This is a genomic window from Novosphingobium silvae, from assembly GCF_009856825.1.
Lineage (GTDB): Bacteria > Pseudomonadota > Alphaproteobacteria > Sphingomonadales > Sphingomonadaceae > Novosphingobium > Novosphingobium silvae.
The window spans coordinates 57,672-165,120 of record NZ_WVTD01000010.1; the positions used below are offsets into that span (position 1 = coordinate 57,672).

Below are 107,449 nucleotides of genomic sequence, written 5' to 3' on the forward strand. Positions count from 1 at the left end.
GCGCCCGGGCGGACGCAGCGACAGCGCCGACGGCCGGCGCGAACAGGTGACGGCGCTGGCACGCTCGGGCATGGCGCTGGGCCTTGCCGGCCTGTTCATTGAGGCGCACCCCGATCCGTCGAAAGCGCTGTGCGACGGCCCGAGCGCCCTGCCGCTGAACCTCCTGCGCCCCTTCCTCGAACAGATGGTAGCGGTCGACACGCTGGTGAAGTCGTTCCCCGTTCTCCAAACCGGCTGATCGAGCGCCGTAGATGAAGAAAAGCGGCGCCGGGACGTTGGTCCCGGCGCCGCTTTTCTTTCAGGCCTCCAGCAGCTTTCTGGCGCCTTCGAGGTCCGGCATGAAGTGCAGCGCCTCGCGTGCCGACGCGCGCGCCTGCTCCTTGTTGCCGCCGCGGTCCAGCAGGATGGCGAGACGCTGGTGGTAGATGCCGTTTTCCGGCTGCAGTTCCACCGCGCGTGCCGCCAAGCGCAGGGCCTCCTGCGGCTGTTTGTCCCGCTCCATGATCTTGGAGGCCATGAATGCGGCCCCGGCGTTCTCCGGGTCCCTCGCCAGCCATTCCTCACAGACGCGGCGCGCTTCCTTGGTGCGATTTCCGGCCTGCAGAGCCTGTAGGAGGCCTTTGTAGCAGTCGCGCATCTCCGCGCGCCGCATGTTCTCGCCCCCTCGATACAGCAGCGCCGAGAAGTGGCTTGCCGCGAGGGCATAGTCCTTGCCATCCAATGCCGCATGCGCTGCCGAGAGGATCGAGGTTGTCGTGAAAGGATCGCGGGACGGATCCTGCGAAGCCACTGCGGCGGCCGGCTCATCATCCTTGGCGGCTTCTTCGGGCAGGTAGGCGCGGGTCGCCCGGCGCATGATCTCGCTCACGACCTCAGGGTTCACGTGGATGTTGTCCACACGATAGGCAATCTTGCGATCGGTCAGCGTCACGATCTCGTAACTGGGGAAATAATCCACGTTGTCGTGACGCAGCACGGCCGCTTCGGCTGCAGCGCGCTGCACCGACTTGCTGTAGGTGTTGGCGGCAAGTGCATCGCGCCCGGTCATGGTGGCCTTGAAGGGCACGGGCGAGACGGTGAGCAGCACCTTGTGTTCAGGGTGGCCATACCTGCGAAGCAGGCCCAGCAGCCGCTCCACCCCCTCGGTAATGTCTTCGTAACTCAGGACATCGAGCCGGAAACGGTCCGGTTCTGCGTTGAGCGCGGCCTGAGGCGGCATGACGTTAAGGTATGCGCCGATCTTGGTATCGAACCAGGCCTCGGCCAGCCCCAGGGTCACGACGACCACCCGGCATTCCGGCAGGCGGCGCATGATCGCGTAGACCTTTTCGCGCCGCTCGACCGCATATTCCATCGTCACGGGCGACATGTTCGCCACGAGATGGGGGTCGTGCCACAAGCCCTCTCCCGCCGTCACGAACAGGTCCGCAGGGTCGAAGGCCGGAGGCGCGAATGCCCATTCGATCTCGTTCGCCATCGAATGAACAGTGTACTTGTTCAGAATCTCGTTGGCAGTGCCGCCGCCGCGCTCCTCGGCGGAAAGCTGCAGCGCCATGGCGGGCAGGTCGAAGCCCTTCGCAGCCAGCGCCTTCTCGATCTCACGGGCGAAGCATGACCCGATCGTCATGATCTTGTCTTCCATCGAGAAGCGGAAGCTGGGCGCTCCGGCGATCTCGGCGATCTGTTCCAGCCGGTGTCCGCTGCGCCGTCCGCCGGGCCATAGGCTGAGGGGGTTCGCGCGCATGTTGCGCCCTGCTTCGCGCGATGAAAAAGATTGAATTGGCATAGCTAACTCCTGAGCTTGGCCTTGCGGGCAATCCTTAGGCGGACGTCTGCAGCGCGCCTTCCTGCTCCATCAAGGCAAGGCGCGCCTTCTTCTTGGCTTTTTCGACTTCGTGCTGTCGCTTCATCTCGATCTTGGCGGCCCGCTTGATCAGCCTCTTGTAGGCCATTCTGGCGCTTTCGGAATCCTCGTATTCTTCCAGATTCCCATCCTCGAGAATCACGAAACGGTTGCAATGCTGCTGGATGTAGCGGTTGCTGTGCGAGATGATGATCATTGCGCGATCCTTGCGCTTCTGGAAAAGCTCTATCTCGCACTTCTCGCGGAAGCGCTCGTCACCCACGGCCATGACCTCGTCGATGAGGTAGCAGTCGAAATCGACGACCATCGAAATCGCGAAGGCCAGCTTGGCTCGCATGCCCGAGGAATAGACGCCGACCGGCTCGTCGATGTACGGGCCGAGTTCGGAAAACCGCTCCACGAATTCGAGCCGGGTGCGGTAGTCTATGCCGTAGATCCGGCAGATAAAGCGTAGGTTGTCCTTGCCCGACAGGCGCTGGTGGAAGCCGCCGGAGAAGGCGATCGGCCAGGAAACCGACATGTCCCGCACGATGCGCCCGGACGTCGGCCGCTCCGCCCCGCTGATGAGGCGCACCAGCGTCGACTTGCCGGCGCCATTGCGTCCCAGAATGCCGACACGCTCCCCCTTGTTGACGACAAGGTTGATGTCACGGAAGATTTCGCGCGGACCCTGCGCGGTGTGATAGACCTTGCTGACGTTCTCGAGGCGTATCATGCGATGCGCACCTCGTTGAGCGCGACACGGCGGACCTGGCTCAGCCCGAACAGCATGAGCAGCATGGTGGCCGAGCACATGTATCCAAGGTCGTAGTGCGCCTTGAAGTGCGATCCGAAAAAGCCTTCGCGCAGGTATTCCAGCCCGCTCGTCATCGGCAGCCACAGCAGCCAGTAGCGCACGGTCGGCGGGAAAGTATCGAGCAGGAAGCTCGTTCCCGACAGAATGAACAGCAGGATCGCGACGGGCGACCACAGCTTCTGGACAGAAGGATAGCGCTCGGACAAAGGACCCAGCGTCAGCGCCAGCGCCATGCCGAACCATGCCAGAAGGCCCCAGCCCCCGATCACCTGGAGCACGTTTTCAGGCGGCTCCAGCCATCCCCCCAGCCACATCACCAGGCCAAGGACCATGAAGCTGGTCGTCACGCCCGCGAACTCCAGCAGGATACGGGCGAGGTATATGTCCAGCATCGTGACGCGGCGATGGTACAGCAGCGCCTGGTTGGAACTGAGCGCGCCTATGCAGCGCGAGGGCGTGTTGCGCCACATCAGCATCGATGTGTAGCCAGTCAGGGTGAAGGCCGCGATCGGGATTTGCGAGCGGTGCAGGTCGTGAGTGGCCGTCCAAATCGCGGTAATCACGATCACGAACAGCGCGGGTTCCACGAAAAGCCACAGGAATCCGATGTTACGCCTGCCGAACCGGGTGATGACCTCGCGCAGCAGCAAGGCCCATACGATGCGTGCCTGGATCCGCAGCCCCGAAAGCGGCAGCAACGGTTCGGACCGGTCGTCAGCTGGCATGTTCTCTTACGCCGGCGATAAGCATGTTGGCGATGCCCCATGCGATCAGGGCGAGCGCGAAGACGGCAAGTACGCCCGCGAGGCGACGCGGTTCGATCGCTTCGTCGGCAAGGTTGGGCGTGACGATGCGTTCGACGTAGACCTGCTTGCGCCGCGCTTCGTTCTGCGCCTCCTGCAACGAGGTCATCGCCGCCGCAAGCCGCTTTCCGCTGATTTCGTTGTCGATCTGCAGGCGCTGGTATTCCGCTGCGGTCGCGGCAAGCGAGGTGCGGCTGCCCGCGACTTTGCCCATCTGGTTTTCCATGGCCTGCTGAAGCTGGGCGATGCGGGCGGCAAGCTGCGGCACTTGCGGATTGTCGGGCGCAAGCCTGCGCAGCTGCTGCAGCTGCACTTGCGAGGCGATCAGTTCGTCCTGCAGCTTGGACACCATTTCAAGCCCGATCTGGGCCTGCTTCTCGGGATCGACGGTGCCCGTGCGGTTGCGGAACGCCGCCAGCGTCGCCGCGGAACGCCGTGCATCCTGGGCCGCCTCGTTCGCTTCGCGCTGGGCGAACTCGATAAGGTCCCGGCGCCCGCGCGTGTTGAGGCGGTTGATGAGCCGTTCCGACTGGTCCAGCAGCGCTTCGTTGATCTTCTGCGCGTCCTTCGCCGAATAGGCCCGGACGGTCAGCGTCAGCACACTGGACGTGCTGTCGTTCTTGATGGTCACTCGCTTGACGAAATAGGAATACATATCCTCGAACGATCCGCTGAAACCGAAGCCGTTCAGCCGGTCGAAGATGGAGATCGCGTCGTTCTCGTAGGCACGGCGGATGAGGCCGGAGCGATTGGCATCGCGCACCGCATCGCGCGATCCCACGTACTCGGTTACAGCGTAGACTTCCTCGCTGGCATTGGTGAAGCCGGCCGTCTTGAGCAGAGCCCCGAAAGGCGATTGCGCGGGCTTGTCGGGCGCACGCACGACGATGCGGGACTCCGACACGTAGACGTCGCTGGCGAGTAGCCCATAGTACAGGATCGCTATGGTCGTCGGCAGGATAACCATGATGGCGAACAGGATTGTCGAGGCCCCGAAGCTTCGGGCCAGGCTTAATCGCATTGTCGACAAGGTCTCCGTCACATCAAGGCGATGGCTCATGCGGTAGAGGTCGGGAATTTGCAAGCGGTACATGATCGGCGGCGCGGCGGACCGGACGGGGCGTCGCGCCGGCCCGTTTCCCATTGCCTCCGATGGCCGGCGCGCCACCTCCTTGAATTGTGACCCTCTGCGCAATAGAACGCCGGCCGAGGCGCACCGGCCTGTCTTTCGGATGTTGAATTACATGATCTTCACGCGTTCGGGAAGGAAGGTGCTGGTTCCCGTCCTTGTTCTGACCCTTGCGGGATGTTCCTCCTTCGGAGCGTCCGGACCAAGCACGCGGTCGTTCGGCAAGGCGGAGGAAGCTTCTGTCAACGGCAGCCGCATCCGCGTGGTGCCGCTCGACGGACGCATAGCAGGATACCTCAGCCGCCCCTCCGGCAACGACTTTGCGAGCGTACTGGGCGATGTTCCGCAGGAGGACATTCGCGTCGGACCGGGCGATTCCCTGTCGATCTCCATCTACGAGGCGCCTCCTGCCGTGCTGTTCGGAGCGTCCGCCTCGATCGGCGCCGCCTCCGCTGCGAGCGCGGGCGGCGCGGCCGCCGCTCCTCCCAGCACCTCGACATCGCTGCCGCCCGTCGTGATCGATCAGGCGGGACGGATCACCCTGCCGTTCGTCGGCACCTTGCAGGCGGGTGGCATGACCCTGTCCGAACTGCAGGTCGCCATTCGCGCTCGTCTGCGCGGCAAGGCGAACGACCCGCAGGTACTGGTCAGCCAGGCCGGCAATGTCAGCCGCACGGTCACGCTTCTGGGCGAAACCGGCGTCAATGCACGCGCACCGCTGACCCCGCACGGCGAACGCGTGCTCGATATCCTGGCCTCGGGCGAGACGCTGAAGCAGGCGGTGGACAAGACGACGGTGCAGATCGCCCGCGGCAAGCAGGTCGTCTCGATGCCGCTGAGCGCGGTGATCGCCGATCCCGCGCAGAACGTACGGCTTCAACCCGGCGACGTGGTGACCGCTTTGTTCAAGCCCTACAGCTTCACCGCGCTCGGATCGGTGATGAAAAGCTCCGAGGTGGAGTTCGAAGCCTCCGGCATCACGCTGGCGCAGGCGCTAGGCCGGGTAGGCGGCCTCGACGTGCAGAAGGCCGACATCCACGGGGTCTTCGTGTTCAGGTTCGAGGCTCCCCAGACGCTGGGGCTCGACCAGGCCGCCGCTGCGCAGGATCTGCACGACAACCGCGGGCGCATCCCGGTGATCTACAAGCTGGAAATGAGCAGGCCCGAAAGCCTGTTCCTCGCGCAGCAGTTCGCGGTGCGCAACGGCGATCTCGTCTACGTGTCGAAGGCGCCGCTCATCGATCTGCAGAGCTTCAGCGGCATCGTCTCGCAGTTCGTCTTCACCTTCATCAACGTCGGCGACAACCTGCAGTAAGGAGCCTAGTCTTCGGTCGCAAAGCGCGTCTTGCAGCCGGAGACTCGCAGCCCCGTGACCTCAGGCCCGGCGCCAGGGCGATCACGCACCCCTGCGGAGCAGGACGCGCCGCCTGTCACCGCGATGTCGGAAAGCCTGATGCCGCGGGGCACGTCGCTGCCGCTCCTGTCGATCAGGATGCCGACCTTGGTCGCCGGCCACTCTGCAATGGGCGCCTTGCCCCTGCCGGGCTTTTGGTCCGCCATGTCGATCGTGAGGCCGTTGAGCGAGATGCCCTCCACCGGGCCGTAGATCGTCGCGCCTGCCAGCCCTGCGCCTGAAATCCGGGTATCGAGCACCTGCACGTCGCTCAGGCGATGGCCGAGCTTGATGCCGAAGGCGAAGCTCCCGGTGATCGTCGCTCCGTCGATCCTGATGGCCGAGGCGCCCGCCTCCCCGCCGCCTGCGACATCAATCCCCTCCCAGGTGTCGCTGATCCGCGTGTCTCCCAGGATCGATACATCGCGCGAATCCTGACTGATATTGAGACCGTCCGCCTGCCAGGGCACATCGCCTTCCGAAAAGCGCGCGCGGCATCCGGCGATCGTGGTGTCGTGCAAGGTGACCTGCCGCGACCCGGCGATCATCACGCAGACGAGTTGCTCCTGAACCCGGGTGCCGCGCAAGTCGAACAGCCCGCCAACGCGCCGCGACGGGCGCAGTTCGCGTACCATCGGGCGGTTCCAGCCCTCGCCCCGCACCCTTGCCAGCGACAGCGAAGCATCCCCTTCATAGGGTGCCCAGACCAGATCGTGCACCTTAAGGCCGCGCACCGTCACATCGCGCGAGTGCGCGATCATCAGGCCGTATCCCTTTCCCGCGCCAGTAATCGTCACGTTCTCCAGCACGGCGCCCGAAACGTTCTCAAGCCACAGCGCGGCAGCATCCGTACGCGACCCGGAGCTGGGATCCCCGCCCCTGTCGATCGTCACGTCCAGAAGCCGCACGCGCGAGGGGCCAGTGCCCTCTGCCGGTCTGACGAACAGCGTGCGCACCTGCGCATACCGCTGGAAAGCTCCTGCATCGCCCCGCGAAAGGGCGCGGTCCCGGCAGTCGACTGCAGCCTCGGGATCGACCGTTCGCGGGCATTCGCCGCCGATGAATGCCTGCATGGGCGAAGCAGGGGGCGTCTGGACAAGGTGCGCACGGGCGAGGCACAGGTCCGAACTTGCCCGCAAGGTTCCGCTGACAAGATACGTTCTGCCGCTTCCGTCGAGACAGCCTTTCGCGCCGTCGTCGAGTGCGCGCTGGAGAGCGGCGGTATCGTCCGCCCGCCCATCCCCCACCGCGCCGTAGACGGTCAGGCTGCGTGCACCGGCGAAATTCTCCGGCAACGTGTCAGCGGCCGAGTTCTTGCTGGCACTCACCAGAACGGCACCGCCAGCAAGCACTACCATGGCACTTGCGATGAAGATGGTGCGGCGGAAATGTGCGGAGCGTGTCATGGCGCCTCCATGTCAGGCAGCGGCCTGCGGTGGCAAGGCATAGTACGCGCCGCCTCCTTGCGCCGGCTACGCCTTGAAGGCCGATGGAGCGGGTGAGGGGAATCGAACCCCCGTATTCAGCTTGGGAAGCTGCTGCTCTACCATTGAGCTACACCCGCGCGCGGCGTGGTCGGCCGATCGGCGGCCGGAAAGACGCGAGCCTGGCAGGAGCGGCTGGCGGGTTCCGGACCGGGCGGCTTTGCCATGACATCGCCGGCTCGTCAACGCGGCGGTTGAAAGCGGCGGCGCTTGCCTTCAGGATCGTGGCGCCATGAGACAGATGTCCACCATCCTCTCCTTCGACACGCCCGGGCGCGGCTTCACGGACATCACGGCGGCAATGGTGGGCTGGCTGGAGGCAAGCGGTATTCGCGATGGGCTGATTACCCTGCTGTGCCGCCACACCTCGGCTTCGCTGCTGATCCAGGAGAATGCCGCGCGCGAAGTGCGTACCGACCTTGCCGCCTGGCTCGACCGCCTCGCGCCCGAGGGCGACCACTATGTTCATGACGATGAGGGACCGGACGACATGCCCGCCCACCTTCGCGCGACGCTTACCGGCGTAAACCTGCAGGTCCCCGTCATCGCCGGCCGCCTGGCCCTTGGCACGTGGCAGGGGATTTACCTTGCCGAGCACCGGCGCTCGGCCCATCGTCGGCAGGTGGCCGTGCACCTGATCGGCGAGTAGCCATGCGCGCCCGCCCTGCACGAGGACGGCCAAGGGGAGAAGACATGGAGCGGTCAGACAGGGATCGGTTCGGCATCGCCCCGTGCGACAGCGCCCCGTTCGCCGGGACTGGGCGAGCCGCGTCCCCGGCTACGGCCGACGGGCGCATCCGGGTCGAGGGCGGCAATCGCAGGGCCTTGTGCGCATGAACGAGACTCCCCTGCCGCCACCGCCGCCACCGCAGACCACACCACGTGGCGGCGACCTCGTGCTGCGGCATCGGCTGCCGACGCGGCTGTGGCACTGGATCAACGCGTTCGCGCTGCTGGTCCTGCTGATGAGCGGGCTGATGATCTTCAACGCCCATCCGCGCCTCTACTGGGGAGACTACGGCGCCAACTTCGACCATGCCTGGCTCAAGGTCGGCTCGGCCCGCACGGGCAATAGCGAGGTCGGCTACCTGGAGATTGCCGGGCGGCGCTGGGACACGACGGGCGTGCTTGGCCTCTGGACCAACCCGGACGGGCAGGTGCAGCGGCGGGCCTTCCCCCACTGGGCGACGATCCCCTCGCGCTACAGCCTGGCCGAGGGGCGGATCTGGCACCTCGCCTTCGCCTGGGTGCTGGCGGGCGGGCTGCTGCTTTATCTCCTGTGGTCGCTTGCCGCCCGGCACCTGCAGCGCGACCTTCACATTACGCGCGGCGAGTGGCGCCCGGCCCATCTCTGGCAGGACGTGCGCGATCATGCACGCCTGCGCTTCCCGGCGGGAGCGGCGGCGCTGCGCTATTCGGTGCTGCAGAAGCTCGCCTATGCGCTGGTGCTGTTCGTCCTGCTGCCCGGCATGATCCTGACGGGCCTTGCCATGTCGCCCGCCACGGACGCCTGGGCGCCGCTCGTCGGCGAGATGTTCGGCGGCCGCCAGTCGGCGCGCTCGGTGCATTTCCTTTTCGCCATGGCCCTGGTCGGCTTCGTTCTCGTCCATGTGACCATGACCGTGCTGGCGGGGCCGCTCAACGAACTGCGCTCGATCGTCACCGGCCGGTATCGCCTGCCACGGGGCGAGCGGGCATGACGCTGACGCTCATCCTCACGCGCCGGACGCTTCTGCGCACGGGGCTTGCCGGAGCGGGCGGGCTCCTGCTGCCGGGCTGCGATCGTCTGATCGACAATCCGGCCGTACGCGGCACTCTCGAAAGCGCCGAGGACCTCCACCGCATTACCCAGCGCGCGCTTGGCGGCAGCGCCCTTGCGCGCGAATATGGCGAGGCCGAGATGTCGCCCGTGTTCCGCGCCAACGGCAGCCGCGAGGTGAGCGATCCGGTCTATCGCCGCCACTTCTCGCAAGGCTTCGCGAACTGGTCGCTCGCGCTCGAGGGGCTGGTCGAACGCCCGCTTGCGGTGCCGCTCCACGCATTGCGCACGCTCCCGCAGCGTGCGCAGATCACCCGGCACGACTGCGTGGAGGGGTGGAGCGCCATCGGCCGCTGGCAGGGCCCGCGCCTTGCCACTCTGCTCGACATGGCGCGCCTGAAGCCGCAGGCGCGCTTCCTCGTGTTCCACTGCGCCGACCTTTACCACGGCCGTCCCTACTACGAATCGATAGACCTCGCCGATGCCTTTCATCCGCAGACGATCCTGGCCTGGTCGATGAACGGCAGGCCGCTCGACGAGGCGCACGGCGCGCCGCTGCGCCTGCGGGTGGAGCGACAGCTGGGCTACAAGCACGCCAAGTTCGTCACGCGGATCGAGGCGGTCGCCACGCTGGCCGGGATCCACGGCGGGCGGGGCGGCTACTGGGAGGACAACGGCGCCTACGCCTGGTACGCGGGGATCTAGGATCGGTTTTCCGGGGCCGGAAACGACGAAACGGGGGAGCGCGGCGCCGGTTTGCCTTGCCAAGTAACCGACTTGTCACAATAAGGCGCCATGCAGGACAACCGCATCGCTCCCCCCGCCCGAATCCAGCGCAACGTCCTAGCCATCGGTGAACGACGGCTCCTCAACTGGCTTTGCGCGCACATGCCCGCCTGGGTGAAACCCGATCTGCTGACTGCGCTCGGCATGGTGGGCGCCGTCCTCATCTTCGCAGGCTATGCGACCAGCCTTCTGGACGAGGACTGGCTGTGGCTCTGCATGCCGGGTTACCTGCTGCACTGGTTCGGCGATTCGATGGACGGCAGCCTCGCGCGGTTTCGCCATATCGAGCGTCCGCGCTACGGCTATTTCCTCGATCACAGCTGCGACGGGATCGCCACTTTCCTCATCCTTCTGGGCATCGGCGTCAGCCCTTATGTGCGGCTGGAAGTCTCGCTCATCGCGATGATCGGCTACCTGCTGCTGTGCATCCACGCCTTCCTTGCCGTGCGGGTGCTGGGCGAAATGCGGCTGTCCTACCTCAGCGCCGGACCGACCGAGCTGCGCCTCATCCTCATCAGCCTGACGTTCTCGATGCTCATCCTGGGCGACAAGCAGCGCGACATGGAGGCGATGACGGGCTTCGACTGGTTCGTGGGCGCGGTGGGCGTGGTGCTGATCGGCCTGTTCCTGACGCAGACCTTCAAGTCCGCCCGCAAGCTCGCGCGGATCGAACCGCCCGCTGCCTGATAGCTGCAAGCCTTGACTGGTAGAACCATATAGGTTATATGCTCCGGCATCCGCTCCCTGAGGTACACAGGGCAAACGGATCATCGGGCCGGCGCCGGGGGCATCCAAAGCCCACCTGTGCCCGCACCGGAAGGGTTCACGAGCCGTCCTTCGAGGCGGCAGGGTTCAGGGCAAACGGCGCGGCTCCCGATAAGAGAGCGCTTCCCCCAGGACCTGTGGAGCCGGCACCTTATCGCGAGCCCGCGTGCCGGATCCGAGCCACTTTCGCTGAGGGTCGAGCTGGACTGTTCCTGTGCTTTCCAGCCGTTCGCAAGGCGCACACGCTTCGGCGACCCCCAACCGGGCCGCCCCCGAACGCCGGCCCGATACCCATCAGGGGTACCAACGCCCAAGCGCTCTCCTCCCCGGCGTAAAGCCCGCACTCGCCAGCGGGCATAGACGCGCGTCCAGCGTCCGCGCGCTTTCGGAACACCGCGGCCAAGAGCCGCAAACTGCGCTTGTGGTGGGCGACGCTCAGCTTAGCCGCACCGCCGGTAAGCCTTCGCGATTCAGCCTTGCTTGGGAAGGTCCGAGAAGGCCGCCTGGAAGGCGTCGGAGGGCATCTTTGCGGTGGGCGTGGAGCCGACTTCCGATCCGCCGTTCGAACCGTTCGCATAGATGAAGCCGAAAGCCGGGCTGGCGCGCAGGCCGAGCGAGTGCGTGGGCGAATACCACACGCGCACGCTGCTCCAGTCGCCCTTTTCCGAAACGTCCTCCGCCATTGCGGACTTCTCGATCATGCCGGGGCGCGACCAGTTGGCGTGGTTGAGGACAACGTGGCGGTCATCGACGATCCGGTCAACCACTGCGACATGGCCGACCCGCATCGCACGGCTCGCCTTGAACACGAGCACCGAGCCCGCGCGCGGGCTGTTGCCGCGAGAATAGGTTCCTTCGGCCTGGTCCCACCAGGTGGCCGCGTTCCCGTGAAGGTCGATCCCCGACTGCGCCCTTGCATAAGGCACGCACTGCAGCGTCCCGGCGAGCGCCGGCGTGGACACCGTTGCGGCAAGAGACATGAAAATGGCGGCGACCACGGGAACGATTTTCATGGAAGGGAGTTATAACGCCCAAACCTTACCGCGATAGCGAAGGCCAGCGGCAGCCACCGCGCCGGCAGAACGGTTCATCGCTTCACTTGCCGGTTTTCCCAATGCGATGAATGGCTAATGCGATAAGGGGATTGTGAACGCCCGCTCGGCGAGATCCCGCGCGCGTCCTTACTGCGCCGCCAGTGCCAGCTTCGCCTCATCCTCGCGTACGACGCGGGGCTGGTCGGCCCAGATGCCGCGCGTATCGTAGACGAGCTTGTCCGCCCGCTCGGCAAGCGGGACCACGCGAAACACGTCATGATCCACCAGCACGATGAGGATGTCGCACTCCTCCAGCGCCTCGTCGATGTCGATCTGGGTGACGCCGGTGTCGGTGAACTCGATCGGCAGCTCGGCGGCATAGGGTTCCACCACCGACATGCGGCTGCCCAGCTTGCGCGCGAGGCGGCTGGCGACGAAGCGCGCCGGACTTTCGCGGAAATCGTCGATGTTGGCCTTGAAGGCGAGACCCAGGCACGCAACGCGGGCCTCGGGATGCGCTTCCACCAGCGCCTCCGCCTTGGCCACGACGTGGTGCATCTTGCCATCGTTGACGCCGCGCGCGGTGCGGATCAGCGGCGTCTCCTCGGGCGCGGAATGGACGATGAACCAGGGGTCCACCGCGATGCAGTGCCCGCCTACGCCCGGCCCCGGCGAGAGGATGTTGACGCGCGGATGGCGGTTGGCGAGCCGGATCACCTCCCACACGTCGAGCCCCATGCGGTCGGCGACGATCGACAGCTCGTTGGCGAAAGCGATGTTGACGTCGCGGTAGGCGTTCTCGACCAACTTGGTCATCTCAGCCGAGCGCGCGTCCGTCGTCACGCATTCGCCGCGCACGAAGCGCTTGTAGAACGCCAGTGCCTTCCTGGCGCAGCGCGGCGTTATGCCGCCGATGGAGCGATCGTTGTTGGTCAACTCCTCCAGGATGCGGCCCGGGAGCACGCGCTCGGGGCAATAGGCGATGGAGATGTCGGGCGTCTCGCGCGCGGGTAGGGCGGGGCCGGACTGCGGGATCCTGAGGTCCGGCCGAAGTTCGGCGATCAGGTCGCGCATCTGCTCGGTCGTGCCCACGGGCGAGGTCGATTCGAGGATCACCACGTCTCCCGCCTTCAGGACCGGCGCGATCGTGCGCGCGGCCGCAAGCACATAGGAGATGTCGGGCGCGTGGTCCTTTCCGAACGGCGTCGGCACCGCGATGACGAACACGTCGGCGGGCGCCACCTCGACCGAGGCGGACAGCAGCCCGCGCGCGACGACGCCCTGAACGAGGCCGTCGAGGTCCACTTCCTCAATGTGGATCTCGCCGCGATTGATGGTGTCCACCACCTTCTGCGAGACATCGAGGCCGAGCACGCGGCACCCCGCGCGCGCGATCACCGCGGCAGTGGGAAGGCCGATGTAGCCGAGGCCGACCACGCAGACGGATGGCTTGGTGTCAGATTTCATGTGCGAGCAGCTCCACGATACGGCTTGCCGCCTGCCCGTCCCCGAAGGGATTGTGGGCGCGCGCCATGGCCTCGTAGGCCTCCCTATCGTCCAGCAGGGTTGATAATTCGGTAACGATGCGCGCGGCGTCGGTGCCCACGAGCCTTGCCGTGCCCGCATCCACGCCCTCGGGCCGTTCGGTGGTCTCGCGCATGACGAGAACGGGCTTGCCCAGCGCAGGAGCCTCTTCCTGCACGCCTCCCGAATCGGTCAGCATGATCTCGGCGATGGAGAGCAGGCGCGCGAAGTGCGGGTAGTCCAGCGGCTCGATCAGGGCGACATTTTCGAGCCCGGCAAGCTGCGCGTTCATGACCTTGCGCACGTTGGGGTTGAGATGGACGGGGAAAATCACCGCCACGTCCGGCCGCTGCGCGATCTCGCGGACGGCGCGGGCGATCTGCTCCATCCCCTCGCCGAAGTTCTCGCGCCGGTGGCTGGTGACGCCGATGATGCGCCTGCCCGCGAAGCGCGCCTCCAGCTCCGCCAGCCCGGATGCCAGCGCCGGATCGCGCCCGATCTGCGCCGTAACCCAGTGCAGCGCGTCGATCACCGTATTGCCGGTCACATGGACCCTGCCAGCCGGGACGTTCTCGCGCAGGAGCGCCGCCTCGCTGGTGGTGGTGGGCGCGAAATGCAGGCTGGCCATGGCGCCGATGATCTTGCGGTTCACCTCTTCGGGCCAGGGGTGATAGATGTTGAAGCTGCGAAGCCCCGCCTCCACATGGTCGACCGGCACCTTGCGATAGTAGGCCGCGAGCGCACCGGCCATGGCGGTGGCGGTATCACCCTGCACGATCACGCGGGCCGGCTGCACGGCGTCCATCACCCGGCCAAGGCCGGTGAGCAGGTTCGCGGTGAGCGCATCGAGCGTCTGGTCGGGCTGCATCACGTCGAGGTCGTGATCGGGCACGATGCCGGCGATCTCCAGCACCTGGTCGAGCATCTGGCGGTGCTGCGCCGAGACGCAGACCACGCATTCGAACCGGCTGTCGGCCTTCAGCGCATGGATGACGGGGAACAGCTTGATCGCCTCGGGCCGGGTGCCGAAGACGACGAGGATGCGGGCGGGGCGGGCAGTGCTCATGCCCGCCGGCCTACCAGCCTATCGTTAACCATGGAATAAGAAGCAGCCGTGCCCCGCCGTCATGCCGGCAGGGGCGCATCCGCTTCCACCAGCCGCGCGCGCCGCAGCGCGGTCCAGAACTCCGCCGGAACCTTCGCGCGGACCGATGCAGCGTTCTGCGAGGCTTGCGTGGCCGAGCGCGCGCCGGGGATGATCGCAGAGACCGCCGGGTGCGCCATCGCGAACTGCAGCGCCGCGGTGCGCAGGTCCGTCCCGTGCTGCTGCGCGAGCGCCGCGACCTTGGCGCGCTTCGCCCGCATTTCGGGCGGCACCGGCTTGTAGTTGAACCGCTCCCCGCCCGCGAGGAAGCCGTCGTTCAGCGGCGCTCCCACGACGATCGAGGCGCCGCGCTTCTCCGCCAGTGGGAACAGCTTGTCGAGCGCCTCGGCATGCTTGACGATGGAATACTGCGTCGCCGAGAGGATGATGTCGGGGTCGGCCACCTCGAACGCCTTGAGCGCAGGAGGCAGTGTGTTCACGCCAAGGCCCCAGCCCTTGATGAGCCCTTCCTCGCGCATCCGCGTGAGTTCGGGGAAGGCCCCGGCACGCGCCTGCTCGAAGTATTCGGTCCAGCGATCACCCATGTCGGCATTGTCGGGCGACAGGTCGTGGACGAACACCACGTCGAGCCGCGACATGCCCAGGCGCTGCAGGCTCTGCTCGACGGAGCGGCGCACGCCCTCGGCGCTGTAGTCGTAAACGTGGCGCATGGGCGGCACCATGGCCCAGTTGCCGACCTTGGTTCCTGCCACTTTCGCGTCGGGCACGAGCACCCGCCCGACCTTGGTGGAAAGGGTGAACGCATCGCGCGGCTTGTCGTCGAAGAACGTCCCGAAACGCCGCTCGGAAAGGCCGAGGCCGTACCAGGGCGAGGTGTCGAAGTAGCGCACGCCTTCGTCCCAGGCGGCCTGCAGGATGCCCTGCGCCTGGTCGGCGGGCGTCGGGAAGTGGTTGCTGCCCACTTGCGTTCCGCCGATGCCGAGGCGACCGGCCGGGCGGAACCGGGCAGACGGCGGGTTCTGCGGCAGTGGTTCCGCAGCGTTCGCGCGCGCCGGAGCGCCCGACATGGCTGCGAGCGCGCCTGCGGTGGCGCCGGCGATAAACGTGCGTCGACTGGTCATGGCATCGGACCTCGTGCGAAGGATGGGAATGCTGCCTGCAACGCGCCTTGCCCGGCGAAGTTCGCGACCGACGGCGTGACAAAGCATTTCCAGGGCGCATCCGCACCTCTTCCGGCGCCTTTCGACAGGTCCGTGTGGACAAGTGCACGAGCGGGCCTTGCCCGTCCGGCGACCATCGTCGATCACTTGCCCATGTCTATCCTCAGCGACAAGTGGATCCGTGAGCAGGCGCTCGAAAACGGCATGGTCGAGCCGTTCGTCGAGGCGCAGCGGCGGGACGGGTGCATTTCCTACGGGCTTTCCTCCTATGGCTACGACGCGCGTGTGGCCGACGAGTTCAAGATCTTCACCAATGTCGATTCGGCGGTGGTCGATCCCAAGGATTTCGCCAGCAACTCATTCGTCGACCGCAAGACCGACGTCTGCGTGATCCCGCCCAACTCCTTCGCGCTTGCCCGCACAGTGGAATACTTCCGCGTGCCGCGCGACGTGCTGGTGATCTGCCTTGGCAAGAGCACGTATGCCCGCTGCGGCATCATCGTGAACGTCACTCCGCTGGAGCCGGGCTGGGAAGGCCACGTAACGCTGGAATTCTCGAACACCACGCCGCTGCCCGCCAAGATCTACGCCAACGAGGGCGCGTGCCAGTTCCTGTTCCTCAAGGGCAACGAACCGTGCGAGGTCAGCTATGCGGACCGCGCGGGCAAGTACATGGGACAGCGCGGAGTGACGCTTCCCCGTCTCTAAAGGCCGCTTCTGAAGTCCAGCCTCTGAGAGTCCTCCTTCCGGAAGCGGGCCTGGCACCAAGGTAAGCGCCCGCTGCGCTGCTTGTGCCGGGAACAATCCCGCAGCCTGCCCGCTTCTCCCGGCAACACCCTACTGGCCGGGAGACATGCCTTGTCGAAGATCGCCGCCATTATCGGGCGCATCCTGATCGCCCTCATCTTCATATTTTCCGGTGCAGGCAAGCTGATGGACATCGGCAGCACCGAGACCATGATGGTCGCCGCCGGCATGCCGTCGGGACTTGCCATCCCCGCCGCCCTGTTCGAACTGATCGCGGGCCTGTGCCTTGCCGCCGGCTTCATGGTGCGCCTGGTCTCGGCCCTCCTCATCGCCTTCGTGGCGCTGACCATCCTGTTCTTCCACGCCCAGATCGGCGATCCGATGCAGCGCATCGCGGCGCTCAAGAACCTGGCGATCATCGGCGGCCTGGCGCTCGCCTTCGCGCATAGCCAGATGTGGAGCCACTACTACGCGATCCGGACCGAGCGGCGCGGCGAAGTGGCTGCCCGCACCTCGGAGGACCGCGTGCGCGACGCCGAGCTGCGTGCCGCCCGCGCCGAGGCACGGGCCGATGCGCTGGCCCACGGCACGCCCACGACAGTCACCGCCCACCACGAGCCGCGCACCGTCGTCACCGACGTGAACCGCGACGGCATCCCCGAAGTGCGCCGCCGCCGCCGCTTCTTCGACTGGTAAGATCCCCCGCCGCCGACCGGCCCTGCCGCAAGCAGGGCCGGTTCGAAAGCGGGACTACGCTGCAAGGGCATTGACGGCGCGCCCAAAAGCCATCATGAGCGCGCCACCATATGGCGCGGGCGGTTAGCTCAGTTGGTAGAGCATCTCGTTTACACCGAGAGGGTCGGGGGTTCGAGCCCCTCACCGCCCACCATGGCCGAGGCGCCGGCTTCGAACGCCGGTACCCTCACGCCGATGCTTCAGACGATCGTTGCGACTACCCCGGCGATGGCGAGCCACAAGGCCGCCGTCGCGGCGAGGATCAGCGGAATGTCGAAGCGGGGAACCTCGATCTTGACGTTCTCGGGATTGAGCATGTCGGACCTGTTTTTTCTGCGTCGCGTCTGGCAACCTCTCTGGTGATGGAACGGCGTACCGCTGCCGAAGTTCCGCAAACGCCTGCCCGGTGCCGTGCCGCCGCCGCTGGCCGAGCTTCTGCGCGAGCCTGCGTCCAGCCTGAACGATCGCGCACCGTGCCGTGCAGGGACATGCCTGCGGGACTACTCGCAAGTCCCTGAATTTCGTGTATTGCAGCCCGCTCGCGAACCACGACTCCGAGCCATGACGCAGTCAGACCCCTTAGCTGAAAAAGTCTACGTCGAGCTGGTTCGCAGTCTCTATGCGAACGTCCTGCCCTCGAAGATCATGCTGGGCGTCACAGGGCTATATGTCCTGCTCGTGGGCAGGAGCGTAGGCTCGCCTGTGCTGTGGACTTTGGGAGCGGCCACCTGCGCCGCCTGTGTCCTACGCGTCAGCATCACCGTTGCACTTCGCCGCCGGGCGATGACCGCCCCGCTCGACCGGGCCGGGGCGCGCCGCCTCGAACTGACGTTCGCGCTGCCCTATTACCTCTACGCGATCCTGCTGGGGCTGGTGGGCGGTTACGTCTTCCTGGAAACCGACCCTCAGGCGCAGATGCTGACGATCTGCGTCCTCGTCGGCTACTGCGCCGGCGTCGCCACCGGCACCGGGCTGCGGCCCTTCGTCGCGATCCCGAGCATGTGCATGGCGATCGGCCCGGCCATCGCCGCCGCCCTGCTGCAGTTCGAGCCCGTCCACGCGGGCATGGCTCTCATCGCGCTGGCTTTCCTTGCCGGAGGGTCGCAGTCCGTGCTCGCCCAGCACCGGCTCGTCAGGACGGAAATCGGCAAGCGCCTGACCTCGGTCTCGCTGGCCCGGCGCGATGGACTGACCGCCCTGCCCAACCGCCTTGCCCTGCGCGAATACTTCGAGGAGAACGCCGTGCTGCTCGGCCCCGGCAGCGTGGTCGCGGTGCATTACCTCGATCTCGACGGGTTCAAGCCGGTGAACGACCGGTATGGCCATGCAGCGGGTGACGAAGTGCTCGCGAGTGTCGCCGACCGTCTGCGGGGTGCGGTGCGCAGCGGCGACATCGTCGCCCGGCTCGGCGGGGACGAGTTCGGCATCGTCCAGTTCGGGCTCAACCGCAACGAGGAGGCGGACCTTCTGGCGCGCCGCATCGTCGCGGCCATCGCACAGCCGTTCCACATGGGCGAGGACGTGATCCAGATCTCCGCCTGCGTGGGCACCGTGCTGTCGAACGAAAGCGGCACCGATCTTGAGGATCTGCTGCGCAGCGCAGACGCGAAGCTCTACCAGGCGAAGCGCAGCCGCCCCGCCGCAGGTACGCTGGCGTTCTGAACGTTCCGGCCGCTCAGGCCCGAACGTTCAGGCTCAAGCGCTCAGGCCGACGCGCCTTTGCGGATCATCGCGAAACCGTGAAGCAGGTGTTCCAGCTGTCCGTCCGGAACCGGAGGGAAGGCCAGGGCCTCGCCGCTATCGCGAATCGCCGCGATCTGCGCGGCCACGTCCTCGACCGACCACTGGGGACGATAGACGCCGCCGTTCTCCGTCACGCGCGCTCGCGCCAGCCGCCCGCCCATCGCCACGTACATCTCGCCCGTCGCCATCGACGTTTCATGGCACAGGTAAGCGACCATGGGGGCGACCTGCTCGGGCTCCATCGGCGGGAACCTGCTGGTGTCGATGCCTTCCGACATGCGGGTGACGGCGGCGGGGACGATCACATTCGAACGGACATCGGCGTGCTGCCCCTCGATAGCGGCAGTGTTCGACAGGCCCATGAACGCCGCCTTGCACATCGCGTACGTCGCGTTGTCCGCCTTGCCGTAGAGCCCGTTGATCGACCCGGTTAGCACGATGCGCCCATAGCCCTGCGCCATCATGCGCGGAAACGCCTCGCGCACGACATGGTAGGCGCCCTTGAGATGGACATCGAGCACGGCCGTGAAATCCTCGTAGGCGAGTTCGCTCAGCGATCCGCGCCGTACGTTGCCTGCTGAATGGATCAGGATGTCGATCCGACCGAAGACATCGAGCGCAGCATCGACGATCGCTTTCCCGCCCTCCGGCGTGGCGACGCTGTCGGTGCTGGCGATGGCCTCTCCGCCCAAAGCGCGGATCTCGGCGGCAAGGGCCTGTGCCGGACCCTCCGCCGTGGCGTCCCCCGCCATAGAGACGCCGGGATCGTTGACGACGACCTTGCAACCCCGGCTCGCCAGCAGCAGTGCATGGGCGCGGCCAAGCCCTCGCCCGCCGCCGGTGATCACCGCGACGCGGCCATCGAAGCGAAGGTCTGGCATGTGTGATCTCCCGCTGGTCTGGCTATGCGCGCGACCTTACCCGCGCCGCGCACTCACGCAACGATGGCCGAGGCCCGAAGCGCCGCGATTCGCTCGGGCGATAGATCGAGCACTTCGGCAAGGATCGCGTCGGTATGCTGGCCGAGCACCGGCGGCGCATGGGGCGCGGGCTGCTCGGCGTCGGTGAAGCGGATCGGGCGGTTGACGATGGGGATTGGCCCGAGCGCTGCGTGCTGCGTCTCCACCACCATTCCGCGCGCAACCGCCTGCGGCTGCGCCAGCGCCTCGGTGACGCCAAGGATCGGGGCATGCGGCACCTCGTGCGCGGTGAATATCTCCACCAGATCCGCAACGGTGTGCCGCTGGGTGAAAGCGGCGACGATTGCATTGACCTCCTCGCGCGCGTCGCGGCGCTTTTCCAGCGTGTCGAAGCGCGGATCGTTGCAGAGGTCCTCCTGGCCGATCGAGCGGCAGATGCGGCTCCAGAAACCCGGTGTGAGGCAGGCGATGACGATGGAGCCCTCCCGCGCCGGGAAGATGCCGTAGGGGACGAGGTTCGGGTGCTGGGAGCCGACGCGCTGGGGGTCGCAGCCGTTGAAGAAAGCAAGCTGCGCAATGTAGCCGAGCATCCCCATCAACCCGTCCATGAGGCTGATGTCGATGTGTCGGCCAAGGCCGGTCCGCTCGCGTTCGTAGAGCGCCGAAAGGATGCCGATGGGGCCGTTGATGCCGCCCACCAGGTCACCCAGCGGTATGCCCAGCTTGGTCGGCAGCGCGCCCGGCTCCCCGTTCATCGACAGCGCGCCGGACATGGCCTGGAGCACGATGTCGAAGCTGGGGCGGTCCCTCAGCGGCCCGGTCTGCCCGTAACCCGAGATCGAGCAGTAGATAAGGCGCGGGTTGATGTGGTGCATTTCCTCCCACCCGAGCCCCAGCCGCTTCATGACGCCCGGACGGTAGTTCTCCACCAGCACGTCGCAGCGCCCGGCGAGATCCTTGACCAGAGCCAGCCCTTCGGCACTCTTGAGGTCGACGACTATAGACTTCTTCCCGCGGTTGACCGCGAGGTAGTAGTGGCTCTCACCTTCGCGCATCGGCGGGAAGCTGCGCGTCTCGTCGCCAGTGCCCGGCGGCTCTATCTTGAATACTTCGGCGCCCATGTCGGCCAGCGCAAGGCTTGCCGCGGGACCGGCGAGAACACGCGTAAAGTCCATCACGCGCACCCCTGCAAGGGGGCCGGCCCAGGTCGATGATGCAGCGCCCTCGCTCATCGCGTCACTTGCTTTCTTTTTCGGTCTGCCCGTTGATCCCGGCACGCGGCCGCTCTCCTGTCCCTTCCGCCGAGACCATGCCCGGCGAAAGGAAGGACGTCGCGTCGGTGCCGCAAATCAGCCCTTAGTGGGCAGTTTCGCAACCGAGGTTCCGAAGGCCGAAAGCTCATCGCGATGGGTGGTCGCCTTCTGCGCGACCTCGACGTAGCTCTTGCCGTTCTCAACGAACTTGCGCGTCACCTCGCCGGTCAGGATCATCGCATCGCCGTCCGGATTGTGGCGGCGAATCTGACAGTTCGACTTGTGCAGGAAGCCGTCGTCGCCGATCCAGTCGGTCATGTGATGGGTCAGCCACGAGCAGCGCTCCGGGCCGTAGTCGTAGGCCCCCGGCGCACCGACCTCGAGCGCGAAAGCTTCGTCCCAGTGCACGCGCTCGGGGCAGTCCGGCACGTTGAAGCGGTTGCGGATACCAAGGCCCGGGTGCGCCTTCTGCATCTTGTACGCCAGCTTGTTGGCGCGGATGTAGAGGCCACCCCACCCTTGCGCATAGCAGATGAAGCCGGTGACGGTCATCGGGCCCTTCATCATCGGCGGCAGCTTGTCGCCCACGTTCACGTCCTCGAAGTAACGCGGGATCGCGCCGCGCTGCTCTTCCTGGTCGTAGATCTCGTAGAACTCGTCGAGCTGCTCCTGCGTGAAGGGCTCCACGCGGCCGCGCGCCTCGGTGTACTTGGTGCCACGCTCGCGCGCCTCGTCGCGGTCGGTGCGGAACACCCAGCTGTCGGCGCCGGCAACGTGGTCGCCGTTCTGGTTGTAGAAATCGACGTGGTAGATCTGCTGGAATGAACGGCCCGCGAACCTGGTCTGGTGCTCGACAAGGTCCTTGAGGTACGGCACGGTTGTGATGGTGTCGCCGCGCAGGACCGGCTTGTGCCAGGTCCAGTCCGCACCCGCCCACATTGCGTGAACGCCCGAGAGGCCGCCGCAGTAGCCCGAGACGATGCGGCTGGTGGTGAACAGGAACGAGGGCAGCGCGACGATCGTGCCGTACTTCGTCTTCGAGGCGTATTCCGGATCGCACCAGAGCGGATTATCGTCGCCGATGCCGTGCGCGTAGTGCCGGATGGCGTCGCGGGTCGCCTCGTAGTTCCAAGGCTCGACTGTGTTCTCGATCTTGACGCCGATGCGCTGGCGCAGATCATCAAGTCCTTCCTCGGTGATCTTGGGGAACTTGTTCCTGGGTTCTGCTGTAGTGGCCATTTCTTACTCCTCGATCCTTGTGATTGTTTTCAGGCGACGGCTTCCGCCGCCTTCGCGGCCTCGCGGTCGCGCAGCATCTTGCGATGGACCTTGCCGGCGGGGTTCTTGGGCAGCTCGTCGACGAACTCGACGATGCGCGGAAATTCATGCTGGGCGAGGCGTTCACGCGTGAAGTCCTGAAGCTCGCGGACCAGCGTATCCGAGCCCTCGCGGTTGGCGACGACGAAGGCCTTGACGACCTGCCCGCGCTGCGCATCCGGCACACCGATAACGCCGCATTCGAGCACGGCATCGTGGCGCAGCATGGTGTTCTCGATCTCGACCGCGGACATCGTCCAGCCTGCCGAGATAATCACGTCGTCCGCGCGCCCGCAGTGATAGAAGTAGCCGTCCTCGTCGATCTTCGCGCGGTCCTTGGTGGTCATCCACCCGCCGCCTCTCCACAGCATCAGCTCGCCGATCTCGCCCGGATCGCAGGCGGTTCCGTCGCCCCGCTGGACCTCCAGCTTCTGTCCCGGAACTGCCTTGCCTAGGGAGCCGGGCTTCACCGTGAAGTCGTCCGCGCCAGGATAGTTCACCAGCACCACGCCGATCTCGGTGGTGCCGTACATCGAGCAGGCTGACACCTTGAACCACGTGTCGATCCATTCCAGCGTCGCCGGGTCGATCGGCTCGCCGGTAAAGGAGAGCTTGTCGAAGTGGAACGCGAAGTCCGCCGCCGCGCCGCTGTTCTTCATCATGCGGTAGTGCGTCGCCGCCGCCGACATGTTGGTGATGCCAAAGTCGTCCAGTGCCTTCATCAGGCGCACCGGATCGAAGCGGCCCGCGAAAGTGCCGGTCGTCACCCCCATGGCCAGCGGCGCAAGCGTGCCGTGCCACAGGCCATGGCCCCATGCCGGGCTCGATGGGCAGAAGAACTCGTCGCCGGGACGAATGCCGGTGCCATAGAGCGCGGCGAACATCAGAGTGACGAGCGTGCGGTGCGAATGCTTCACCGCTTCCGGCAGTTCGCGCGTGGTGCCGCTGGTATACTGGAATACGGCCATGTCGTTGGCCCTGGTCCGTGGCGTGTAGCTGGTCGGCAGGCCGGAAAGCGAAGCCAGGAACGCATTGTCCGCCACGATCACGCGCGGCTTGCCATCGACCGCCACCGAGCGCGCCAGTTCCGCCTTCTCGGCATTGGTGACAAGGATCGAGGGCTCGCAGTCACCCACCCGCAGGCGCAGGGCGTCGGGACCGAAGAGAGTGAACAGCGGCACCGAGATCGCGCCTGTCTGCATCGCGCCGAACAGGCAGACATAGAAGGGCAGCGACGGCTCGAGCATGAAGGCGATCCGCTCGCCCGGCTGCACGCCTTCTGCGTCAAGCCAGTGCGCGAACCTGGCCGCGCCGGCGGCGATCGTGTCGAAGGTCAACACTTCGTCGCTGCCGTCGGCATGGGCGATGCGCACCGCTGCCCGGCTTGAACCATCGGCATGACGCGTCACGCATTCGTGCGCGATGTTGAAGTATTCCCGGTCGCCGTCGAACAGCTCCCAGAGCGCCGCAGAGGAGGCGTGCGCCTGCGCATCGGCATAGCGCGTGTAGTTTGTAAGCCCCGCAATCACCCTGGCCATCAACCGTCCCCGTCATGCCAGGCCGAATCACGTCGGCAGGCGATTGTCCTTGTGTTCAGCACGGACTGACATAGTTCGCTTGATCTTGTAAATATTGAATGTTATTCTATATATTGAATGATTAGCCAAACTGTACCTGCACCGACGGCCAGCAAGGCCCCTGCCATCGCCCGCGCCGCTGCGGCCCTGCGCCTGCTCGGCCGCAGCGAGGCGCCTCTAGGCGTGCAGGCGATCGCCCGCGAACTCGGGCTCGTGCCAAGCACCTGCCTCTATGTGCTGAGAGCGCTCGTGGCCGAGGAACTGGTAGCTTTCGACGCCGACACCAAGCGCTACAGCCTTGATGCAGGCGTGCTCACGCTCGCCCGCGCGTGGCTGCGACGCGACCAGTTCAACGACTTGGCGCAAGGCCCGCTCGACCGTCTCGCGCGCGAGTTCGGGATCACCACGCTCGGCGTCCAGCTTTTCGGGCTCGACCGCATCATCGTCACCGCGATGTCGCAGTCGGGGCAGAACTTCCAGCTCTCTACCCAAGTCGGCAGCCGCTTCCCGGCGCTGGTCTCGGCCACGGGTCGCTGCATCGCCGCTTTCGGAGGCTATCGGATGAACGACCTTAGGCCGAGATTCGACGCCCTGCGCTGGGACGAGGCGCCGAGCTGGGAGGAGTGGCTGGCGCAGGTCGAGGAGGCGCGCGACACCGGGATCGGCGTGGACGCAGGCCACTACATCGCCGGAGTGACCGTCATCGCGGCGCCGGTGTGGAAGGGTGGCCGCGATGCCGCGCGCGCGCCGAGCCATGCACTGGTCGCCATCGGCATCGGTGCTGCCATGCGCAGCGAACTGCCGCGCATCAAGGACGCGCTGAAAGGCGCCGCGCGGTCACTGGGCGATCAGCTGGCAGGGTAGGCGGGTCCGCCTCAGCCCTTCTTCTTCAGCAGGACCGTGCGCAGCATCGAGAGCGCGACCTCGCCGCGCTGGTTGGTCAACTCGTGCCGGAACACGACGATGCCCTGCCCGGGGCGCGACTTGCTCTCGCGCATTTCCACCACTTCGCTGGAGCAGGTGAGCGTGTCGCCGATGAAGGTGGGCTTGGGCGTCACCACCTTGTCGAAGCCGAGGTTGGCGACGAGCGTGCCCACCGTCGTGTCCGCGATCGAGAGGCCCACAGCGAGGCTGAAGGTGAAGGTGGAGTTGACGAGGATCTGCCCGAACTCGCTCGCCTTGGCCGCCTCCGCGTCGAGGTGCAGCGGCTGCATGTTGTGCGTCATCGCCGAGAACAGCAGGTTGTCCGTCTCGGTGACGGTGCGGCTGGGCTGGTGGGTGATATGGTCGCCCACCAGCCATTCCTCGAAGAAACGTCCGGGCATCAGGCAGTCTCCTCGATCCGGGCGAGCAGCGCCTCGACCTGCACCTGCTGGCCTGCGCCGGCGTTGAGTTCCGCGACCACGCCATCGAACGGCGCGGTGAGGGTATGCTCCATTTTCATCGCTTCCAGCGTCAGGAGCTTCTGGCCCTTGGTGACAGCCTGCCCCTCGCTCACGTCCACCGCGATGACCTTGCCCGGCATCGGCGCCAGGATCGCGCCCGAGCCCGCCGCGGCGCCATGCGCTCCGTCGCGACGCCAGGGCTCCAGCAGCCAGGCCTGCCCCTGCTCGGTGACGAGCACGCCGTTCGCGGGCTCCTCGCTCCCTTCTCCTTCAAGCGCGATCTCGATCTTCTCGCCGTCCAGCAGGAACCACGCCTTGCGCGCCGGGGCGGCATTGAGCCTGAGCCCGGGTGCCAGCACCGCCGGGACCAGCGCCTCCGCCGCCGTCTGCAGCGCCTCGTCCGAGGGCACCGGCGGCTGGCTGAGCACCTCTCCGTCCCGGCCGATCAGCCTGGTATCGACCCTGCCGGCGGCAAAGTCGCAATGCTGCAGCGCCATCACGAGGAACGAGGCGTTGGTGCGCACCGGCCAGACTGCGCTGTCCTCCAGCATGGCGCCGAGCCGTTCTCGCGCCTCCTCGCGGTCCTCGCCCCAGGCGATCACTTTGGCGATCATCGGGTCGTAGAAGGGCGAGACTTCCGCCCCCTGATAGACACCCGTATCGATCCGCCCGCCTTCGGCCTCGCCGAACTGCAGGAGTTCAAGGCGACCGGTGCTGGGGAGGAAGCCCTTGGCCGGGTCCTCAGCATAGAGCCGCGCCTCCATTGCCCAGCCATCGATGGTCAGTTCCTCCTGCGAAAGCGGCAGCGGCTCCCCGCTCGCCACGCGCAGCTGCCATTCGACCAGATCGACGCCGGTGATCTCCTCGGTCACGGGATGCTCGACCTGCAGGCGGGTGTTCATTTCCATGAACCAGATGCGATCGGCGGACAGTGCGCCCGAACCATCGGCGATGAACTCGATCGTCCCTGCCCCCACGTAGTCCACCGCCCGGGCCGCGCGCACGGCGGCGGCGCAGAGCGCCTCGCGGGTGGCGGCATCCATTCCGGGAGCGGGCGCTTCCTCGATCACCTTCTGGTGGCGGCGCTGGAGCGAGCAGTCGCGCTCGAACAGGTGGACGACGTTGCCGTGGCTGTCGCCGAAGACCTGCACCTCGATGTGGCGGGGCGAGGCGATGTACTTCTCGATCAGGACATGGTCGTTGCCGAAGGAGCTTGCCGCCTCGCGCTTGCACGAGGCGAGCGCGTCGATGAAGGCGGCGGGGTCCTCGACCAGCCGCATGCCCTTGCCGCCGCCGCCCGCGACGGCCTTGATGAGCACGGGATAGCCGATCTTCGCCGCTTCCCCGGCCAGCGCTTCCGGCTCCTGGTTCTCGCCCATGTAGCCGGGCGTCACCGGCACTCCGGCGTCGGCCATGAGCTTCTTGGCCGCATCCTTGAGCCCCATCGCCGTGATCGAGGAGGGGTTCGGGCCCACCCATACGATCCCGGCATCCATCACCGCCTGCGCAAATTCCGCGTTCTCCGATAGAAAACCGTACCCCGGGTGGATCGCCTCAGCCCCGGTCGCGCTGGCAGCGGCAAGAATCTTCTCGGGCCTGAGATAGCTTTCGCGCGCCGCGCTCGGGCCGATGTGCACGGCCTCGTCCGCCTCGTGCACGTGAAGCGCGCCCGCATCAGCATCGGAGTAGACCGCGATGGTGCGGATGCCCAGCCGCCTCGCCGTGCGGATCACACGGCAGGCGATCTCGCCGCGGTTGGCGATGAGGAGGGATGTGATCATGGGTGACGCTCCGGGAAGCCGTGACGGGTGTTGAGCGCCTGCAGCAGCGCTTCGATCTCGTTAACGAACCCGCCCTCGGCAAAAGCGAGCGCGGGCAGGTTCTGGTTGGCCTCGCCGAGCCGGTCGACGACTTGCCTGCGGGGACGCGGCCAGCCTGCCCGCACGACTTCGATGTTCGCCGCCAGCTTTGGAAAGAGGGCGAGCAGGCCTTCCACTGTGACGCAGTCCTTGCAGTAGAAGCGGCGCTCGCCTCCGAACGCCGGGTCGGCCCAATCGGTCTCGAGCAAAAAAAGCGTGTCCTTGCCCATTGCCATCACATCCGGAACACCCCGAAGCGGGGTGCCTCCGGTGTCGGCGCTTCAAGGCAGGCCGAAAGCGCGAGGCCAAGCACGTCGCGGGTCTGGACGGGATCGATCACGCCATCGTCCCACAGGCGGGCGGTCGCGTAGTAGGGATTGCCCTCGTCCTCGTACTTCTGCCGGATCGGTGCCTTGAACGCCTCGGCTTCCTCGGCCGACCATGTCGCGGCATCGCGGTGGACGGTGGCGAGCACCGAGGCGGCCTGCTCGCCGCCCATGACCGAGATCCGCGCGTTGGGCCAGCTGAACAGGAAGCGCGGGTCGTAGGCCCGGCCGCACATCCCGTAGTTGCCCGCGCCGAACGAGCCCCCGATCAGCACCGTGAGCTTGGGCACTTGCGCAGTCGCCACGGCCGTGACCAGCTTGGCGCCGTGCTTGGCGATGCCTTCCGCCTCGTACTTGCCGCCGACCATGAAGCCCGAAATGTTCTGCAGGAACAGCAGCGGGATGCGGCGCTGGCACGCAAGCTCGATGAAGTGCGCGCCCTTCTGCGCGCTTTCCGAGAACAGCACGCCGTTGTTCGCGAGGATCGCCACCGGAATACCGTGGATATGCGCGAAGCCGCAGACGAGCGTCGCGCCGTAAAGCGCCTTGAACTCGTGGAACTCGGACCCGTCGACGATGCGGGCGATCACCTCGTGCACGTCGTAGGGCGCGCGCACGTCCTCGGGCACGATCGCGTAAAGCTCCTCCGCCGGATACCTTGGGGGCCGCGCCTCGCGGATTGCCAGATCCGGTTGGCAAGCCGGGCCGAGGTGGCTGACGATGTCGCGCACGATGGTGAGCGCGTGCTCGTCGTCCTCGGCCAGATGGTCCGTCACGCCCGACTTGCGGCTGTGGAGGTCGCCGCCACCAAGGTCCTCGGTGCTGATGACCTCGCCCGTCGCGGCCTGCACCAGCGGCGGCCCGGCCAGGAAGATTGTGCCCTGCTCCTTCACGATGACGCTCTCGTCGCTCATCGCCGGCACGTAGGCGCCGCCTGCCGTGCAGCTACCCATGACGCTGGCGATCTGCGGGATGCCTTTCGCGCTCATCTGCGCCTGGTTGTAGAAGAACCGCCCAAAGTGATCGCGGTCGGGAAAGACCTCGGCCTGGTTGGGAAGGTTCGCGCCGCCGCTGTCGACAAGGTAGACGCAAGGCAGGCGGTTCGCCTCGGCGATCTCCTGCGCTCGGATGTGCTTCTTCACCGTCATCGGGAAGTAGGTGCCGCCCTTCACCGTCGCATCGTTGGCGAAGATCATGCACTGGCGGCCCGAGACACGCCCGATGCCGGCGATGAGCCCCGCTCCGGGCACTTCGTCGCCATAGAGGCCGTTGGCGGCAAGCTGTCCGATCTCGAGGAACGGCGAGCCGGCATCCAGCAGCCGCTCCACCCGGTCGCGCGGCAGCAGCTTGCCGCGCGCCAGGTGCCGCTCGCGCGAGCGCTCGTCCCCCCCAAGCGCGGTCCGCGCCACCCGCTCGCGCAGTTCGACGGCAAGCGCACGGTTGTGCGCATCGCGTGCCCTGGCCACGGGACTGTCGAGATCGACGTTGCTCTGCAGGACCGGCGCGCTCATCCCTTATCCTTCGCTGCGGACGGCTGACAGCCGACCTCGATTTGCGGCATCTATTTAACCAAGGCCGAACGATGGCGGAAATTGAAAGTTTCCGCGCTTCGCCATAGACACGATCAATGATCGACCAGTACCTCCTGCGCTACTTCCTGAGCGTTGCGGAAACCGGCAGCTTCAGCCGCGCTGCCAAGCGGGTAAGCGTTACGCAGCCGACCCTCTCTACCGGCATCGCCCGGCTCGAGCGCGAACTGGGGGCGCAGCTGTTCGACAGGGGCCGGGGCGGGGGGCAGGCGCGCGGGGTTTCGCTGACGCCTGCGGGGAGCCGGTTCCTCGTCCGCGCCCGGCGCATTGCCGCCGAGTACGAACACGCGCTCGTCGAATTGAGCGAGGTGGCCGACCCCACGCTGCTGCGCATCGGGATCCTGAACACGATCCCCAACCGCATCGTCGAAGACTGGCTGATACGCCATCGCGCGCTGGCATCGGGCGAGGCGCTGGAGATCCTGGACGGCGGCGAGCGCGACATCGCCGAGCGGCTCGAACGTGGCCGCATCGATGTGGCGCTCACCGTGTTGCGGCCCCATCATGCGCGCTTCCATCCCGAACCGCTCGCGCGGGAGCGCTATATGATGGTCCTGCCGACCGACCATCGGCTCGCCGGGGAGAGCGAGGTGGAAGCCGAACACCTCGCCCGCGACCGCATGGCGCTGCGCCGCCACTGCGAGGCGCTGCCCCAGATCAACCGCTTTTTCGTGGAACGCGGCGTGCGGCCGCGCTTCGTGCTCAAGACCACGAGCGACGAGCGCGTGCTCTCCATCGTGCGCAGCGGCGCAGGGGTGGGCATGATGCCCGAATGCTTCGCCGGAGGGCCCGAGCACTTCGTCCCCGTCCGCGATTTCGAGCTGGTGCGCGAGATCGGCCTGCTCCACGCCGGCGACGCGCATCTGGGCGATGTGAATGGGAGCGGGGCGGTGTCCAGCCCCTTCCTGCAGTTGGTGCGCGAACACTACGCCCGGGGCTGATCCTTGCCTGCGGACTTGCCGCGCCTCACTGCCAGAACGTAGATCACCAGCGCCGTGGCGGCGAAGAGGAACCACTGCCCGGCGTAGGACAGGTGGTTGTTGGGCAGGTCCGAAGGGTCGGGCACGGCGTTGGCCTGCAGCCCGGCGACGGGAGGATCGGCCACGAGCCGCGGGCCCGGGGCGATCACGCCCGTGACCACTCCGCCCCGCCAGTCCCGCGCGGCCAGGGGCTGCTGCGACCACCCCATCACCACCAGTGCGGTCCCGCCGCCCGCAAGCGTGCACCTCGCGGTTTGCGCCACGCCCGGTTCGCCCGCCGCATTCCGCCCGGCGATGCCGCTGCGCAGGCCCACGCTCGCGCAGGTCAGGCGCGATTTGCGGTAGAGCATGTCGTCGCCCGGACCCGCCGGGCTCCACTCCACCGGTGCCGGGTTGGCGGTGGCAGCCACGTAACGGGCGAGCAGCGCCTCCTTCTCGTGCATTCGCCGCAGCTGCCAGAAGCCGAGCGACACCATCACGCCGACGGCGGCCATGACGACGATGGTGGCAAGTATGGGAATGCGGCGCATGGAAGGCTCCTATCGCCTCGCCCGAAGGATGGGAACGACCATCTTACGCAGGCCCTGCCGGCATCGCTTCGGGTTGTCCGGCAAGGCCGGCGCACCGAAGCGCCACACGCCGCCGTAAACGCGAAAGGGCAGCCGGGGTGGTCCCCGCTGCCCTTCGCTCCTGCCGACCTGCCGGCGCGATTAGTGGATGGGATGGCCCCAGCCGCCCCAGATATAGACGGCGACGAAGAGGAACAGCCACACCACGTCCACGAAGTGCCAGTACCAGGCAGCGGCCTCGAAACCGAAGTGCTGGCGCGGCGTGAAGTCGCCGTTGTACGCGCGCTTGAGGCACACGATCAGCATGATCGTGCCGACGATAACGTGGAAGCCGTGGAAGCCGGTCGCCATGTAGAAGGCCGAGCTATAGGTGTTGCCACCGAAGCCGAACGGCGCGTGCAGGTACTCGTAGGCCTGTATGCACGAGAACAGCAGGCCGAGCAGCACGGTCGCCCAAAGTCCCTTCTTGAGGCCGTCGCGGTCGCCATGGATCAGCGAATGATGCGCCCAGGTCACCGTGGTGCCCGAGCACAGCAGGATCAGCGTGTTGAGCAGGGGAAGCGCGAAGGGGTCCATCACCGCCTCGATCGCCTTGGGCGGCCACTGCCCGCCCACCGTCTCGGCCAGTTCGGAGGGGAACAGCGAGAAGTCGAAGAAGGCCCAGAACCACCCGACGAAGAACATCACTTCCGAGGCGATGAACAGGATCATGCCATAGCGCTGGTGCAGCTGCACGACCGGCGTGTGGTCGCCCGCGTGGGCTTCCTTGACGATCTTGGAGAACCACATGAACATCGAGGCCAGCAGGATCGCGAGGCCCGCCCAGGGAACGAACGCGCCGCCCGGCATGTCGTGCATGTACAGCACCATGCCGGACGTGAACACGAAGGCTCCGATCGTCGTCGCGAGCGGCGCGATGTCCGGCGGGAGGATATGGTAATCGTGGTTCTTCGTGCCAGCCATGGTGCCTTCGTCCCCGTTCATCCAATCTGTATGCCGCCTGCGCCGCTCCAGGCGGTCTATCACGCAGACGGTTCCCGTCGCGGCATTAACCGCCTGCTCGGGTTCGGTCCAGTGCCTTTGCGCCGTCCTGCGAAGTCGATCCCACCGACGTCACGTGGAAAGTATAGCTCAGGGTGATCTGTTCCACGTCCTTGTTGTCGGGATCGTCGAGTATCGCCGGATCGACATAGTAGAGCACCGGCATCCGCACTTCCTCGCCGGGCTTCAAGGTCTGCTCGGTGAAGCAGAAACACTGGATCTTGTTGAAGTAGCGCGCCGCCTGCTCGGGCTCGACATTGAAGCTCGCCGTGCCCGTCACCGTGGTGTCCGAGGTATTCTTCGCCCAGAACAGGGCCATGTCGCGCGCGCCGATGGAAACGGTGTCCGTCCGCTGCAGCGGCTTGAACTGCCAGGGCATGTCGCGCCCGACGTTGGCATCGAAACGGATCGATATCGTCCGTCCGCTGTCCTGCACCGTTGCCGCCTTCGCCTCGTCGGCGCGCTGCGTGGTGCCGCCAAAGCCGGTGGCCTGGCAGAACATGCGGTAAAGGGGAACCGAGGCATAGCCCAGGCCCAGCATCGCGAGCGACGCCGACAGCGCCATGAGCGCGACCCGGCGGTTGCGCACCCTTCGCGATGGTTCGAGCCGGGCGGCGGTCGTCATCGCGTCAGCTCATCTTTGCGATCGAGATGAAGAAGATGAGCACCACGAACGCGGCGAGGCCCAGCCCCAGCACGCGGTTGCGGCTGCGGCGGATCTGCTCGGCGGTGCGGGGCTGGTTGGCTGGGGACTGGGAAGCGCGGGGCTCGGCGGCTCGGGGCTTGCGGTCGGGCATCGGCTTTTTCCGATCAGAAGGGGAGGAAGCGGTCGACGACGAGAGCGGCGAACAGCGCGAAGAGATAGAGCACGGAGTAGGCGAAGAGCTGCTTTTCCGGCTTCATGGCATCGTCCGGCCCCGTCCGCTCGCGCAGGCCCACCCGAACGGAAAGGGCGAGAAAGACCGAGGAGAGCACCAGCGCCGAGACGCCATAGACCGCGCCCGCGTGCTCGTCACCGGGCAGCCACCAGGGCAGCGCGCTCAGCGGCAGGAGCAGCACGGCGTAGGCCAGGATCTGCCGGCGTGTCGAGCGCTCCCCCGCGACGACCGGCATCATCGGGATGCCGACCTTGGCGTAGTCCGTCTTCACGAAAAGCGCGAGCGCCCAGAAATGCGGCGGCGTCCAGAAGAAGATGATCGCGAAGAGCACGACCGGCATCAGCGAGACATGGCCGGTCGCGGCGACCCAGCCGATCAACGGCGGGAAAGCGCCCGCTCCGCCGCCGATGACGATGTTCTGCGGAGTGCGCGGCTTGAGCCAGATCGTGTAGACGACGGCATAGTAGACGATCGAGACGGCAAGGATCGCGGCCGCCAGCCAGCTGATCGCAAAGCCCATGAGAAAGACCGATGCGGCGCAGAGCACGCCGGCAAAGTCGCGCGCGGTGGTGCGGTCCAGCCGGCCTTGAGGCAGCGGGCGCTGCGCGGTGCGCTTCATGCCCGCGTCGAGGTCCGCCTCCCACCACTGGTTGAGCGCGGCGGCGCCCCCTGCGCCCATGGCGATGCACAGGATCGCGGTGAAGCCCAGCACCGGATGGATCGTGGTGGGTGCCGCAAGCAGGCCGCAAAGCCCGGTGAAGATCACCAGGCTCATCACGCGCGGCTTGGTCAGGGCGAAAAGGTCGCGCCAGTCCGCCGGAAGCGGGGCGCTGCTCGCGGGCGCGGGGTTGGGAATCGTCATCGTCATTCGATCATACACCTGCGGACCCGGTGAAATCGAGGGTCCTGAATGCAAGCGATCCAGGGCTGCTTGCGCAAGGGCCCTGGATCGTGAGGTTTCAGCCTGGCTTCAGAGCGCCCGGCGGATCAGTGGTGAGCCGTTTCTCCGATGACGGGAAGCGTCTCGAACTGGTGGAAGGGCGGCGGGCTCGACAGCGTCCACTCGAGCGTGGTGGCGCCTTCGCCCCAGTAATTGTCCGCGGCGCGGCGTCCGGCCACGTAGGCGTAGATGATGTTGACGAACCAGATCACTAGGCTGCTCGCCATCACCATGTAGCCGATCGTGGCCACGTGGTTCCAGTGCGCATAGGCTTCCGCATAGTCGGGGTAGCGGCGCGGCATGCCCTGCAGGCCCAGGAAGTGCATCGGGAAGAAGATCATGTTCACGCCGACGAAGAACACGGCGAAGTGCAGGTGGGCGAGAAGCTCGGAGTGCATCCTGCCGCTCATCTTCGGGAACCAGTAGTAGAACCCGGCGAAGAGCGCGGTGACCGCACCCAGCGAGAGCACGTAGTGGAAATGCGCCACGACATAGTAGGTGTCGTGCATCACGTCGTCCACGCCGCCGTTCGCCAGGACCACGCCGGTCACGCCGCCGACGGTGAACAGGAAGATGAAGCCGATCGCCCAGACCATCGGCGACTTGAACTCTGCCGAGCCGCCCCACATCGTCGCGATCCACGAGAAGATCTTGATGCCGGTGGGCACCGCGATGACCATGGTGGCGGCGGTGAAGTACATCTTGGTGTTCACCGAAAGGCCGGTGGCGTACATGTGGTGCGCCCACACGATGAAGCCGACCACGCCGATCGCCACCATCGCATAGGCCATGCCGAGGTAGCCGAACACCGGCTTCTTCGAGAAGGTCGAGACGATCTGCGAGATGATGCCGAAGCCCGGCAGGATCATGATGTAGACTTCGGGGTGACCAAAGAACCAGAACAGGTGCTGGTAGAGCACCGGATCGCCGCCGCCGGCGGGGTCAAAGAAGGTGGTGCCGAAGTTGCGGTCGGTCAGCAGCATGGTGATCGCCGCGGCGAGCACCGGCAGCGAGAGCAGCAGCAGGAACGCGGTGACCAGCACCGACCACACGAACAGCGGCATCTTGTGCAGGGTCATTCCCGGCGCGCGCATGTTGAGGATGGTGGTGATGAAGTTGATCGCGCCCATGATCGAGCCGGCGCCCGCGAGATGGAGCGAGAAGATGCCGAAGTCCACCGCTGGCCCGGGCGAGCCGCTCGTCGAAAGCGGGGCATAGACCGTCCATCCGGTGCCGGCGCCGTTGCCCGTGCCGCCCGGCACGAACGCCGAGCAGAGCAGCGAGAAGAACCCGAAGACCGTCAGCCAGAACGAGATGTTGTTCATGCGCGGGAAGGCCATGTCCGGCGCACCGATCATCAGCGGCACGAACCAGTTGCCGAAGCCTCCGATGATGGCGGGCATGACCATGAAGAACACCATGATCAGGCCGTGCGCGGTAATCAGCACGTTCCAGGTATGCAGCGTCGAGTTGAAGTCCGGGTTCACCGCGCCGAACCAGCGGGCGAACGTATCGAGGTACTGGATGCCCGGCTCGTTGAGCTCGACGCGCATCATGCCCGAGAACAGACCGCCGATGATCCCCGCGAAGATCGCGAAGATCAGGTACATCGTACCGATGTCCTTGTGGTTGGTGGACATGAACCAGCGGGCGAAGAACGCCGGCTTGTGATCGTGCTCGTGCTTGTGGCCGTGGTCTTCCGAGTGTGCCTGGAAGTGGTCAGCGGTGGTTGCCATGGTGGGACCCTGTCCTCTCGTATCGCTATTATTCGGCTTCGGCGGTCGCTTCGCCGGCCGGTGCCTCCGAGGCATCGGCCGCCGGAGCGGCGGCGGGAGCCGCGGCGGGGACGGCGGCAGGCTTTTTCTGGCCATCGATCTCGCCGCCCGCGTGGGTCAGGACCCAGGCGTTGTACTGCGCGCGCGGCAGGGCCTCGATGGCGATCGGCATGTAGGCGTGCTTCGCGCCGCACAGCTCGGAGCACTGGCCGTAGTAGACGCCGGGCTTCTCGATCACGAGGACCTTCTCGTTGATGCGGCCCGGAACCGCGTCGATCTTGAGCCAGAGCGAGGGCACGCCGAGCGAGTGGATGACGTCCGCGGCGGTGACCTGCAGGCGGATCGGCTCACCCACGGGAACGACCATGCGGTTGTCCACCTCGAGATGCGCCGGACCGTCCCAGGGACGCGAGCCGACTTCGCGCACGCCATTGTTGATGGTGGGAGAACCCGGGATGTTGAGCATGTTCGAGATCACCTCGAAGTCGCCATTGTCCGGGTATCCATAGGTCCAGAACCACTGGTTCCCGGTGACCTTGATCGTCAGCGCGCCTTCGGGAGCGGGCTTGTACTGCTTGGCGATGAGGTCGATCGAGGGGACCGCGATGCCGATGAGGATCAGCACCGGCACGAGCGTCCAGACCACTTCGAGCAGCGTGTTGTGGCTGGTCTTCGAGGCGACCGGGTTCGCGCGGCGGTTGAAGCGCACGGCGATGATCACCAGCAGCACCAGCACCAGGATGCAGATGATGGTGATGATCGGCATCAGGATGCCGTCGTGGATCCAGGCGCCGTATTCGCCCAGCTTGGAATACTGCGTCTGCAGGCCGATGCCGCCATCGACCGGCATGCCCACGCCCTCGACAGGCTTCATGGGGGTGTAGCTGCCTGTGCCGGAGGCGAGCGCGGCACCTTCTGCGGCGCCGGTGGCAAGAGCGGAAGGGGCCGCCGGGGCGGACGATGCCGCGTTCTGCGCAAAAGCCGGGACGGAAGCGGTCAGGGCAGCCGCCGCGGCCAGCCCGAGGCTTGCGACGGCCCGCCCCGGGGCATGGATATACTTGCCGAATGTCATGGTTTTTGCGCTTCCACTTCCTTCGAACGCGCCGCCGATTCGCGTCGGCTAGCGCGCACCCCTGTTCTGGAGGCTTTCACCCCCTTTGGCCGGGCGTATACGCGCGCTTGCCGCGTGTCTCAAGCGCCTCTAGGGGAAATTTTGACGCAGCGCGCATCGTAACTGCGCCCGATCAATGCAAATCGCTCCGGAGGTATTGTCCGTAATGCTCGAAGAAGAGGTCCTCGCCGAATTTCGCGCCTGCAAGGCGTTGCTGGAAGGACACTTCCTGCTTTCGTCCGGCCGTCATAGCGCGCACTACCTGCAGTGCGCGCGCGTCCTGATGAACCCCGACCGCGCGGCGCGCCTTGCCGTCGCCATTGCCGCGAAGCTGCCGCACGACATCCGCCGCCAGATCGACAAGGTCGTGTCGCCCGCGATGGGCGGGGTCATCATCGGGCAGGAGATGGGCCGCGCGCTGCAGGTCGACGCGATGTTCGTCGAACGTCCGACCGGAACGTTCGAGCTGCGCCGCGGCTTCACGCTGGAGCCGGGCGACAAGGTGCTGATGGTGGAGGACGTGGTGACCACCGGCCTGTCCAGCCGCGAGGCGATCAAGGCGATCGAGGAAGCCGGCGGTCAGGTCATCGCCGCCGCCGCCCTGGTGGACCGTTCGGCCGGCAGCGTGGAGCTGGGCGTTCCCTTCTTCCCGCTCGTGGCGCTGAACTTCCCCACTTACGCCCCCGACGAGCTGCCCCCGGCGCTCGCCGGCACTCCCGCGGTAAAGCCCGGCAGCCGGGCTCAGGCCTGATCTTTCGAAGGGTCTTCGATGAGCGTCCTCAACCCGCCGCGCCTGCGCCTGGGCGTCAACATCGACCACGTCGCGACGATCCGCAACGCGCGGGGCGGCGAGCATCCCGACCCCGCGCGCGCCGCCCAGATCGTCGCGCGCGCAGGGGGAGACGGCATCACCGTGCACTTGCGCGAGGATCGCCGGCACATCCGCGACGAGGATCTCCACCGTGTCGCGGACGCCACCGGCCTGCCCATCAACCTCGAGATGGCCGCGACCGACGAGATGCTGGAGATCGCGCTGCGTCACCGCCCGCACGCGGCCTGCATCGTGCCCGAGCGGCGCGAGGAGCGCACGACCGAAGGCGGGCTCGACGCGGCGGGGCAGCACAACCGGCTCGCCCCGATCGTCGCGCGCCTGTCGGACGCGGGCATCAGGGTCAGCCTCTTCATCGCCCCGGAACCCCGCCAGATCGAGGCGGCGATGAAGCTCGGCGCGCCGGTGGTGGAGTTCCACACCGGCGAATACGCCCATGCCACCGGCGAGCAGGTGGCTTACGAGATGCGCCGCATCGTCGACATGGCCGCGCTCGCCGCCAAGAACGGCATCGAGCCTCACGCCGGCCACGGCCTCACTTACGAAAACGTCCAGCCCATCGCGGCCATCCCGCAGCTGGCGGAACTGAACATCGGCCACTACCTCATCGGAGAAGCGATCTTCATCGGGCTGGAGGCCAGCGTGAAGAAGATGCGCGCGCTGATGGACGAGGTACGGTGATGGAGAAGGCGGCGTGATCATCGGCCTCGGCTCGGACCTGTGCAACATCGAGCGCATCCAGAACTCGCTCGACCGTTTCGGCGACAGGTTCCTCATGCGCGTATTCACCGAAGTGGAGCGAGCCAAGGCCGCCCGCCGCCCGCACACGATCGCCGGCACCCTCGCCAAGCGCTTCGCCGCCAAGGAGGCTTTCTCCAAGGCGGTGGGGACGGGCTTCAAGGCAGGTGTGTTCATGAAGGACATCGGCGTCGTCAACGCTCCGTCGGGAGCGCCCACGCTGGCGCTGAGCGGCGGCGCGAAGGAGCGGCTCGACAGCATGGTGCCGACCGGCCACGAGGCGGTCGTCCACCTGACGCTTACCGACGACCACCCCTGGGCGCAGGCCTTCGTCATCATCGAAGCCCGCCCTTCCGCTTCCGCCTGACCTTCTTTTTTCGAGTTCCCCTTCCATGACCGAACGGACCGCCCCGCTCGCCCAGCGCGAGCCCTCGCCTCCTTCCGCGGGGAAGGACAAGCCCGTGACCAACTGGCTGCACGAGCTGCGAGGCCTTGCGCTGATGCTGCTGGGGGTGCTCGCGTTCCACTCCTTCGTCGCCAAGCCCTTCTACATCCCCTCGATCTCGATGATGCCGGGGTTGTTGGTGGGGGACCGGCTCATCGTGTCGAAATATCCCTATGGCTGGAACTGGTCGTCGCTCAGCTTCCATCTCCTGCCCCGGTCGGACTGGCGGATCTTCGGCAGCACGCCCGAGTACGGCGACATCGTCATCGTCGTGCCGCGCAATCGCAAGGCCGACCTCATCAAGCGCGTGGTGGCGCTGCCCGGCGACCGCATCGCCGTGATCGACGGGCGCATTCGCCTGAACGGCCGCTTCATCCCGCGCGAGATCGAGCCCCCGGTGCAGATCGCGGCCGACGATGCGCTCACCTGCGAAGGGCAGTTGCCCGGCCATTGCTACGACGGTTTCGGCCAGTACCGCACCCGCCTTCCCAGCGGCCGCGAAGTCTACGAGTTGCCCACCTATCGTGAAACCCTGCCCAACGGCGCGAGTTACCAGGTGATCGACTATACCGACCAGGACCTCGACAATTATGGGGAGATCACCGTGCCTGAAGGCCATGTCTTCCTGATGGGGGATGATCGCGATCGCTCGGCCGACAGCCGCGCGCCCTTCTACGTCAATGCGCTCGGCGAAGGAGACGGCGGGCTCGGCGGGCCGGTGCCGCTCTCCGACATCGGCGGCCGGGCCGAGTTCATCACCTTCTCGCTGGACGGCACGCAGGGGTGGAACCCGCTGTCCTGGTGGACCGCCCTTCGGAGCGGACGCGCCTTCTCGAGCCTGCGCCCTTCCCGCGTCCCGGCTCCCGCCCCTGCAGGCGCCGCGGACTAATGGCGACGACGGGCGGCTCCGTAGACGAGGCCGTCGAGGCCGATCCCGGGCCGGTTCGCCCTGGCCCCACCGACATCACCGACCCGCTGATCCGGCACGAGGCCCGAAAGGCCTTCGTGTGGATCGGCATGGTCGCGCTCTTCGCACTCGGCGTGTTCCTCTCGCAGTCGCTGCTGGTGATCTTCGGCGGCATCGTCTTCGCCGCGCTGATCGACGGCGGCGCGCGCATGATCGCGCGCGTGCTGCCGATTGGACGGGGCTGGCGCGTGGCGCTGGTGCTGTTGGCCGCCATGCTGTTCCTGCTCTGGCTCGGGCGCTTCGCGGGAAGCCAGATCGCCACGCAGGCGGCGGAACTGCCCGACACCATCGAAAGCCAGTTCCATCGCGGCCTCAACTGGCTCGCGCGGCATGGCATGGACGTGCGGGTGCGGGACCTGCGCTCGCTGGCGCAGGAAGCAATGGGCGGCATCGGCCAGGTCACGGCCGTGCTGGGTGGCCTGCTGGGCGGCATCACCACCCTGTTCCTGATCCTGGTGCTGGGCATCTACATCGCCATGGAGCCGCGCCTCTACCGACGCGGGGTGGGCTGGATGCTTCCGGTCGACAGGCGCGACCACTTCGAGGAAACCGCGCAGGTCATGGGCCGGGCGCTGCGCCGCCTGCTGTTCGGCCGCGTCATCGGCATGACGGTCGAGGGGCTGTTCACCTGGTTCATGCTCCAGTTGTTCGGAGTGCCGATGGCGGTGCTGCTGGGCCTCATCACCGGGCTGCTCGCATTCCTTCCAAACCTGGGCGCTCCGATCTCGGGGGGGATCATGGTGCTGGTGGGCTTTTCGGTGAGCGCGGAGATGGGCGTCTACACGATATTCGTCTACCTTCTGATCCATCTGATCGACGGCTACCTCATCGTGCCCTACATCGCTCGCAAGACGGTGGACCTGCCGCCCGCGCTGGTGCTCGCCGCGCAGCTGATCATGGGCGTGCTGTTCGGCCTGCTGGGCCTTGCCCTCGCCGACCCGCTGGTGGCCATGATCAAGATCTGGCTCGAGCGGGAAGCGGCGCGCAACGGGGGCGAACCGGCAGAGGACGTCGAGAAGCTGGAGAGGGCCTGAATTGGCGCGCAAGTTCCTGTATGTGATCGCCGGTATGGTCGTCGTGCTGCTGCTCCTGCTGGTGGCTCTGCGCGTCTGGTCCGAAGACCTGACCGAACTGGCTTTCGTGCCCCGCGTCTCTTTCGCTCCGCAAGGCGCTCTTCCTCCGGAAACCTGGGAGAAACCGGGGATGTGGGTCGCGCGCCCGGACCTCGGGAACAATCCCGCTGGGTGGCTTCCCCCCGGCGTTCCGCGCCCTGCAGGAAAACTGCCGGTCTCGGTCTTCTTCGTCCATCCTACCAGCTACATCGCGGCGGACGCCTGGAACGCCTCGCTTCAGGACGCGACCAGCCGCGACCGCGCCGACCTTTTCGTGCAAGGGATGGCGAGCCCGTTCAACGCGGCGCAGGAACTCTGGGCGCCGCGCTATCGGCAGGCGGCGGTCGGCGCCTTCCTCACCGACAAGCCCGAGGCGACGCAGGCGATTGACCTTGCCTACGCCGACGTGCTCGCCGCCTTCGAGATCTTTACCCGCAAGCTTCCCGCGGATCGCCCGATCGCACTGGTGGGACACAGCCAGGGCGCTTTCCTGCTGCGTCGCCTGCTCCGCGACCGGGTGGCCGGCACGCCGCTCGCCCGGCGCGTGGTGGGAGCCTGGGTGATCGGATGGCCGGTGTCGATCGGCCACGACCTCCCGCAGATGGGGATGCCTGCCTGCAGCCGCGCCGACCAGCCGGGATGCGTGCTCAGCTGGCTGACGGTGGCGGACCCTGCCGATACCGGAATGCTGCTGCGCGCCTATGCGCGCAGGCGGGGGCTGGACGGCAGGGCAGTGGGCGGAAGTCCTTTCCTGTGCACCAACCCGCTCACCGGCACCTCCCTGCCCGGCCCGGCCGCCGCGAGCGAGAACCTGGGCACCCTCGTCCCCGACTTCGAGGCGCGCACCGGCACGCTGAGCCCGGGGATCGTCTCCGCCGCCTGCGGTCCCGATCACTTTCTCCACATCGGCGATCCGCCCCAGCTTGATCTTGGTCCCTACGTGCTTCCCGGAAACAACTACCATCTCTATGACGTGATGCTGTTCTGGGCCAATCTGCGGGCCGACTTTGAAAGGCGCGTCGCCGCATGGCAGGCAACACGACAGGGACCGACAAGATAGGTGGCGGCCAGTCAGAGGATGGCGTGGCGAGTGGCTCGGGTCAGGCGGGCGCGGCCCCGGCCGGCCGAGCGCCCGCCGGCGGCGCACTCGTCACTACGGGCGCCCTCGCCTACCGCGACGCGCTGCCGCAGCGAGGCGGCCTGCTCGGGCTCGACCTTGGAACCCAGACCATCGGCACCGCTTTCGCCGACGCGGGCTGGCGGATCGCCTCGCCGGGCAAGACCATAAAAAGAGGCAAGTTCGGGGCCGACAAGGCGCTCCTGCAAGAGCTGATCCGCGAACGCTCGATCAAGGGCATCGTCATCGGCCTTCCGCTCAACATGGACGGTTCGGAAGGCCCGCGGGCGCAGTCGAGCCGTGCCTATGCCCGCAACCTTTCGGTGCTGGGCCTGCCGGTCCTGCTCTGGGACGAGCGCTGGTCCACCAGCAGCGCCGAACGGGCGCTCATCGACCAGGACATGAGCCGGGCAAGGCGCGCGACGCGCATCGATTCGGCCGCCGCCGCAGTAATTCTCCAGGGCGCGCTCGACGCGCTCAACGGCGGGATGTTCTAGCGCCTCAGGCGGGCGCGGCGAGAACGACGATCAGCTGGCCGGGAGCAGTTCCGGTCGGCATCTCGCTCCCGCTGATCCGCACCGCGTCAGCGCGCGCCCGGTCCAGCACCGTCGACGCCACCCGAGGATCGTGGAGGACGATGTCGGCGCCGCCCAGCAGCCTTGCTTCCCGCAGGGTCAGGTCGTCCGGATCGTCGCTGCGCAGGGCGATCTTCACCACGCCCGCTTCACCGCGCTCGCCGTTCTCGAGCCATGCTTCCACCCGTGCGGCCGCGCCCTCGTCGAGAGGGTCCAGAGCGCCGCCCCTCGCAAGGGCCGCGTCGAGCGCGCGGCGGCGATCCCCCGCTTCCGGGAAACGCTGGCGCAGACGGTCGCGCGCGGCGGCAAGGGCGGCGGCGAGCGCGCCCAGCGACTGCGGCAGGATCGCTTCCAGTCGGAGCCTCAGCTGCTTGGCAAGCCCGGCTGATGCCCCGCCCGTGCCGACCGCCACCAGAACCGGCGAGCGGTCGAGAATGGACGGCACGGTGAAGTCGCAAAGCGCGGGCCGGTCGGTGGCATTCACCAACAACCCGGCACTGCGGGCCCGCTCCACGCACGCTTCGGCAAGGGCAGCATCCTCGTGCGCCACAAAAGCCAGGCGCGCACCGGCACGGATCCCGGTTTCGAGGTCCGCGACGACCATCCCGCCGGCCCGCTCCACCAGGCGCTGCTTCGCCTCCGCCGCCTCGCCTTCGCCCAGCACGACGACCGGGCGACCGGCGATGCGGTGGAACAGGGGAAGCGTCTCGATCATCGGGGAATGCCCCTCACCCGCCTCGGCTCAGCGCAGCCAGTCTGGCACCTGCTCGGCAGCGAGGATGGCCGCCGGTTCGATGCGGTTGGCGACGATCGCCCACTTCTCGCCATCCACCATGACCTCGGGCACGAGCGCGCGGCTGTTGTAGGTGTTGGCCATCGTCGCGCCATAGGCGCCGGCCGTGCGGAACACCGCAAGCTCGCCTGCCTTCACCGCATCGATCTCGCGGGCCATGGCGAAGGTGTCCGAGCTTTCGCAGATCGGGCCGACGATGTTCGCGGTCATTGCCTCGCCGGTGGGCTTCACCGCCGCGAAATCGTGCCAGGCGTCGTACATGGCCGGGCGCGCAAGATCGTTCATCGCCGCATCCACGACTACCCAGGGGTTGCCGGTGCCCTGCTTCACGCGCACCACCTCGGTCACGAGGACGCCGGAATTGCCGGTGATGACGCGGCCCGGCTCGAACATGAGCGTCACGTCCCAGTCCCTGGCGACTTCGGCCACCATGCGGCCATAGTCGGCAGGCGTGGGCAGCGCATCGCCGGCCTTGTAGGGCACGCCGAGGCCGCCGCCCAGGTCCATGTGGCTGACGGTGTGGCCGCCTGCCCGCAGCTCTTCCATCAGCGCGCCCATGCGCACGAAGGCCTGGCGCGAGGGCTCGAGGTCGCTGATCTGGCTGCCGATGTGGACGGCAAGGCCCCGCATCTCGAGGCCGGGCAGACCAGCGAGGCGGGCGTATATGCCAGCAGCACGGTCATAGGCGACGCCGAACTTGTTCTCGGCCTTGCCCGTGGAGATCTTGGCATGGGTGCGCGCATCGACATCCGGATTGACGCGAAGCGTGCAGGTGGCACGCGCGTCCAGCGACTGGGCGATGGCGGAAAGCTCGACGCCTTCCTCCTCGCTCTCGAGGTTGAACTGGCCAATCCCTGCGCGAAGGGCGGCGGCGAGTTCCGCACGGGTCTTGCCCACGCCCGAGAAGACGATGTCCTGCGCCTTCATGCCTGCTGCCAGCGCGCGGTTCATCTCGCCCTCGGAGACGACGTCCGCGCCATAGCCTTCGTTGGCCAGCAGGCGCAGGACCGCAAGATTGGGGTTCGACTTGACCGCGAAGGCGATGTGCACGCGCGGCAGCGCCGAGAGCGCTTCACGGAAGACCTGCGCATGGCGTGAAAGCGTGGCGCGCGAGTAGACGTAGACGGGCGTGCCCACCTCGCGCGCGATAGCGGCGAGCGGCACCTGTTCGGCGTGGAGTTCGCCGTCGACTAAACCGAAATGATCCATGTAATCTGTGGCCTTACTGGGGCTGCGGTGCTTCGGGCGGGGGAAGATCGAAGGGATCGTCCTCGCGCTCCTCGGAGCGGGTGCGAAGCTCGACGCTGCGCAGCGGAATGGCGACGGGCGAGGCGGTCAGCAGCTCCGTCGTGGAAGGCTTGTCCGCTCGGCCATACGGCGCCGGCGGCAGCTGCTGCCCGGGTTTGAGCGCCAGCGGAGAGCGCTGCCCGCAAGCGGCGAGCGCCGTGGCCACCAGGATCAGCATCGCGCCCTGCTTCATGCCGTGCCGCATCGAATCAACCCTCCAGACCGAGGGCTGCGCGCGCTTCCGCCACGCGCAGCCGTACCTGATCGGGCGCGGTGCCCCCGTGCGACTTGCGCGCGGCTACCGAAGCCTCGACCGAGAGTGCATTGAATACGCGCTCGTCGATGCGGCTGTCGATGGTCTTGAGATCGTCCAGCGGCAGCTGGTCGAGCGCGACGCCCCGGCTTTCGGCAAGCTTCACTGCGGCACCCGTGATGTGGTGCGCCTCGCGGAAGGGAATGTCGCCTTCGCGCACCAGCCAGTCGGCAAGGTCGGTGGCAGTGGCGAAGCCGAGTTCGGCGGCGCCTCGCATCCGCTCGGTGCGGAACTTCGTCTCGGCTACCATTCCGGCTATGGCCGCGATGGACAACGCCAGCAGTCCGGCCGCCTCGAAGACGGGCGGCTTGTCGTCCTGCATGTCCTTGGAATAGGCGAGCGGCAGGCCCTTCATCGTCATCATCAGCGAGACGAGGCAGCCGGAGATGCGCCCGGCATGGCCGCGCACCAGTTCGGCGGCGTCGGGGTTCTTCTTCTGCGGCATGATCGAACTGCCGGTGGACAGCGCATCGGGCAGCGTGACGAAGCCGAAGGGCTGGCTGGCCCAGATGATGAACTCCTCGGCGAGCCGCGAGAGGTGCAGCGCGCACTGGCTCGCGGCCATGAGGTAGTCGAGCGCGAAGTCGCGGTCGGATACGGAATCGAGGCTGTTCGCCGTCGGCCCGTCGAAGCCTAGTGCCTGGGCGGTCATCTCGCGGTCGATCGGGAAGCCGGTTCCAGCCAGCGCCGCCGAGCCCAGCGGGCTGCGGTTCATGCGCTTGCGCGCGTCGTGGAAGCGCGAGCGGTCACGGCCGATCATCTCGTAATAGGCCATGAGGTGGTGGCCAAGGGTGACAGGCTGCGCGGTCTGCAGGTGGGTGAAGCCGGGCATGATGCTGTCGGCATGTTCGCCTGCGCGCATGACCAGAGCGACTTGCAGCGCCTGCAGCCCGGCCTCGGCCTGGTCGATCGCATCGCGAACCCAGAGGCGGAAGTCGGTCGCCACCTGGTCGTTGCGCGAACGCGCGGTGTGGAGGCGCCCCGCGACCGGCCCGATCAGCTGCGCAAGGCGCGATTCGGTGGTCATGTGGATGTCCTCGAGGTCCCAGTCCTCGGGAACGCCGCTGGCCTCGTACTCCGCCCCGACCGCGTCGAGCCCGTCGCGGATGGTCACCGCATCCTCGCCGGAAACGACCCTGCAGGCGCCCAGCATCGCGACGTGCGCCTTGCTCGCCGCGATGTCCTGCCGCCACAGTGCCTTGTCGAAGGGAATCGAGGCGTTTATCTCGCGCATGATTGCCGACGGTCCCTGTGCGAACCGTCCGCCCCACATCTGGTTGGAGCCTGCCGCCTTGCTGTCTTCCCGTTCGCTCAAGTCGCTCGTCCTGTGTTCGCTCGCCGGGGCCTCGGCGCTCGTGGTCGCGGGCTGCGATAGTAAAGGTGGGAAGGACGCGCAACCGCAGGCTTCCCAGGGTGCGCAGCAGGCCGGCCCGGCCGATGGCCCTGCCGCCGCTTCCGACAAGCTCGACCGCTCGCACAAGGGCGAGGCGATGCCCACGGTCAGCCTCGTCGACAACACGGGCGAAAGCCTCGACCTGTCTTCGTTCAAGGGCAAGCCGCTGCTGATCAACCTGTGGGCCACATGGTGCGCCCCGTGCATTGCCGAGATGCCGACGCTCGCCAAGCTGATCGCGCGGGAACCGGAACTGGGCGTCACCGTGCTGCCGATCTCGCAGGACATCGGCCAGACCGACAAGGTCGTCGAGATCCTGCGCCGCCGCGAACTGGAGCAGATCCAGCCCTGGGTGGACGAGCAGGGCGATCTTGGGTTCCAGTACGGCGGCAACCTGCCGGTGACGGTGCTGTTCGACAGCCAGGGCAAGGAAGTCTGGCGCTACACCGGCGGCAACGACTGGACCTCGCCCGAGGCGCTGAAGCTGATCGCCGAGGCCAAGTGACGGAGACGGCGCCCGTTCCCTGAAGGGCAAGGGCCTTGATGAAAGGCCTTGCCCGTCAATATATGATTCGTATATCGCGATATACGAATCATATAGGACTTCGCGAAATGGGCATCGTCAACGTCGACGACGAACTGCATGACCAGATGCGCAAGGCGAGCAAGGTCACCTTGCGCTCCATCAACGCGCAAGCTGCGTGGTGGATCAGGATCGGCATGCTGTGCGAGGCCGAGCCCGCCCTCAGCTTCAACGAGATCGTCGCGCGCGAGATGAACGCGGCGGGCGTCGCTCCGCCTCCTCTTCTGCCGCGCGTGCCGCAGGAAGCGGCATAGCGCAGGCATGATCAAGCAGCCCCACGAACTGGAGCTCATGGCCCGGGCCGGACGCCTTCTGGCCTCGGTGTTCGAGATGCTCGACCGCACGCCGCTCCAGGGCAGATCGACGCTGGAGATCGACGCCATGGTCGAGCGCTTCATCGTCGAGGACCTCCAGGCGCGCCCTGCCAGCAAGGGGCAGTACGGCTATGGCTTCGTGCTCAACTGCTCGATAAACGAGGTGGTCTGCCACGGCGTCCCCTGTGCCTCGCAGGTGCTGCATGACGGCGACATCGTCAATCTCGACATCACGCTGGAGAAGGACGGCTTCATCGCCGATTCCAGCAAGACCTACCTGGTCGGCAACGTCGCCCCCGCCGCCCGCAAGCTCGTGCAGACCTGCTACGAGGCGCTGTGGCACGGCATTCGCGCCGTCCGCCCGGGCGCGCGCCTAGGCGACGTGGGCTTCGCGATCGAGCGCCATGCGCGCCGCCATGGGTACTCGGTCGTGCGTGAATATTGCGGCCACGGCATCGGGCGGGAAATGCATGAGGAGCCGCAGGTGCTGCACTTCGGCAAGCCCGGCACCGGCCTTGTCCTGCGCGAAGGCATGGTCTTCACTATCGAGCCCATGCTCAACCGCGGCCGCCGCAACGTGGAGACGCTGGACGACGGCTGGACCGTGGTGACGAAGGACGGCTCGCTCTCGGCCCAGTTCGAACACACCGTCGCCGTCACCGCGGAAGGCGTTCGCGTACTGACCCTGCGTGCGGACGAGAAGGACATGGCAGCAAGGAAGGCCGCTCCCAAGGCCGCCGCCTGAGGAGACAGGTCCCGCGCCTTTGCCTGTCAGGTCGGCAGGCAGGATCTGCTCACACTTTATGGATGCGCTTGTCTAATCCGGAGACCTTTCGCTAGAGGGTCGCACTCTCCCGGGGAGGCGGCACGATGGCAACGGAAGTGATCTTGGAAGATGTCGCGGCGGTAAGCCGCATCGATGCGGTGCCATCGATCCTGGAGATCGTGTGCCGCATAACCGGTCTGCGCTTTGCAGCCGTCGCCAGAGTGACCGACAAGGAGTGGGTGGCATGCGCGGTCCGCGACGAGATCGAATTCGGCCTGCAGGTCGGTGGCTCGCTGGACCTGAAAACCACCATCTGCGATGAAATCCGCGATTCCCGAACCGGCGTGATCATAGATCACGTTTCCGAAGACCCGGTTTTCTGCACCCATCACACGCCGCGTCGATACGGCTTCGAGAGCTATATCTCGATCCCCATCGTGAAACCCTCGGGGGAGTTTTTCGGCACGCTGTGCGCGCTCGACCCGCTCCCGGCGAAACTGCGCGAGCCGGGCATCGTCGCGACTTTCGAGAACTTCGCGCACCTCATCGGCATGCAGCTTGCCATGCAGGACGAGCTGGCCAGCAAGGACGATCAGATCGCCCAGGCCGGCAGCACCGCCATCATACGCGAGCGGTTCATCGCGATCCTTGGGCATGACCTGCGAAACCCCATCGCGGCGCTGGCGGCGGGGACCGACATGCTGAAGCGCATCAACAGCGCGCCCAGACCCACGCTCATCCTGGCGCAGATGGAGCAGAGCCTGCAACGCGCGAAGCTGCTGATCGATGATTTGCTGGACTTCGCCCGGGGGCACCTCGGCAACGGCCTGACGCTGAGGATCAGTTCCAACCCGGACCTGGGAGTACCCCTGCGGCAAACCATCGCGGAGTTGCAGATCGTCCACCCCGACCAGCCGATCGAACTGGACACCGCCTTCGACGAGCCGGTGAGATGCGACGTGGATCGCATCACGCAGCTACTCTCCAACCTGGTCAGCAATGCCCTCACCCATGGCGCCAAAAGCAAGCCCGTCCGGGTCCGGGCGGAGAGCAGAAATGGCCACTTCGTTCTGACGGTAGCCAACCAGGGGGCGCCCATTGCGAAGGACAAGATGCGCCACCTCTTCGATCCTTTCTCCGGAAATTCGGACGGGACCAAGGGGCTGGGACTGGGGCTGTTCATCGCCCATGAAATCGCGACAGCCCACAACGGCAGCATCGACGTTGCCTCCGACGAACACGAGACGTGTTTCCGCCTGACGATGCCCTCGACCTGCTGACAACGCGGCTGCCTGGCGCCATGCCAGAGGTATATGGGCGCGGAGGCGCGGAAGATGCCGGGAAAGCCGCAGCCCTTTTCCGTTCCTGCAAACTCGGCGACAACCGCGGCATCGTAGGAAAAGGCGGCATCACCGCAAAACCACCCCCGCGGCTCAGCGTCCCTTTTTCCTTGTTCGGCACCTCCGGCCAGCGGCGGCAATGGGTGGTTAGCGGACTACCCGCTCACAGGCGGCTAACGCTTCCGCAGCTAACTTGTCTGCGTAAGGCTCTTTGGAAGGCTCTGCCCATATTTTCAGGTCGGGGATCAATGAAGGGTCCGCACAAATGCTGGCTGCTTCCAGCGCAGGGATCGTAATTGATTGCTTGCTAAGTTCCGCTTGCACGAATGGGAGAGCAATAACGGGATCAAGACCGGCAAGTCCTAATATTGCTTCGCCCCTGACACAATCGTCCGCGTCTGAGGCCGCCCGATACAAAGCATCTCGCACAGCAGGTGTGTCCCTGCCCTCTTGGCTTAGAAGCAATACGGCCCAATCGCGATTTGCGCGATCGGGGTCGCACGTAAGTTCTATGAGCCTGTTAAGATTTTCAGTAGCAAAAGGTCCATCGGTCAGCGGCACTTGCTCGGCTATAACCGATTTGAGAAATTCCGAGGGAGGTTCGTAGCGCTTGAGCATCATGATGACATGCCACGACCAACGAGGCTCAGCAATAATGTCCACAATAGCGGCGTAAGAGGAAAGTCCGCTATTGGTGGTCGCGGCACCCCGTACCGCTCATCAATCGCCGCTCAGGACGACGGCGGGGGTGAACTGCGCTTCGATGCCGCCTGGTTGCGCAGCAGGATCCAGGGGACGTGCTCGGTATCGTAGCGGCTGCGCAGCGCGCGGGGGAAGAAGGGGGGCATGTGGTCGCCCACGATCAGCACGTCGGCTTCGGGAAAGTCGGGCCGCATGATCTCGGCCGCGATGGCATCGGCGAGGTTCTGCTGAATCTGGTAGGAGCGGCACAGCATCGGCAGCCGGGCGTCCCACTCGGGATCGTCGGTGTGGCAGGTCTGGGTGTGCAGGCTGGGGTCGGACGGCACCGGCAGGTGGCTGTTGAGCGTCAGCCAGTAGATGAGGTTGCGGCGATCGCCCGAGGCGCGAAGCCTTTTGCCGATGATGCGCGGCACGTCGACGTCGCACGCCCCCGCGAACACCCCGCCGCAGGCGCTTGCGCCCTGCTGCAACAGGTCGGGCTTGAACAGCGCAGTGTCGAAGCCGAGGTCCGCGTACCAGTCCTGCCGGTCGAAGAAGTCGCCCGTGAACGCGTGGATCGCGGTGGTGGCGAAGCCCGCCTCGCGGAAGCGGCCGGGCAGGCAATGCGCGTTCGCGAAGTCGAAGCGGTCGTAGTCGGACCAGATCGAGCACCATTCCCGCAGTTCGGCATTGGTGGTGGAGCCATAGTAGGCCGTCATCCCGCTCGAGACAGCGTACCTCGCGGACCAGCGGTGCGCGCCCCAGGCCCTGTCGAAGAGCCTGCGATCATGCGCGTTGTTGGGTTGCCCCAGCGATTCGACGAGAATGACGACGAGGTTTCTCGACTTCAAGGTCTCGGGCGCGATGCGGGTCTGGAACAGGGCGGAGTCGATGGGCGTGCCGGCGGGGGCGGCCATCTTGTATGTGCCGCGCGTTCCTGCCGTGGCGACGCTGTCGGCATTGATGAGCAGCGAGACCGCGGCAAGCGCCATGAGCTTCTGCCCGCCTTCGGAAAGCCGCGGCGTGTGCGGCGCGAACCGGAGCGCGGCCGCAAGCGCCATGGTGAGGATCAGCGCCGCGGCGACATACTCCGGCGAGTTCCCGAGGTTGAGCTCGCCCGCATAGGCGAGCGAGGCGGCGATCTTCTCGAAGTCGAGATTGAATGAATAGGCCACGTACATGAGCAGGCTCGTGGCGAAGCAGGCCAAAACGCCGAGGCGCCGCAGCCACACCGCGCGGCTGTGGCAGACGAGTATCGCCAGAAGACCGGAGACGAACATCGGGAAGGCCATAGAAGGCCCTCCGATGACCCACATCACCACGGCTCCAAGGTTGGGAACGAGCACCCACCAGAACGCGAACGCGGGTGAGAACTGCCTCAATAATCCAAAACGCTGCCCCTGCATGTGCCCCCGCACAATTACCTACGTATTGAGCGGGGTCGGGATAGAAAAGGGTGGTTAACGATTGGTTGCCGGGCCGGGCAGCGTCACAACTCTCTGTAGAAGGGCCGGGATGTGCCCGGAGCCTCGAGACGGACTTGCGGGATGAGGCCTTTCAATACGTCGTGGGCGAGCCGGTCCCCATGTACCGCGCAAGGTTCATGTGCAGCGAGGCGACCGAGCGCTCCATGTAGGGATTGGGCTGCGCACCACGAAATCCCACGTTCTTCATGCCTTGCTGCACGGCGGCCATGTTGTTGAAGTCCTGCTGCAGCACGGGCGGCCAGTCGGCAGGTTCGGTGTACTCCCATTCGGTCTGCGGAGCCTGTCCCTCGGGGTAGAGTTCATAGACTGCGGCCTCGAAGATGCACATGTCAGGGTCACCCTTGTAAGGGCGGGCCTGGTAGCAAAGCATGTTGTTGACCGCGTGGCCGATCTGAAAATTCGGGAAGATCTGCCAGGCCGTGCCTGCCTGCGCGGTGTGCTGCGGGTCGACCTGCGCCCAGACCACGCCGCGCGCCTCGTCCTCGCGCCGTGCGGTGCTGATCCAGTAGGCGGAGACATCGGCCGGAGCGGTGCCTTCGGGCAGTTCGTCCTTCAGCCGGTTCGCCACCGCCACCAGCGTGGCGGTGGTATTGGTATTGGCGTTCTCCCAGGTGAAGTTCTGCATTTCCGCCGTGGTCAGGCGCGGATCCTCGCCCACGCCAAGGCGCAGCTTGCCCGAATCCTCCTCCTGGCCCTTGGGCGCCTCGTAGCCGATGTTCGAATGCAGGCCCTGGTTGCGGGCCCATCCCCGGAACTGACCGAACTCCATGAACTCGGGGTGGGTAGTCGAAACGTGGTAGGTTTCGCAGAAAGCCTCCATCGCGACTTTCCAGTTGCACTGGAACACCACCCACTTGCGCCAGCGCGGGCGCATCTTCTCAAGCCCGTAGGGGTCGAGCATCGACGCGGCCGGATGGAGGTACTCCGCCAGCGGCCCGGCTCCAGGATCGAGGTTGATCCAGATCCACCCCCCCCAGCTATCGACGTTCACCCGGCCCAGATCGGCACGCCCGCCGCACAGGTGTCCCTGCCAGTCGGCTTCGTGCTCGACATAGGTGTTCTGCCCGTCCAGCCCGAAGGTCCAGCCATGATAGCCGCAGATGAACCCCGCGCGATTGCCGGAAGCGTTGCGCTTGCCCGGCGGAGTATCCACGAGCTTGCGACCTCGGTGCGGGCAGACATTGTGAAAGGCACGTATCTCGCTGTCAGAAGCGCGCACGATGATCACCGAATCGTCGAGGATGTCGAAAGTGATGTACGAACCGACCTGTTCGATATCCTCCATTCGGGCGGCTTGCAGCCAGGCCCTGCGCCACAACCTGTCGCGCTCAGCCCGGGCATATTCGGGCGAGACGTAGGCCTCGGCCGGAACGCTGACCGGGGCGACCAAGTCTTCCGGTGCCTGCACGATCCTGCCAATCTCACCCATGGTATCCTCGCATCTGACTGTACGGATTTGCGCCGGTTATCTCATTACTGGCACACAGGAGCAAATCGCCGGAGCGGTGAGCGTCACCCATGACACCGCTCGCCGCGACGATGCTTCGGTTCTCACGACGCAGGAAAGGCTGCCCTGCCGCGCGGCAGCGTGCCGATCGCCACGCTGCTCGCGGCCATGGAGCCGAGTGCGAGCCAGAGGAAGCCGGAGTAGCTCCCCGTCCGATCATAGACTTGCGCGGCGGCGAGTGGGCCGATCGCCGTACCGATGGAAAGCGCCGCCAGCAGCCCACCGTAAAGCCCGCCGAAGTTCCTGAGGCCGAAGTGGCGGGTGAGAAGGTAGACCACGACGTCGATCTCCGCCCCCAGCGTCAGCCCGATCAACGCCGAGGCACTCGCCATCGCCGCGAACGAGCCGCCGCCCAGCAGGAGGGCGAGGCAGCCAAGTACCGGCAACATGAACACCGCGGCGCCGACCAGCGAGGCGGGCAGGCGATCGAGCAGCATGCCCGTCCCCAGCCGCCCCGCCAGCGAGAACCAGCCGATGAACGAGGCGATACCCGCCGCCGCCATCGGACTTGCCCCGGCGTCACCCAGGATCGCGGTGAAGTGGACCACCAGCGCGATGATAGTGAAGGTGAACAGCAGGCTGGCCACAAACAGCCGGTGATAGACGCTGGAAGTGAGCCCTTCGCGCAACGTCGCGCCGGGAAGGTCGGCGGGCCTTGCGGCGACATCGTTCGGATTTTGCCTGCCTCTCTTATCGTAGCACCCCTGAAAGAAGACGAAGATGAGCGGGAAGGCCAGCAACAGCCATGCGGCCGCCTGCGCGGGGAAGGCTCCTCGCCAGCCGAGTTCGCCGATGAGGGCGGTAGCCATGGGTGGAAACACCCCCGCCGCAATCGATGCGCCGCACAGCGTCACCGCGAAAGCCATGCCGCGCGAGGCGGTGAACCGCGAGGCCACCGCGCTCGTCCAGACGGAAGCCTGCACCGGCAGCGCTGCCAGCGCGATCAGGCCCCACAGGAGGTACCAGTTGAGCAGTGATCCGTCCGCGCTTCCCAGGGCGGCAAAGGCGAGGCCCAGCAGCAGCAGGCCGACAACGCCGAAGCGGCGCGGGCCGAAGCGGTCCACGGCAAGGCCGATGAACACTCCGCCCACTGCCTGCACAAGCGTCGCGATGGTAAGCCCGAATGTGACCTCGGTGCGGCTCCACCCGAATTCCTGCGCGACCGGTCCGTAAAACGGCCCGATGCCGTAGATGTGGATGACGCTCGTCGCATAGCCAAGGCCGGCCGCGACCGGCAGCAGCGGATGAGCGCGCCACTCGTCCCGCGCGGTCAGGGGAGATGATGGGCCGTGCATGTCAGCCCTCTACGCGGCGGACGTGACCCGTATTCCGCCCGGCCGTCTCGGCCCGGCGTCGTAGGCGCAGGCAGGCTTGATGGCTGTGCATCGCTCTCCTCACGCGCCGTGTCGCAATTGGACGTGGGTGGCCTCACCGCTCGGTCCCATTGGCGAATCGTATTCGATGCAGGTGGCCACCGGATTGTCATGCCCGGCAAACAGGCGTTCCTCGTCCGCGCGGGTCATGGCCAGCCGGTCCGGCGAGGAGATGATCGCCTGTGAGCGCTCGAAGTCCTCGCGGCTGTTCCACCAGATCTCCATGATGCAGTCATAGCCGCTGTCGTGGACCTGCCCGGTGACGGGGTTCTTCTCGGGCACCAGGTAGCGCCGCACATACCGCACCGCACCCGGGATGGCCGGGGCCGCACCCATCTTCTTGGCCAACTGCGAGTGCTGGTTCTCGTAGTAGTCCATGAACTCGTTTATGGTCATGTCGGGCCGCTTCCTGAAGAAGCATATCTGCTTGAGCATGGGGCCGGGCTCCAGGTTCAGAGACGGCGCAGCGCGAGGATGCTGCCCTCAGCGTCGGCGGACAGATAGAGGGTGCCGTCCGGCGCTGCGGCGATGCCGGTGAAAGTGTTCATGGGTCCGCACATGTCGCCCACGCCGCCGAGCTGGACCGGCTGCGCCCCGCCCGCGCCACCGATCGGCAGGCGCGTGGCGATCGTTTCGCGCGCGCTGCCCGAGAGATCGGCGGCGACGATCGCCTGGGCCCCCGGATCGGCGACGAAGAGCGTGCCCCCGGCGATCGCCAGTCCTTCGGGCCGTGCGAGGCCATCGAGCACGACCTCCTTGCGCGCGCCGACGAGCTTCACCACCCGCCCCGCTCCGCTTTCCCCGACAAAGACGGTGCCGTCCGCCGACACCGCCATGCCCATCGGCCGGTCGAGGCCGGAGGCGAGCTCCACCGCATTGCCGCTCTCGATGGCGAAGACCTTGCCCGTAGCGGATTCGGCGAAGACCGGGCTGCCACCGGGGCCAAGCGCTACCCCCATGAGCCTGTCGTATCCGCTTGCCAGGACTTCGCTGGTCGCCGCAGCCGGGTTCCAGCGGGCGACATCGCCGTTGGCGGTCGTCACGATCCACTCGTCGGGGCCGCACGCGGCAGCGTCGCGCACCCAGCCCGGAAAGCCCGGCGAGAACAGCATGCCGGCCAGCTGCAGGTGCTCGCCCGCGCGCAGGAGGTAGCAGAAGCCGCCGTCCGCCACGAGCACATGGCCATGCTCGTCCACCGCGATGCCGAGCGGCCACTGCAGCCCTTTCTCGACGAGGGGCTTCGTCTTCCCGGGCTCCAGTATCTCGGTGATCGAGCCGTTGATGTGGCTGACGAAAGTGCGACCACCCACGAAGGCGACGTTGTCGAGCCCGGGTCCGATATCAGCGAGCAGGATCCTGTCGCCGGTGCGCGGGTCGATCTTCAGCACCTGCCCCGAGTAGACCTGCGTCGAGATGATCGAGCCATCCGGGTGAAACTTGACCGAATCGGGCACGCCAAGCTCTCCGGCCACCACTTCCGGCTCCCCGCCCTCAAGCGGGATGCGCCAGATCTGGTTCGCACCTTGCGCGGGGAAATAGAGCTTGCCGTCCGGCCCCACGTCAAAGGCGTTCACCATCGGCACGCCTTTGCAGATGACGCGCGGCGCCCCGCCGTCCCGGTCGAGTTCCAGGATGCGGCCGCCCGGGCGCAGCTCGCCCGCGATCAGCCGACCCTGGTGGTATGTGATGGGGTTCGCCACCGGCACGTCGCCGTGGATGACGCGGTATTCCCCTGCCGGCGTCATCATCGAGACGCGGCCCAGCGTGATTTCCGTGCAGTAGAGGTTGCCTGCCTCGTCGAACGCCAGGTCGTCCGGACCGACGATGCCGCCGCCGTTGGGGCTGATCGTCTCGATCTCACCGTTTTCGACGTTCACCGCGCTCACCATGGAGCCGGCGACCTGCGCCACGTAGATGCGCCCGTCCGCGCCGGTACGAATTCCGTTTGCGCTGGCAAGCCGGCTCGCCGGGCTCATCCGGTGGATCGCCCAGCCCGGCGCGGGCACGGCGGCCAGAGCATGCGAATTGCGGCCTGCGGCGTCGAGCATGTCTTTATCCCTCTCCCGGTACGTGCCGGGTTCTGTGGCGATTGGTATAGGCACCCGTCCGCCCGCGCAACGCACCGCACCCTGTCCAAGCGCCCTCACCGCCTGCCATCGCCACGGCGACGGACCCGCCGTTGCCAAGCGCGATCGCGTACCGATACTCGTGCACCGGACCGATAAGCATCAGGGCGCCTTGGGCCAGCCCACAGGAGAGGACATTCCCCTATGCAGAGCCGCGATACCGGTGCACCCCTTCGCTTCGACGGCCGCGTGGCGGTGGTCACCGGCGGCGGCCGCGGTCTGGGCCGCGCATACTGCCTGCTGCTCGCGTCGCTGGGCTGCAAGGTGGTGGTCAACGACCTTGGCGGGGCGATCCGCGGGGATGGCCCGGATACCGGCGTCGCGCAGGAGGTCGTGGACGAGATCGTCGCAGCCGGCGGCGAGGCCATCGCCAATGTGGATAGCGTTGCCACGCCAGAGGGCGGCCGCGCAATCATCCGCGCCGCGCTCGACGCCTGGGGCAGGATCGACGCGCTGATCCACAACGCAGGCAACGTACGCTACGGCACCATCCGCGACATTCCCTACGAGGATTTCCGCAGCGTGCTCGACGTCCACCTCCTGGGCGCGTTCCACGTGGTGCAGGCCGCCTTCGGCCCCATGTGCGACGCAGGGTTCGGCCGCATCGTGCTGACAAGTTCGATTGGCGGCATATACGGCAACAAGGCCTGCGTGAACTACGCCGTCGCAAAGTCCGGCATGATCGGCCTCAGCAACGTCGCCGCGCTCGAGGGCGAGGATTACGGCGTCACGTCCAACGTCATTGTGCCCAGCGCCGTCACCCGCATGGCCGAGGGCATCGACATCTCGCAGTATCCGCCGATGGATCCGGAGCTGGTCGCCCCGGTCGTGGCCTGGCTGGCGCACGAGGCCTGCACCGTCAGCGGCGAGATGATCGCCTCCATCGCCGGGCGCATCGCACGGGCCTTCATAGCCGAAACACGCGGCGCGTACCGCCCGGCCTGGAGCATCGACGAGGTCGCCGCCTTGAGCGAGACCTTCCGGAGCAAGGGCGCGGACGATCCTGCGGTCCTGGATTTTGGCCTCCACGGCCATGTCGCACACATCGGCTACAGCTTCGAAATGGCGCGATCGGGTGAGCGATCAGTAACGACGGCGGACCATTAATCAACAACACTGTTGACAACAAAAGGGGTCAAATCCACATCGCTCGCGATCGGCGAACTGCCGCGCAGAATCGCCCGCACGAAGAAAGTGGGACCGCAATGACCTGCCAGAAGACCAACGTACCGGCACCTGGGGAGCTCGACATCCCGGCGCTGAAGGCCAAGTACCTGGCCGAGCGGGACAAGCGCCTGCGCCGCGAAGGCGGGGAGCAGTACGTGCGGCCGACCGGCGACTTCTCCGATAACTACGCACACGATCCCTTCACACCGCTCGCCGAACGTGCGCCACTGGTCGAGCATATCGACGTGGCCATCCTCGGCGCCGGCTTCTCCGGCATCCTCGCGGGATACCATCTACGCCAGCAGGGCGTGACGGGCGTGCGCAACATCGACCATGCGGGTGGCTTCGGCGGCGTGTGGTACTGGAACCGCTACCCCGGCGTGCAGTGCGACAACGACGCCTACTGCTATCTCCCGCTGCTCGAGGAAACGGGCTTCATGCCCTCCAAGAAGTTCTCGGACGGCTGGGAGATCCAGGCCTATTGCCAGAAGATGGCCGAGGATTTCGGCCTGGCCGACAGGGCGCTGTTCCACACCCTCGTCGAAAGCATCACCTGGGACGACGGCGCCAGGCGCTGGCATGTGAAGACCAATCGAGGCGACGACATCCGCGCGCGGTTCGTGGTCATGGCGGGCGGCGTGATGAACATGCCCAAGCTGCCCGGCATTCCCGGCATCCATGATTTCAAGGGGAAGATGTTCCACACCAGCCGGTGGGAGCATGACTATACCGGCGGTTCGTGGACCAATCCCGTGCTCGACAGGCTGAAGGACAAGCGCGTCGCCATCGTCGGCACCGGCGCGACTTCGGTGCAGGCAGTGCCTTTCCTCGGCAAGTATGCCAGGCAGCTCTACGTCCTGCAGCGCACCCCTTCCAACATCGACGAGCGGCCGAACCCGCCTACCGATCCCGACTGGGCCGCCTCGCTCAAGCCCGGCTGGCAGCAGGAGCGCATGGCGAACTTCCACCGGGGCGCGCAGCAGTTCTTCCTGCCCGGCGAGCCCGACCTGATCTGCGACATCTGGACCGAGATCAGCCGCAACCTCAACCTGGAGCTGGAGGCTGACGGCTTCCCCGAACTCGGCATCGAGGAGCTGATGGCACGCCGCGAAGTCGTCGACTTCCAGGTGATGGAGCGCCTTCGCCGCCGCGTCGATTCGATCGTTAAGGACAGGCAGACAGCCGAGATCCTGAAGCCGTGGTTCCGCTTCATGTGCAAGCGGCCGCTGTCCAACAACGACTACTACCCCACTTTCAACCAGCCCAACGTCAAGGTGATCGACGTCTCGCCCACGCAAGGCGTCGAGCGTATGACCGAGAAGGGCTTCGTCGCAGACGGCGTGGAACACGAAGTGGACCTCATGATCTTCGCCTCGGGCTTCGAAGTGACGTCCGACCTCAAGCGCCGCTGGGGCATCGACACGGTTGAGGGCGAGAACGGCCTGTCCATCTACGATCACTGGGCGAACGGGCCATCGACGCTCCACGGCGTGACAACGGACAAGTTCCCGGGCATGTTCTACATGGGCTATATCCAGGGTGCCACGAACTCGAGCACAACGGAGCAGTTCGGCCGCCAGGCCGAGCACCTCGCCTTCATGATCGGCGAGACCATGCGGCGCGGCGCGGACAAGTTCGCGGCCACGGCGGAAGGCGTGGCGGCCTACGTCCAGCACTGTCGCGAGAACGAGGTCGATATGTCCGAGTTCCAGCAGGGCTGCACGCCCAGCTATTTCAACAACGAAGGCGACAAGGAACTGAAGTGGGCCCTGTTCAAGGGCTACATTCCCGGCTGGGATGCCTGGCGCGACATGCTCGCCGACTGGCGCAGGAACCCCGACCTGCCGGGCGTGGCGTTCGAGGCGCGCGAAACCGTCGGCTGAGGCTCATGGGCTCCGGAGGAGGAAGGGGACGACAGGTCCTTCCTTCCGAACCTCACCCGCCGCCGAACCGCTCCGCCTGCGGCGCCGTCAGGTTTTCCGAGAACGCCGGCGAAAGCTTGCGCTCCAGCTTGCGGCAGCGGTCTGCCTGATCGATCAGAGCGCGGGCAATGTCGCGCAGGGCCCCGGCGTCCAATTCCTCCTCGCCAGTCAGCCACTTGCGCAGGGCCGGTTCCTCCGTGCCGAGGATGCGGGCAGTGGCGCGCTGCCCGCCCAGCGCCTCGACCGCCTGCGTGAAAAGCGCGAGCTGGACCATCGGATCTTGCGGCATCGTATCGGGGCTTTCTGTCGGAGTCCGGCATCCCGAAACCAAACGCTTCGAGTGAACCTCGCGCATACGCTCCCGCACGGCTGCCACGTCAAGGGATCGTTGCCCGCCATCACCCGTTGGGATCGCGACCGGGCTTGTCCCTAATGTCGCAAGAAGCGTGCGAACGGATAGATGACTGCCGAGACAACCACCGGAAGCAGCAACACACCGGCAGCGAAATAGATGACCAGCCCTGCCGCCATGTCCGAACTGTGGTGGTAGTCGGCCGCCGCCATTTCGTTCGTGACGGCGCGGTAAACCCAACCGAACGCGATCAGCATGATTGCGCCCGCCCCAAGCAGGACGCGCCCCTTCCTCTGCCACGCAAGCCAGCCGAACAGGCTAACCCAGCCAATGTATGCGCCCAAGATAACAAATCCTATCGCAGACCTCGTTAGCAATGTGCCGTGCCTTCCGACATCTGGCGATCCCTACCGCCCCCTCCACACCGGCTTGCGCTTTTCCGCGAAGGCGCGCGGGCCTTCCTGCGCATCGTGCGAGTTGTAGGCGTGTTCGTGCGCGGCGCGCGCTGCGGCGAGCGCGGCGGAGCGGCCCATCTCGGTGGAGAGCATCACCGTCTCGCGCGCGGCCCTGACCGACAGCGGCGCCCCTTCCAGCACTTCCTGCGCCAGCGTGATGGCCACTTCCAGCACCATCCCCGGCTCGGCAAGGCGATTGACGAGGCCGATCTCGTAGGCACGCGCGGCCGCGATCGGCCTGCCGGTAAGGACGATTTCCATGAAGATGCGCTGCCCAATCATGTGGATCAGCGGCGCCGCCCAGGGGCTGCCGCGTCCGACCCTGACCTCGGTGATGGCGAACTTCGCGCTGGTGGAGGCAACGCACAGGTCGCAGGCCTGCGCGATCATCCAGCCGCCTGCAAAGGCCACACCGTTGACGGCCGCGATGGTGGGCTTCGATAGCTCTATCGTGTCGTAGGGCAGCGCGTACATGTCGCGCGGAGGGACCGCCATGCCGGTGTGGACCATCTCCTTGAGATCACCACCCGCGCAGAAGGCCTTGTCGCCGCTGGCCGTGAGGATGGCGATACGCGAGCCCTCGTCCGCCTCTAACCGCGCCCACGCCGCGCGCAACCCTTCCCGGACTTCGCGGGTGAGGGCATTGCGCTGGTCCGGGCGGTCGATGGTGATGACGGCGATGCCGTCCGGGCGGGCGTCATACAGGACAGCGTCGGTCATTGGCAGGCTCCGATGATTTAACGTCGAGGCGCGGAGACGCGGAAATCACCGTCAGAATCCCCGCCGGGCGATCTCGAACGCCGTCCGGTCGAGGTCCTCGCGGAAGTCCGGATGCGCCACGGCAACAAGTCGACGCGCACGTTCGGCGAGCGTCTGCCCCTTGAGCCGGGCCGCGCCGAACTCGGTCACGACCACGTCAACCTCGCTGCGTGCGCTGGTGACCGGACCGGACAGCGTCGGAACGATCTTGCTCAAGGTCCCGCCCTTGGCGGTCGAGGCGAGCACCATGAGCGAGGCCCCTCCCGGCGATCGGGCGCCCGCGCGCACGAAGTCCACCTGCCCGCCAGTGCCGCCCAGATAGGCCGCGCCTGACTGCTCGGCATTGACCTGCCCGGTGAGGTCCACTTCCAGCGCGGAATTGATGGTGACAAGCCGCGACAGCCGGCCCAGCACGCCGGCGTCGTGGGTGTAGCTGGTGGGCGTCATGTGAATCGCCGGGTTCTCGTGCGCCCAGTCATACAGCCGACGCGTGCCGATCAGGGCGCCGTTGATCGAGACGCCCCGGTCGATCTCCTTCCTCGCATTGGTGAGCACGCCGGCCTCGGCAAGGTCGACCAGCCCGTCGCCCAGCATGCCCGAATGGACCCCGAGGTCGCGCCGGTCATGCAGCAGGCGCAGGATCGCGTCGGGCACTGCACCGACCCCGGTCTGGATGACGCAGCCGTCCCCGATGAACTCGGCGCAGAGCCGGGCGATGGCCTTGTCGGTAGGAGTGATCTTCGAAGGCGCGACTTCGACCGGGGGGCGGGAGACCTTCACCGCCACGTCGATGGCGCTGCCCGGGATCGTCTCGCCAGGCACGAAAGGCACCTGCTCGTTAACTTCGGCGATTACGACGCGTGCCTTGTCCACGGCGGCTCGCACGTAGTCGGAAACGAGGCCGCAGGAATGATTCCCCTTCGCGTCCGCGGGGCTGACCTGGATCATCGCCACATCGCAGGGCATGACGCCCGCGGTGACGAGCGGCGCGACCTGGCTGACGTGGACAGGCACGACGTCGAGCAGGTTCGCCTTCGTCATTGACCGCAGCGCGCCGATGGCCCCCATCGACGAGAGGCGGAAGGCGGCGGCGCTCTCGGGCGTGAACAGGCCGGAGAAGCTGGTGGCGATGAAGGCCTTCAGATCGCCGATAGTCGCGCCCTGTTCGACCAGCGCCTCGACCAGCGTAATCGGCTCGCCGCAGGCCTGGCCGAAGACGATGTGATCGCCGGGGCGAAAGTATCGGGTGAGGTCGAGGCCTTCGGGGCTCACAGCTTGCCGGCCTGCCGCAGCAGCCGCTCGGCGCGGGCAAGGTACGGGCGGTCGAGCATGCCGCCCTTCCAGCCGATTGCGCCGACGCCCGGGTTGGCGGCGAAAACGTCGACGATCTCCTGCGCCACCGCGACCTCGGCCTCGGTGGGGGTGAAGGCGGCGTTGATCACCGGCACTTGCGCTGGATGGATCGCCATCATGCCACGGAAGCCATCGCGGCGGACCTTCTCGGCCCGGAGGCGCAGGGCGTCCAGATCCCTGAAGTCGGCGCTGATCGTCTCGATCGCGGTGACCCCCGCCGTCGCGGCGCCGAGCACGGTAAGGCTGCGCGCCAGCTCATAGGTGAAGGAGTAGGACCCGTCCTCGGTGCGGTTGGACGAGGCACCAATCGAATCGGCGAGGTCCTCCGCTCCCCAGGTCAGCGCCACCAGCCGGGGCGCGCCCTTGTAGGTGCCGGTGTGGAACATGCCCTCCGCCGTCTCGGTGATGAGCACGATCACGGGGGTGGAACCCTCCTCGATGCCGTTCGCCACCTCCAGCGCGGAGAGGCAATGGTCGAGCTTTTCCACTTCGGCGCGGCTGTAAACCTTGGGCAGCATGATGCCGCCGGGGTGCGCGGGAATGATCGCGGCAAGGTCATGCAGAGTGTGTGGGCCGTCGAACGGGTTGATGCGTACCCAGAGGCGCCCGCGCTGCTCGGGGTGGGCCTTGACGAAGTCATGCACCATCGGGCGTGCGGCCGCTTTTGCATCGGGCGCGACGGCGTCCTCGAGATCGATGAGCACGATGTCGGCCTCGCCCTCCATCGCCTTGGCCATCTTCTTTTCGCTGTCGCCCGGGGCGAACAGCCAGGAGCGGGCGGTTGAAGGCTGGTGGCGGGGTGGCTGTTGATCGAACGGCATCTGCAATAAGTCCCTGTACCTCGTCGCCGCCCGCGCAGGCAGCGCCTCGCTTTGTGTTCACCCGCCCCCTGAGGCGTGGATTGCTGTCGTCCTTGGTTGGCGGTCGATTGCCACGGGTCAAGTGCAGGACGATCGGCTGCCGCTCTCAATACGACCTCGGCAGTTCCAAAACCCTCTCGGCGATGTAGTTCATGATCTGGTGCGGACTGACGGGCGCGATGCGAGGGATCATCACTTCGCGCAGGTATCGCTCGACATGGTACTCCTGCGCATAGCCCATGCCCCCCATCGACATGACGGCGGTCTGGCATGCCTCGAACCCGGCTTCGGCAGCGAGATACTTGGCGGTGTTCGCCTCCACCCCGCAGTCGAGCCCCTGGTCGAACATGGTCGCGGCCTTGAACACCATGAGGCTGGCCGCCTCCACCTGCATCCACGCCTTGGCGAGCGGGTGCTGGATGCCCTGGTTCTGCCCGATCGGCCGCCCGAACACCACGCGCTCCTGCGCATACTTCGACGCCTTCTTGATGGCGACGCGGCCCAGCCCCGTCGCCTCCGCGCCGAGCAGCACGCGCTCGGGATTGAGACCCTGGAGCAGGATCTTGAAGCCCTGCCCCTCAGCGCCGATGCGGTCCTCTTCCGGGATGAACAGGTCGGTGATGAACAGCATGTTCGAGCCCACCGCGTGGCGACCCATCTTGGGGATCAGCTGGTGCTCGATATGCGCACGGTCGAGCTTCGTATAGAAGAGCGTCAGCCCCTCCGTCTTCTTTCTCACCTCTTCCAGCGGCGTGGTGCGCGCGATCAGCAGCATCCGGTCGGCGACGTGGGCGTTGGTGATCCAGATCTTCTCGCCGGTGACGCGGTAGCCGCCGGGCACCTTCTCGGCGCGGGTCTTGAGGCTGGTGGTGTCGAGGCCAGTGTTGGGCTCGGTCACCGCGAAGCACATCTTTTCCGCGCCCGAGAGGGTCGGCGGGATCATCCGCTGCTGCTGCTCCGCGGTGCCGAACAGCGCCACCGGCTCTAGCCCGAAGACCGGACCATGGATCGCCGAGGCCGCCGTCATGCCGCCCCCGCTCTCGGCCACGGCCTGCATCATTACTGCCGCCTCGGTGATGCCGAGCCCGGCGCCGCCCACCGCTTCGGGCATGGCGATCCCCAGCCACCCGGCCTCCGCCATCGACTTGTGAAACTCGGCCGGGAATTCGCCGCTGCGATCCCTTTCAAGCCAGTACTCGTCGGGAAACTGCGAGCAGTGCTTCAGGACCGCCTCGCGGATGTTCTGCTGATCCTGTGTGAGTGTGAAATCCACCGCGCTCCAGTCCTTCTTCCCGGTCTTCGCCTCTGCCGAGGGCTTTTGGTGCTAACAGCGCGAGCCTCCAACGCCAATGATATCGTTCACATATCGGCCCAGCGAACGGGAATGTGCATAGCTCTGTGCGCCGGCTTTCGATAACCTGCGTCTGAACGAGTGGAGAGCGACATGGCCGACAAGGCAGCACAGGGGCCCCTTTCGGGAATCCGCGTGATTGATCTGACGAGCGTGGTCTTCGGACCCTACGCCACGCAGATCATGGCCGACATGGGTGCCGAGGTGATCAAGGTTGAGCCTCCCGCAGGCGACAACACACGCTGGATCACGGCCGGTCCGGCGCCCGGCATGGGCGGCATCTACGTCAACGTGAACAGGGGCAAGCGCGGCGTCATGCTGGACCTGCGGCAGGATGGGGATCGCGAGACGCTGCGCCGCCTGATTGCCACGGCCGACGTCTTCATCCACTCGATGCGAGGCAGCGCGATCGCCAAGCTCGGCTTCGGCTACGAGGCGGTCAGGGCCCTCCGTCCCGACATCGTCTACACCAACTGCTACGGTTACTCGCGTCGTGGGCCCGAGAGCGACAAGCCCGCCTACGACGACACCATTCAGGCCGAGTGCGGCATCCCTCACGTCCAGGGCCTGATGAACGGAGAGCCCGGCTACGTCGCCACGATCATGGCAGACAAGGTGGCGGGCCTGCATGCGCTCTACGCAACGATGATGGCGCTGTTCCACCGCGAGCGTACCGGCGGCCGCGGCAAGGGAGAGGGGCAGGAGGTGGAAGTCACCATGTTCGAGGCGATGTCCTCTTTCATGCTGGTGGAGCACGCCAACGGCGCGATGTTCTCGCCGCCAACGACGCCCGCACATTACCACCGTGCGGTGGAGCACAACCGTCGGCCCTACCGGACCAGTGACGGCTACGTTGCCGCGCTCGTCTACAACGACAAGCACTGGAGCGCCTTCATGGCCGCGATCGGCCCCTCGTGGGCGAGCGAGGAGTTTTCCACGCTGGAGAAGCGCGCGCAGCAGATCGGCAGGGTCTACGAACTGCTCGGCGAGACTTTCCTTACCCGCACCACCCAGGAATGGCTCGACATCCTGGGTGCCCTGCACATTCCGTGCGCCCGCCTCCAATCCACCGACGCGCTGTTCGACAACGCGCAGCTGAACGCCATCGGCTTCTTCGAGGAGGTGGAAACCCCGCAGGGCCAGGTGCGGATGCCCGGCGTGCCGACGTGGTTCTCGGCAACGCCCGGCAAGGTGCGCGGCCCTGCACCCATGCTCGGCCAGGACAACCAAACGGTGCTGGCCGAACTCGAAAGCGTCGCCCCGGCGATGGTCAGCGAGTCTAAGTAAACAGCACTGTTGATTTCGACTGACCCGTTGGAAAGGCTTGGGCTAACCACCTTCGCAAGCCCCACCCGCGAGCCCGGCCGATGCGCCACGACCGGGTAGAACACGCGGCAAGAAGACAACGGATCGGAAGAAAGGCTACCCACGATGTACGACGACCAGCCCCAGGCCGAGGCCCCGGCGACAGCCACCAGGGGCACGCCCGTTTACAAGCGAATCCTCGACCTGTTCGAGGCAGAGGGCATCAGGACCCTCTTCGGCATCCCCGATCCTAACTTCGTCCACCTCTTCCTCGAGGCAGAAACGCGCGGGTGGACCGTCGTCTCGCCGCATCACGAGGCATCCGCCGGTCACATGGCTGCCGCGGCCGCGCGCATTACCGGCAAGCCGGCACTGTGCATCGGCACGCTGGGTCCGGGCATGGCCAACCTCATGCCGGCGATCCAGTGCGCCAAGGTGGAGAACGATCCGATCATCATCATGGGCGGCCAGCGCGCCCGCATCACCGAGCGCCGCGTGCGCCGGGGCCGCATCCAGTTCGTCCGCCAGGAGCCGATGATCGAGGATTCGGTGAAGTTCTCCAGTTCCATCGAGTATGCAGACCAGACCGACGAGATCGTGCGCGAAGCCATTCGCGTTGCGCTGTCGGGCACTCCGGGGCCGGCCTATATTGAGTTCCCGGCGCACATCATCCTCGAGGAACTGGACCTTCCCCCCGTCCTGCCGCCGCACCTGTATCGCCTGACCATGCAAGGCGCCGACGGCGACCGCGTGGCGGAGGCTGCCGAGATCATCCGCAACGCCAGGAACCCGGTGCTGCTCGTCGGCCACGGCGTCCACACCTCGAAGTCGGGCGCGGCGGTCCGCGAACTGGCCGAGCTGATGCAGTGCCCGGTGATTCAGACTTCGGGGGGCACCTCGTTCATCGAAGGGCTGGAGGACCGCACGTTCCCTTACGGCTTTTCAGAAGCCTCGATCGACGCGGTGGTGGAAAGCGACTGCTGCGTGGCTCTGGCCACCGAACTGGGCGAGCCGAGCCACTACGGTCGCTGGCGCCACTGGGTGGACAACGAAGCCAACCGCAAGTGGATCTACGTCCAGCAGGACCCCACCGCGATCGGCGTCAACCGGCCGATCGACGTTCCTCTGGTGGGCGACGTGCGCGCCGTTGTGCCCCAGCTTTCGCGCGCGCTGAAGGCGCTTGGCGGACGGCAGGCAGCGCCCTCGCTGTCGGAATACATCCAGCGTGACGCCCGCCAGCTCGAGGAACTGGCCGAGGATGCGGCATCCAGGCCTGACGGCTCGGCCTCGAAGATGCACACCAGCCAGTTCGTCACCGAGGCGACCAAGGCGTTCCCCAAGGACGGAATCCTCATCCGCGACGGCGGCGCGACGGTGATCTTCCAGTGGACCTACTCGCAGGCCAAGCCCCGCGACGTCATCTGGAACCAGAACTACGGCCATATCGGCACCGGCCTGCCTTATGCGACCGGCGCCATGCTGGCCGACCAGGCCGCGACCGGCAGGCAGCGCCCGGGCATGCTGCTGACTTCGGACAGCTCTTTCCTGTTCCACGTGGGCGAACTCGAAGTCGCGGTGCGCAAGAACCTGCCGCTGGTGATCCTGGTAGGCGTCGACTTCCAGTGGGGCCTCGAAGTGGGTGTCTACAAGCGCACCTTCGGCCACGGCACCAGGGAAACAGGCGTGCACTGGTCCGACAAGGTCCGCTTTGACAAGATCGCGGAGGGCTTCGGCGCCGCCGGCGAGTACGTGGAAAAGGCGGCAGACATCGGTCCCGCAATCGCGCGTGCCTATGCCCGCGGCGGCTGCACCGTGATCCATGTACCGATCGACCCGGCCGCGAACTCCGAGGAAATGCCCAACTACAACGAGTTCCGCACCTGGTACGCCGAAGGCACGCAGTAAGGAACGCAATCCCCCCGGCCGGCTGGGGAGAAGGGCCACCTGCAGGTCGGTGGAGAGGCACAGGCGTATTCCCGTCTCGGGGAGGACTTGGGAGAGAGCACATGCGCAACTATACGCAGTTCTACATCGATGGCCGCTGGGTGGACCCTGTCTCGCCGAAGACCGCCGACGTCATCAATCCCGCTACCGAGGAAGTCTCGGGGCAAATCTCGCTCGGCTCGCCCGCCGACGTCGACAGGGCGGTCGTCGCGGCCCGGCGCGCCTTCCCAGCCTATGGCGAGAGCAGCGTAGGGGAGCGGATCGAGCTACTCGAAGCCATCCAGGCCGAGTACCTCCGGCGCGAGGCCCAACTGGGCGAGGCGATCATGGTCGAGATGGGCGCGCCGGCCTCGCTCGCCAACGGCTTCCACACGATGCTGGGCAAGGGCCACCTCGGCACCGCGATCGAAGTGCTGAAGGACTTCAGGTTCGAGGAACAGCGCGGCCCCACTCTGATCCGCAAGGAACCGATCGGCGTGTGCGGTCTCATCACCCCGTGGAACTGGCCCATGAACCAGACTTGCGTAAAGATCTTCCCCGCGCTGGCGGCAGGCTGCACGATGGTCCTGAAGCCCCCGCAGCTCGCGCCTTACTCGGCCCAGATCCTCGCCGAGATCCTGCACGAGGCGGGCGTTCCCGCAGGCGTCTTCAACATGGTTCAGGGCCAGGGCTCGGTCATCGGCGCCGCGCTTTCCCGGCACGAGGACGTGGACATGATCTCCTTCACCGGATCGGAAACGGTGGGTGTGCAGATCCAGAAGGACGCCGCGGACACCGTCAAGCGCGTGGGCCTGGAACTGGGCGGCAAGAGCGCGTGGATCGTGCTCGACGATGCCTCCCTCGCAGCCAACGTCGCGGGCGCGACTGCGGGGATGATGGGTAACTCGGGCCAGACGTGCTCGGCGGGCTCGCGCCTGCTGGTCCCCTCCTCGCGCATGGAAGAGGTGAGGAAAGTCGCCGCGCAGGCTGCCAACGGGGTTACCGTGGGCGATCCCGCCGGCAACTTCGCGATGGGTCCGGTCGTCTCCCGAAGCCAGTACGATGTCATCCAGCAGTTCATCGAGACGGGCATCGACGAAGGCGGAGAACTGATCGCCGGAGGGCTGGGCCGCCCGGACGGGCTGGACAGGGGCTGGTACGTGAAGCCTACCGTGTTCGTGGGCGACAACGACATGGTCATCGCGCGCGAGGAGATCTTCGGGCCCGTGCTGGTCATCATCGGCTACGAAGACATCGACGACGCTGTCCGCATCGCCAACGATTCGAACTTCGGTTTGGGCGGCTATGTCTCGGGGGAGGACGTGGAGCAGTGCCGCACGATCGCGCGAAGGTTGCGCACCGGCGCGATCTGGGTGAACGGCGGGTTCGATTTCCACGCACCCTTCGGCGGCTACAAACGATCGGGCAATGGACGCGAATGGGGCGAGTACGGCTTCCACGAGTATCTGGAGATCAAGTCGATCATCGGCTGAGCGCGGGTGACCCCACATGTGAGCCCTCGCTGCATAGCTTCTTTGCGCATGACACGACCGCCCATGCCCGGTAGAACCGCCCCGTGGGCACGATGAGGCACCTTTTCCGGGATCGACCGGCCCTGGCAGCGTTGCTGCTGGCGGCCGCGTTGTTCCTCAAGGCGCTTGTCCCGGCGGGATACATGCCCGCCGCCCCGGACACCGGCATCATCGTCGCGCTGTGCTCGGGCACGATGCCCGCCGGAAGCACGGTCAGGATCACGATCCCCAGGAAGGCCGCGCATCAGGACCACACCGGCACCACGGCCGACCACCCCTGCGCCTTTGCATCGCTCGACGCCGGGTTCGCCGGCGCGGATCTTGCGCCGCTGTTGCTGGCCGCGCTGGCGTTCGTCTTCCTGCTCGCTGTGCGCCGCACGGCGCTGGTCCTGCCCGGCGCACCTGCAAGGATCCGGCCTCCGGGCCGGGCGCCGCCCTCCTTTACCTGAACCCAGAGCAGGCGCGCGGAACAAATAGACCGCGCTTCCATTCGCATGCCCGCAAACGGCGCCCGGAAGGCGGCGGCGGGCTGTTCAGGTGATCTCTTCATGCTTCGTACACTGCTCGCGCTCGGCGCGGCTCCGCTTGCCCTGCTTCCCACGCCCTCTCTCGCCGCGGAGGAAGCGCCGCCCGGCGGCAGCATCCTTGTCGTCGGCCAGCGCGAGAATGCCATCAGCCTCGATGCGCGCGGCCTTTCCGTGAGCCTGGGAGACGAGCAGTTCGCCGCCGTCAACGCCCGCAACGTGGAAGACCTCATGAAGTACGCGCCCGACTTCTTCGTGCGCACTCGCTACGCGGGCGATTCCAACGGCGTTCCAGGGTTCCGGGGCACGCATTCCACCCAGAGCGCCCGCACGCTGGTGATGGTCGATGGCTTCACCGTCTCCAACTTCCTCGGCAACTCCTTCGCCTATGCTCCCAAGTGGGGCGTGGTCGGACCGGGCGAGGTGGAGCAGTTCGACATCGTCTACGGCCCCTATTCGGCGCGCTACGCCGGCAATTCGATGGGCGGCGTGGTCAACATCACCACCCGCTCGCCCGAAAGGACCGAGGCTTTCGCGACCGTGCAGGGCATGGCCCAGCCTTACGACCAATACGGCACGGACGAGAGTTACCTGGGCTATTCCGCCGAAGCGGGCTTCGGCTTCCGGCAGGAAGATGGCCCATGGTCGGTCCGGCTTTCGGACCGGCACTTCCGCAACACCGGTCACCCGCAGATGTTCTTCGGCCTGGTGCCGTCGTCCACCACGAGCGGCGCGACCGACGTCACGGGGGCTGTCGTCGATCCCGGACAGGCCATCCCCGGCGCTCCGGGGAACGCCGCCAGCCCGATCTTCGCCGGCCAGAGCCCCGCCAGGATCACGCAGGACCAGGCCAAGCTGCGCCTCGGCTACGATGGCGCATCCGGCCTCAGCGGCGAGCTGCTGGTGGCCTACTGGCACAACCTCGATGACCAGAACGCCCCCGACTGCTACTTGCGTAGCGCTTCCGGCGCCCCCGTCTGCGACGGCCTCGTCCGGCTGGAAGGGCGCACTTACACCGCCAGCGGCGCCAATCGGTCGCGCACCGTGCGCGACGAACTGCTCGCCGGGCTGAGGCTCTCCGCCCCCGTCTCCGACGCGGTGACGCTGCAGGCCAATGTCTCTACCTATCGCATCCTGCGCGCCGACGCCTTTACCTCTCGCGGGTTCGATGCGGGCGCGGCGAACGGACCCGGGACGCTGGCCCGCCAAGGTCCCACCGGTTGGTGGACCGGCGAGCTTTCCGCCACGGCGCAGCTGGGCGGGCTGGAGCTTGCAGGCGGCGGCAGCGCCAACCTCTACGAGACCGACCTCATCAACTACGCCCTTGCCCGGTGGCGCGACGGCAGCGCGGGGGGAAGGACCTTCTCCACCCGCACCTTCGGCAAGACGCGCACGCTGTCCGCATGGGCCGAGCTGCGCATTCCCCTCGATCCGGTGACGCTGACGCTGGGTGCCCGGCACGAGGACTGGCGCGCATTCGACGGCGGGCTCGGCAGGATCGGCAATGGCGGCGCACCCGTCTCCAATCGCTATGCCAGCCGCAGCGCCGGGGGCTTCCAGCCCAAGGCCTCGCTCGACTGGGCAGTGGGCAGCCAGACCCGCGTGCAGCTGAGCCTGGCCAAGGCGACGCGGTTCCCCACGGTGGGCGAGCTGTTCCAGGGCAGCCTCAACGGCGATGGAAGCTTCAACCAGGACAGCTTCGATCCGAACCTTCGGCCCGAGCGTTCGACAGACGCGAACCTCCTTGTCGCGCACGACTTCGGACGCGTAAAGCTGACGGCATCCGCCTTCTGGCAGCGGGTGAAGGACACGATCTTCTCGTTCACCGGCTTCAACCAGAACGGCGCGACGACTTCCAGCTACAAGAACATCGATCGCACCCGGCAGGTCGGTCTCGAACTGATCGCGGAGGCACGCGACGTGGTGATCCCGGGTCTGGACGTGGACGCCAACGCGGCGTGGATCGATTCGGTCACCGTGCGCAACGATGCCGCCCCGGCCGCCGAGGGCGTGCAGTTCCCGCGCATTCCCCGGTGGCGGATCAACGGTAACCTGCGCTACCGCGTGGCGGAGCCGGTGCTCCTCTCCCTCGGCGTGCGATATGCAAGCCGCCCCAACACCGACCTGTTCGGCCTGCAGCGCGGCGACACATACGGCTACACCTCGGAACTTTTCGCTCTCGACGCGCGCGTGAACTGGAACGTGACCGAGCAATTGCGCGTGAGTGCAGGCATCGACAACATCACCAACGACCGGGCCTGGGTATACCACCCCTACCCCCAGCGCAGCTTCCTCGTCGAAGCGGGGTGGACGCTGTGAGCGGGACGGATGCTGTGAGCGGTGCGGGCCCGAGGACCGAGCGCTGGTACCGCGCCGTGTGGCGCTGGCACTTCTACGCCGGGCTGTTCTGCGTGCCCTTCGTCCTGTGGCTGTCCGTCACGGGCGCGATCTACCTCTTCAAGCCGCAGATCGAGGATATGCTCTACGCTTCCTATCGCGGCGTGGCGGCGGGCGACGCGCCGCGACTGGCGGCGGAGGCGATCGCGGACCGGGCAGTGGATGCGGTGCCGGGATCGGTGCTCCACAAGTACGTGCTGCCCGATAGCCCCGACAACGCGGTGGAAGTGCTGGTCGGCAGGAGCGCTCAGGACGTGCGCGTCTGGGTCCACCCGCAGACCGGAGCGGTGCTCCACAAGGTCGCCGAGGAGGACCGGCTGATGCGCGTGGTCTTCCGCCTGCATGGCGAGTTGCTGGCGGGCAGCACGGGCTCGGCGCTGGTCGAGGCCGCGGCTTGCTGGACGGTGGTCATGCTGCTGACCGGCCTGTTCCTGTGGTGGCCGAGAGGCGGCACGCGACTGGCAGGCGTGCTCTACCCCCGGCTAACGCGAGGACGCGCGCTGTTCTGGCGCGACATCCACGCCGTCACTGGCCTCTGGATCTCACTGGGCGCGCTGTTCCTGATCCTCTCGGGGCTGCCTTGGGCGAATGCCTGGGGCAGCTACCTGCGCGAGGTGCGGACCCTGACGGGGACGGCCGCCGGTCCGCAGGACTGGTCCGCCGGATCGCAGGCCGATGCCGCCCGCCGCGCCGATGCCGACGCGGCGATGCGCGCGATGATGTCCGATCACGCGGGGCACCAGGGCATGGCGATGAACCATATGGCGCCGGCGCCCGCCGCGCTCGATGCGGTGGTCGCACGCGCGCAGGGCCTGGGCTTTGCGGGACCGGTGGAAGTCAGCCCGCCCACGGCGCATGGCGCTCCCTGGCAGGTGCGCAGCCAGGCCGCCGATCGCCCCCGCCGGGACAGCGCCGAGATCGCCGACGATGGGACGCTCGTTGGGGTGGAGCGCTTCGGAGACCGGCACTGGATCGATCGCGCCGTGGGCTACGGCGTCGCCATCCACGAGGGCGCCTTTGGGGGACTTGCCAACCAGCTGGTCAACCTGGCCGTGCTGCTGGGGCTGATGCTCCTTTCGGTGTCGAGCGTGATCCTGTGGTGGCGCCGTCGCCCGACCGGAAGGCTGGGCGCCCCGCCAAGCCTTGCACCGCTGCGCCACTCGTGGGCGCTGGTGGCGTTTGTCGCCGTGCTCGCGCTGGCAATGCCGCTGTTCGGTCTCTCGCTCGCGCTCGCGGTGGCGGCGGAAGCGCTTCTCCCGCGCCTTGCCCCCTCGCTGCAAACGTGGATGGGCTGGCGCGCTCCCGCCTGAGGCGGGCGTCACGCCCATGTCATCGCCTTCGCGCAAGTAGCGTGGGATCAGCCAAGGGAAGTACGCATGTCGATGTCGGACGCCTTCGAGATGGACCGGATCAAGGACGAGATCGCCGACAGCTTCGACGAGGAGCTGGAGATGGAGATCGACGAGAGCCGTCTCGAAGCGCTGCTGGGCGACATGGCCGACCACCCCGACCGCGCGCAGATCGAACGGCGGCTCTACTTCCGCGAGCTGTTCCGCCTGCAGCACGAACTGGTCCGCCTGCAGGAATGGGTCCAGCACAAGGGCCTCAAGGTCGTCGTCCTGTTCGAAGGACGCGACAGCGCGGGCAAGGGCGGCGCGATCAAGCGCATTACCCAGCGCCTGAACCCGCGCGTCTGCCGCGTGGCCGCGCTGCCCGCTCCCAGCGAGCGGGAGCGCACGCAGTGGTATTTCCAGCGCTATGTCCAGCACCTGCCGGGCGCGGGCGAGATCGTGCTCTTCGACCGCAGCTGGTACAACCGCGCGGGGGTGGAGCGGGTGATGGGCTTCTGCACCGAGGACGAAGTGGAGGAGTTCTTCCGCTCCGTCCCCGAGTTCGAGCGGATGCTGGTCCGCTCGGGCATCATCCTGCTCAAGTACTGGTTCTCGATCACCGACGACGAGCAGCAGTTCCGCTTTAACATGCGCATCCACGACCCCCTCAAGCAGTGGAAGCTCTCGCCCATGGACGTGGAGTCGCGCCGGCGCTGGGAGGACTATACCCGCGCCAAGGAAGCCATGCTGGAGCGCACCCATATCCCCGAGGCGCCATGGTGGGTGGTGGAGGCGGTCGACAAGAAGCGCGCCCGCCTCAACTGCATCTCGCATCTGCTGAGCCAGATCCCCTACGAGGACGTGCCCCGCGCACCGGTGATCCTGCCCGAACGCGTGCGCAATGCCGACTACATCCGCCATCCGGTGCCCGAGGACATGATCGTTCCGCAGGTTTTCTGAGAGATCGGTCCTGCCGGGACTTGCCTGTCGAGGCTGGCCTTACCGGAAGAAACCCCTGCTCCTGAGGAACAGGTAGGTCGCCAGCGCCGTGCCTCCAGCGACGAGCGTTGCGCCAAGCGTGCCGTACGACCCGGTGAACGGCAGGCTGCCGGTGTTCATGCCGAACAGCCCGGTCACCAGCGTGGCCGGCAGCATCAGCGCGGTCATCACCGATAGCAGGTAGAGGTTCTGGTTGGTGCGCTGGTCGGCCTGCAGGTCCAGCTCGTCGCGGAGCAGGCGCAGCTGCCCCTGCACTTCGAGCGCATCGGCATCGAGCCCCTGCAGCCGCTGCGAGAGCTTCTCCACCGTGGGATGCAGGGCTTCGGGAAGGTCGTCGTCCTGCTCCAGGCGGCGGAACACGCGCTGGGTGCCATCGAGCATGCGGTGGATCTGGGCGAGGCGGCGGCGGATGCCCAGAAGCTGGTGGCGGGTGGGCGGCTTGTGGCCTTCCAGAAAGCCGTCCTCGGCGGCCTGTACGTCGGTCGAAAGGCGGCGGATCACCAGGTCGATGTTCTGGCTGAGCGCGCCCACGAGGAGGTCGAGCGCGTGGGCCGCGCCCTGGATGCGCGCGCCGGCCTCGATCCGCTGGCGCACGATGTCCGCCGATCCCAGCGGATGGCGACGCGCCGTTATCACCAGATCGGGAGTGACCATGACCCGCAGCGCCCCCACGCGAGCGGTGTCGCCCACGTCGAAGTCCCGCTCAAGGTCGTGGAGGATGCAGCACACTGCGGTGCCCTCCACCAGGGCGCGCTGGTGCGAATCGGCGGAGAGCAGCAGCTCGCGCGTGGCCGGAGAGAGGCCCGCCGCGCCCTCGATCCAGCTGCGCGTGCCCTGATCGGCCAGGTTCAGGTGCAGCCAGCGGAACATGGCCTCATGGCCGCTGTCGCACGAGGATACCTCGCGCATGCCTTCGGCGTCGAAATCCCGGCCCCAGATGAGCCCGGGGCCCGGCCCCGCGCCTACCGGGAGGCTACGCGCGGGACGGGGAGACGCGCCGCTCGCGGTCGGCCCGTCGGCCATCAGAAGATCTTGGAGAAGACCGCGTAGAGGCCGCCCGCCAGCAGGATCGAGACCGGCAGCGTCAGGACCCAGGCCATCAGCAGGTTGCGCACGGTGCTCATCTGCAGGCCCGAGCGGTTCGCGGCCATCGTGCCGGCAACGCCCGAGGAAAGGACGTGGGTGGTCGATACCGGCAGGCCGAGGTGGTCGGCCGCGAAGATCGTGCCCATCGCGACAAGTTCCGCCGAGGCGCCCTGCGCATAGGTGAGGTGCGACTTGCCGATCTTCTCGCCCACGGTGACGACGATGCGCTTCCACCCCACCATCGTGCCAAGCCCGAGCGCGAAGGCGACGGCCACCTTCACCCATGTGGGGATGAAGCGGGTGCCCGCATCGAGCGACGCCTTGAAGCCGTTGACAGCAGCCTTGCGGCCATCGTCGAGGCCGGCAGCATCGTCCTTTGCCAGGCGCTTGATGGCTTCGGAGGCAAGATACATGTCGTTGCGCACGTTCTCCACCGCGGCGGCGGGCACGCGGGCGAGCGAGCCGTACTCGTCCACCTGGCGGTCGATGTCGCGGACCAGCACCGCAAGGGCGGCGGGAGTGCCGGGCTGGTACGTCTTGTCGGCGATGTAGCTGGTGACGGCGCCGCGCGCCTGCGCCGGCTGGATGGTGGGCGTCTGGCCACCTGCAAGCGCTTCGTAGGCGGCATCGGCCCCGACGTGGAATTCATCGGTGTAGCCTGCCGGGACCGCTCGGTTCAGGGCATAAGCGGTGGGGACCGTGCCGATCAGGATCAGCATGATGAGGCCCATGCCCTTCTGCCCGTCGTTCGATCCGTGCGCGAAGCTGACGCCGGTGCAGGTGAAGATCAGCAGGCCGCGGATCCAGAACGGCGGCGGCAGCCCGTCCTTGGGCTCCTGATAAAGCGCCTCGTTGCGGATCAGCACTTTCATGGCGAGGAACAGCAGCGCCGCCATGCCGAAACCGATCAGCGGCGAGACGAGCAGCGCCTGCCCGATTTCGGTCGCCTTGGTCCAGTCGACACCGGCCGTGCCGCTCTTCCCGTGCAGCATCGCGTTGGCGACGCCCACGCCGATGATCGAGCCGATCAGGGTGTGCGAGGACGAGGAGGGGATGCCCAGCCACCAGGTCGCCAGGTTCCACAGGATGGCGGCGATCAGCAGCGCGAAGACCATCGCGAAGCCCGCGCTCGATCCCACCTGCAGGATCAGTTCCACCGGCAGCAGCGAGACGATGCCGAAGGCGACTGCTCCGCTTGAAAGGAGCACGCCGAGGAAATTGAAGAAGCCCGACCAGACCACCGCGACGTTGGCGGGCATGGCGTTGGTGTAGATCACCGTCGCCACGGCATTGGCGGTGTCATGGAAGCCGTTCACAAACTCGAAGCCGAGCGCAATGATCAGGGCGAGGAAGAGCAGCAGGAACGGCAGCACCGCGATGGCGGACATGCCTGCCGAGCTGGCGTCGGCCAGAACGCTGTAGCCAACGTAGGCGATCGCGGCCAGGATGGCGGCACCGAAGCCCAGCTGCCCCGCCAGCCCCAACCCCTTGTCCAGCTCGGGCCCTTCGTAATTTTTCGCGGCTATCGTGGCGTTCACGGCGCTTTCCCCCTCGAGATCGGTACGATCAAGTAGGCAAAGTTCGTGACACGGGTGTTTCAATCTTTACGCTTCCGCAACCATCCAGCCAAGGTTCCCCTGGCGCCCGTCACTCGGGCGGCATCGGCCGTCCTTCAAGCCGGGCGACGGCATGGCGCACCACCTTGTCCAGGGCTTCCTCGGAGAAGAAGCCTCCCGGGATCAGGCATCGTTCGATGAGCACCCGGCGGAACGCGGCGAAGGTCTCGGGCGAGGGCGGCGGCGGATCCTGCCAAAAAGCGTCGATGCTGCCCTGGAACGTGATCTCGGCGATATCGTAGACCGCATGGCCCAGCGCCACCACGGGCACGCCTGCCGCCAGCGCGAAGGTACCGCTCGTGCTGTTGATGGTGACGACCCCCTGCGAGCCCTGGGTCACGGGAACGATGTCTCCCCAGGCGAGATAGTCCACCCGGTCTGCAACGCCGAAGCGGTTAGCAAGGTCTGCGGTTTCCTGCTGCCAGTCGCGCACGCCATTGTCGAGCGGATGCTCCTTCACCACCAGGCGGGTTCCGGCAGGCGCATGTGCCGCGAACGAGGCGATCACCAGATGCAGCGCGGGCAGGATACCGGCGAAGGGGGAGTGCAGCCGGATCTGCGCATCGGAATCGAGCTGGAGCGGGAACAGGAAATAAGGCGCCTGCGAGTGCGCGAGCCGCCCCATCAGCGCCGCCGCGCTCTCCTCGCGCTGCTTGCGGCGGCGCAGCTTGCGCAGCCAGCCCATGCCTTCGACCACCGGGTGCCAGGGGCGATGGTTGTTCCAGCCCGGATAGTACCAGCGCGTCAGCACGTCGGCGGCATTGTAGGCGAGCCCTTCGAGCGCCCGGCGGCGGAACGAGGACGGCACCTGGCTGTGCGGCGGAACGGGCGGCAGCGCGGCCGCCGTCGCGCGATACCACGCCGGGTCACGCGGCAGCGAGGAGTGGCCGTTGACGCCCCCCAGTTCCAGCGTCACCCAGTCGGGCCGGATATAGCCTTCCTCGAAGACGTGGACCGGCACGCCTGCATCGCGGCAGATGCGGATGGCGGGCATGTGGTGGTCTCGGCAGTCACCGAACAGGACGACGTCGGTCACCCGATGCACCTCGAGCAGCGCCTTGAAGGCGGCGGGCCACTCCGCCAGCGTGCCACGATAATCTATCCCGTTCGGGAGCCGCCAGAACGCCCGGTCGCCGCCGTTGAAGTTGACCTTGTGGACCTTGTGCCCGGTGCGCATCAGTTCCTGCCCGAGGCGGCGGAACAGCGGGCCCATCAGCCCCTGCAGCAGCAGCACCGTGCGGGATGCCCGTCCCTGCGCGGAGGAGCCGTCGGCATTGCAGCCCGCCGCCGCATTGTTGGCAGGTATAGGGATGGCAGTCGCTGTGGACGCTTTCCCCGCATCTCGATATTCTGGCATGCCGAAAGACGTGCTCCGTAATGACCGGCATCTGCTGCCCGGCGACAAGTACTTAGGTCGCAGGCCCGAATGCATGTCCGGCCGAGCGTTAGTAGGGTCGGAGACATGCGGCAAGCCCGGCAGGCTCCCTATCCGAGCCTGCGCAAGGTAGACGGAGTCGGCTGATGACAGCCTTGATCGCGGCCGCTATGAGCCCATCCCTTCCGCCCATGAGGGCATGAGGCTGCCACCGGTACGTGACTTTCGATGGACTGACATTCGGGGCGACGCTCCTTGGCGCGGGCCTCATCGATGCGCTGGTGCGCCCCCGCGCTGGCGAGCGTCCAGCCATGCGCACGGGCATGGGGCTGTGGCTGCTCGCCTGCATGAGCGCGGCGCTTTACGGCGCTTTCCTGGCCGTTTGCGGCAATGGCGGCGTGGCCATGGTGCTGGCTCTTGCCGTGCAGGCGCTCCTTGCCGTCGCTTCCAATGCCAAGCATGCGATGCTGGGCGAGCCACTCCTGTTCTCCGACCTGGCGCTGGTCGGCGCGGTGTTCCGCCATCCACAGTTCTACCTTTCGGCCGTGCGCCTCTCGCACCGGATCGCGGCGGGGATCGTTGCGGCGGTGCTGCTGGCGCTCGTCGCATGGCTTTCCGTGGCCGACATCGCCTCGCACATGGCCGGCCTGGCGCTTGCCATCGGCGCCCTCGTCACTCTCGCGATCACGCTGCGGCTTGCCTCTCCCGGCCGCCTTGTGCCGGACGCCCGGGCCCATGCCGACACCCGCCGGTTCGGCCTGCTTGCGGCGCTTCTCCTTTTCTGGCTGCGCTGGCGCGAAAGCCGCGATCCGCCGCCCTGCCCCGCCTTACCGAGAGCCGCGCCGCCGGCTCCGCCCGAACTGGTCGTCATGATCCAGTGCGAAAGCTTCGCCGATCCGGAGGAGCTTTTCGCCAACCCGGCCCTGGCGCTGCGCTCGCTCGGGAACGCACGGGCGAAGGCCTGGCGCTGGGGCAACCTCCACGTCAGCGGCTTTGGCGCCTATACCATGCGCACCGAATACGGGGTGCTGTTCGGCCGGGGCGAGGAGGAACTGGGGTTCCGCCGCTTCGACCCGTTCCTCACCGCCGTGGGCGAGGCAAGCTATGCCCTGCCCGCCCGGCTGCAGGCGGAAGGCGGCCCCGGATGGCGCAGCCTTTTCGTTCACCCGCACGACATGCGCTTTTACGGGCGCGATCGGATCATGCCGGCGGGCGGCTTTGCCGAGTTGGTGGGCGAGGACCGGTTCGCGCCGCCCGGTCCGGGCGAGGGCCGCTACGTGACGGACGCTGCAATGGCGGACGAGATCATCGCACTGGCCGCGGCGGCGAGCGGCCCAACCCTGCTATACGCCGTCACCATCGAGAACCACGGTCCCTGGGAGACGCAGGGCGGCGAAGACCTGGTCGAGGGCTACATGCGCCTGGTGCGCCGCAGCGATGCCATGCTGGGCGACTTGCTCGACCGGATCGCGGGCCTGTCCCGCCCGGCGCTGCTGGTGTTCTTCGGCGATCATCGACCGAGCATCCCGGGAGCCACGGCGCCCGGCGGCGATCGCCATACGCCCTACGTGATGGTGCGGATGGACGCTGCCGGCCGCATTCTTCCCGGCGACGATGCCCGCGCCGACCTGACCCCCGCGCAGCTGCACCACGCGGTGCTCGACGCGGTCCTCGGAACGCCGCTTACTCCGGCGGGGTAAGGCTCGACAGCACCCTGTCCCGCAAGGGCCCGGGCAGCAGGCGATCGATCCAGCGCAGCACCGCGAAGGGCCAGGGCAGCACGAGATGGGCGCGGCGCGTCTCGGCGGCCTGCGCGATCCGCGCGGCGACCGCGCCGGGCGCCATCAGCATCGGTTTCGGGCCCGGCACCTTGCGCCCGGCGGCGGTATCGATGAAACCGGGCGACACCAGCGTGACACTGACGCCGTGCCGGGCGACGCCGATCCGCAGCGCATCGGCGAAGCGGGCAAGTCCCGCCTTCGTTCCCGCATAGGCTGCGGCAAAGGGCAAGGCGTGGAACGCCGCGGCGGACCCCACAAGCACGATGCCCCCGCTTCCCCGCTCCGCCATGCGCGCCGCGATCGCGGCAGCCATCGCGGCGGGCGCCGTGAAATTGACAGTGCCGAGCGCCGCCACCATTGCGGCATCCTCCACAAGATCGCCGCTTGCCCGCACGTCTCCCCGCCCGGACGCCAGAAGAACGAGGTCGAAGGGATCGGCCGCGTCCTCGCCGGCCAGCGCGGCAAGCGCGCCATCGACATCGGCGAGATCGAGCGAGCGCACCGACACCTGGGCCCCGGCGGTCCGGCAGTCGTGCGCGACGGCCTCCAGCCGCGCCCGGTCCCGGCCCCAGAGGCTGAGCTTCACACCCGTTTCGGTATCGCTGCGCGCATAGTGGCGGGCCAGCGCTCCCCCTAGCCCTCCCGAGGCGCCGGTGATGAGGATGCGGCGAGTTTTACGGTTGTGCGGCAGTGTCTCCGTCATCGTCCTGAATTCATCGATCGCAATCCGCTTGTCATGTTTTAACCCCGTTCGGAGGCATCGCGACTTGACAGTCCCACACGGCTATTGTCCAGCATCGTCGGCAATGCCATCTCAGGTCTCCAGTCCACACCGCGTCCGGTTGTTCAAAAGCGAGCGCCTGGAAAAGCTTACCCTGATCTCGCCTCGCACCTTCGCGGTGAGCTGGGCGATCCTGCTGCCGCTTATCGCATGGACGGGCTGGGGCTCTGCCACGCTGACGAACGCCGCCGCGCTGATGGTCGCGGGCTTGCTGGCATGGACGCTCTTCGAATATGTGATGCACCGCTATCTCTTCCACCTCGAGAGCCGCTTCGCCCCGGTCCGCTGGGTGGTGTTCCTGATGCACGGCAACCATCACGAAACCCCCGGCGACCCCTTGCGCGGCCTCATGCCGCTGCCTGTCAGCGTGAGCGTGGGAGCGGTGCTGTGGGTCGTCAGCGTGGCGGTGCTCGGCCCTGCGGGAACGTGGCTTCTGCTTGGCTTCATGACCGGTTACGTGATCTACGATGCCCTTCATTACGCCTGCCACCAGTTGCCGATGCGCCGCGGCCTGGGCGCGGTCCTGAAACGCCATCACATGCGCCACCACCACATTGACGAGGGCGGCAACTTCGCCATCTCCGCGATCTTCTGGGACCGCGTGTTCGGCTCAAGGATCACGTCGCTGAAGCGCTGAGGATCGAGATGAACTGGCAGAACACCGTCAATGCGCGGGGCTGGAAAGTCCCGTTCGTGGGCAAGTCGCTGTTCCAGATCGGCAAGGACCTGCGCCCGGCGATCGACCGGGTCATCATGCGCAGCTCCAGAATCCCCGATGCAGCCGTGCAGGACAAGTCCTTCTTCCCCTGGATCGCCGAACTGGAGAGCCATTGGGAAGCCATCCGCAACGAGGCGCTTCGGATCCGGGCCGAGGACATACCATCGCTCGGCGACATTTCCTTCGACCATGGGCGCATCGCTGCCGATCGCCGCTGGCGAGCCTTCTTCCTCAAGGGCTATGGCTACCGCATGGAGGCCAACGCCGCGCGGGCGCCGGTGACGGCGGCGCTGATCGAGAAGGTGCCCGGGCTCGTGACCGCGAACTTCTCGGTGATGGAGGCCGGCGGCCACATTCCGCGCCACTGGGGAATGACCAAGGGCATGCTGACCTACCATCTGGCGCTCAGGGCCCCGCGTGAGCGCGAGAAGTGCCGCATGCACATCGAGGAAGGCGACAGGCTTCACGTGATGCACTGGGAGGATGGGCAGTCCTTCCTGTTCGATGACATGTTCAACCACGAGGTCTGGAACGAGAGCGACGAGGGCCGCTACATCCTGCTCATCCAGATCAAGCGCCCCTGCCGCTGGCGAGGGAACCTGATCCAGAACCTGTTTTTGAAGGGCGTGCGGCACTCGCGCTTCGTCAGGGATATCCGCAAGGCGATCGAGCGGGAAAGCAGCGCGCGGGCGCGTTGAAGAAGGCGGGGCGGCGGAGCGCGTCCCTTGCGCCCCGATGCCGCGCTTGCCGCACTCAGCCAGTCGGCGCCCCGGCGTTCTGGCTGAGCCCTTCGATTGCGCGCGCCACGATGGCGATGTGCTCATGCCAGCTCGGGTTATGCCAGCCGGGCAGGCGGGCCTGCTGGGCAAGGTGCGTCGCGCCGCGCCCGGCGTAGTCCATCACCGCCGTCTTCCAGCCCGGGCCGTCGAGCGGGTCGAGGTAATCGGGCGTGTCCCCCCCGACTTCGCGCAAGGCGGGCAGATCGCTGCAGATCACCGGCGTGCCGACCGAGAGCGCCTCGGCCACGGGCATTCCATAGCCTTCCGCAAAAGACGGCATGAGCAGCGCGCGGGCGCCGCGCAGCAAGGCCGAGAGCCGCGCATCCGGGCAATTGCCCAGCTCCTCCACATGCCCGACGAGCGCGGGGCAGCGCTCGAGCATGTCGACGATCTGCTCGTTCTCCCAGCCCCGGCGCCCGATCACCACGAGGCGCGGCACGGCGGCGGGCGGGAGCGTCTGCGCCAGATGGCGCCACAGGTGCAGCAGCAGCAGGTGGTTCTTGCGCGGCTCGATGGTGCCCAGGCACACGAAGTAGGGACGCCCGTCCCCTGCCTCGCCGGTAGCGGACGGCAGCGCCTCGGTTCCGAGCAGGGCAACGTGGATCGGGGTTCCCGGCCTTAGCCAGGGCGCGAGCGAGCGCCCCGTGGCGGCGGAATTGACGATTGCCGCGCCCCCGGTGGAAGCGATGGCCGAAGCGATCGTCTCGATCCGGCGGCGGTGGAGCGCCGCGCCCGAAGGCCGCGCATACTCTGGGTACTCGATCGGGATAAGGTCGTGGACGAGACACAGGAACCGTGCGCCCTCCCGCGCGAGGATGCGCCGGACCTTGGCCGCGTTCGTCAGGTGGTGCGGCGAGGCCTGGACATAGACGGGCGCGCACCCGTCATCGGCCGAGCCCACACCCCGGCGGGTCGGCAGCAGCGCCGCCAGTTGCGGCATGACCGATGACAGCGAGCGCTGGCGCGGCGGGGGGGCGGCATCGGGTGCCGCCACGCTCGACCAGCGGCGTTCAAGCTCGTCGAGGTAGGTTAGCGCCGCGCCTTGCCTCAGCCTGCCGTATACCCCGGAGGGATGCACGGCGGCAAACGACAGGCGCTCGCCATAAAGCGCGTGAAGCCCCCGTGCATAGGCCATCTCCACCCGGTCCACGCCCGACGGGGTGGAATAGCGCACGCGCGAGATCAGGCGCGATATGTCGAGGATCACGGTCATGCGGGGACGTTCATCGCAGGGCGTTCATCAGCTTGCCCTGCCATCGGCGCAGCGGCGCGATCCAGCTCAGGCGGTTGGTGGCGGCGGCACCGGCCATGCGGCCCACCAGAACTTCCGGCGGGCACGGCAGGCCGGTGACCGGATCGAGATAGCGCGGATAGAGGATCAGCACGCCCGCGACCAGCTGGTCGAGCGTGAGCCTGCGGGTGCGCCGCGCGGGAACATCGCCGAGATCGCGGGTGAGCCCCCACCCGGCATAGAACGGAGTGCCGTGGCAGGTCACCTCGCGCCCGCGCAGAAGCGCCTCGAACCCGGCCAGCGAACTGAGCACGTGCACGGCATCCACCTTGGCCAGCAGCGGCGCCATTCCCCCGCCGCGCACCACGCGATCCGCGAAGGCGAGCGCCTCGCTGTCGGGCACCGCGCCCTTCCGGTGACCGGCATCGACGTCGGGATGAGGGCGGAACCAGATCTCGGCAGCGGGCTCCAGCGCGCGGGCACGGCGCAGCAGCGCGAGATTGGGCCCGCCTGGCTCATGGACGAGGTCGCCCCCGGCGGCGAGGACCGACATGTCGTCCCCCACCTGCCCGGTGACGAGGACGAGCCGCCTTGCCGGGTCGCGAACAGCCATGCCGCCCTCCCCGGTATCGGCGGCATACTTGCTGATGCCCGCCGCCACGATCGCGTCCCGCAGCGCCCCCGCCCGCGCGAGCAGTCTTTGGGACATCGGGGCGCTTTCCAGCAAGGCCTCGAGGTCGCTCTCGCGCGAGGGATCGAAGTGGATGCCCGCGCGATCGACCACCACCGAGGAAGGCGGCACGAGATCGACCCCGAGGCCCACCGACCGCACGAACCCGTCCTCCACCCTGACCAGCGGCACGCCCTGCGCACGCGCCGCCTCCACGAGCGCTGTCGACACGCGCGAAGGCCAGATCGCGACCGCGCCGCCTGTGCGCCGGGCGATCCGAAGAGCGCGCGCCGGAGATGAGACGAGGGCGAGCGGGCGCTCCGGGTGCCAGAGGAAACGCCGTATCTCCGCCCGCTTCCACCATGCCATTCCGCATGCGGCCACGATCGCGCGGTTCGCATCGAGCGAGGCGCGCCACATCGCAAGGATGTCCACCACCGCGTCGAGACTGGACGCTGCTCCCGTGAAGGGATCGCGCCAGTGTGCCTGCGCAAGGGCGGTCGCCGCGCGCCTGTCGAGCGCCTCGCCATCGTCACCGGGCGCGCCGAACCGCCCTTCGGAGAGCACTTCCACGGCCACCCTTGCCGCGCGCGCGAGGACGATCCACTCGTCGTCGCCATGGGCGACCAGCAGCCCCGCACCCGGCAGCACCGACCAGGGATCGACGTCGAAGCGCCATTGCTCGCCGGCAAGCGCCCTGGCCCAGCGGGCCCGCTCGGCACGGCCCGAATGCGCCTTGGGGCATGGCAGGATCCACAACGCGCCCTTGCGGGAGAGGCTGGCGACCTCCTGGCGGTCGCGTGGACGCAGAACGACCTTAACCGGGCGGGCCAGGTCCGCCGGATCCGCCCAGAAGCGCCCGCCCACGCGCGCCTCGCGCACTGCCTGGAAGAGAGCGGCCGCGTCGAGGCACGCGCCGGGCTTGGCGGAGGGGCTCGACACCTCGACAGCGATGCCCGGAAAGGGCGGCGCACGCAGGATGGCGGCGCCGGCCACAGGGAGGCTCATGGCCGAGACCCTAGCCCGCCGGGCCTGCCCGATCCGACCCGCGCGGGAGCGACAACAAGCGCGGCGGCCGGAAGAGCGGCGGGTGGGTGCTTCGTGGGCATCATCCGCGATCTCATACCAGTCCATGGCGGTCAGGCAATGCAGGCCGCAAGACACGTCTGCGTTCCACGTGGAACGGGGCGTCGAGCCACATTTCAGAGGACGGGGGATTGCCAGCCGTTTCCCTCCCGGCCTAGGAACACATCGAGGCGGAAGTGGCCGCAACCTGCCGTACAGCGGGAACGCGCGCTTCGCGTTGCGGCATTTGAACCACTTGGGCCCTTGGAACATGAACCTTCGCGGACACGTCCTCACCAAAGATGCGGCTCAATTCGCAGTCGCCTGGACTGCTCCCACCCGCGCAGGGACGAAGGGCTGAGCGCCATGGGCCTCTCGCGCGCCTTGCTGGCACCGATCTGGGCCCTGCAGCTCCTGACCGGCGCGAAGAGCTTTCTCGACAATCCGCTGATCGGCTCGCGCCGGCTCAATGCACGCGGGCTCCATGTGGGCCGCGTGAAACTTGCCGCCGGGATGGCGGCGTGGCGTCGCCGCCGCCTTGCCAACAAGGTCCCGCGCGCCTGGCGCGAGGCATTCGACAGGGACGGCTTCGTGGCCATACCCGGCATCGTGCCCGAGGCCGAGTTCCCCGCCCTGCGCGAGGCGCTGCTCGCCTACGAGGCTCCCGCGCGCGAGATGCGGCAGGGCGATGCGATCACCCGCAGGTTCGCGATCGATCCGGCCATGCTGGCGGCCGTGCCGGGGCTGAAGACCTTGCTGGAGCGTGCCGACGTGGTCGCCCTGTTCCACTACGTCGCCAGCTTCCGCACCGCGCCGCTGCACTATGTGCAGACCATCGTCAGCCACTTCGACGGCAACGAACCCGATCCGCAGGAGGCGCTGCACGCTGACAGTTTCCATTCCTCGATGAAGGCCTGGCTGTTCCTGAACCCGGTCGCGGCGGACCAGGGGCCGTTCACGTATGTGCGGGGCTCGCACCGCTTCACGCCCGAGCGGCTCGACTGGGAGCGCCGCCGCTCGCTCGCGGACCCCAAGGCGGTCGACCGCCTTTCGGGGCGCGGCTCTCCGCGCGTCAGCGCAGAGGATCTGGCGGCGATGAAGCTGGGAGACGCGGAAGCGCTGGCGGTTCAGGGCAACACACTGGTGGTGGCGGATACGCTCGGCTTCCATGCGCGCGGAGCCTCGGCGCGCCCGGGCGAGCGGGTGGAAATCTGGTCGTACTCGCGGCGCAACCCCTACCTGCCCTGGCTGGGCGGCGATCTCCTCAGCCTGCCGGGACTCGCCGAGCGGCGCGTCAACTGGCTCTGGGCCCTTCGCGACAGGTTCGAGGCACGCATCGGCCAGCCATGGCGCCCGGTTGGCAAGCGCCGTCCGACGGACACCGTGCCGCCGGCTTCCTGAAAAGTCCCCCCGCTCGGGTGGGCCGACAGGAGCAATCCGCGCCGCCGTATCTCCCCTGCAGCCGGTTTCTTTCGGACCTTTGCGCGCGGTTCCTTTGACGCTCAGATCGGCCCGGCGACGGCTACCCCGGGCACCTGCAGGATGGCTGCGACACGCCGCGATTGATGTTGCACGGATGTCACAGTTCAGTCACCATCTGCCCTCGTGAGGCACTTTGCCGGAAACTCCCCTGCGGTCGATGCCGTTTCCATGGCGAAATCTACCACAAAGGAAATACCATGAAACTGAGTGCTCTAACTCTCGCGGCGGTTGCTGCGGCAGGTATCGCTCAACCCGTTCTCGCGCAGGACGCCACCCCCACCGGCACCGAAGTCGCCGCCAACGGAACCGGCTTTCGCGGCATCCGCGTCGAGGGCAACATCGGCGGTGATCGCTTCCAGTCGCAGGGCAACCACAACGACAAATTCGGCTATGGCGGCACCGTCGGCTTCGACGGAACCATCGGCGAGCGGATCGTCATCGGCGCCGAGGGCAGCTTCTGGAAGCCGGGCAGCGGCAACGAGAACACCACCGCCCTCGCCGACGGCAACAGCATCGACCACAAGGCGTTCGAGGAATGGGGCGCTGCCGTGCGCGCCGGCTATCTCGTGACCCCGCAGTTCCTGGTGTTCGGCAAGGCCGGCTACGTCAACGGCGAGCAGCGCAAGCGCATCGAGGGCCCGGCCGGCAACACCCTGGTCTATGACCACTACCGTGCGGACGGCTATCAGGTCGGCGGCGGCGTCGAGTACACCGTGATGCCGCAGGGCGCGCTGCCGGTCTATGTGAACGCGCAGTACGTCTACTCGAACTATCACGGGAACACCGGCCGCCAGCGCGTGATGGCAGGCGTGGGCGTGCGCTTCAAGTAAGCGATGCGCCGTGCCTCGCGGGTTGGCGAGGCGGCCGGAACGAAAGGCCGGATCCTCGCTTGATGGCGCAGGGATCCGGCTTTTTTCGTTCTCTCCAATCACGGCGGAAGGGCCGCTGCGGACCGCGCCCCCGCATGGAGATGCCTCGACAGGAACACCCTGTCCCGTGGCGCGCTTTTGTAAAATCGCCCCGAACAAGCTAATGAGCCACAATGATCGAAAGCCGAATGAACCCGCGCGTCTTCTGGGGCGCCTCCGCTGTCATCGCTGCGATGCTTGGCGGCGCGCTGCTGGCTCCCGGTGCTTCGGACCTCATATTCAAGGCTGCGCAGGCCTGGGCGATCGGAACTTTCGGCTGGCTTTATATAGCAGCCGTCGTCGCCTTTCTCGTCATCGTCCTTGCCTTGGGTTTCGGTCCGGCTGGAAGGCTGCGGCTCGGCCCTGACGATGCCGAGCCCGACTTTCCCTACGTGTCGTGGCTCGCGATGCTTTTCGCCGCGGGGATGGGTATCGGCCTCATGTATTTCGCGGTGGCCGAGCCTATCCAGCACTACAGCGCGCCGCCGGAAGCGCAGCCCGGCACCATCGACGCGGCCCGCGAAGCCATGGCGATCACGTTCCATCACTATGGCGTCCATGCCTGGGCGATCTATGCGCTGGTAGGCTTGAGCCTTGCCTATTTCACCTACCGCAAGGGCCTGCCCCTGACGCTTCGCTCCGGACTGTTCCCGATCCTTGGCAAGCGCATCCGTGGCCCGATCGGCGATGCGATCGACATCTTCGCGGTCTGCGGCACGGTCTTTGGCGTCTCCACGTCGCTGGGGTTCGGCGTCTCGCAGATGACGGCGGGGCTCGCGTACAACTACGGCCTGCCGGACACCACCGCCATGAAGGTAGGGGTCATCGCGCTGGTAATGGGGGCTGCCACCCTCTCGGTGCTGAGCGGCGCCGACCGGGGCGTGCGGCGCCTGTCCGAGCTTAACCTGGTGCTGGCCGTGCTGCTCATGCTGTTCGTCCTTGCATGGGGGCCAACCCTGTTCCTCCTGCGGGCGCTGGTGCAGAACTTCGGTCTCTACCTCGATCATTTCTTCGAGCGCAGCTTCAAGCTCTATGCCTATGAGCCACGGGCATGGATGGCCGACTGGACCCTGTTCTACTGGGCATGGTGGATCGCCTGGTCGCCGTTCGTGGGCATGTTCATCGCCCGCATTTCCCGGGGGCGGACCATCCGCGAATTCGTGATCGGCGTCCTGTTCGTGCCGACCGGATTCACCTTTCTGTGGATGACGGTCTTCGGCAACACCGCGATCTTCCTCGATCTGGGTTCAGCCCATGGCGCCATCGCCGATGCCGTCCAGGCGAACCTCTCGACTGCGCTCTTCAAGTTCCTTGAATACCTGCCGGGCGCCGGCTTCACATCCACGCTGGCCATCGTTCTCGTCGGGGTTTTCTTCATAACCTCGGCCGATTCCGGCGCTCTGGTGATCGATACCCTTGCCTCCGGTGGTGCGGAGGAGACGCCCCGCTGGCAGAGGATGTACTGGTGCATCCTGCTTGGCCTGACCGCGACGCTCCTGCTGCTTGCCGGAGGGTTGGGAGCCCTTCAGACGGCGACCCTGCTGGCGGCGCTTCCCTTCTGTTTCGTCATGCTGATGCTCGCGTTCGGTCTGGTGCGGCAGACCCGGGCAGACGTGGAAGGCATCACCCTGAGCGACGAGACGGTCGATGTGACCGAGCGCCTGAAGCGGCTTTTCGTCCCTGCACGCAAGGCCCTGATCGCGCGCCAGCTTTCCGAACGCGGCGTGCCCGCGCTGCGTCAGGTCTGCGAGGCGATGCTGGCCGAGGGCTGGGCCGACAGCCACGTCGAAGTCGAGGAGCTGGAGGCAACCCTCACCATCCTGTTCAACTCCGAGGCCACGTTCACCTACAGGCTCGCTGCCAAGGCAAGGCCTCTCCCGGCCTATACCGCGCTGGAGGCCCCCGAAGGTCGGCGCAGTCTCACCTGGATGCTGACCGGGCAGGTCTCGGGCGAGAAATACCGGGATCTGACGGACTTCTCGGAAGAGCAGATCACGCACGACGTTCTCTCGCAGCTGGAGCGGTGGCGGCCGGCCCGCTGACCCGGAACTCTCCCCCGGGATCGGGATCGCCGCGCCCGCGCGAACGGCCAAGCTTGCGTGCCACGGCCCGGCTCGGCAAGAACGCGGTATGAAAAGGCAGCCAGACGCGCAGAACCACGGCGAGACAACGATAGATCACGTGGCCGCGGCCGCGGGAGTATCCGTGCGGACGGTCTCCCGCGTGCTTAACGGTTCGTCACTGGTGAAGCCTGCAACGCGCCTGCAGGTCGAGCAGGTCATCGCCAGCATGAACTTCTCGCCGAGTTCGCGGGCGCGCGGGCTGGCCCTTCGCCGCTCGTTCCTGATCGGGCTGATCCACAACGACCACAATGCGCTGGTGCTGGACTCGCTGCAGCGGGCGGTGATCTCCACCACCGTCAGCAGCGGCTACGAGCTGATAACGCATCCCGCTTCGCTGGGATCGCAGGACGCGGTGAACGAGTTGCTGGCCTTCGTCGAGCGTTCGAGAGTGGACGGCCTGATCGTGCTTCCGCCCGTCTCGGGCATCCCCGGACTGGCGAAGGCCCTGTCCGACGCGGGCGTTCGCGCCGTCGCGCTGTCTTCCGTGCCGATCGACGGCTTCAGCGATGTCGTTATCAGCAGGGAACGGGAAGCCGGAGCGCTTGTCGCGCGCTACCTCATGGACCTTGGGCACAAGCGCCTCGGTCTGGTGAACGGCCCGATGGAGGTGGCCTCCGCCAAGGAGCGGCGCGCAGGGTTCGTCGATGAAGCCTCGGCGCGCGGCGCGTCGGTTTTCGAAGCTGAGGGCGACTACGGCTTCGCCTCGGGCGTGGCGGGGGCAGCGCATCTTCTTTCGCTTGAGCGGCGGCCCACAGCCATATTCGCAGCGAACGATATCATGGCGGCGGGCGTGCTGAAGGTCGCCGCCAGCCTTGGCATCGCGATCCCTTCGGAGCTTTCGGTCATCGGTTTCGATGGCAGCATGATCACCCGGATGCTCACGCCTGCATTGACTTCGGTCTACCGCCCCTTCGGCGAAATGGCGCAAGGGGCGGCACGGCGCCTGATCGCCCTGATCGAAGGAAAGGAGCTTCCGCCCTTGCCCGAGGTCACGATGGAGGTGGTGCCGGCGGAATCGACGGCCATGACCGCCATGCCGTGACAAGAACAGGCTCCCGCCACCTAGGGCAGGAGCCTGCAGGTTGACGCTCAGGGAGGCTGAGCGCGGTGTCTACGCGCGGGCTTGCCCTTAATTCTCGAAGAACCCCCAGTCGTCCGCGCTGTCCCCATCGGAGGACCGGGATGCCGAAGGCGCTGGCGTGGGTGACCGCTCTGGAGTGGGTGACAGGCGCAGTTCGAAATGCGCGGGTTCGAGTTTGGTGCGGTATTGCGGCAGGGGACGGCCCAGGTCGCTCCACTGATCGTCTCCGCCGATGCCCCACTGCGTCGTGTCCACCAGCAAGGTGCCCGAAGGCCCCGGCGTTATGTCGGTCCACTTCCACGTGCCGGGCGAACGGCGGTAGAGCTTGGAATAGGCGAACGGAAGCGCGTTCATCATCAGGGGCCCGATCCCCTCGACATGCAGGCCATGCCCTGCGCCCGACAGCTCCATCCATCGCACATCGACCTTGTTGCCGGTTTCCTGCGGGCGGCTGTAGTCGTGAGGCTGGTCGGCAAGGGCGCCGCGCCAGATGCCGATGGGCGCGCCTACCTTGCGGTCGACATAGGTTTCGTGCGGCCCGCGTCCGTACCACTCGGCAGTGTCGAGATCGGCGGGAAGATCGAACATCAGCCCGACGCGATAGGGCGGGGGCAGGTCCTGCTTCACGGGTATGAAGTCCGCCGTCATCGAGACCGATCCGTCCCCGTTCATGCGGTACGTGGACCTGAACTTCGCCGCGCCGAGCGTCTCGCCTCGACCGAGCGTGAATTCCACCACGGCCGAGCGCCCGCCGTCCGCCTCCCTGCGCAGGTCGAGAGAAGTGACGCGGCGCTGTTCGCTGAGCTCCTTCCAGACGGCCAGCTTCTTCGCAGCGCCGGTGCCGATGGCGTTGTCCGTCTCGGCACGCCAGAAGTTGGGCGCGCCGCCCTGCAGAAGCAGGCGCCCGTCCCTGGTGTAGGATCGGATCAGCCCGGTGGCGCGATCGATCGAAAGCGTGGAACCTGCGGCCGCCAGCCGCACCGTGCCCGCGCTGTCCGCCACCGACACGGCTCCCGATCGGTCCACCGCCCCGGCAGCTGCCGCCGCCGCCTGCAGGGGGAACTGCTCCCAGGCCATGATCGTCCCGGCGGCGACGAGCGGGATCGTCCCTTCCCTCGCGCGCGCACGTACAGTGAGGATATACTCCGCGCCCGCCTTTCGGCCGGAAGCGGCAAGCGGAAGCGCCAGCGTCCCGCTGCCGCGCGCCGCGATCCCGGGTGCAGGAACCCGCCCGCCCGTCACCGGCCTGCCGTCCTCGAGCACCTGCCACTCGAAATCGTAGCCCGACAGGTCGAGGAAGTCCTGCCGGTTGTGCACCCTCACCGTGCCGCCTGCGGCATCGAAAGCGTCGAACTGGATGGGTTCGGAAACCTTGCGAAGATCGTAGAGCGCGGGATGCGGGGTACGATCCGCCTGGATGATGCCGTCCCCGAATTCGATGTCGCCGGTGGGATTAGGGCCATACGCGCCGCCATCCGCCCAGTAGCGGCGCCCGTCGCTCGTGTAGCCGTACATCGCCTGGTCCACCCAGTCCCAGATGAAGCCGCCCTGCAGCTTATGAGGATGGGCGTGGATGGTGTCCCAGTATTCCTTCAGGTTGCCGCCCGAATTGCCCATCATATGGGCGTATTCGCACTGGATCATCGGCTGGCGGTAGGACCAGTTCGCGGCGTAGTCGTCCATCTTGGCGGCGGGGTCGTACATCGGCGCGTAGATGTCCGCGTACCAGTTGGGCCGGTGGTCGCCCGGCCGCAGCGGCCCCCAGCCCAGATAGCTCAGCAGACGGCCGGGATCGCGGGCCTTCACCGCCTTGGCCGCATCCTCGAAGGTGGGGCCGATGCCCGCCTCGTTACCAAGCGACCAGAAGATGATGGAAGGGTGGTTCTTGTCGCGCTCCACCATGTTCATCACCCGCGACAGGTGCGCGTCGCGCCATGCAGGGTCGAAGCCCAACTGGTATCTGGCGCGCTGCTCCGCCACCCGGTTGCCGTACTCCATGTAGGCGTGGCTCTCGATGTTCGCCTCGTCCATCACATAGAGGCCGTAGCGGTCCGCAAGCTCGTAGAGGTAGGGATCGTTGGGGTAGTGCGCGGTTCGGATCGCGTTGATGTTGTTCCGCTTCATCAACTCGATGTCCCGCTCCATCGATTCCCGCGAGATCACGTGGAAGGTCTCGGGATCGTGCTCGTGACGGTTCACCCCGCGGATCGTCACCGGCTTGCCATTCACCGTGACGAGGCCGTTCTCGATCGCCACGGTGCGAAATCCGACCCGCGTGGGAGTGGACTGCAGCAGCTTGCCCGAGCCGTCCTCCAGCTCGATCAGTGCGGTGTAGAGGTTCGGGGTCTCGGCGCTCCACGCCCGCACCGCGGGCACCGTCCCTGTCAGGGCCACGCGGCGTTCCGAGCCCAATGCTGCCAGCGCCGCACTGCGCCGCAGCACGACCTTGTCGCCCTCCATCAGCGTCAGCACGACCCGCCCGCGCGGTCCCGGCGTCGCCTCCACGTCCACCGCGAGCGTTCCATCGGTGTGCGTGGCATCCAGACCGGCGCGGATGAAATGGTCCCGGATCCGCGATCCGGGCGCCGCCATCACGTAGACGTCGCGCTCGATGCCGGAGACGCGCCAGAAATCCTGGTCCTCCAGGTACGATCCGTCCGACCACCGGAAGATCTGGATCGCGACGGTGTTGGCGCCGGGCCGGACGTGATCCGTCACGTCGAACTCGGAAGGCAGCTTGCTGTCTTCCGAATACCCCACTTTCCGGCCGTTCACCCAGACGTAGTAGGCGGACCCGGCGGCTCCGATGTGCAGGATCACGTCCTCCCCGCTCCATCCCGCCGGCACCACGAAGTCGCGGCGATAGGAGCCGACCGGATTGGTCTCGTGCGGGATGAGCGGACGATCGGCCACGAAGGGGTATCGCCAGTTGTTGTAGCGCGCCTGGTCGTAGCCTTCGGCCTGCCAGTCGGCGGGAACCTTGATCGACGCCCATCCGGAAACATCGTAGCCGGGCTGCTCGAACCCGGTAGGCAGCTTGTCCGCACTGGGCGAGAACGAGAACTTCCACGGGCCGTTTAGCGACAGGAACCGCGCCGAACGCTCGGGCCGGTCCGCCATGGCGAGTTCCCGGCTTTCGAAGGGAAACGCGGTGGCCCTTGCCGGCAACTTGCCGATGGCGAAGACCGCCGGGTTCTCCCAATCGGGGCGCGAGGGATCGACCTGCACGGCCTGCACTTTCGGATCGTCCGCCGCAATTGCTCCGGACGGTGCGAGAATGCAGGCCGTCGTCAATAGCCACCCGAAACGCGACATCCTCATCCTCTTTCCGTAATCTTCCAACGTGCCACATCGCGGCATCGTGTTGCGGCACGAGACGAGCACGTAGCCGGTCCGCCAGCGCTCGCCCGGTGTCCGGTCTGCAGGTAAACGACCGAGCCGATTGCCTTCCACCGTGCGGCTGACGCGCGTGGACTGCCTGCCCCATGACAAGTCTATTGTCCGGGTATTTGCAGAGCGCAGCGAAGTCAATGCCTGAATGTCTAGCGCTGGCATAGTCGCCTGAATGCTGCTAGGAGGCGTTCGTGCAAGCCTATGTTCCACGCCCGAGCTGCGTTCCTCACGCAACACCATTCGCACGAGGCCTTCTTCCCTAAGCGCTAGCGCGTACATGGCGATGCTTCTCCGGTCACGCTCCCGACCAGCGTTTCGCCAAGTCCTGAAAATTTATGCCACCGCTGGCAAAACCATCTTGACGCGGAAATAAGTCTGACAAATAAGTACAGGAGCGGCGGGGAATACGCCGCCATCGAAAACGGGGGGGAGATTCCATGTGCCGCTTTGCGCTCTTGATTTCGGCTGCGCCACTTGCGCTGATTTCCACTAATGTACATGCTCAGAATACTACCGACATCTCTGCTCAACATCTTGATGCGGAAGGCGATCAGCCGTCGGTTACGGAAAGCGGATCGGGTCAGAGCGCTGTCGATCCGCGCGACATCGTGGTCACCGGCTATCGCGCCAGCCTGAGCACGGCTCAGGCGATCAAGCGCGATTCCGACGCCATTCTCGACTCGATCGTGGCGCAGGACATCGGCAAATTGCCTGACAACACTGCAGCGGAATCGCTGGCGCGCATCACCGGTGTTCAAGTCACCCGGTTTGGCGATGAAGTGAACGGCGTCCTGGTTCGCGGCCTGGGCGATATCGTCACCACCTTCAATGGCCGCGAAATCTTCACGGCTGAATTGCGCACCGTGCGCCTGCAGGATTTCCCCTCGGGATCCTTGTCCGGTCTGGAAGTATACAAGTCCGGCACCGCCGAGCTTATCGAGCCGGGCCTCGCCGGCCTCATCAACGTGCGCTCGCGCCGCGCCTTCGATTTCAAGGACGGAGTGACGGTCGCCGGCGGCATTCGCGGAACCTACAACGACCAGAGCGAGAAGTACGATCCGCAGGGGAACCTCATGGTCTCCTGGCGCAAGGACACCGGCATCGGTGAGATCAGCATTCTGGTGAACGGGTCCTACACCCAGTCGCAGTACCGCAACGCTGTCCGCTTCGGCAGCAGCACCATCACCACCCTTGGCACCACGCAGGTCGTCAACCCCGGCTCGGTCGGCCGCGATTTCCGCTATCCCGACCGCATCGGCGTCTTCAGCAACAGCGGCAAGCGCTGGCGCCCGTCCGCCAATGCCAGCCTGCAATGGAAGCCGGCGCCGAACTTCGAGGTCTATGCCGACTTCCTTTACCAGGGCTTCCGGCAGAATGCGGCAAATGATCTGTTCGAGGCATCGCTGCGAGCGATGAGCCCGACGCTCAACGACGTGGTGATGGTCGACGGGAAGCCGGATCAGGTACAGAGCTTTACGAAAGTGGGCGGCGAGCGATCCCAGATGTATCGCAGCACCGCCGACAGCTACACGAACACCTTCCAGTACGCCGGCGGCTTCAAATGGGACGTCGGCCGCGCCAGGATCACCAGCGATCTCGCCTTCACCAAAAGCGAATTCGGGCGCGACGAATGGAGCTTCGACACCGCCAACACCAGCGCGCCCACGATCGATGTGGAGTTCTTCAACGACGGCGGCGTGGCCTTCGACCTGCCCGGCTTCGATGCCAACGATCCGGCCAATTACAAGTGGCGAGGCTTCTTCGAGCTGACCAACCGGGTGAAGGGCCAGGGATGGCAGTGGCGCACCGACGTCGATCTGGAAACGGACGTCTCCTTCCTGCCCAAGATCCAGGTCGGCTTGCGCTGGTCCGACCGGAATGCCTCGTTGCAGCAGGGAAGCCGTTACGCGGGAACCGAGCGGCTGAACATCGCGCTCGACAGCCTTCCCATCGGTGAGCTGAACCTCATCCCCGATGCGTTCCGCACCAATGTCCAGGGCTTCCGCCAGTGGTTGATGCCCTCGCGCGCCGGGATCGTCGGCGGAGCGCCCGAACTTCGTGAGCTTGCCCTGCAAAGCCTGCAGCAGCTTGCCGTCCGTTTCCCCACCGAAGCCGGGCTTCGCGACGCGATCCGCCTGTTCTCCACCCCGGAAGTGCAACTCGACCCATACACGGGTTTCGCCGCGAAGGAGGCGACCTACACCGCCTATGGACAGGCCAAGTACGAATTGCCCATCGGCAGTTGGGAGATCGACGGCCTCGTCGGACTTCGCGTCGTGAATACCGTCGGCGAGTACAGCGGCATTTCGAGCGTGACCTTCGACGGCGTGCGGCAGCCCGAGCCGCGCGTGACAAATGCGAACTACGTCGACCTGCTGCCGAACTTCAGCATGCGGATCCGGCCGACCAACCGGCTGCAGCTGCGGTTCGCCTACACCAAGACGCGTACGCGCCCGGAGTTCGGCCGCCTCAATCCCGCTATCACGATCACCCAGAACAATGCGGCGCCGACCCCGGACGCGCCACCGGACCCGCGTTTCCCCGCCGACCTGCAGGGCCGGCCCGATGCCTTCGGCAGCGGCGGCAATCCGAACCTGCGGCCCCTCACATCCACCAACTATGACGCAACCGCAGAGTACTACTTCTCCCGGACAGCCTCCATCACGGCAGGGTTCTTCTACCGTGACCTCGACGGCTTCATCAATACCTACGCCCGGCGCGTGCGCGATCCGCTCTATGGCCTTCTCGAGATCACGATCCCCGAGAACGCGGGCAAGGGGCGCATCAAGGGCTTCGAACTGGGCGGCCAGACGTTCCTCGATTTCCTGCCGGGCCTGCTGAGCGGCTTTGGCGTGCAGGCGAACGTCACCTACCTCGACGGCAAGAACCGCTACCCCGCAGCCTTCCTCAACTCAGCCGTGCAAGATCCTCCGTTCGTAAAGATCCCGTTCCTCTCGAAGTGGACCTACAACGCCGCCCTGTTCTACGAAAAAGGAAAGATATCCACCCGCCTTTCGTACAACCACAGGTCGCCGCATCTGATCAGCAACCTGTTCGATGCCAATGGCGTCTACAACGGCGAGGCGGTGCGCAGCATTTCCCGGCTCGACTACTCGTTCAACATCAATCCCATTCCGCAGGTCACGCTCACCTTCGATGCCACGAACCTGCTGGCCCAGCCGTTCCAGAACTACTGGCAGTACGGCGATGACCGCCGGTATCCTCGCGACGTTCGCGACGAAGGCAGGTACTTCGGACTGGGCGCGCGCTTCCGCTTCTGAGGCCAAGGCGCGTGGCGACCTGCCGCCACGCGCCTGGCGACTCACAAAAAACGAACGGACGCAAAACCACCTTGGCTGCAGATCGAAGCGCGGTGCAGGACGGCGCCATGGTGGTGATGCAGACACGCAAGGCAGGCGCTGCATGAAAGACCATGCATCATGCGAGCGGAGCCATGGTATCACGCCCCGCCGCCTTCCCGCGATCAAGGCCAGCCGGGCGAGAATGGAACGCCTCCACTCACCCCAGCATCGACCCAAGCTGGAAAGCCCTCCCCGTGGGAAACCGCCGATGTCCTGGTGGAAGTGCCTTGAGGAAGGTGGTGCCGCTTACGTGACTCGAACACGTGACCCCATCATTACGAACACGAGCGATAGAGCGGCAGAAATCGAGGGTTTCCGAGGCTTCTGATGCCGGAAATCGCCCAGCCTTCCGGGTCGCCCAAGCGATACCCAGATTGTGCCGAAATCCGATCTGGGCGTCTTCCTAGCGAAAGCACTTTGGCTCGGTGGAATCTTGAATTTCAACCCGGTCAGAACCCGGATCATTTATAGGGACGGCATAGGTGGTCGAGGGCCGACCGGATTTGCCTTATGAGGGCGATCATTACATTCTAGCACCCCAGTGGTCAGCGAAAGCCATTCCATCGTTGATGTGCGAAGGCAAGTAGCTGCAAAGGTTTGAAAGAGATATAGGTTAGCGCCTAGCGCGGCTGATCGGTGCAATCAGACATCGCGTCCATGAAGATTTGTTTGCATGCCTGCCAAGCACCTTCCTTTGTGTCAGCTACGCAGCTTTCAAATGAGGGCTGTAGCTTCGCTTTGCACGTCGCGTAAGCATCTGATGGGCTGAACTGATCGTCTAAGCGACTCTCAGTCGGTGCACTACCGCCGCTGTTCCAAATCAGGGGGATGTCCGGTCCAAGAATGAAGAGGGCAACAAGGGCAAGCCCGACAAGAATAGCAACCTTATAGGATCGCTCTTTCGCCTGACGTGCTTCAAACATCGTGCTGTGGCGTTCGAAGGCCTCACGTTCTTGTGCTCTTTTGAACACCTCCGCATGGACTTCTTTGTAGAAGAAATCTGACATCGCATTCGATGTGTAATGGAACCTCTCACCAGCCTGCCGCTGCGCATCATTAGCGTCAACGCCTTGCCCATCGAGTTCCAGAAGAAAACGTTTCAGTTCCGTTCGGTCGCGTTCAAGAATCTTGCTTCGATTCTTAATCCTCGGCTTTACAGGCTCATCCATCACTTTCTTCCCCTTATTTGTACGGGGTTAAGCGTCTGGATGAGCCGGATCAATGGGGTAGTGAGCTGGCCTAGCCTTGGTATTGAGGGCATAAACCTTGGCCTCCAGCATCAATCAAGGCGGAAGCTATTGAAACCATTGATGCCGTAGAGCCCGTCTCCGCCCAAGCTGCCCTTGGGTGCGACTGCCATAGCGATCGGCGCTGTAGCATCGGGGAAATCGCAAAAATAATAAGGAAAAACCCAGGCCTGCACCTGGCAAATCAGGGGCGGTAGAGGGTCAGGCTCGGGTAGCGGTCCGGGCACAATCACATCTGCCTCACCCGTTATTTTTTGTCTGTGCCTCATGGGCTCGCGCCAAAGCATTCGACAGGTAGTTTTTAGCGTCAATCAGGGCTGCGTCAATTTTGCTGTAGTGCTCTTGAAGCGGCTCAATAACGCTGGTGGGAAGGTTCGAATCTGACAGATTACGAAGTTCTTCGAGGTTATCAGCAATCTGCTTTTCAAGTTCAGCGAGCAGGGGATGGATTGACACGTGGACTCCGTATTTGTGATATATTAATCAACAATTTAAAAAAGAATCCTTTACTCAGCGCGCCTAAAAATGCAACCCACGATCGCGTGATAAATGCCGTCATCCGAAGTCGTAAAGACAGATGTGGACGAGCCTTGGCAGCTTTGCCGGTTACCCTGATACGCAATCAGCAAGCTTCTCAAAGGCAATATGCCCTTCATCGTTCACGGCAATCGTCTGAACAACCGCGCTATTCGCATTCCTGATGGTCACGGTCAGGGCATTCGACAGCAGATGGGCAAGCCTCCGCCCCTCCTCATTGGGCATTATCCAAATGTACGTGTGGCCACCACGTTCAGGGAAGGGGAGCGCCACAACGTCAGAAGATAAATCGTTTGTCGTGTAATCTCGCATGAGTATGCGCATGCTCAAGGAATTTGTTTCGTCAATTGGAGCGATGGGCGACGCAAACGATAGGGACGTCATCTGCATTGTACCCATGAACATCGTGATTATCGCTGGCTGGTTTTTGATGCCAAGCATGGCGCTGTAAGAAGAACTTTTGGTGTATACGGAGCAGCTTATTCCGCCGCCAACGTCTTTCTCCTCAGAAATATGTTCACGCCCAACAGCCCAACTATTTCCAATCCAAAAGGGCTCGCCATCCTGAGCCACCGCAGGTGTGACAACCCCGAGAAAAAAGACAATGAATAAGCCCCAAAGTTTACGCACGAAATTTCTCTCAGCAATTACAACCAAATGATTTTACGTTATTCTGAGACATTATCGACCACTTCGCTTGAAGCGAAGGTACGTCGACAGAACCGCAGTAGGAATATCCATAGACGGGTTGCGGGCGCAATATAGCTTAATTTCTCCAAAAACCCCATTAGCGCTGGTAGTCGCTCCAACGTCTACGCCAGGCAATGAATTAAATGAGTTAGCAGCATTAAATCCACTCCAATAGCCTAGAACGTACTGCCTTATTTGGTTGCTGTCATTGACATTACCTTCCGTCAAATCAGCACAGACAAATCTTTGCCCATTTTTCAAAGGGCTATAAACTATAGGGTCTTCAGCGATTACAGGCGCAGCCAACAAACCCGCCAGAAGTGCTAAATATTTTAACATATTTTTCCCAAGATAAATGCAGGCGCTCAGTGGCACCCGCGCATTACCAGCCCGCTACATGAGATTTCCTAAATATTTTATTGTAACGGCTTCATCGACCAAATTCATGTGTGCTCGCTGCCAACAAAAGAGCGAGGGGATCAATGCCGTGTGATATCCGGCAAAACCGTGTCGGATTCCGCCTGGATAACCCGAGCCCATAGTTCATTCTTCGTGAAAAGCTTCTCTGTCGGATAGGGCTTCCCGTGGCGGGTTTCGTCCAGCAACCCCAGCCAGCACAGGGGGCACAGGATGTGGATGTAGGCCATTGCGTACGCCCAATGGTCTTCCGGTCCAGCCCCGAACAGCACCTCTGCGAAACGCTCGTAGGTCAAGCCAGTATGGGCCTCGACGTTGATGACGTTGAGGAATAGCAGCCAATCACCGGCGAGTTCGTCACCATACCGCGTGTATCGGGAGTGATCGAGGACGAACAGGATATGATGGGCCAAGGCGATCCAGAGGTTGCCGGGATGCTGTAGCAGATCCTTGCCGGTCTTCGTGATGTGCAGGAAGCCCTTGCGATGCCGAGCCAGCTTGGCGCTTACCAGCAGGTCATGCAGGACCACAAGCGGCGGGAAGTCATGTTCGTTCAGCACCTTGTTGACCCCGTAAAGGTCATCGGCGGTGTAACACGGCCAGTCGAACGTTTCGGCAGCCCACGTCACGAAATACCGCTTCAACGCCTTGCTCTGCGTCAGACCGATAGGACCATGTTCGACAATATAGCCGAGGGTCAGCAAGGCACCCCGTAGCAGGGGTGATTGGGCAAGGGCCGGGTCTTCATGTGGTGGGGCGACGAATTCGATCATACGCCATGCTTACTGCAATCGAAGGCTGCACTGGGCAAGATGTGAGCGGCTTGTAAGGCGCCAAGGCGCATCTGATAGCACGATCGCTGGTGCGTTGAGGGCATAACACTTGGGCGAGAGCATCAATCAAGGCGGAAGCTATCGAAACAGTTGATGCCGTAGAGCACGTCGCCATCCGAGGTGCCTATGGGTCAACTCGCATAGCAATCTACGCTGTAGCATCAGGGAAATCGCAAAATTGATAAGAGGAACCCCGGATCTGCGCGTGACAAATCCGGGGCGGATCAATTCAGTCTTCGTTAGAATCGTCCTTCAAGGATCGACTTTTGATATCATTAGGGGAGTTCACCCATCGAGGGCCATCCGAAATGACGGGAAGCGGAGGAAGAATAATACCACTTTGCTGAGTCAAGGTGGCGAAGATTGCCCGAAAATAGGGGTAAGCCGCAAAACGCCCCACTCTTTTAAGGAAATGATATGCGGCAGTATCATCGCAAAGGTCAGACAAACGGTAGCTGCACATATAGCGCGTGGTGACATTGAGCAGCTTCCGTCGCCCTTCAACACACGAAGCACTATAAGAGAAAATACCCGTCAGCGTCCCTTTCTCATTATCACAAGTCCAATCTTCCAATTGCTCAGTGATATTAAAATCCCACTTTCGCTCCGCAATCTCGATGGCTTCTGGTTTGAGATCAAATTTGGTCCCAACCAGTCGAATATCACGAAGGGTAGCGTGCGAGACGACGCTATTATATTTTTCCGGATCGACCTTTGCGATCGATGTATTTTTGGTATTGGTCATGACACCTCTCAGGCAGCCAATGCCAACTCATGACATGGCGGATCATACGCAGCGAACGCTTCGGCTTTACCCGATTTTTTCCGCCCACGACCTCGCGGCTTAAGGTCGACGATTGCTCCCCAAGCATCCGAAGTCAGGGGCATTTTCGACTGTTCATGGGCGACGGCGTTACGCTCGACCACCTGCACATCATCCGCCACCGCATGCTGATGAGCCTCATCGTCGAGGGTGAGGATTGCCGAAGCATCAAGCACCTTCAAAACACGTGCCACAGTTCGCAAGGTCAAATTGCGGGCGGAGCAGCCCAACATTTGGCTGATATAAGATTCGCCCACGCCGAGCCGCTCAGCCAGCTGTTTCTGGCTCAGCTTTCGAGCTTTCAGCACACGTTGAATAAGCATCTGCGCATGAAGGATCAATTCCTCCTCAGCAACCAAAAGCTCATACTTGTCACCACCAAGCATGATTTTTGCGCTATTTTTGCTCATTTCTTTGGCCTATTCTTCTCTGGATATACTAGGTTGTATGCCGCTTTGCCAGCGGCATTAAGGATGTCTGGATCGGCTCTCGTCCTCTTCTTCGCGAGGTCGGCACCCGTAACCAAGAACATAGGCTTGCCGTCCACCTCAACCGTCGTTCCGTAAAAGCGGACCTGCCAGCCTTTGAACTCGTCGATGCGGACGCCTTTGCCACCTTTTTCGTAACGGTCCTGAAACTTGAACTTCGATTCGGGAAGGTCGGAAGGTCCAAACCGGCACCACATCTTCATGATAGCTTCGATCTGCGCCTTACCTTTTTCAGGAGCCTTTCCGAATGATTTCCACAATTTATCATCAAACGCCACAGAGCCATGCTTACCTGCTGGCCCACCCTCTACCGGGAAACGAATGGTGTAACCTTCAGGCTTCAACATAAACTCAGACCGTTGATTCGAGTTTACATATAAGTGAAGTTTCTTCTGCGTCGAGGGTTCCTAAGAAATTTCTAACGCCCGCCTCCATCGCCAATGTCCATGACGGTGATACCATCCGCACCTGCGATGGCGAACGCACCCGGATTTCCAACATCGAAGCGCAAAAATAATAAGCAAAAAGCCCCAGACCTGCGCATGGCAAATCCGGGGCGATAGGGTCAGGTGCGGGCGACGTTCCAAACGGGTTTCCTCTTTCCGAGGAGTGCTGCCTTCAAGCGTTGTGCAGCCCAGCCCGCTTTATAGTCGGTGCCGGTAACGATCACATCGACCTCAAGGGTTTCCCGGTGCTCAAAGATCTTCTGGCCTGCGTAATGCGTCCGTCCGCTGTCGCCGGGGCGGATGAAATCGAACAGGCGCTTCCATAGACCACCCTTGGCGTACTCTCGGGCACAGCCGATGTAGACGACCTCGTTCTTTCGGCGGAAGCGGAACACCCCGACTACTCCTTTCAACTCGTCGGGACGCCGCGATAGGCCACCTTCAAGCGTCTGCCATTGTTGATTCCATTCTGCAGGGGTCATCCCCTCAATAAGCGGCTGCGTCATATCAATTCCTTCGATGTAGGGGATGGCCCTCCCCGCAAGGAGAGGGCGCAAAAGTTTAGGTAAGCTGCATCTTGGCGGCACCGGCCTCCACCGCAGAAAGTAAAGTTGAGTTACTTAAATGGCTATATCTCTGGGTAGTATCGGGACTACTATGACCTAATACTTTACCTACAGCGTATAAATCTACGCCATTATTAACCATGAAGCTAGCAGCGCTATGCCTGAGATCATGTATTCTTACGTCCGGCAGGCCAGCCTTTTCGCGTGCAGTGTCCCACGGCCTTTTAAGGTCCGTGAAGGGCTTACGGGTCAAAGGGCTCGGTACCAGCCAGTCGCACTTGTCCCAGCGAGGTAGGCTTCTGATGACTTCGACTGCTGCGTTGGCGAGCGGGACATGACGGGGTTTCCCATTCTTTGTCTGGGGCAGATAGAGCGTGCGCCGATCAAGATCGACGTTGGACCATCGAGCCGTGAGAATTTCCGTTTTGCGCGCTCCGGTCAGCAATAATAACTGAACGATAGCAGCGAGCTGGGTGTTGGCCGATTCCTTGCACGCAGCCACGAGACGTTCGGCCTCCTCTGCCGTCAGATAGCGTTCTTTCTTATTGTTGTACCTTGTCCTTGGCACCGCCCTGACTGGATTGACCTGAGCGCCGGGGATACCCCACTTGGCTGCCAGTTCGAACGATCGGTTCAAAGTCACGCGGACCTTGTCGATACTCGCTGGGGCAAGGGTCTTGCGCAATCCCGCCAGCCAAGTGGCGATAGCCTGAGACTTTATCTCATCGAGCCGCATTGTTCCCCATTTGGGCAGCAAGTGACAGCGGATGACCCGTTCGGTGTTGTGGGGCGTTTTCTGGTACGTCTCGTTGTGGGCGATATGCTGCCGGGCAAGTTCGGCATAGGTTGGGATTGCCTTCTTCTCGGCTTTCTTCGCTGCAGGGTCACCGCCGAGCACAACCTCGGAGCGCCACCGCTGGGCAACGCGCCGGGCCTGATCGAAGGTGATGTCACCGTACATGCCGATAGTTCGCTGGGCCTGTTTCCCGTACTCGTTGGTGTATCGAAGCACGAAAGCCTTGGAGCCACTGGCCCTGCATTCCAGCACGAAGCCGGATATCGACGTGTCCCAGTAGTCGGTGCGCTTCTTACCCTCCTGGCAGCGCGCGGTGAGACATAAGGCAGCATCTAGCTTTGCCTTTGGCATCTGTGTGTATCCTTGTGGAAATGTTGTTCATGAAGGAACCGCTGGGCACCGCAGAGCAGGCGCAAGGGTGCAGCACCGGAAGCCAGGTTTTGGCGACCAGTGGGCGTACAGCGGCAAATTTTGGATAGTTTCAGGGGCGGAGGAGGCCCCCGGTTCTCGGGCAGTCAGCGAGGTGGGGGAGGGGGCAGCATCACTCAAAGACTCAATTCGTGGCGAGCTGCCAGGAATTGCTTCCCTTTATAATTTTATTTCCCTCCCCCTGCCCCCACTAAACCGGAAGGTTAGAACTCATGCTCCGGGTCGATAACGGCTGTTCCCATAGGCTGCATGGCCTTCAGGGGTTGCCCGTCAGTCAATCGAACCAGTTTCCACTTGTCCTTCCCGTTCACCCGCTTCGGAGGTCCGAAGAGCTCCCGCAGGGTCGCTCCGGCCTCTTTGGCCTGAGGGTTGCTGGGATTGGTGGTCCCCATGGCCGTCAGGAGTTCGGTGGCTGTCATGTAGGTGCCGACCGAACCGCCGCTGGCCTCGATGTTGAGGAAGTCCTTAATCCGCTCGGCGATGGCGCTGACAGCCCGATGCTTCAGGTTGTAGGCGGCTAGCGCCTGATCTTCTGCCTGCGTCAGCCACCATTGCTCGCCACGCTTCACGTCCAGGCTCGTCTGAGCGAAGACCTGCTGCATATCGATGGTGTGACGGAAATCGAGGCTTTCCACGGCAAGCGTCCAGAACCTGCTGTTTCCGGTAGGGTCCACGAGGAACGCGGAATCGTTGACGGTTGCAGCAAAGACGGTCCGGCGATCATACTCGACCTCGGACTTGCCGTAGGGCAGCCGGAACTTGTCGCAGTCGTTCGTGATAAAGCCCTTCAATCGGGCGATATCCTTCCTGAATGCGCCGTCGAGTTCACCGACTTCCACTATCCAGTGGCTGACGGCGAGCTTGGTTGAATCCTTACTCGCACCATCCATAAAATGGTCACGTTTCACAACGTCTTCAGCCAGCTTTTGATCGCTGACCAACCGACTAATCCACGTGGTCTTGCCGATACCCTGAGGCCCTTGAAGCGTAAGCACCCCTCGCGAGGAAAAGCGCCTGCCTTCCAGGATCGCTGCCGCCGTGGCGCTCAAGAGCCAGCGGTAGAACAGAGCCCTGCCCAGAAAGGCGGGATAGTCATCCGCCAAGGTGATGGTCTGGAACAGCTCATCGAGACGGTCGATGCCGTCCCACGGTCTGCTGTCGATCCAGTCCTTCACCCGATTCAGCGGACGCTCCATGGCGATCTGGTCGATGAAGGCATCAAGGTATTGCGATTGCATCCCATGCTGCGCCGCAAGGCTGACGATTTCAAGATGGCTGATCGACACCCCGTTTCGCAGGGCGACGACCTTCTTCTTGATCACATCGAACCCTACGGACAGATTGCTGTGATCGAGCAGATAGCGGATGTTCTCAAGTGTCACCCTGAGCTTGCCGCGTTCTCCCCGATGCGGGAATCTGGCGAAGTCGAGAGTTGCATTTCTGCTTCCCCCACCCCCCACCTGAATGTCCTTGGCGTCAGGCATTGCTACCCTCCACCAGAACGATCCTGTTGCCGATAGCGCGGTTCCAAAGGAGCGCTTTTGAGCCATACGGCCCGTGCGCCTTCACGACCTTTGCTACACGGGCGGCCAAAAGAGGCCCGCCATGCTGCTCGGCAAATTTCACAACGGCGTAGACCTTATCGGTCCCTTCGCTGACTAGGTTGGTGACGAGGCACGCAAGCTGGTCATCCGTAAGGAGCCGAAGCTTGAACGCAACCTCTTCGATTGCATCGAGGATCGCATCCACGACGCAGGTGTTTTTCGTGACGTTGTCTGTCATCTCGTTATTTTCCAAAGGGCGCTAAGCCCCGGAATCAGGGTTAATTCATTGGGGCCTAACGATGTCAAAGAACCGGGAGGAGTGACCCTACCGTTGGCAGATCTGGGCTCCGCCATGGCCTGCGGATGGCGTTCAATGGCCAGCCGCGCAGCCTTCATCGCCTGCGAAACACCGGGAGGCAATCGGTAAGTTGCTGTATTATAAGCAATTTAAATCAAACCTGGAATGCTCAACGCCAAAGTCCTTTTCATCCTTGAGTATTCCATGGTGGAATTTTATTGGACGACGGTCGCTGCAGATTCTGAAGGTTGGTTTTGATGCCCAAGCACGATGACCTGTCGCTCGCTTGGTTGAGAGCCTTCGTTGCGGTTGTTGATTTCGGAAATGAAGAGGCTGCTGCGAACTTCCTTGGGATCACCCAAGGGGCTGTGAACAAGAGGCATCGGGCGTTGGACGGGTGCTTTGGCAACCTCCGCCTTCTCGACGGACGCCCCCTAACAGCCCGCTGCCGAAGTCGATTTTTCGGGACGGCGCTCAGCCCGGCCCCGCAGACATGATGATCAGCAGCACGCCGGCTTCGGCTGCGACTTGGCCGACGAGGGCGAAGATCAGCGCGTTTTC

The 107,449-nt window shown here is 65.6% G+C and carries 98 protein-coding genes and 2 tRNA genes (1 of these 100 running past the window's edge); 40 read left to right on the forward strand and 60 right to left on the reverse strand.

Annotated elements, in window-relative coordinates; genetic code table 11:
- On the forward strand, window positions 1-238 hold the 3' portion of the coding sequence (gene kdsA / locus GR702_RS13720) for a 3-deoxy-8-phosphooctulonate synthase (RefSeq protein ID WP_237449709.1). Its footprint begins 602 nt before the window's first position; 238 of the gene's 840 nt are visible here — the last part of the coding sequence; its start codon lies off the left edge, out of view; it ends in the stop codon at window positions 236-238.
- Between the two features lie 60 nt (window positions 239-298).
- Here the strand turns inward: kdsA and GR702_RS13725 are convergent, their stop codons facing one another.
- The 4 genes from GR702_RS13725 to GR702_RS13740 all read right to left on the reverse strand — a co-directional run bounded on the left by GR702_RS13725 (window position 299) and on the right by GR702_RS13740 (window position 4,484).
- Window positions 299-1,744, reverse strand: a complete 1,446-nt coding sequence (locus tag GR702_RS13725) for a GSCFA domain-containing protein (RefSeq protein ID WP_160986467.1) — start codon at window positions 1,742-1,744, stop codon at window positions 299-301.
- Window positions 1,745-1,820: 76 nt separating this feature from the next.
- The gene (locus tag GR702_RS13730; RefSeq protein ID WP_160986468.1) at window positions 1,821-2,579 is read right to left on the reverse strand and encodes an ABC transporter ATP-binding protein; all 759 of its coding nucleotides are present in this window, start codon (window positions 2,577-2,579) and stop codon (window positions 1,821-1,823) included.
- On the reverse strand, window positions 2,576-3,385 hold the full coding sequence (locus GR702_RS13735; protein WP_160986469.1) for an ABC transporter permease: 810 nt from the start codon (window positions 3,383-3,385) through the stop codon (window positions 2,576-2,578). The genes GR702_RS13730 and GR702_RS13735 overlap by 4 nt, the downstream gene beginning before the upstream one ends.
- Window positions 3,375-4,484 (reverse strand): KpsE/RkpR family capsule polysaccharide export protein, encoded by a 1,110-nt coding sequence (locus tag GR702_RS13740; protein ID WP_202408264.1) that lies wholly within the window; start codon window positions 4,482-4,484, stop codon window positions 3,375-3,377. The genes GR702_RS13735 and GR702_RS13740 overlap by 11 nt, the downstream gene beginning before the upstream one ends.
- Window positions 4,485-4,707: 223 nt before the next feature.
- On the opposite strand from GR702_RS13740, the gene GR702_RS13745 reads away from it, so the two are divergent.
- Window positions 4,708-5,907 (forward strand): polysaccharide biosynthesis/export family protein, encoded by a 1,200-nt coding sequence (locus GR702_RS13745; RefSeq protein WP_160986470.1) that lies wholly within the window; start codon window positions 4,708-4,710, stop codon window positions 5,905-5,907.
- A 5-nt stretch (window positions 5,908-5,912) separates the two neighbouring features.
- Here GR702_RS13745 and GR702_RS13750 read toward each other — a convergent pair whose 3' ends face one another.
- Entirely contained in the window at window positions 5,913-7,391 is a 1,479-nt protein-coding gene (locus tag GR702_RS13750; protein ID WP_160986471.1) for a pectate lyase family protein, read from the reverse strand.
- 84 nt (window positions 7,392-7,475) lie between these two features.
- Window positions 7,476-7,549: transfer RNA gene (locus GR702_RS13755), tRNA-Gly, on the reverse strand.
- A 152-nt stretch (window positions 7,550-7,701) separates the two neighbouring features.
- Between GR702_RS13755 and GR702_RS13760 the strand changes: the two genes are divergently transcribed.
- The 4 genes from GR702_RS13760 to GR702_RS13775 all read left to right on the forward strand — a co-directional run bounded on the left by GR702_RS13760 (window position 7,702) and on the right by GR702_RS13775 (window position 10,701).
- On the forward strand, window positions 7,702-8,118 hold the full coding sequence (locus GR702_RS13760) for a secondary thiamine-phosphate synthase enzyme YjbQ (RefSeq protein WP_160986472.1): 417 nt from the start codon (window positions 7,702-7,704) through the stop codon (window positions 8,116-8,118).
- A gap of 184 nt (window positions 8,119-8,302) precedes the next feature.
- On the forward strand, window positions 8,303-9,169 hold the full coding sequence (locus GR702_RS13765; RefSeq protein ID WP_160986473.1) for a cytochrome b/b6 domain-containing protein: 867 nt from the start codon (window positions 8,303-8,305) through the stop codon (window positions 9,167-9,169).
- Window positions 9,166-9,933, forward strand: a complete 768-nt coding sequence (locus GR702_RS13770) for a molybdopterin-dependent oxidoreductase (RefSeq protein ID WP_160986474.1) — start codon at window positions 9,166-9,168, stop codon at window positions 9,931-9,933. Before GR702_RS13765 ends, GR702_RS13770 begins: the two co-directional genes overlap by 4 nt.
- Window positions 9,934-10,023: 90 nt before the next feature.
- The gene (locus GR702_RS13775) at window positions 10,024-10,701 is read left to right on the forward strand and encodes a CDP-alcohol phosphatidyltransferase family protein (RefSeq protein ID WP_160986475.1); all 678 of its coding nucleotides are present in this window, start codon (window positions 10,024-10,026) and stop codon (window positions 10,699-10,701) included.
- 548 nt (window positions 10,702-11,249) lie between these two features.
- Here the strand turns inward: GR702_RS13775 and GR702_RS13780 are convergent.
- From GR702_RS13780 to GR702_RS13795, 4 genes are all read right to left on the reverse strand, one after another.
- Window positions 11,250-11,792, reverse strand: a complete 543-nt coding sequence (locus tag GR702_RS13780) for a CHAP domain-containing protein (RefSeq protein ID WP_160986476.1) — start codon at window positions 11,790-11,792, stop codon at window positions 11,250-11,252.
- Window positions 11,793-11,960: 168 nt separating this feature from the next.
- The gene (gene wecC / locus GR702_RS13785; protein ID WP_160986477.1) at window positions 11,961-13,280 is read right to left on the reverse strand and encodes a UDP-N-acetyl-D-mannosamine dehydrogenase; all 1,320 of its coding nucleotides are present in this window, start codon (window positions 13,278-13,280) and stop codon (window positions 11,961-11,963) included.
- Window positions 13,270-14,403: a non-hydrolyzing UDP-N-acetylglucosamine 2-epimerase gene (wecB, locus tag GR702_RS13790; RefSeq protein WP_160986478.1), complete on the reverse strand. Its 1,134-nt coding sequence runs from the start codon at window positions 14,401-14,403 to the stop codon at window positions 13,270-13,272. The genes wecC and wecB overlap by 11 nt, the downstream gene beginning before the upstream one ends.
- 59 nt (window positions 14,404-14,462) lie before the next feature.
- Window positions 14,463-15,563 carry an aldo/keto reductase gene (locus GR702_RS13795; RefSeq protein WP_160986479.1) on the reverse strand — a complete coding sequence of 367 codons (1,101 nt, stop codon included), beginning with the start codon at window positions 15,561-15,563 and terminating at the stop codon, window positions 14,463-14,465.
- 192 nt (window positions 15,564-15,755) lie between these two features.
- Here GR702_RS13795 and dcd point away from each other — a divergent pair, with 192 nt between their 5' ends.
- From dcd to GR702_RS13815, 4 genes are all read left to right on the forward strand, one after another.
- The gene (dcd, locus tag GR702_RS13800; RefSeq protein WP_160986557.1) at window positions 15,756-16,310 is read left to right on the forward strand and encodes a dCTP deaminase; all 555 of its coding nucleotides are present in this window, start codon (window positions 15,756-15,758) and stop codon (window positions 16,308-16,310) included.
- Window positions 16,311-16,460: 150 nt separating this feature from the next.
- On the forward strand, window positions 16,461-17,045 hold the full coding sequence (locus tag GR702_RS13805) for a DoxX family protein (RefSeq protein WP_160986480.1): 585 nt from the start codon (window positions 16,461-16,463) through the stop codon (window positions 17,043-17,045).
- Window positions 17,046-17,162: 117 nt separating this feature from the next.
- Window positions 17,163-17,238, forward strand: a tRNA-Val gene (locus GR702_RS13810).
- Between the two features lie 407 nt (window positions 17,239-17,645).
- The gene (locus GR702_RS13815; RefSeq protein WP_160986481.1) at window positions 17,646-18,746 is read left to right on the forward strand and encodes a GGDEF domain-containing protein; all 1,101 of its coding nucleotides are present in this window, start codon (window positions 17,646-17,648) and stop codon (window positions 18,744-18,746) included.
- A gap of 41 nt (window positions 18,747-18,787) precedes the next feature.
- Here the strand turns inward: GR702_RS13815 and GR702_RS13820 are convergent, their stop codons facing one another.
- From GR702_RS13820 to GR702_RS13835, 4 genes are all read right to left on the reverse strand, one after another.
- Window positions 18,788-19,708, reverse strand: a complete 921-nt coding sequence (locus GR702_RS13820; RefSeq protein ID WP_160986482.1) for an SDR family NAD(P)-dependent oxidoreductase — start codon at window positions 19,706-19,708, stop codon at window positions 18,788-18,790.
- Between the two features lie 53 nt (window positions 19,709-19,761).
- Window positions 19,762-20,979 carry a CaiB/BaiF CoA transferase family protein gene (locus GR702_RS13825; RefSeq protein ID WP_160986483.1) on the reverse strand — a complete coding sequence of 406 codons (1,218 nt, stop codon included), beginning with the start codon at window positions 20,977-20,979 and terminating at the stop codon, window positions 19,762-19,764.
- Window positions 20,980-21,096: 117 nt separating this feature from the next.
- Window positions 21,097-22,239, reverse strand: coding sequence for an FAS1-like dehydratase domain-containing protein (locus GR702_RS13830; RefSeq protein ID WP_160986484.1), 1,143 nt, complete (start codon window positions 22,237-22,239; stop codon window positions 21,097-21,099).
- A gap of 29 nt (window positions 22,240-22,268) precedes the next feature.
- Window positions 22,269-23,855 (reverse strand): acetate--CoA ligase, encoded by a 1,587-nt coding sequence (locus GR702_RS13835; RefSeq protein WP_202408265.1) that lies wholly within the window; start codon window positions 23,853-23,855, stop codon window positions 22,269-22,271.
- 117 nt (window positions 23,856-23,972) lie between these two features.
- Here GR702_RS13835 and GR702_RS13840 point away from each other — a divergent pair, with 117 nt between their 5' ends.
- Complete coding sequence (locus GR702_RS13840; protein WP_160986485.1) at window positions 23,973-24,758, forward strand: IclR family transcriptional regulator; 786 nt, start codon at window positions 23,973-23,975, stop codon at window positions 24,756-24,758.
- 11 nt (window positions 24,759-24,769) lie between these two features.
- Here the strand turns inward: GR702_RS13840 and GR702_RS13845 are convergent, their stop codons facing one another.
- From GR702_RS13845 to GR702_RS13860, 4 genes are read right to left on the reverse strand one after another with little or no spacing between them, the layout of a single operon-like run.
- Window positions 24,770-25,219 carry a MaoC family dehydratase gene (locus GR702_RS13845; protein WP_160986486.1) on the reverse strand — a complete coding sequence of 150 codons (450 nt, stop codon included), beginning with the start codon at window positions 25,217-25,219 and terminating at the stop codon, window positions 24,770-24,772.
- Window positions 25,219-27,060, reverse strand: a complete 1,842-nt coding sequence (locus GR702_RS13850; RefSeq protein ID WP_160986487.1) for an acetyl/propionyl/methylcrotonyl-CoA carboxylase subunit alpha — start codon at window positions 27,058-27,060, stop codon at window positions 25,219-25,221. The genes GR702_RS13845 and GR702_RS13850 overlap by 1 nt, the downstream gene beginning before the upstream one ends.
- On the reverse strand, window positions 27,057-27,368 hold the full coding sequence (locus tag GR702_RS13855; protein WP_160986488.1) for a DUF3088 family protein: 312 nt from the start codon (window positions 27,366-27,368) through the stop codon (window positions 27,057-27,059). Before GR702_RS13855 ends, GR702_RS13850 begins: the two co-directional genes overlap by 4 nt.
- Window positions 27,369-27,373: 5 nt before the next feature.
- On the reverse strand, window positions 27,374-28,975 hold the full coding sequence (locus tag GR702_RS13860; RefSeq protein WP_160986489.1) for a carboxyl transferase domain-containing protein: 1,602 nt from the start codon (window positions 28,973-28,975) through the stop codon (window positions 27,374-27,376).
- A 116-nt stretch (window positions 28,976-29,091) separates the two neighbouring features.
- Here GR702_RS13860 and GR702_RS13865 point away from each other — a divergent pair, with 116 nt between their 5' ends.
- Window positions 29,092-29,994 (forward strand): LysR family transcriptional regulator, encoded by a 903-nt coding sequence (locus GR702_RS13865; protein ID WP_160986490.1) that lies wholly within the window; start codon window positions 29,092-29,094, stop codon window positions 29,992-29,994.
- Here GR702_RS13865 and GR702_RS13870 read toward each other — a convergent pair.
- The 7 genes from GR702_RS13870 to coxB all read right to left on the reverse strand — a co-directional run bounded on the left by GR702_RS13870 (window position 29,979) and on the right by coxB (window position 36,308).
- Window positions 29,979-30,563, reverse strand: a complete 585-nt coding sequence (locus GR702_RS13870) for an SURF1 family protein (RefSeq protein WP_160986491.1) — start codon at window positions 30,561-30,563, stop codon at window positions 29,979-29,981. The two genes, GR702_RS13865 and GR702_RS13870, sit on opposite strands and share 16 nt — an antisense overlap.
- 180 nt (window positions 30,564-30,743) lie before the next feature.
- Entirely contained in the window at window positions 30,744-31,565 is an 822-nt protein-coding gene (locus GR702_RS13875) for a cytochrome c oxidase subunit 3 (RefSeq protein ID WP_160986559.1), read from the reverse strand.
- An 85-nt stretch (window positions 31,566-31,650) separates the two neighbouring features.
- The gene (locus GR702_RS13880; RefSeq protein WP_160986492.1) at window positions 31,651-32,268 is read right to left on the reverse strand and encodes a cytochrome c oxidase assembly protein; all 618 of its coding nucleotides are present in this window, start codon (window positions 32,266-32,268) and stop codon (window positions 31,651-31,653) included.
- A gap of 4 nt (window positions 32,269-32,272) precedes the next feature.
- Entirely contained in the window at window positions 32,273-32,440 is a 168-nt protein-coding gene (locus GR702_RS22085) for a hypothetical protein (protein WP_202408267.1), read from the reverse strand.
- A gap of 13 nt (window positions 32,441-32,453) precedes the next feature.
- The gene (locus GR702_RS13885) at window positions 32,454-33,389 is read right to left on the reverse strand and encodes a heme o synthase (protein WP_160986493.1); all 936 of its coding nucleotides are present in this window, start codon (window positions 33,387-33,389) and stop codon (window positions 32,454-32,456) included.
- A 119-nt stretch (window positions 33,390-33,508) separates the two neighbouring features.
- Window positions 33,509-35,197 (reverse strand): cytochrome c oxidase subunit I, encoded by a 1,689-nt coding sequence (ctaD, locus tag GR702_RS13890; RefSeq protein WP_160986494.1) that lies wholly within the window; start codon window positions 35,195-35,197, stop codon window positions 33,509-33,511.
- A gap of 28 nt (window positions 35,198-35,225) precedes the next feature.
- Window positions 35,226-36,308 (reverse strand): cytochrome c oxidase subunit II, encoded by a 1,083-nt coding sequence (gene coxB, locus GR702_RS13895; protein WP_160986495.1) that lies wholly within the window; start codon window positions 36,306-36,308, stop codon window positions 35,226-35,228.
- Window positions 36,309-36,513: 205 nt separating this feature from the next.
- Here coxB and pyrE point away from each other — a divergent pair, with 205 nt between their 5' ends.
- The 7 genes from pyrE (at window position 36,514) to ruvX (ending at window position 42,052) form a co-directional block, all read left to right on the forward strand.
- Window positions 36,514-37,098, forward strand: coding sequence for an orotate phosphoribosyltransferase (pyrE, locus tag GR702_RS13900; RefSeq protein WP_160986496.1), 585 nt, complete (start codon window positions 36,514-36,516; stop codon window positions 37,096-37,098).
- An 18-nt stretch (window positions 37,099-37,116) separates the two neighbouring features.
- Window positions 37,117-37,857 (forward strand): pyridoxine 5'-phosphate synthase, encoded by a 741-nt coding sequence (locus GR702_RS13905; protein ID WP_160986497.1) that lies wholly within the window; start codon window positions 37,117-37,119, stop codon window positions 37,855-37,857.
- Window positions 37,858-37,870: 13 nt separating this feature from the next.
- A complete protein-coding gene (gene acpS, locus GR702_RS13910; protein ID WP_160986498.1) occupies window positions 37,871-38,281 on the forward strand; it encodes a holo-ACP synthase in 411 nt (136 codons plus the stop codon).
- 25 nt (window positions 38,282-38,306) lie between these two features.
- Window positions 38,307-39,248 carry a signal peptidase I gene (gene lepB, locus GR702_RS13915; protein WP_160986499.1) on the forward strand — a complete coding sequence of 314 codons (942 nt, stop codon included), beginning with the start codon at window positions 38,307-38,309 and terminating at the stop codon, window positions 39,246-39,248.
- Window positions 39,248-40,360, forward strand: coding sequence for an AI-2E family transporter (locus GR702_RS13920; protein WP_160986500.1), 1,113 nt, complete (start codon window positions 39,248-39,250; stop codon window positions 40,358-40,360). Before lepB ends, GR702_RS13920 begins: the two co-directional genes overlap by 1 nt.
- 1 nt (window position 40,361) lies before the next feature.
- Window positions 40,362-41,498, forward strand: coding sequence for a DUF3089 domain-containing protein (locus GR702_RS13925; RefSeq protein WP_160986501.1), 1,137 nt, complete (start codon window positions 40,362-40,364; stop codon window positions 41,496-41,498).
- Window positions 41,499-41,620: 122 nt separating this feature from the next.
- A complete protein-coding gene (ruvX, locus tag GR702_RS13930) occupies window positions 41,621-42,052 on the forward strand; it encodes a Holliday junction resolvase RuvX (RefSeq protein ID WP_160986560.1) in 432 nt (143 codons plus the stop codon).
- 4 nt (window positions 42,053-42,056) lie between these two features.
- Here ruvX and GR702_RS13935 read toward each other — a convergent pair whose 3' ends face one another.
- From GR702_RS13935 to argH, 4 genes are read right to left on the reverse strand one after another with little or no spacing between them, the layout of a single operon-like run.
- Window positions 42,057-42,845, reverse strand: coding sequence for a precorrin-2 dehydrogenase/sirohydrochlorin ferrochelatase family protein (locus GR702_RS13935; protein ID WP_160986502.1), 789 nt, complete (start codon window positions 42,843-42,845; stop codon window positions 42,057-42,059).
- 27 nt (window positions 42,846-42,872) lie between these two features.
- Window positions 42,873-44,132 (reverse strand): diaminopimelate decarboxylase, encoded by a 1,260-nt coding sequence (gene lysA, locus GR702_RS13940; protein ID WP_160986503.1) that lies wholly within the window; start codon window positions 44,130-44,132, stop codon window positions 42,873-42,875.
- A 13-nt stretch (window positions 44,133-44,145) separates the two neighbouring features.
- Window positions 44,146-44,415, reverse strand: a complete 270-nt coding sequence (locus GR702_RS13945; protein ID WP_419880304.1) for a lipoprotein — start codon at window positions 44,413-44,415, stop codon at window positions 44,146-44,148.
- Between the two features lie 4 nt (window positions 44,416-44,419).
- On the reverse strand, window positions 44,420-45,796 hold the full coding sequence (gene argH, locus GR702_RS13950) for an argininosuccinate lyase (protein ID WP_160986562.1): 1,377 nt from the start codon (window positions 45,794-45,796) through the stop codon (window positions 44,420-44,422).
- Window positions 45,797-45,815: 19 nt separating this feature from the next.
- Between argH and GR702_RS13955 the strand changes: the two genes are divergently transcribed.
- The 4 genes from GR702_RS13955 (at window position 45,816) to GR702_RS13970 (ending at window position 48,859) form a co-directional block, all read left to right on the forward strand.
- Entirely contained in the window at window positions 45,816-46,421 is a 606-nt protein-coding gene (locus tag GR702_RS13955) for a TlpA family protein disulfide reductase (RefSeq protein WP_160986504.1), read from the forward strand.
- 107 nt (window positions 46,422-46,528) lie between these two features.
- Window positions 46,529-46,753, forward strand: coding sequence for a ParD-like family protein (locus GR702_RS13960; RefSeq protein ID WP_160986505.1), 225 nt, complete (start codon window positions 46,529-46,531; stop codon window positions 46,751-46,753).
- Between the two features lie 7 nt (window positions 46,754-46,760).
- The gene (gene map, locus GR702_RS13965; RefSeq protein WP_160986506.1) at window positions 46,761-47,558 is read left to right on the forward strand and encodes a type I methionyl aminopeptidase; all 798 of its coding nucleotides are present in this window, start codon (window positions 46,761-46,763) and stop codon (window positions 47,556-47,558) included.
- Window positions 47,559-47,683: 125 nt separating this feature from the next.
- Complete coding sequence (locus GR702_RS13970) at window positions 47,684-48,859, forward strand: GAF domain-containing sensor histidine kinase (RefSeq protein ID WP_160986507.1); 1,176 nt, start codon at window positions 47,684-47,686, stop codon at window positions 48,857-48,859.
- 207 nt (window positions 48,860-49,066) lie between these two features.
- Here GR702_RS13970 and GR702_RS13975 read toward each other — a convergent pair whose 3' ends face one another.
- The 6 genes from GR702_RS13975 to GR702_RS14000 form a co-directional block, all read right to left on the reverse strand.
- Window positions 49,067-49,540: a lyase gene (locus GR702_RS13975; protein WP_237449710.1), complete on the reverse strand. Its 474-nt coding sequence runs from the start codon at window positions 49,538-49,540 to the stop codon at window positions 49,067-49,069.
- Between the two features lie 110 nt (window positions 49,541-49,650).
- Window positions 49,651-50,982: a sulfatase-like hydrolase/transferase gene (locus tag GR702_RS13980; protein WP_160986508.1), complete on the reverse strand. Its 1,332-nt coding sequence runs from the start codon at window positions 50,980-50,982 to the stop codon at window positions 49,651-49,653.
- 175 nt (window positions 50,983-51,157) lie between these two features.
- Window positions 51,158-52,516, reverse strand: a complete 1,359-nt coding sequence (locus GR702_RS13985) for an aromatic ring-hydroxylating oxygenase subunit alpha (RefSeq protein WP_160986509.1) — start codon at window positions 52,514-52,516, stop codon at window positions 51,158-51,160.
- A 122-nt stretch (window positions 52,517-52,638) separates the two neighbouring features.
- Window positions 52,639-53,889, reverse strand: a complete 1,251-nt coding sequence (locus tag GR702_RS13990; protein ID WP_160986510.1) for an MFS transporter — start codon at window positions 53,887-53,889, stop codon at window positions 52,639-52,641.
- A 99-nt stretch (window positions 53,890-53,988) separates the two neighbouring features.
- The gene (locus GR702_RS13995; protein WP_160986511.1) at window positions 53,989-54,402 is read right to left on the reverse strand and encodes an EthD domain-containing protein; all 414 of its coding nucleotides are present in this window, start codon (window positions 54,400-54,402) and stop codon (window positions 53,989-53,991) included.
- Between the two features lie 17 nt (window positions 54,403-54,419).
- Window positions 54,420-56,015, reverse strand: a complete 1,596-nt coding sequence (locus tag GR702_RS14000; RefSeq protein WP_160986512.1) for a Vgb family protein — start codon at window positions 56,013-56,015, stop codon at window positions 54,420-54,422.
- Window positions 56,016-56,237: 222 nt separating this feature from the next.
- Between GR702_RS14000 and GR702_RS14005 the strand changes: the two genes are divergently transcribed.
- On the forward strand, window positions 56,238-57,200 hold the full coding sequence (locus tag GR702_RS14005; protein ID WP_160986513.1) for an SDR family NAD(P)-dependent oxidoreductase: 963 nt from the start codon (window positions 56,238-56,240) through the stop codon (window positions 57,198-57,200).
- Window positions 57,201-57,298: 98 nt separating this feature from the next.
- On the forward strand, window positions 57,299-59,143 hold the full coding sequence (locus GR702_RS14010) for a flavin-containing monooxygenase (RefSeq protein WP_160986514.1): 1,845 nt from the start codon (window positions 57,299-57,301) through the stop codon (window positions 59,141-59,143).
- A 52-nt stretch (window positions 59,144-59,195) separates the two neighbouring features.
- Here the strand turns inward: GR702_RS14010 and GR702_RS22090 are convergent, their stop codons facing one another.
- The 6 genes from GR702_RS22090 to GR702_RS14035 form a co-directional block, all read right to left on the reverse strand.
- Window positions 59,196-59,471 (reverse strand): YdaS family helix-turn-helix protein, encoded by a 276-nt coding sequence (locus GR702_RS22090; RefSeq protein WP_202408268.1) that lies wholly within the window; start codon window positions 59,469-59,471, stop codon window positions 59,196-59,198.
- Window positions 59,472-59,611: 140 nt separating this feature from the next.
- On the reverse strand, window positions 59,612-59,878 hold the full coding sequence (locus GR702_RS14015; RefSeq protein WP_160986515.1) for a hypothetical protein: 267 nt from the start codon (window positions 59,876-59,878) through the stop codon (window positions 59,612-59,614).
- 63 nt (window positions 59,879-59,941) lie between these two features.
- A complete protein-coding gene (locus GR702_RS14020; RefSeq protein WP_160986516.1) occupies window positions 59,942-60,709 on the reverse strand; it encodes an enoyl-CoA hydratase/isomerase family protein in 768 nt (255 codons plus the stop codon).
- Between the two features lie 51 nt (window positions 60,710-60,760).
- A complete protein-coding gene (locus GR702_RS14025; RefSeq protein WP_160986517.1) occupies window positions 60,761-62,020 on the reverse strand; it encodes an acetyl-CoA hydrolase/transferase C-terminal domain-containing protein in 1,260 nt (419 codons plus the stop codon).
- Window positions 62,017-62,922: an HpcH/HpaI aldolase/citrate lyase family protein gene (locus GR702_RS14030; RefSeq protein ID WP_160986518.1), complete on the reverse strand. Its 906-nt coding sequence runs from the start codon at window positions 62,920-62,922 to the stop codon at window positions 62,017-62,019. Before GR702_RS14030 ends, GR702_RS14025 begins: the two co-directional genes overlap by 4 nt.
- 145 nt (window positions 62,923-63,067) lie before the next feature.
- On the reverse strand, window positions 63,068-64,234 hold the full coding sequence (locus GR702_RS14035) for an acyl-CoA dehydrogenase family protein (protein WP_160986519.1): 1,167 nt from the start codon (window positions 64,232-64,234) through the stop codon (window positions 63,068-63,070).
- 171 nt (window positions 64,235-64,405) lie between these two features.
- Here GR702_RS14035 and GR702_RS14040 point away from each other — a divergent pair, with 171 nt between their 5' ends.
- The 7 genes from GR702_RS14040 to ppk2 all read left to right on the forward strand — a co-directional run bounded on the left by GR702_RS14040 (window position 64,406) and on the right by ppk2 (window position 74,284).
- Entirely contained in the window at window positions 64,406-65,599 is a 1,194-nt protein-coding gene (locus GR702_RS14040) for a CaiB/BaiF CoA transferase family protein (RefSeq protein ID WP_160986520.1), read from the forward strand.
- 144 nt (window positions 65,600-65,743) lie between these two features.
- Window positions 65,744-67,522, forward strand: coding sequence for a thiamine pyrophosphate-binding protein (locus GR702_RS14045; RefSeq protein WP_160986521.1), 1,779 nt, complete (start codon window positions 65,744-65,746; stop codon window positions 67,520-67,522).
- A gap of 101 nt (window positions 67,523-67,623) precedes the next feature.
- On the forward strand, window positions 67,624-69,033 hold the full coding sequence (locus GR702_RS14050) for an aldehyde dehydrogenase family protein (protein WP_160986522.1): 1,410 nt from the start codon (window positions 67,624-67,626) through the stop codon (window positions 69,031-69,033).
- Window positions 69,034-69,125: 92 nt separating this feature from the next.
- Window positions 69,126-69,521, forward strand: coding sequence for a DUF2946 family protein (locus GR702_RS14055; RefSeq protein ID WP_202408269.1), 396 nt, complete (start codon window positions 69,126-69,128; stop codon window positions 69,519-69,521).
- Between the two features lie 99 nt (window positions 69,522-69,620).
- Window positions 69,621-71,915, forward strand: coding sequence for a TonB-dependent receptor (locus GR702_RS14060; protein ID WP_160986524.1), 2,295 nt, complete (start codon window positions 69,621-69,623; stop codon window positions 71,913-71,915).
- 14 nt (window positions 71,916-71,929) lie between these two features.
- Window positions 71,930-73,303: a PepSY-associated TM helix domain-containing protein gene (locus GR702_RS14065; RefSeq protein WP_337192608.1), complete on the forward strand. Its 1,374-nt coding sequence runs from the start codon at window positions 71,930-71,932 to the stop codon at window positions 73,301-73,303.
- A 66-nt stretch (window positions 73,304-73,369) separates the two neighbouring features.
- Window positions 73,370-74,284 carry a polyphosphate kinase 2 gene (gene ppk2, locus GR702_RS14070; RefSeq protein ID WP_202408270.1) on the forward strand — a complete coding sequence of 305 codons (915 nt, stop codon included), beginning with the start codon at window positions 73,370-73,372 and terminating at the stop codon, window positions 74,282-74,284.
- 39 nt (window positions 74,285-74,323) lie between these two features.
- Here the strand turns inward: ppk2 and GR702_RS14075 are convergent, their stop codons facing one another.
- The 3 genes from GR702_RS14075 to GR702_RS14085 all read right to left on the reverse strand — a co-directional run bounded on the left by GR702_RS14075 (window position 74,324) and on the right by GR702_RS14085 (window position 78,238).
- Window positions 74,324-75,346 carry a CorA family divalent cation transporter gene (locus GR702_RS14075; protein ID WP_237449711.1) on the reverse strand — a complete coding sequence of 341 codons (1,023 nt, stop codon included), beginning with the start codon at window positions 75,344-75,346 and terminating at the stop codon, window positions 74,324-74,326.
- Complete coding sequence (locus tag GR702_RS14080) at window positions 75,346-76,947, reverse strand: inorganic phosphate transporter (protein ID WP_160986526.1); 1,602 nt, start codon at window positions 76,945-76,947, stop codon at window positions 75,346-75,348. The genes GR702_RS14075 and GR702_RS14080 overlap by 1 nt, the downstream gene beginning before the upstream one ends.
- A 109-nt stretch (window positions 76,948-77,056) precedes the next feature.
- A complete protein-coding gene (locus GR702_RS14085; RefSeq protein ID WP_160986566.1) occupies window positions 77,057-78,238 on the reverse strand; it encodes a capsule biosynthesis protein in 1,182 nt (393 codons plus the stop codon).
- Window positions 78,239-78,618: 380 nt separating this feature from the next.
- Here GR702_RS14085 and GR702_RS14090 point away from each other — a divergent pair, with 380 nt between their 5' ends.
- Window positions 78,619-80,100, forward strand: coding sequence for an LTA synthase family protein (locus GR702_RS14090; protein WP_337192609.1), 1,482 nt, complete (start codon window positions 78,619-78,621; stop codon window positions 80,098-80,100).
- On the opposite strand, the gene GR702_RS14095 is transcribed toward GR702_RS14090, so the two are convergent.
- Entirely contained in the window at window positions 80,084-80,884 is an 801-nt protein-coding gene (locus tag GR702_RS14095) for an SDR family NAD(P)-dependent oxidoreductase (RefSeq protein WP_160986527.1), read from the reverse strand. The two genes, GR702_RS14090 and GR702_RS14095, sit on opposite strands and share 17 nt — an antisense overlap.
- A 103-nt stretch (window positions 80,885-80,987) precedes the next feature.
- Here GR702_RS14095 and GR702_RS14100 point away from each other — a divergent pair, with 103 nt between their 5' ends.
- A complete protein-coding gene (locus GR702_RS14100; protein ID WP_160986528.1) occupies window positions 80,988-81,599 on the forward strand; it encodes a sterol desaturase family protein in 612 nt (203 codons plus the stop codon).
- Window positions 81,600-81,607: 8 nt separating this feature from the next.
- Window positions 81,608-82,378: an aspartyl/asparaginyl beta-hydroxylase domain-containing protein gene (locus tag GR702_RS14105; protein ID WP_160986529.1), complete on the forward strand. Its 771-nt coding sequence runs from the start codon at window positions 81,608-81,610 to the stop codon at window positions 82,376-82,378.
- Window positions 82,379-82,433: 55 nt separating this feature from the next.
- Here GR702_RS14105 and GR702_RS14110 read toward each other — a convergent pair whose 3' ends face one another.
- Both GR702_RS14110 and GR702_RS14115 read right to left on the reverse strand, forming a co-directional pair.
- Window positions 82,434-83,672, reverse strand: coding sequence for a glycosyltransferase family 4 protein (locus GR702_RS14110; protein WP_160986530.1), 1,239 nt, complete (start codon window positions 83,670-83,672; stop codon window positions 82,434-82,436).
- Between the two features lie 10 nt (window positions 83,673-83,682).
- Window positions 83,683-85,368: a capsular polysaccharide export protein, LipB/KpsS family gene (locus tag GR702_RS14115; protein ID WP_160986531.1), complete on the reverse strand. Its 1,686-nt coding sequence runs from the start codon at window positions 85,366-85,368 to the stop codon at window positions 83,683-83,685.
- Between the two features lie 423 nt (window positions 85,369-85,791).
- Between GR702_RS14115 and GR702_RS14120 the strand changes: the two genes are divergently transcribed.
- The 4 genes from GR702_RS14120 (at window position 85,792) to GR702_RS14135 (ending at window position 90,980) form a co-directional block, all read left to right on the forward strand.
- Window positions 85,792-86,826: a phytanoyl-CoA dioxygenase family protein gene (locus GR702_RS14120; protein ID WP_160986532.1), complete on the forward strand. Its 1,035-nt coding sequence runs from the start codon at window positions 85,792-85,794 to the stop codon at window positions 86,824-86,826.
- A gap of 278 nt (window positions 86,827-87,104) precedes the next feature.
- Window positions 87,105-87,737, forward strand: coding sequence for an outer membrane protein (locus tag GR702_RS14125; RefSeq protein ID WP_160986533.1), 633 nt, complete (start codon window positions 87,105-87,107; stop codon window positions 87,735-87,737).
- 212 nt (window positions 87,738-87,949) lie between these two features.
- The gene (locus tag GR702_RS14130; protein ID WP_160986534.1) at window positions 87,950-89,857 is read left to right on the forward strand and encodes a BCCT family transporter; all 1,908 of its coding nucleotides are present in this window, start codon (window positions 87,950-87,952) and stop codon (window positions 89,855-89,857) included.
- An 88-nt stretch (window positions 89,858-89,945) separates the two neighbouring features.
- A complete protein-coding gene (locus GR702_RS14135) occupies window positions 89,946-90,980 on the forward strand; it encodes a LacI family DNA-binding transcriptional regulator (RefSeq protein ID WP_160986535.1) in 1,035 nt (344 codons plus the stop codon).
- Between the two features lie 87 nt (window positions 90,981-91,067).
- Here the strand turns inward: GR702_RS14135 and GR702_RS14140 are convergent, their stop codons facing one another.
- Window positions 91,068-94,334 carry a glycoside hydrolase family 2 TIM barrel-domain containing protein gene (locus tag GR702_RS14140; protein WP_337192610.1) on the reverse strand — a complete coding sequence of 1,089 codons (3,267 nt, stop codon included), beginning with the start codon at window positions 94,332-94,334 and terminating at the stop codon, window positions 91,068-91,070.
- A gap of 515 nt (window positions 94,335-94,849) precedes the next feature.
- Here GR702_RS14140 and GR702_RS14145 point away from each other — a divergent pair.
- Window positions 94,850-97,693 carry a TonB-dependent receptor gene (locus GR702_RS14145; RefSeq protein ID WP_160986537.1) on the forward strand — a complete coding sequence of 948 codons (2,844 nt, stop codon included), beginning with the start codon at window positions 94,850-94,852 and terminating at the stop codon, window positions 97,691-97,693.
- Between the two features lie 701 nt (window positions 97,694-98,394).
- Here GR702_RS14145 and GR702_RS14150 read toward each other — a convergent pair.
- From GR702_RS14150 to GR702_RS14205, 12 genes are all read right to left on the reverse strand, one after another.
- Entirely contained in the window at window positions 98,395-98,943 is a 549-nt protein-coding gene (locus GR702_RS14150) for a hypothetical protein (protein WP_160986538.1), read from the reverse strand.
- Window positions 98,944-99,261: 318 nt separating this feature from the next.
- Entirely contained in the window at window positions 99,262-99,477 is a 216-nt protein-coding gene (locus GR702_RS14155; protein WP_160986539.1) for a hypothetical protein, read from the reverse strand.
- A 150-nt stretch (window positions 99,478-99,627) separates the two neighbouring features.
- A complete protein-coding gene (locus tag GR702_RS14160; RefSeq protein ID WP_160986540.1) occupies window positions 99,628-100,188 on the reverse strand; it encodes a hypothetical protein in 561 nt (186 codons plus the stop codon).
- A 51-nt stretch (window positions 100,189-100,239) separates the two neighbouring features.
- The gene (locus tag GR702_RS14165) at window positions 100,240-100,623 is read right to left on the reverse strand and encodes a hypothetical protein (protein ID WP_160986541.1); all 384 of its coding nucleotides are present in this window, start codon (window positions 100,621-100,623) and stop codon (window positions 100,240-100,242) included.
- Window positions 100,624-100,727: 104 nt separating this feature from the next.
- The gene (locus GR702_RS14170; RefSeq protein WP_160986542.1) at window positions 100,728-101,438 is read right to left on the reverse strand and encodes a hypothetical protein; all 711 of its coding nucleotides are present in this window, start codon (window positions 101,436-101,438) and stop codon (window positions 100,728-100,730) included.
- Window positions 101,439-101,727: 289 nt separating this feature from the next.
- Window positions 101,728-102,243 carry a hypothetical protein gene (locus tag GR702_RS14175; RefSeq protein WP_160986543.1) on the reverse strand — a complete coding sequence of 172 codons (516 nt, stop codon included), beginning with the start codon at window positions 102,241-102,243 and terminating at the stop codon, window positions 101,728-101,730.
- A gap of 8 nt (window positions 102,244-102,251) precedes the next feature.
- On the reverse strand, window positions 102,252-102,731 hold the full coding sequence (locus GR702_RS14180) for a helix-turn-helix domain-containing protein (RefSeq protein ID WP_160986544.1): 480 nt from the start codon (window positions 102,729-102,731) through the stop codon (window positions 102,252-102,254).
- Window positions 102,728-103,156 (reverse strand): hypothetical protein, encoded by a 429-nt coding sequence (locus GR702_RS14185; RefSeq protein WP_160986545.1) that lies wholly within the window; start codon window positions 103,154-103,156, stop codon window positions 102,728-102,730. Before GR702_RS14185 ends, GR702_RS14180 begins: the two co-directional genes overlap by 4 nt.
- Before the next feature lie 218 nt (window positions 103,157-103,374).
- Complete coding sequence (locus tag GR702_RS14190) at window positions 103,375-103,761, reverse strand: hypothetical protein (protein ID WP_160986546.1); 387 nt, start codon at window positions 103,759-103,761, stop codon at window positions 103,375-103,377.
- Window positions 103,762-103,816: 55 nt separating this feature from the next.
- Complete coding sequence (locus GR702_RS14195) at window positions 103,817-104,968, reverse strand: site-specific integrase (RefSeq protein WP_160986547.1); 1,152 nt, start codon at window positions 104,966-104,968, stop codon at window positions 103,817-103,819.
- Window positions 104,969-105,249: 281 nt separating this feature from the next.
- Window positions 105,250-106,530 carry a VapE domain-containing protein gene (locus tag GR702_RS14200; protein ID WP_160986548.1) on the reverse strand — a complete coding sequence of 427 codons (1,281 nt, stop codon included), beginning with the start codon at window positions 106,528-106,530 and terminating at the stop codon, window positions 105,250-105,252.
- Window positions 106,523-106,828, reverse strand: coding sequence for a hypothetical protein (locus tag GR702_RS14205; RefSeq protein WP_160986549.1), 306 nt, complete (start codon window positions 106,826-106,828; stop codon window positions 106,523-106,525). The genes GR702_RS14200 and GR702_RS14205 overlap by 8 nt, the downstream gene beginning before the upstream one ends.
- Between the last annotated feature and the right edge of the window lie 621 nt (window positions 106,829-107,449).

Coding starts and splice junctions, on each gene's coding strand:
- GR702_RS13725 (WP_160986467.1), bottom strand. CDS start 1,744: ATGCGCGCGAACCCCCTCAGCCTATGGCCCGGCGGACGGCGCAGCGGA.
- GR702_RS13730 (WP_160986468.1), bottom strand. CDS start 2,579: ATGATACGCCTCGAGAACGTCAGCAAGGTCTATCACACCGCGCAGGGT.
- GR702_RS13735 (WP_160986469.1), bottom strand. CDS start 3,385: ATGCCAGCTGACGACCGGTCCGAACCGTTGCTGCCGCTTTCGGGGCTG.
- GR702_RS13740 (WP_202408264.1), bottom strand. CDS start 4,484: ATGCGATTAAGCCTGGCCCGAAGCTTCGGGGCCTCGACAATCCTGTTC.
- GR702_RS13745 (WP_160986470.1), top strand. CDS start 4,708: ATGATCTTCACGCGTTCGGGAAGGAAGGTGCTGGTTCCCGTCCTTGTT.
- GR702_RS13750 (WP_160986471.1), bottom strand. CDS start 7,391: ATGACACGCTCCGCACATTTCCGCCGCACCATCTTCATCGCAAGTGCC.
- GR702_RS13760 (WP_160986472.1), top strand. CDS start 7,702: ATGAGACAGATGTCCACCATCCTCTCCTTCGACACGCCCGGGCGCGGC.
- GR702_RS13765 (WP_160986473.1), top strand. CDS start 8,303: ATGAACGAGACTCCCCTGCCGCCACCGCCGCCACCGCAGACCACACCA.
- GR702_RS13770 (WP_160986474.1), top strand. CDS start 9,166: ATGACGCTGACGCTCATCCTCACGCGCCGGACGCTTCTGCGCACGGGG.
- GR702_RS13775 (WP_160986475.1), top strand. CDS start 10,024: ATGCAGGACAACCGCATCGCTCCCCCCGCCCGAATCCAGCGCAACGTC.
- GR702_RS13780 (WP_160986476.1), bottom strand. CDS start 11,792: ATGAAAATCGTTCCCGTGGTCGCCGCCATTTTCATGTCTCTTGCCGCA.
- wecC (WP_160986477.1), bottom strand. CDS start 13,280: ATGAAATCTGACACCAAGCCATCCGTCTGCGTGGTCGGCCTCGGCTAC.
- wecB (WP_160986478.1), bottom strand. CDS start 14,403: ATGAGCACTGCCCGCCCCGCCCGCATCCTCGTCGTCTTCGGCACCCGG.
- GR702_RS13795 (WP_160986479.1), bottom strand. CDS start 15,563: ATGACCAGTCGACGCACGTTTATCGCCGGCGCCACCGCAGGCGCGCTC.
- dcd (WP_160986557.1), top strand. CDS start 15,756: ATGTCTATCCTCAGCGACAAGTGGATCCGTGAGCAGGCGCTCGAAAAC.
- GR702_RS13815 (WP_160986481.1), top strand. CDS start 17,646: ATGACGCAGTCAGACCCCTTAGCTGAAAAAGTCTACGTCGAGCTGGTT.
- GR702_RS13820 (WP_160986482.1), bottom strand. CDS start 19,708: ATGCCAGACCTTCGCTTCGATGGCCGCGTCGCGGTGATCACCGGCGGC.
- GR702_RS13825 (WP_160986483.1), bottom strand. CDS start 20,979: ATGAGCGAGGGCGCTGCATCATCGACCTGGGCCGGCCCCCTTGCAGGG.
- GR702_RS13830 (WP_160986484.1), bottom strand. CDS start 22,239: ATGGCCACTACAGCAGAACCCAGGAACAAGTTCCCCAAGATCACCGAG.
- GR702_RS13835 (WP_202408265.1), bottom strand. CDS start 23,855: ATGGCCAGGGTGATTGCGGGGCTTACAAACTACACGCGCTATGCCGAT.
- GR702_RS13840 (WP_160986485.1), top strand. CDS start 23,973: ATGATTAGCCAAACTGTACCTGCACCGACGGCCAGCAAGGCCCCTGCC.
- GR702_RS13845 (WP_160986486.1), bottom strand. CDS start 25,219: ATGCCCGGACGTTTCTTCGAGGAATGGCTGGTGGGCGACCATATCACC.
- GR702_RS13850 (WP_160986487.1), bottom strand. CDS start 27,060: ATGATCACATCCCTCCTCATCGCCAACCGCGGCGAGATCGCCTGCCGT.
- GR702_RS13855 (WP_160986488.1), bottom strand. CDS start 27,368: ATGGGCAAGGACACGCTTTTTTTGCTCGAGACCGATTGGGCCGACCCG.
- GR702_RS13860 (WP_160986489.1), bottom strand. CDS start 28,975: ATGAGCGCGCCGGTCCTGCAGAGCAACGTCGATCTCGACAGTCCCGTG.
- GR702_RS13865 (WP_160986490.1), top strand. CDS start 29,092: ATGATCGACCAGTACCTCCTGCGCTACTTCCTGAGCGTTGCGGAAACC.
- GR702_RS13870 (WP_160986491.1), bottom strand. CDS start 30,563: ATGCGCCGCATTCCCATACTTGCCACCATCGTCGTCATGGCCGCCGTC.
- GR702_RS13875 (WP_160986559.1), bottom strand. CDS start 31,565: ATGGCTGGCACGAAGAACCACGATTACCATATCCTCCCGCCGGACATC.
- GR702_RS13880 (WP_160986492.1), bottom strand. CDS start 32,268: ATGACGACCGCCGCCCGGCTCGAACCATCGCGAAGGGTGCGCAACCGC.
- GR702_RS22085 (WP_202408267.1), bottom strand. CDS start 32,440: ATGCCCGACCGCAAGCCCCGAGCCGCCGAGCCCCGCGCTTCCCAGTCC.
- GR702_RS13885 (WP_160986493.1), bottom strand. CDS start 33,389: ATGACGATGACGATTCCCAACCCCGCGCCCGCGAGCAGCGCCCCGCTT.
- ctaD (WP_160986494.1), bottom strand. CDS start 35,197: ATGGCAACCACCGCTGACCACTTCCAGGCACACTCGGAAGACCACGGC.
- coxB (WP_160986495.1), bottom strand. CDS start 36,308: ATGACATTCGGCAAGTATATCCATGCCCCGGGGCGGGCCGTCGCAAGC.
- pyrE (WP_160986496.1), top strand. CDS start 36,514: ATGCTCGAAGAAGAGGTCCTCGCCGAATTTCGCGCCTGCAAGGCGTTG.
- GR702_RS13905 (WP_160986497.1), top strand. CDS start 37,117: ATGAGCGTCCTCAACCCGCCGCGCCTGCGCCTGGGCGTCAACATCGAC.
- lepB (WP_160986499.1), top strand. CDS start 38,307: ATGACCGAACGGACCGCCCCGCTCGCCCAGCGCGAGCCCTCGCCTCCT.
- GR702_RS13920 (WP_160986500.1), top strand. CDS start 39,248: ATGGCGACGACGGGCGGCTCCGTAGACGAGGCCGTCGAGGCCGATCCC.
- GR702_RS13935 (WP_160986502.1), bottom strand. CDS start 42,845: ATGATCGAGACGCTTCCCCTGTTCCACCGCATCGCCGGTCGCCCGGTC.
- lysA (WP_160986503.1), bottom strand. CDS start 44,132: ATGGATCATTTCGGTTTAGTCGACGGCGAACTCCACGCCGAACAGGTG.
- GR702_RS13945 (WP_419880304.1), bottom strand. CDS start 44,415: ATGCGGCACGGCATGAAGCAGGGCGCGATGCTGATCCTGGTGGCCACG.
- argH (WP_160986562.1), bottom strand. CDS start 45,796: ATGTGGGGCGGACGGTTCGCACAGGGACCGTCGGCAATCATGCGCGAG.
- GR702_RS13960 (WP_160986505.1), top strand. CDS start 46,529: ATGGGCATCGTCAACGTCGACGACGAACTGCATGACCAGATGCGCAAG.
- map (WP_160986506.1), top strand. CDS start 46,761: ATGATCAAGCAGCCCCACGAACTGGAGCTCATGGCCCGGGCCGGACGC.
- GR702_RS13970 (WP_160986507.1), top strand. CDS start 47,684: ATGGCAACGGAAGTGATCTTGGAAGATGTCGCGGCGGTAAGCCGCATC.
- GR702_RS13975 (WP_237449710.1), bottom strand. CDS start 49,540: ATGATGCTCAAGCGCTACGAACCTCCCTCGGAATTTCTCAAATCGGTT.
- GR702_RS13985 (WP_160986509.1), bottom strand. CDS start 52,516: ATGGGTGAGATTGGCAGGATCGTGCAGGCACCGGAAGACTTGGTCGCC.
- GR702_RS13990 (WP_160986510.1), bottom strand. CDS start 53,889: ATGCACGGCCCATCATCTCCCCTGACCGCGCGGGACGAGTGGCGCGCT.
- GR702_RS13995 (WP_160986511.1), bottom strand. CDS start 54,402: ATGCTCAAGCAGATATGCTTCTTCAGGAAGCGGCCCGACATGACCATA.
- GR702_RS14000 (WP_160986512.1), bottom strand. CDS start 56,015: ATGCTCGACGCCGCAGGCCGCAATTCGCATGCTCTGGCCGCCGTGCCC.
- GR702_RS14005 (WP_160986513.1), top strand. CDS start 56,238: ATGCAGAGCCGCGATACCGGTGCACCCCTTCGCTTCGACGGCCGCGTG.
- GR702_RS14010 (WP_160986514.1), top strand. CDS start 57,299: ATGACCTGCCAGAAGACCAACGTACCGGCACCTGGGGAGCTCGACATC.
- GR702_RS22090 (WP_202408268.1), bottom strand. CDS start 59,471: ATGCCGCAAGATCCGATGGTCCAGCTCGCGCTTTTCACGCAGGCGGTC.
- GR702_RS14020 (WP_160986516.1), bottom strand. CDS start 60,709: ATGACCGACGCTGTCCTGTATGACGCCCGCCCGGACGGCATCGCCGTC.
- GR702_RS14030 (WP_160986518.1), bottom strand. CDS start 62,922: ATGCCGTTCGATCAACAGCCACCCCGCCACCAGCCTTCAACCGCCCGC.
- GR702_RS14040 (WP_160986520.1), top strand. CDS start 64,406: ATGGCCGACAAGGCAGCACAGGGGCCCCTTTCGGGAATCCGCGTGATT.
- GR702_RS14045 (WP_160986521.1), top strand. CDS start 65,744: ATGTACGACGACCAGCCCCAGGCCGAGGCCCCGGCGACAGCCACCAGG.
- GR702_RS14050 (WP_160986522.1), top strand. CDS start 67,624: ATGCGCAACTATACGCAGTTCTACATCGATGGCCGCTGGGTGGACCCT.
- GR702_RS14055 (WP_202408269.1), top strand. CDS start 69,126: ATGAGGCACCTTTTCCGGGATCGACCGGCCCTGGCAGCGTTGCTGCTG.
- GR702_RS14060 (WP_160986524.1), top strand. CDS start 69,621: ATGCTTCGTACACTGCTCGCGCTCGGCGCGGCTCCGCTTGCCCTGCTT.
- ppk2 (WP_202408270.1), top strand. CDS start 73,370: ATGTCGATGTCGGACGCCTTCGAGATGGACCGGATCAAGGACGAGATC.
- GR702_RS14075 (WP_237449711.1), bottom strand. CDS start 75,346: ATGGCCGACGGGCCGACCGCGAGCGGCGCGTCTCCCCGTCCCGCGCGT.
- GR702_RS14085 (WP_160986566.1), bottom strand. CDS start 78,238: ATGGGCCCGCTGTTCCGCCGCCTCGGGCAGGAACTGATGCGCACCGGG.
- GR702_RS14095 (WP_160986527.1), bottom strand. CDS start 80,884: ATGACGGAGACACTGCCGCACAACCGTAAAACTCGCCGCATCCTCATC.
- GR702_RS14100 (WP_160986528.1), top strand. CDS start 80,988: ATGCCATCTCAGGTCTCCAGTCCACACCGCGTCCGGTTGTTCAAAAGC.
- GR702_RS14105 (WP_160986529.1), top strand. CDS start 81,608: ATGAACTGGCAGAACACCGTCAATGCGCGGGGCTGGAAAGTCCCGTTC.
- GR702_RS14110 (WP_160986530.1), bottom strand. CDS start 83,672: ATGACCGTGATCCTCGACATATCGCGCCTGATCTCGCGCGTGCGCTAT.
- GR702_RS14115 (WP_160986531.1), bottom strand. CDS start 85,368: ATGAGCCTCCCTGTGGCCGGCGCCGCCATCCTGCGTGCGCCGCCCTTT.
- GR702_RS14120 (WP_160986532.1), top strand. CDS start 85,792: ATGGGCCTCTCGCGCGCCTTGCTGGCACCGATCTGGGCCCTGCAGCTC.
- GR702_RS14125 (WP_160986533.1), top strand. CDS start 87,105: ATGAAACTGAGTGCTCTAACTCTCGCGGCGGTTGCTGCGGCAGGTATC.
- GR702_RS14130 (WP_160986534.1), top strand. CDS start 87,950: ATGATCGAAAGCCGAATGAACCCGCGCGTCTTCTGGGGCGCCTCCGCT.
- GR702_RS14135 (WP_160986535.1), top strand. CDS start 89,946: ATGAAAAGGCAGCCAGACGCGCAGAACCACGGCGAGACAACGATAGAT.
- GR702_RS14140 (WP_337192610.1), bottom strand. CDS start 94,334: ATGTCGCGTTTCGGGTGGCTATTGACGACGGCCTGCATTCTCGCACCG.
- GR702_RS14145 (WP_160986537.1), top strand. CDS start 94,850: ATGTGCCGCTTTGCGCTCTTGATTTCGGCTGCGCCACTTGCGCTGATT.
- GR702_RS14150 (WP_160986538.1), bottom strand. CDS start 98,943: ATGGATGAGCCTGTAAAGCCGAGGATTAAGAATCGAAGCAAGATTCTT.
- GR702_RS14170 (WP_160986542.1), bottom strand. CDS start 101,438: ATGATCGAATTCGTCGCCCCACCACATGAAGACCCGGCCCTTGCCCAA.
- GR702_RS14175 (WP_160986543.1), bottom strand. CDS start 102,243: ATGACCAATACCAAAAATACATCGATCGCAAAGGTCGATCCGGAAAAA.
- GR702_RS14180 (WP_160986544.1), bottom strand. CDS start 102,731: ATGAGCAAAAATAGCGCAAAAATCATGCTTGGTGGTGACAAGTATGAG.
- GR702_RS14185 (WP_160986545.1), bottom strand. CDS start 103,156: ATGTTGAAGCCTGAAGGTTACACCATTCGTTTCCCGGTAGAGGGTGGG.
- GR702_RS14190 (WP_160986546.1), bottom strand. CDS start 103,761: ATGACGCAGCCGCTTATTGAGGGGATGACCCCTGCAGAATGGAATCAA.
- GR702_RS14195 (WP_160986547.1), bottom strand. CDS start 104,968: ATGCCAAAGGCAAAGCTAGATGCTGCCTTATGTCTCACCGCGCGCTGC.
- GR702_RS14200 (WP_160986548.1), bottom strand. CDS start 106,530: ATGCCTGACGCCAAGGACATTCAGGTGGGGGGTGGGGGAAGCAGAAAT.
- GR702_RS14205 (WP_160986549.1), bottom strand. CDS start 106,828: ATGACAGACAACGTCACGAAAAACACCTGCGTCGTGGATGCGATCCTC.